General features: G+C 63.7%; 104 protein-coding genes, 2 tRNA genes and 4 rRNA genes (2 of these 110 only partly in view). 54 read left to right on the plus strand and 56 right to left on the minus strand.

Features of this window, described 5'->3' with window-relative positions; genetic code table 11:
- Both EJA05_RS00285 and EJA05_RS00290 read left to right on the plus strand, forming a co-directional pair.
- A protein-coding gene (locus EJA05_RS00285) for a carbonic anhydrase (RefSeq protein ID WP_125462062.1) crosses the window boundary here: on the plus strand, window positions 1–382 show its 3' portion. It extends 338 nt beyond the left edge of the window; 382 of the gene's 720 nt are visible here — the last part of the coding sequence; the start codon falls outside the window, past its left edge; the stop codon is at window positions 380–382.
- A 188-nt stretch (window positions 383–570) separates the two neighbouring features.
- Complete coding sequence (locus tag EJA05_RS00290) at window positions 571–2,106, plus strand: SulP family inorganic anion transporter (protein WP_190306026.1); 1,536 nt, start codon at window positions 571–573, stop codon at window positions 2,104–2,106.
- Between the two features lie 73 nt (window positions 2,107–2,179).
- Here EJA05_RS00290 and EJA05_RS00295 read toward each other — a convergent pair whose 3' ends face one another.
- Window positions 2,180–2,821 (minus strand): hypothetical protein, encoded by a 642-nt coding sequence (locus EJA05_RS00295; RefSeq protein ID WP_110995054.1) that lies wholly within the window; start codon window positions 2,819–2,821, stop codon window positions 2,180–2,182.
- 380 nt (window positions 2,822–3,201) lie between these two features.
- On the opposite strand from EJA05_RS00295, the gene coxB reads away from it, so the two are divergent.
- Genes coxB through EJA05_RS00315 form a run of 4 tightly spaced genes read left to right on the plus strand, consistent with a single transcriptional unit; the run spans window position 3,202 to window position 7,434 of the window.
- Entirely contained in the window at window positions 3,202–4,329 is a 1,128-nt protein-coding gene (gene coxB, locus EJA05_RS00300; protein WP_125857012.1) for a cytochrome c oxidase subunit II, read from the plus strand.
- 43 nt (window positions 4,330–4,372) lie between these two features.
- The gene (gene ctaD, locus EJA05_RS00305) at window positions 4,373–5,962 is read left to right on the plus strand and encodes a cytochrome c oxidase subunit I (RefSeq protein ID WP_110995001.1); all 1,590 of its coding nucleotides are present in this window, start codon (window positions 4,373–4,375) and stop codon (window positions 5,960–5,962) included.
- 10 nt (window positions 5,963–5,972) lie between these two features.
- Complete coding sequence (locus tag EJA05_RS00310; protein ID WP_110995002.1) at window positions 5,973–6,530, plus strand: cytochrome c oxidase assembly protein; 558 nt, start codon at window positions 5,973–5,975, stop codon at window positions 6,528–6,530.
- Window positions 6,531–6,546: 16 nt separating this feature from the next.
- Window positions 6,547–7,434: a cytochrome c oxidase subunit 3 gene (locus EJA05_RS00315; protein ID WP_125462065.1), complete on the plus strand. Its 888-nt coding sequence runs from the start codon at window positions 6,547–6,549 to the stop codon at window positions 7,432–7,434.
- A gap of 106 nt (window positions 7,435–7,540) precedes the next feature.
- Here the strand turns inward: EJA05_RS00315 and EJA05_RS00320 are convergent, their stop codons facing one another.
- Window positions 7,541–7,744 carry a twin transmembrane helix small protein gene (locus tag EJA05_RS00320; protein WP_125462066.1) on the minus strand — a complete coding sequence of 68 codons (204 nt, stop codon included), beginning with the start codon at window positions 7,742–7,744 and terminating at the stop codon, window positions 7,541–7,543.
- Window positions 7,745–7,807: 63 nt separating this feature from the next.
- Between EJA05_RS00320 and EJA05_RS00325 the strand changes: the two genes are divergently transcribed.
- The 5 genes from EJA05_RS00325 to EJA05_RS00345 are packed head-to-tail and all read left to right on the plus strand — an operon-like array spanning window position 7,808 to window position 11,691.
- Complete coding sequence (locus EJA05_RS00325; RefSeq protein WP_125857013.1) at window positions 7,808–8,551, plus strand: SURF1 family protein; 744 nt, start codon at window positions 7,808–7,810, stop codon at window positions 8,549–8,551.
- Entirely contained in the window at window positions 8,517–9,095 is a 579-nt protein-coding gene (locus EJA05_RS00330) for a hypothetical protein (RefSeq protein ID WP_125857014.1), read from the plus strand. Before EJA05_RS00325 ends, EJA05_RS00330 begins: the two co-directional genes overlap by 35 nt.
- 9 nt (window positions 9,096–9,104) lie before the next feature.
- On the plus strand, window positions 9,105–10,178 hold the full coding sequence (locus tag EJA05_RS00335; RefSeq protein WP_125857015.1) for a COX15/CtaA family protein: 1,074 nt from the start codon (window positions 9,105–9,107) through the stop codon (window positions 10,176–10,178).
- On the plus strand, window positions 10,163–11,062 hold the full coding sequence (cyoE, locus tag EJA05_RS00340; RefSeq protein ID WP_125462070.1) for a heme o synthase: 900 nt from the start codon (window positions 10,163–10,165) through the stop codon (window positions 11,060–11,062). Before EJA05_RS00335 ends, cyoE begins: the two co-directional genes overlap by 16 nt.
- The gene (locus EJA05_RS00345) at window positions 11,059–11,691 is read left to right on the plus strand and encodes an SCO family protein (protein ID WP_125462071.1); all 633 of its coding nucleotides are present in this window, start codon (window positions 11,059–11,061) and stop codon (window positions 11,689–11,691) included. The genes cyoE and EJA05_RS00345 overlap by 4 nt, the downstream gene beginning before the upstream one ends.
- An 87-nt stretch (window positions 11,692–11,778) precedes the next feature.
- Here the strand turns inward: EJA05_RS00345 and EJA05_RS00350 are convergent, their stop codons facing one another.
- The 3 genes from EJA05_RS00350 to EJA05_RS00360 all read right to left on the minus strand — a co-directional run bounded on the left by EJA05_RS00350 (window position 11,779) and on the right by EJA05_RS00360 (window position 14,292).
- Entirely contained in the window at window positions 11,779–12,549 is a 771-nt protein-coding gene (locus EJA05_RS00350; protein ID WP_125462072.1) for a MetQ/NlpA family ABC transporter substrate-binding protein, read from the minus strand.
- Window positions 12,550–12,613: 64 nt separating this feature from the next.
- Window positions 12,614–13,285, minus strand: a complete 672-nt coding sequence (locus tag EJA05_RS00355) for a methionine ABC transporter permease (protein ID WP_110995010.1) — start codon at window positions 13,283–13,285, stop codon at window positions 12,614–12,616.
- Window positions 13,285–14,292 carry a methionine ABC transporter ATP-binding protein gene (locus EJA05_RS00360; protein ID WP_125857016.1) on the minus strand — a complete coding sequence of 336 codons (1,008 nt, stop codon included), beginning with the start codon at window positions 14,290–14,292 and terminating at the stop codon, window positions 13,285–13,287. The genes EJA05_RS00355 and EJA05_RS00360 overlap by 1 nt, the downstream gene beginning before the upstream one ends.
- A 224-nt stretch (window positions 14,293–14,516) precedes the next feature.
- Here EJA05_RS00360 and katE point away from each other — a divergent pair, with 224 nt between their 5' ends.
- The gene (gene katE, locus EJA05_RS00365; RefSeq protein ID WP_125857017.1) at window positions 14,517–16,661 is read left to right on the plus strand and encodes a catalase HPII; all 2,145 of its coding nucleotides are present in this window, start codon (window positions 14,517–14,519) and stop codon (window positions 16,659–16,661) included.
- 100 nt (window positions 16,662–16,761) lie between these two features.
- Here katE and EJA05_RS00370 read toward each other — a convergent pair whose 3' ends face one another.
- From EJA05_RS00370 to zur, 4 genes are all read right to left on the minus strand, one after another.
- Entirely contained in the window at window positions 16,762–17,469 is a 708-nt protein-coding gene (locus tag EJA05_RS00370; RefSeq protein ID WP_125857018.1) for a PA5502 family lipoprotein, read from the minus strand.
- 128 nt (window positions 17,470–17,597) lie between these two features.
- Window positions 17,598–18,380 carry a zinc ABC transporter permease subunit ZnuB gene (znuB, locus tag EJA05_RS00375; protein ID WP_125462076.1) on the minus strand — a complete coding sequence of 261 codons (783 nt, stop codon included), beginning with the start codon at window positions 18,378–18,380 and terminating at the stop codon, window positions 17,598–17,600.
- Window positions 18,373–19,146 carry a zinc ABC transporter ATP-binding protein ZnuC gene (znuC, locus tag EJA05_RS00380; RefSeq protein ID WP_125462077.1) on the minus strand — a complete coding sequence of 258 codons (774 nt, stop codon included), beginning with the start codon at window positions 19,144–19,146 and terminating at the stop codon, window positions 18,373–18,375. The genes znuB and znuC overlap by 8 nt, the downstream gene beginning before the upstream one ends.
- On the minus strand, window positions 19,143–19,628 hold the full coding sequence (gene zur / locus EJA05_RS00385) for a zinc uptake transcriptional repressor Zur (RefSeq protein ID WP_110995015.1): 486 nt from the start codon (window positions 19,626–19,628) through the stop codon (window positions 19,143–19,145). The genes znuC and zur overlap by 4 nt, the downstream gene beginning before the upstream one ends.
- Before the next feature lie 18 nt (window positions 19,629–19,646).
- On the opposite strand from zur, the gene EJA05_RS00390 reads away from it, so the two are divergent.
- Complete coding sequence (locus EJA05_RS00390) at window positions 19,647–20,603, plus strand: zinc ABC transporter substrate-binding protein (protein ID WP_125462078.1); 957 nt, start codon at window positions 19,647–19,649, stop codon at window positions 20,601–20,603.
- 99 nt (window positions 20,604–20,702) lie between these two features.
- On the opposite strand, the gene EJA05_RS00395 is transcribed toward EJA05_RS00390, so the two are convergent.
- Together EJA05_RS00395 and EJA05_RS00400 are read right to left on the minus strand one after the other, a co-directional pair.
- Window positions 20,703–21,653: a homoserine kinase gene (locus EJA05_RS00395; RefSeq protein WP_125857019.1), complete on the minus strand. Its 951-nt coding sequence runs from the start codon at window positions 21,651–21,653 to the stop codon at window positions 20,703–20,705.
- A gap of 72 nt (window positions 21,654–21,725) precedes the next feature.
- Window positions 21,726–22,013 (minus strand): DUF2782 domain-containing protein, encoded by a 288-nt coding sequence (locus EJA05_RS00400; RefSeq protein ID WP_110995018.1) that lies wholly within the window; start codon window positions 22,011–22,013, stop codon window positions 21,726–21,728.
- 75 nt (window positions 22,014–22,088) lie between these two features.
- On the opposite strand from EJA05_RS00400, the gene polA reads away from it, so the two are divergent.
- Window positions 22,089–24,854 (plus strand): DNA polymerase I, encoded by a 2,766-nt coding sequence (gene polA, locus EJA05_RS00405; RefSeq protein ID WP_125857020.1) that lies wholly within the window; start codon window positions 22,089–22,091, stop codon window positions 24,852–24,854.
- A gap of 341 nt (window positions 24,855–25,195) precedes the next feature.
- Here the strand turns inward: polA and yihA are convergent, their stop codons facing one another.
- Window positions 25,196–25,828 (minus strand): ribosome biogenesis GTP-binding protein YihA/YsxC, encoded by a 633-nt coding sequence (gene yihA / locus EJA05_RS00410; RefSeq protein WP_125462081.1) that lies wholly within the window; start codon window positions 25,826–25,828, stop codon window positions 25,196–25,198.
- Between the two features lie 208 nt (window positions 25,829–26,036).
- Between yihA and EJA05_RS00415 the strand changes: the two genes are divergently transcribed.
- From EJA05_RS00415 to EJA05_RS00450, 8 genes are all read left to right on the plus strand, one after another.
- Window positions 26,037–26,339, plus strand: a complete 303-nt coding sequence (locus EJA05_RS00415; protein ID WP_110995057.1) for a c-type cytochrome — start codon at window positions 26,037–26,039, stop codon at window positions 26,337–26,339.
- A 31-nt stretch (window positions 26,340–26,370) separates the two neighbouring features.
- A complete protein-coding gene (locus EJA05_RS00420; protein WP_110995021.1) occupies window positions 26,371–26,988 on the plus strand; it encodes a c-type cytochrome in 618 nt (205 codons plus the stop codon).
- 212 nt (window positions 26,989–27,200) lie between these two features.
- Window positions 27,201–27,836, plus strand: a complete 636-nt coding sequence (gene dsbA / locus EJA05_RS00425) for a thiol:disulfide interchange protein DsbA (protein WP_110995022.1) — start codon at window positions 27,201–27,203, stop codon at window positions 27,834–27,836.
- Window positions 27,837–27,848: 12 nt separating this feature from the next.
- Window positions 27,849–28,703 (plus strand): endonuclease/exonuclease/phosphatase family protein, encoded by an 855-nt coding sequence (locus EJA05_RS00430; RefSeq protein WP_110995023.1) that lies wholly within the window; start codon window positions 27,849–27,851, stop codon window positions 28,701–28,703.
- Window positions 28,704–28,799: 96 nt separating this feature from the next.
- Window positions 28,800–30,776: a GGDEF domain-containing protein gene (locus EJA05_RS00435; RefSeq protein WP_125857021.1), complete on the plus strand. Its 1,977-nt coding sequence runs from the start codon at window positions 28,800–28,802 to the stop codon at window positions 30,774–30,776.
- Window positions 30,777–30,874: 98 nt separating this feature from the next.
- Window positions 30,875–31,270 carry a hypothetical protein gene (locus tag EJA05_RS00440; RefSeq protein WP_125857022.1) on the plus strand — a complete coding sequence of 132 codons (396 nt, stop codon included), beginning with the start codon at window positions 30,875–30,877 and terminating at the stop codon, window positions 31,268–31,270.
- A 77-nt stretch (window positions 31,271–31,347) separates the two neighbouring features.
- The gene (locus EJA05_RS00445; protein ID WP_125857023.1) at window positions 31,348–32,124 is read left to right on the plus strand and encodes an N-acetylmuramoyl-L-alanine amidase; all 777 of its coding nucleotides are present in this window, start codon (window positions 31,348–31,350) and stop codon (window positions 32,122–32,124) included.
- A 96-nt stretch (window positions 32,125–32,220) separates the two neighbouring features.
- Entirely contained in the window at window positions 32,221–33,840 is a 1,620-nt protein-coding gene (locus EJA05_RS00450; protein WP_125857024.1) for an EAL domain-containing protein, read from the plus strand.
- A 131-nt stretch (window positions 33,841–33,971) separates the two neighbouring features.
- On the opposite strand, the gene EJA05_RS00455 is transcribed toward EJA05_RS00450, so the two are convergent.
- Both EJA05_RS00455 and algB read right to left on the minus strand, forming a co-directional pair.
- Window positions 33,972–35,738 (minus strand): KinB sensor domain-containing domain, encoded by a 1,767-nt coding sequence (locus EJA05_RS00455; protein WP_407692090.1) that lies wholly within the window; start codon window positions 35,736–35,738, stop codon window positions 33,972–33,974.
- 8 nt (window positions 35,739–35,746) lie between these two features.
- A complete protein-coding gene (gene algB / locus EJA05_RS00460; RefSeq protein ID WP_125462088.1) occupies window positions 35,747–37,093 on the minus strand; it encodes a sigma-54-dependent response regulator transcription factor AlgB in 1,347 nt (448 codons plus the stop codon).
- 401 nt (window positions 37,094–37,494) lie between these two features.
- Here algB and EJA05_RS00465 point away from each other — a divergent pair, with 401 nt between their 5' ends.
- The 5 genes from EJA05_RS00465 to EJA05_RS00490 all read left to right on the plus strand — a co-directional run bounded on the left by EJA05_RS00465 (window position 37,495) and on the right by EJA05_RS00490 (window position 41,965).
- Window positions 37,495–37,779 carry a hypothetical protein gene (locus tag EJA05_RS00465; protein ID WP_125462089.1) on the plus strand — a complete coding sequence of 95 codons (285 nt, stop codon included), beginning with the start codon at window positions 37,495–37,497 and terminating at the stop codon, window positions 37,777–37,779.
- A 36-nt stretch (window positions 37,780–37,815) separates the two neighbouring features.
- Complete coding sequence (locus tag EJA05_RS00470; protein ID WP_003252966.1) at window positions 37,816–37,977, plus strand: DUF1328 domain-containing protein; 162 nt, start codon at window positions 37,816–37,818, stop codon at window positions 37,975–37,977.
- A gap of 3 nt (window positions 37,978–37,980) precedes the next feature.
- Window positions 37,981–38,451 (plus strand): inhibitor of vertebrate lysozyme family protein, encoded by a 471-nt coding sequence (locus EJA05_RS00475; RefSeq protein WP_125857026.1) that lies wholly within the window; start codon window positions 37,981–37,983, stop codon window positions 38,449–38,451.
- 741 nt (window positions 38,452–39,192) lie between these two features.
- Window positions 39,193–40,527 (plus strand): glutamate/aspartate:proton symporter GltP, encoded by a 1,335-nt coding sequence (gene gltP, locus EJA05_RS00480; RefSeq protein WP_110995031.1) that lies wholly within the window; start codon window positions 39,193–39,195, stop codon window positions 40,525–40,527.
- A 208-nt stretch (window positions 40,528–40,735) separates the two neighbouring features.
- Window positions 40,736–41,965, plus strand: coding sequence for a nucleoside recognition domain-containing protein (locus EJA05_RS00490; RefSeq protein WP_125857027.1), 1,230 nt, complete (start codon window positions 40,736–40,738; stop codon window positions 41,963–41,965).
- Here EJA05_RS00490 and EJA05_RS00495 read toward each other — a convergent pair.
- The 9 genes from EJA05_RS00495 to EJA05_RS00535 form a co-directional block, all read right to left on the minus strand.
- Window positions 41,947–42,570 (minus strand): ABC-type transport auxiliary lipoprotein family protein, encoded by a 624-nt coding sequence (locus EJA05_RS00495; RefSeq protein WP_125857028.1) that lies wholly within the window; start codon window positions 42,568–42,570, stop codon window positions 41,947–41,949. The two genes, EJA05_RS00490 and EJA05_RS00495, sit on opposite strands and share 19 nt — an antisense overlap.
- Entirely contained in the window at window positions 42,567–43,505 is a 939-nt protein-coding gene (locus EJA05_RS00500; RefSeq protein WP_125857029.1) for an MlaD family protein, read from the minus strand. Before EJA05_RS00500 ends, EJA05_RS00495 begins: the two co-directional genes overlap by 4 nt.
- A gap of 3 nt (window positions 43,506–43,508) precedes the next feature.
- Window positions 43,509–44,300 (minus strand): ABC transporter ATP-binding protein, encoded by a 792-nt coding sequence (locus tag EJA05_RS00505; RefSeq protein ID WP_125857030.1) that lies wholly within the window; start codon window positions 44,298–44,300, stop codon window positions 43,509–43,511.
- A complete protein-coding gene (locus EJA05_RS00510) occupies window positions 44,297–45,430 on the minus strand; it encodes an ABC transporter permease (RefSeq protein WP_125857031.1) in 1,134 nt (377 codons plus the stop codon). The genes EJA05_RS00505 and EJA05_RS00510 overlap by 4 nt, the downstream gene beginning before the upstream one ends.
- 141 nt (window positions 45,431–45,571) lie before the next feature.
- Window positions 45,572–46,594 (minus strand): DUF5924 family protein, encoded by a 1,023-nt coding sequence (locus EJA05_RS00515; RefSeq protein ID WP_125857032.1) that lies wholly within the window; start codon window positions 46,592–46,594, stop codon window positions 45,572–45,574.
- 132 nt (window positions 46,595–46,726) lie between these two features.
- Complete coding sequence (locus EJA05_RS00520; protein ID WP_125857033.1) at window positions 46,727–48,130, minus strand: M16 family metallopeptidase; 1,404 nt, start codon at window positions 48,128–48,130, stop codon at window positions 46,727–46,729.
- 30 nt (window positions 48,131–48,160) lie between these two features.
- Window positions 48,161–49,819: a Na/Pi cotransporter family protein gene (locus EJA05_RS00525; RefSeq protein ID WP_125857034.1), complete on the minus strand. Its 1,659-nt coding sequence runs from the start codon at window positions 49,817–49,819 to the stop codon at window positions 48,161–48,163.
- Between the two features lie 304 nt (window positions 49,820–50,123).
- Entirely contained in the window at window positions 50,124–50,894 is a 771-nt protein-coding gene (locus EJA05_RS00530; RefSeq protein WP_125857035.1) for a TerC family protein, read from the minus strand.
- A gap of 70 nt (window positions 50,895–50,964) precedes the next feature.
- Window positions 50,965–52,272 carry a CitMHS family transporter gene (locus tag EJA05_RS00535; protein WP_110995041.1) on the minus strand — a complete coding sequence of 436 codons (1,308 nt, stop codon included), beginning with the start codon at window positions 52,270–52,272 and terminating at the stop codon, window positions 50,965–50,967.
- Between the two features lie 268 nt (window positions 52,273–52,540).
- Between EJA05_RS00535 and EJA05_RS00540 the strand changes: the two genes are divergently transcribed.
- The gene (locus EJA05_RS00540; protein ID WP_125861219.1) at window positions 52,541–52,942 is read left to right on the plus strand and encodes a GFA family protein; all 402 of its coding nucleotides are present in this window, start codon (window positions 52,541–52,543) and stop codon (window positions 52,940–52,942) included.
- Window positions 52,943–53,052: 110 nt separating this feature from the next.
- Here EJA05_RS00540 and EJA05_RS00545 read toward each other — a convergent pair whose 3' ends face one another.
- From EJA05_RS00545 to EJA05_RS00590, 10 genes are all read right to left on the minus strand, one after another.
- The gene (locus tag EJA05_RS00545; protein ID WP_125857036.1) at window positions 53,053–55,011 is read right to left on the minus strand and encodes a DUF7844 domain-containing protein; all 1,959 of its coding nucleotides are present in this window, start codon (window positions 55,009–55,011) and stop codon (window positions 53,053–53,055) included.
- Entirely contained in the window at window positions 55,008–55,328 is a 321-nt protein-coding gene (locus EJA05_RS00550; RefSeq protein ID WP_125462101.1) for a DUF2388 domain-containing protein, read from the minus strand. The genes EJA05_RS00545 and EJA05_RS00550 overlap by 4 nt, the downstream gene beginning before the upstream one ends.
- A gap of 37 nt (window positions 55,329–55,365) precedes the next feature.
- The gene (locus EJA05_RS00555; RefSeq protein WP_110995044.1) at window positions 55,366–55,659 is read right to left on the minus strand and encodes a DUF2388 domain-containing protein; all 294 of its coding nucleotides are present in this window, start codon (window positions 55,657–55,659) and stop codon (window positions 55,366–55,368) included.
- Between the two features lie 85 nt (window positions 55,660–55,744).
- On the minus strand, window positions 55,745–56,062 hold the full coding sequence (locus EJA05_RS00560; protein WP_125462102.1) for a DUF2388 domain-containing protein: 318 nt from the start codon (window positions 56,060–56,062) through the stop codon (window positions 55,745–55,747).
- Between the two features lie 296 nt (window positions 56,063–56,358).
- Complete coding sequence (locus EJA05_RS00565) at window positions 56,359–56,574, minus strand: DUF1127 domain-containing protein (RefSeq protein ID WP_125462103.1); 216 nt, start codon at window positions 56,572–56,574, stop codon at window positions 56,359–56,361.
- A gap of 445 nt (window positions 56,575–57,019) precedes the next feature.
- Window positions 57,020–58,513, minus strand: coding sequence for an acetyl-CoA hydrolase/transferase family protein (locus EJA05_RS00570; protein WP_125857037.1), 1,494 nt, complete (start codon window positions 58,511–58,513; stop codon window positions 57,020–57,022).
- A gap of 186 nt (window positions 58,514–58,699) precedes the next feature.
- Window positions 58,700–60,136, minus strand: coding sequence for an NAD(P)(+) transhydrogenase (Re/Si-specific) subunit beta (locus tag EJA05_RS00575; RefSeq protein ID WP_125462104.1), 1,437 nt, complete (start codon window positions 60,134–60,136; stop codon window positions 58,700–58,702).
- Window positions 60,137–60,138: 2 nt separating this feature from the next.
- On the minus strand, window positions 60,139–60,453 hold the full coding sequence (locus tag EJA05_RS00580; RefSeq protein WP_110995049.1) for an NAD(P) transhydrogenase subunit alpha: 315 nt from the start codon (window positions 60,451–60,453) through the stop codon (window positions 60,139–60,141).
- 11 nt (window positions 60,454–60,464) lie between these two features.
- A complete protein-coding gene (locus EJA05_RS00585; RefSeq protein WP_125462105.1) occupies window positions 60,465–61,586 on the minus strand; it encodes a Re/Si-specific NAD(P)(+) transhydrogenase subunit alpha in 1,122 nt (373 codons plus the stop codon).
- A gap of 410 nt (window positions 61,587–61,996) precedes the next feature.
- Window positions 61,997–62,911: a LysR family transcriptional regulator gene (locus EJA05_RS00590; protein WP_125857038.1), complete on the minus strand. Its 915-nt coding sequence runs from the start codon at window positions 62,909–62,911 to the stop codon at window positions 61,997–61,999.
- A 167-nt stretch (window positions 62,912–63,078) separates the two neighbouring features.
- Here EJA05_RS00590 and EJA05_RS00595 point away from each other — a divergent pair, with 167 nt between their 5' ends.
- The 8 genes from EJA05_RS00595 to rrf (EJA05_RS00630) all read left to right on the plus strand — a co-directional run bounded on the left by EJA05_RS00595 (window position 63,079) and on the right by rrf (EJA05_RS00630) (window position 71,472).
- Window positions 63,079–64,260: an acyl-CoA dehydrogenase gene (locus EJA05_RS00595; protein ID WP_110995052.1), complete on the plus strand. Its 1,182-nt coding sequence runs from the start codon at window positions 63,079–63,081 to the stop codon at window positions 64,258–64,260.
- A 15-nt stretch (window positions 64,261–64,275) separates the two neighbouring features.
- Entirely contained in the window at window positions 64,276–65,496 is a 1,221-nt protein-coding gene (locus tag EJA05_RS00600) for a CaiB/BaiF CoA transferase family protein (RefSeq protein WP_125857039.1), read from the plus strand.
- A 564-nt stretch (window positions 65,497–66,060) separates the two neighbouring features.
- Window positions 66,061–67,597: ribosomal RNA gene (locus EJA05_RS00605) — 16S ribosomal RNA — on the plus strand.
- 85 nt (window positions 67,598–67,682) lie between these two features.
- A tRNA-Ile gene (locus tag EJA05_RS00610) sits at window positions 67,683–67,759 on the plus strand.
- 24 nt (window positions 67,760–67,783) lie between these two features.
- Window positions 67,784–67,859: transfer RNA gene (locus tag EJA05_RS00615), tRNA-Ala, on the plus strand.
- A 245-nt stretch (window positions 67,860–68,104) separates the two neighbouring features.
- Window positions 68,105–70,998: ribosomal RNA gene (locus EJA05_RS00620) — 23S ribosomal RNA — on the plus strand.
- Window positions 70,999–71,131: 133 nt separating this feature from the next.
- Window positions 71,132–71,247, plus strand: a 5S ribosomal RNA gene (rrf, locus tag EJA05_RS00625).
- A gap of 109 nt (window positions 71,248–71,356) precedes the next feature.
- Window positions 71,357–71,472: ribosomal RNA gene (gene rrf / locus EJA05_RS00630) — 5S ribosomal RNA — on the plus strand.
- Together the 16S, 23S and 5S rRNA genes with 2 tRNA genes alongside form the textbook arrangement of a ribosomal RNA operon.
- Window positions 71,473–71,553: 81 nt before the next feature.
- Here the strand turns inward: rrf (EJA05_RS00630) and EJA05_RS00635 are convergent.
- The 9 genes from EJA05_RS00635 to EJA05_RS00675 form a co-directional block, all read right to left on the minus strand.
- Complete coding sequence (locus EJA05_RS00635; RefSeq protein ID WP_125462108.1) at window positions 71,554–72,978, minus strand: mechanosensitive ion channel family protein; 1,425 nt, start codon at window positions 72,976–72,978, stop codon at window positions 71,554–71,556.
- An 80-nt stretch (window positions 72,979–73,058) separates the two neighbouring features.
- Window positions 73,059–74,846: a monovalent cation:proton antiporter-2 (CPA2) family protein gene (locus EJA05_RS00640; RefSeq protein ID WP_125857040.1), complete on the minus strand. Its 1,788-nt coding sequence runs from the start codon at window positions 74,844–74,846 to the stop codon at window positions 73,059–73,061.
- 228 nt (window positions 74,847–75,074) lie between these two features.
- Entirely contained in the window at window positions 75,075–76,091 is a 1,017-nt protein-coding gene (locus EJA05_RS00645; RefSeq protein ID WP_125462110.1) for an alpha/beta hydrolase, read from the minus strand.
- Between the two features lie 31 nt (window positions 76,092–76,122).
- On the minus strand, window positions 76,123–76,374 hold the full coding sequence (locus tag EJA05_RS00650) for a DUF2790 domain-containing protein (protein WP_125857041.1): 252 nt from the start codon (window positions 76,372–76,374) through the stop codon (window positions 76,123–76,125).
- 128 nt (window positions 76,375–76,502) lie between these two features.
- Complete coding sequence (locus tag EJA05_RS00655; protein ID WP_125857042.1) at window positions 76,503–77,990, minus strand: YifB family Mg chelatase-like AAA ATPase; 1,488 nt, start codon at window positions 77,988–77,990, stop codon at window positions 76,503–76,505.
- Window positions 77,991–78,102: 112 nt separating this feature from the next.
- Window positions 78,103–78,459 carry a DUF2493 domain-containing protein gene (locus tag EJA05_RS00660; RefSeq protein WP_125462113.1) on the minus strand — a complete coding sequence of 119 codons (357 nt, stop codon included), beginning with the start codon at window positions 78,457–78,459 and terminating at the stop codon, window positions 78,103–78,105.
- A 9-nt stretch (window positions 78,460–78,468) separates the two neighbouring features.
- Window positions 78,469–81,174, minus strand: a complete 2,706-nt coding sequence (mgtA, locus tag EJA05_RS00665) for a magnesium-translocating P-type ATPase (RefSeq protein WP_125857043.1) — start codon at window positions 81,172–81,174, stop codon at window positions 78,469–78,471.
- Between the two features lie 298 nt (window positions 81,175–81,472).
- Window positions 81,473–81,700, minus strand: a complete 228-nt coding sequence (locus EJA05_RS00670; RefSeq protein WP_125857044.1) for a hypothetical protein — start codon at window positions 81,698–81,700, stop codon at window positions 81,473–81,475.
- Between the two features lie 356 nt (window positions 81,701–82,056).
- Window positions 82,057–82,326 carry an accessory factor UbiK family protein gene (locus EJA05_RS00675; protein WP_125462116.1) on the minus strand — a complete coding sequence of 90 codons (270 nt, stop codon included), beginning with the start codon at window positions 82,324–82,326 and terminating at the stop codon, window positions 82,057–82,059.
- Window positions 82,327–82,732: 406 nt separating this feature from the next.
- Here EJA05_RS00675 and glnK point away from each other — a divergent pair, with 406 nt between their 5' ends.
- From glnK to sutA, 3 genes are all read left to right on the plus strand, one after another.
- Window positions 82,733–83,071, plus strand: coding sequence for a P-II family nitrogen regulator (gene glnK / locus EJA05_RS00680; protein WP_002555808.1), 339 nt, complete (start codon window positions 82,733–82,735; stop codon window positions 83,069–83,071).
- 48 nt (window positions 83,072–83,119) lie between these two features.
- Window positions 83,120–84,454, plus strand: a complete 1,335-nt coding sequence (locus EJA05_RS00685; protein WP_125462117.1) for an ammonium transporter — start codon at window positions 83,120–83,122, stop codon at window positions 84,452–84,454.
- Between the two features lie 429 nt (window positions 84,455–84,883).
- A complete protein-coding gene (gene sutA / locus EJA05_RS00690; protein ID WP_056794110.1) occupies window positions 84,884–85,213 on the plus strand; it encodes a transcriptional regulator SutA in 330 nt (109 codons plus the stop codon).
- Between the two features lie 180 nt (window positions 85,214–85,393).
- On the opposite strand, the gene EJA05_RS00695 is transcribed toward sutA, so the two are convergent.
- The 6 genes from EJA05_RS00695 to lptM are packed head-to-tail and all read right to left on the minus strand — an operon-like array spanning window position 85,394 to window position 89,992.
- Window positions 85,394–86,089 (minus strand): HAD family hydrolase, encoded by a 696-nt coding sequence (locus EJA05_RS00695; RefSeq protein WP_125857045.1) that lies wholly within the window; start codon window positions 86,087–86,089, stop codon window positions 85,394–85,396.
- On the minus strand, window positions 86,086–86,985 hold the full coding sequence (gene xerC / locus EJA05_RS00700) for a tyrosine recombinase XerC (RefSeq protein ID WP_125462119.1): 900 nt from the start codon (window positions 86,983–86,985) through the stop codon (window positions 86,086–86,088). Before xerC ends, EJA05_RS00695 begins: the two co-directional genes overlap by 4 nt.
- Entirely contained in the window at window positions 86,985–87,683 is a 699-nt protein-coding gene (locus tag EJA05_RS00705; protein WP_125857046.1) for a DUF484 family protein, read from the minus strand. The genes xerC and EJA05_RS00705 overlap by 1 nt, the downstream gene beginning before the upstream one ends.
- A gap of 13 nt (window positions 87,684–87,696) precedes the next feature.
- Window positions 87,697–88,527: a diaminopimelate epimerase gene (dapF, locus tag EJA05_RS00710; protein ID WP_125857047.1), complete on the minus strand. Its 831-nt coding sequence runs from the start codon at window positions 88,525–88,527 to the stop codon at window positions 87,697–87,699.
- A 4-nt stretch (window positions 88,528–88,531) separates the two neighbouring features.
- Window positions 88,532–89,779, minus strand: a complete 1,248-nt coding sequence (gene lysA, locus EJA05_RS00715) for a diaminopimelate decarboxylase (RefSeq protein ID WP_125857048.1) — start codon at window positions 89,777–89,779, stop codon at window positions 88,532–88,534.
- Between the two features lie 9 nt (window positions 89,780–89,788).
- Window positions 89,789–89,992 carry an LPS translocon maturation chaperone LptM gene (gene lptM / locus EJA05_RS00720; RefSeq protein WP_125462123.1) on the minus strand — a complete coding sequence of 68 codons (204 nt, stop codon included), beginning with the start codon at window positions 89,990–89,992 and terminating at the stop codon, window positions 89,789–89,791.
- 273 nt (window positions 89,993–90,265) lie between these two features.
- Here lptM and cyaY point away from each other — a divergent pair, with 273 nt between their 5' ends.
- The 3 genes from cyaY to rnk all read left to right on the plus strand — a co-directional run bounded on the left by cyaY (window position 90,266) and on the right by rnk (window position 91,384).
- Window positions 90,266–90,598, plus strand: coding sequence for an iron donor protein CyaY (gene cyaY / locus EJA05_RS00725; protein ID WP_125462124.1), 333 nt, complete (start codon window positions 90,266–90,268; stop codon window positions 90,596–90,598).
- Between the two features lies 1 nt (window position 90,599).
- Window positions 90,600–90,818, plus strand: a complete 219-nt coding sequence (locus EJA05_RS00730) for a DUF1289 domain-containing protein (protein WP_125462125.1) — start codon at window positions 90,600–90,602, stop codon at window positions 90,816–90,818.
- A gap of 155 nt (window positions 90,819–90,973) precedes the next feature.
- The gene (rnk, locus tag EJA05_RS00735) at window positions 90,974–91,384 is read left to right on the plus strand and encodes a nucleoside diphosphate kinase regulator (protein ID WP_125462126.1); all 411 of its coding nucleotides are present in this window, start codon (window positions 90,974–90,976) and stop codon (window positions 91,382–91,384) included.
- A gap of 15 nt (window positions 91,385–91,399) precedes the next feature.
- Here the strand turns inward: rnk and EJA05_RS00740 are convergent, their stop codons facing one another.
- The 3 genes from EJA05_RS00740 to EJA05_RS00750 form a co-directional block, all read right to left on the minus strand.
- Window positions 91,400–94,261, minus strand: a complete 2,862-nt coding sequence (locus EJA05_RS00740) for a class I adenylate cyclase (RefSeq protein WP_125857049.1) — start codon at window positions 94,259–94,261, stop codon at window positions 91,400–91,402.
- Window positions 94,262–94,421: 160 nt separating this feature from the next.
- Complete coding sequence (locus EJA05_RS00745; RefSeq protein ID WP_125462128.1) at window positions 94,422–94,667, minus strand: TIGR02647 family protein; 246 nt, start codon at window positions 94,665–94,667, stop codon at window positions 94,422–94,424.
- Window positions 94,668–94,718: 51 nt separating this feature from the next.
- Window positions 94,719–95,021: a hypothetical protein gene (locus EJA05_RS00750; RefSeq protein ID WP_125857050.1), complete on the minus strand. Its 303-nt coding sequence runs from the start codon at window positions 95,019–95,021 to the stop codon at window positions 94,719–94,721.
- A 145-nt stretch (window positions 95,022–95,166) separates the two neighbouring features.
- Between EJA05_RS00750 and EJA05_RS00755 the strand changes: the two genes are divergently transcribed.
- On the plus strand, window positions 95,167–95,829 hold the full coding sequence (locus EJA05_RS00755; RefSeq protein WP_125857051.1) for a glutathione S-transferase: 663 nt from the start codon (window positions 95,167–95,169) through the stop codon (window positions 95,827–95,829).
- Window positions 95,830–95,941: 112 nt separating this feature from the next.
- Here EJA05_RS00755 and argH read toward each other — a convergent pair whose 3' ends face one another.
- Window positions 95,942–97,336, minus strand: a complete 1,395-nt coding sequence (argH, locus tag EJA05_RS00760; RefSeq protein WP_110995743.1) for an argininosuccinate lyase — start codon at window positions 97,334–97,336, stop codon at window positions 95,942–95,944.
- Window positions 97,337–97,634: 298 nt separating this feature from the next.
- Here argH and EJA05_RS00765 point away from each other — a divergent pair, with 298 nt between their 5' ends.
- From EJA05_RS00765 to rsd, 7 genes are all read left to right on the plus strand, one after another.
- Window positions 97,635–98,381 carry a LytR/AlgR family response regulator transcription factor gene (locus EJA05_RS00765; RefSeq protein WP_125462130.1) on the plus strand — a complete coding sequence of 249 codons (747 nt, stop codon included), beginning with the start codon at window positions 97,635–97,637 and terminating at the stop codon, window positions 98,379–98,381.
- Between the two features lie 167 nt (window positions 98,382–98,548).
- Window positions 98,549–99,490: a hydroxymethylbilane synthase gene (hemC, locus tag EJA05_RS00770; RefSeq protein WP_125857052.1), complete on the plus strand. Its 942-nt coding sequence runs from the start codon at window positions 98,549–98,551 to the stop codon at window positions 99,488–99,490.
- The gene (locus EJA05_RS00775) at window positions 99,487–100,254 is read left to right on the plus strand and encodes a uroporphyrinogen-III synthase (protein ID WP_125857053.1); all 768 of its coding nucleotides are present in this window, start codon (window positions 99,487–99,489) and stop codon (window positions 100,252–100,254) included. The genes hemC and EJA05_RS00775 overlap by 4 nt, the downstream gene beginning before the upstream one ends.
- A 44-nt stretch (window positions 100,255–100,298) precedes the next feature.
- The gene (locus EJA05_RS00780; protein ID WP_125857054.1) at window positions 100,299–101,396 is read left to right on the plus strand and encodes a uroporphyrinogen-III C-methyltransferase; all 1,098 of its coding nucleotides are present in this window, start codon (window positions 100,299–100,301) and stop codon (window positions 101,394–101,396) included.
- On the plus strand, window positions 101,393–102,631 hold the full coding sequence (locus EJA05_RS00785; protein WP_125462134.1) for a heme biosynthesis HemY N-terminal domain-containing protein: 1,239 nt from the start codon (window positions 101,393–101,395) through the stop codon (window positions 102,629–102,631). The genes EJA05_RS00780 and EJA05_RS00785 overlap by 4 nt, the downstream gene beginning before the upstream one ends.
- A gap of 220 nt (window positions 102,632–102,851) precedes the next feature.
- The gene (locus EJA05_RS00790) at window positions 102,852–103,358 is read left to right on the plus strand and encodes a disulfide bond formation protein B (protein WP_125857055.1); all 507 of its coding nucleotides are present in this window, start codon (window positions 102,852–102,854) and stop codon (window positions 103,356–103,358) included.
- A gap of 231 nt (window positions 103,359–103,589) precedes the next feature.
- Window positions 103,590–104,060, plus strand: coding sequence for a sigma D regulator (rsd, locus tag EJA05_RS00795; protein WP_110995736.1), 471 nt, complete (start codon window positions 103,590–103,592; stop codon window positions 104,058–104,060).
- 1 nt (window position 104,061) lies between these two features.
- Here the strand turns inward: rsd and EJA05_RS00800 are convergent, their stop codons facing one another.
- Window positions 104,062–104,721 (minus strand): FKBP-type peptidyl-prolyl cis-trans isomerase, encoded by a 660-nt coding sequence (locus EJA05_RS00800; RefSeq protein ID WP_125462136.1) that lies wholly within the window; start codon window positions 104,719–104,721, stop codon window positions 104,062–104,064.
- A gap of 224 nt (window positions 104,722–104,945) precedes the next feature.
- On the opposite strand from EJA05_RS00800, the gene EJA05_RS00805 reads away from it, so the two are divergent.
- Window positions 104,946–105,971, plus strand: coding sequence for an AlgP family protein (locus EJA05_RS00805; RefSeq protein ID WP_125857056.1), 1,026 nt, complete (start codon window positions 104,946–104,948; stop codon window positions 105,969–105,971).
- On the opposite strand, the gene EJA05_RS00810 is transcribed toward EJA05_RS00805, so the two are convergent.
- Window positions 105,947–106,426 (minus strand): TIGR02444 family protein, encoded by a 480-nt coding sequence (locus tag EJA05_RS00810; RefSeq protein ID WP_125857057.1) that lies wholly within the window; start codon window positions 106,424–106,426, stop codon window positions 105,947–105,949. The two genes, EJA05_RS00805 and EJA05_RS00810, sit on opposite strands and share 25 nt — an antisense overlap.
- Before the next feature lie 50 nt (window positions 106,427–106,476).
- On the opposite strand from EJA05_RS00810, the gene EJA05_RS00815 reads away from it, so the two are divergent.
- From EJA05_RS00815 to EJA05_RS00825, 3 genes are all read left to right on the plus strand, one after another.
- Window positions 106,477–108,387: an ATP-binding cassette domain-containing protein gene (locus tag EJA05_RS00815; protein ID WP_125857058.1), complete on the plus strand. Its 1,911-nt coding sequence runs from the start codon at window positions 106,477–106,479 to the stop codon at window positions 108,385–108,387.
- On the plus strand, window positions 108,387–108,974 hold the full coding sequence (locus tag EJA05_RS00820; RefSeq protein ID WP_125857059.1) for a mechanosensitive ion channel family protein: 588 nt from the start codon (window positions 108,387–108,389) through the stop codon (window positions 108,972–108,974). The genes EJA05_RS00815 and EJA05_RS00820 overlap by 1 nt, the downstream gene beginning before the upstream one ends.
- A 179-nt stretch (window positions 108,975–109,153) precedes the next feature.
- Entirely contained in the window at window positions 109,154–109,786 is a 633-nt protein-coding gene (locus EJA05_RS00825) for a LysE family transporter (RefSeq protein ID WP_125462141.1), read from the plus strand.
- 1 nt (window position 109,787) lies between these two features.
- Here the strand turns inward: EJA05_RS00825 and EJA05_RS00830 are convergent, their stop codons facing one another.
- Window positions 109,788–110,546: a slipin family protein gene (locus tag EJA05_RS00830; protein WP_125462142.1), complete on the minus strand. Its 759-nt coding sequence runs from the start codon at window positions 110,544–110,546 to the stop codon at window positions 109,788–109,790.
- A 2-nt stretch (window positions 110,547–110,548) separates the two neighbouring features.
- Window positions 110,549–111,723, minus strand: the 3' portion of a protein-coding gene (locus EJA05_RS00835; protein ID WP_125857060.1) for an NfeD family protein. Its footprint extends 166 nt past the window's final position; 1,175 of the gene's 1,341 nt are visible here — the last part of the coding sequence; its start codon lies off the right edge, out of view; the stop codon is at window positions 110,549–110,551.

Genomic DNA, 111,723 nt, shown 5'->3' on the forward strand with positions numbered 1-111,723 from the left:
CATCATCGTCTGCGGCCACTCCGACTGCGGCGCCATGCGTGCGGTGCTCAACCCGCACTCGCTGGACAAGATGCCGACTGTCGCGGCCTGGCTGCGCCATGCCGAGGTGGCGCGTACCGTGGTCGAAGACAACTGCTCCTGCGAAACCCCGCACGAAAGCATGCAACTGGTGACCAAGGAAAACGTCATCGCCCAGCTGCACCACCTGCGCACCCACCCATCGGTGGCCTCGCGCCTGGCTGCTGGCCAGTTGCACATCCATGGCTGGCTGTACGACATCGAGACCAGCCAGATCGAAGCCTACGATGCCGCCAGCGACAGTTTCCTGCCGCTGATCGCTGGCCAGCCGATCCCGAGCGCCACTCCGAGAGGCCGCTACTAAGCGACCCGACCACGCTGAACAAACCTTGATAGCCGGCTGCACCCCACGGGTGCGGCGCGGCCTTCGCCTGCCTTGAATTCCCCCGAACGCCCTGCCGGCAAACCCGCTGGCGGCCCGCGCCTGCGCGCGATTCGGGGTTCCCAGTGCTCGCGGCCAGAGGAATGGCCGTGAATCGATAAAGGAGCGTCATGGTGAACAAGACACAGATCAAAGCGGCATTGCCGCGTGAGTTGCTGGCCTCGGTGGTGGTGTTCCTGGTGGCCCTGCCGCTGTGCATGGGCATTGCCATCGCCTCTGGCTTGCCGCCGTCCAAGGGCCTGATCACCGGGATCATCGGCGGCATCGTGGTTGGCTTCATCGCCGGCTCACCGCTGCAGGTCAGCGGGCCCGCCGCCGGCCTGGCGGTGTTGGTGTTCGAGCTGGTGCGCCAACATGGCGTGGCCATGCTGGGGCCGATCCTGTTGCTGGCCGGCCTGCTGCAGCTGCTGGCCGGGCGTTTGCGCCTGGGCTGCTGGTTCCGCGTCACGGCGCCGGCGGTGGTGTACGGCATGCTCGCCGGTATCGGCGTGCTGATTGTGCTGTCCCAGGTCCATGTGATGTTCGACGCGGCGCCACAGCCGTCGGGTGTGGATAACCTGCTGGGCTTCCCGGCCACGCTGGCTGCGGCGCTGCCGCTGGAAAGCGCAGGCAATGGCTGGCAGGCCGGCGGGCTGGGCCTGGGCACCATCGCCGTCATGTGGGGCTGGGAACGCTTGCGCCCGCAACGCCTGCGCTTCATCCCCGGCGCATTGCTGGGGGTGGCGGCGATGACCGCCATCAGCCTGTGGCTGGCGCTGCCGGTCAACCGGGTGCAGGTACCGGCGGACCTGTCCGAGGCCATCGACTGGCTGCGCCCGGACGATCTGCTCAAGTTGGCCGACCCTACCCTGCTGGTGGCGGCCTTCGCCCTGGCCTTCATCGCCAGTGCCGAAACGCTGCTGTCGGCAGCGGCGGTGGACCGCATGCACAGTGGCCAGCGCTCGGACTTCGACCGTGAACTGTCGGCGCAAGGGGTCGGCAACATGCTCTGCGGTGTGCTCGGTGCGCTGCCGATGACCGGGGTGATAGTGCGCAGTTCGGCCAACGTGCAGGCCGGCGCGCAAACCCGCGCTTCGGCGATCCTGCATGGGCTGTGGTTGCTGGCATTCGTCGTCGCCTTGAGCAGCGTGCTGCAGCAGATCCCGGTGGCCAGCCTGGCGGGCGTGCTGGTGTACACCGGCGTGAAGCTGGTGGATTTCAAGGCGTTCCGAGGGTTGAGCCGTTATGGGCGGATGCCGATGTTCACGTATGCCGCGACGGCACTGGCGATCGTTTTCACCGACCTGCTCACCGGTGTGCTGCTGGGCTTTGCGCTCACCCTGCTGAAGCTGGCGCTGAAGGCGGCGCGGCTGAAGATCAACCTGGTGACACTGGCCAAGCCGGGGCACATGGAGCTGCGCCTGAGCGGGGCGGCGACCTTTCTCAAGGTGCCGGCGCTGACCCAGGTGCTCGACACCGTGCCGGAAGGGACCACGCTGCATGTGCCGTTGGGCAACCTGAGCTACATCGACCATTCCTGTCTGGAACTGCTGGAGGATTGGGGGCGCAGCAGTGCGGCCAAGGGGACGCGGCTGGTGCTGGAGCAGCGGCGGTTGAAGCGGCGGGTCGAGGGACGGTTGCGGACTACGGCGGGGGTTGGGGCTTAACAGCATCGCGGGGCAAGCCCGCTCCCACGACGGATAAAGCGTGGGAGCGGGCTTGCCCCGCGATGACTTCAACTCAGGCCGACTGGCCCAGCTCCACACCAAGCTGGCGCGACAGGCACGGCCAGCGTTTCCATGCCTCACCGGTCTCAGGGCTCGACAGCTTGTCGCGATAGCGCTCCACCGATTCCACGGCAAAGCTCTCATCGTCGAGCATTTCATCCACCGAGTGGTGCACCACCTCATCCAGCTGATTGGCAAACGTCTCGCCAATCAGTTGATGGGCGATCACGTTGGCCACCGTGGTATCCACCGGAATCAGCGGCTGCTGGAAATGGCGGATATACAGGTCGTTGACCTCCTCCACCAGGCGATGCGCCAGGTAGGCCTCGTCCAGCAGGCAGTCGAGGCCGACATGCCCGGCCATCACGCTGGGTGGCTGCAGGAAGTAGGCTTCGGCGATTTTCAGCACCGGTTTGATCTGCGACTCGATGCCGGCCTCGCGGGCCACGCTGTGCGCGGCCTCGAGCAGTTCCGGCACTTCGTTGATATAGGCGCCGACGAAGCGCGCCAGGGTACCCTGGGCATCCTGCTCGGGTAGTTGGATCGAAGGATGCAAGTGCGGCAATTGCTGCTCGAGACGGGTTTTCAGCTGGCCTGTGCGGCTCTCATGTTGATGGGCATTTTCAATCTGCTCGCGTACAGCAGCGATGTTCATGACAACTCCAGGGACAAGGCGTTACAAACGGAAGACACTAAGTTAGCTCGCTTAGGAGATTGGCTAAGACGTATTTGTTATATCACTGAGACACGTGTAGGAAATTGGCTATATCAATATGCCATCATTGTGCCCCAGCCCAGTATCCATGCGGCTTTCAGCGCAAACGTTTGGTTAGGTGAAAGTCATTTGATGCTGTTCATTGCGCGCCATTGGTCGCTGTCTATACTCCCGATGAAACGTGATTCGTTGATGAGGCCCGACTGCCTTTAGCAGGGGGCTCGGTCGTCGAAGTCAGCAGTCTTGGCCGCCGTACCCTTCTTTGTCGTAGCAGGTTGTCCACGCCTCCGGGACTACAAGAACGATAAGGGGAACCCGCAATGATGCGACATCCACATGTCTGGATGGGCCTCCTGCTGTGGTCGGTGTTTGGTCAGGCACAGGCTGCATGGACCGTGAACATGGCGCCCGGGGCGACGGAGGTCTCCCACGCCGTTTTCGACCTGCACATGACCATCTTCTGGATCTGCGTAATCATCGGCATCGTGGTGTTCGGCGCGATGTTCTGGTCGATGGTCATCCACCGCCGCTCTACCGGCCAGCAGCCTGCGCATTTCCACGAGCACACCTGGGTGGAAATCCTCTGGACGGTCGTCCCCTTCCTTATCCTGGTGGCCATGGCCATCCCGGCCACCAAGACCTTGATCGACATCTACGACGCCACCGACTCGGACATCGATATCCAGGTCACCGGCTACCAGTGGAAGTGGCACTACAAGTACCTGGGCCAGGACGTCGAGTTCTTCAGCAACCTGGCCACCCCCGCCGACCAGATCCACAACAAGGCGCCCAAGGACGAGCATTACCTGCTCGAAGTCGACCAGCCGCTGGTGCTGCCGGTGGGGGCCAAGGTGCGTTTCCTGGTGACTGCCGCCGATGTCATCCACTCCTGGTGGGTGCCGGCCTTCGCGGTCAAGCGCGACGCCATCCCCGGGTTCGTCAACGAGGCCTGGACGCGGATCGAGAAGCCCGGCATCTACCGCGGCCAGTGCACCGAACTGTGCGGCAAGGACCACGGCTTCATGCCGGTGGTGGTCGAGGTGAAATCCAAGGCCGACTACGACACCTGGCTCGGTGAGCGCAAGGCCGAGGCGGCCAAGCTCAAGGAGCTGACCAGCAAGGAATGGACCCTCGAAGAGCTGGTGGCGCGCGGCGACAAGGTCTACCACACCACCTGCGTGGCCTGTCACCAGGCCGAGGGTCAGGGCCTGCCGCCGATGTTCCCGGCGCTCAAAGGCTCGAAAATCGCCACCGGGCCGAAGGAAGGTCACCTGAGCATCGTCTTCCACGGCAAGCCTGGTACCGCCATGGCGGCGTTCGGCAAGCAACTCTCGGAAGTCGATATCGCCGCCGTGGTCACCTACGAGCGCAACGCCTGGGGCAACAACAAGGGCGACATGGTCACGCCGAAGGACGTGCTGGCGCTCAAGCAGGCCGAAGCGCAATGAGCCGGGTTACCCGCGGCAGTCAGTGGATTGCAGGAGACAGGACATGAGTGCAGTGATCGACGACCACGCCCACGGCCATGACCACGCCCACGGCCCGGCCAAGGGCCTGATGCGCTGGGTGCTGACCACCAACCACAAGGACATCGGCACGATGTACCTGTGGTTCGCCTTCACCATGTTCCTGCTCGGCGGCTCGTTCGCCATGGTGATCCGCGCCGAGCTGTTCCAGCCGGGCCTGCAGATCGTCGAGCCGGCCTTCTTCAACCAGATGACCACCATGCACGGGCTGATCATGGTGTTCGGCGCGGTGATGCCGGCCTTCGTGGGCCTGGCCAACTGGATGATCCCGCTGATGATCGGCGCGCCCGACATGGCCCTGCCGCGGATGAACAACTTCAGCTTCTGGCTGCTGCCGGCGGCCTTCCTGCTGCTGGTCTCGACCCTATTCAGCCCCGGCGGCGGGCCGAATTTCGGCTGGACCTTCTACGCCCCGCTTTCAACCACCTACGCCCCGGCCAGCGTGACCTTCTTCATCTTCGCCATCCACCTGATGGGCATCAGCTCGATCATGGGCGCGATCAACGTGATCGCCACCATCCTCAACCTGCGTGCCCCGGGCATGACCTTGATGAAGATGCCGCTGTTCGTCTGGACCTGGCTGATCACCGCCTTCCTGCTGATCGCGGTGATGCCGGTGCTGGCCGGCGTGGTGACCATGATGCTGATGGACATCCACTTCGGCACCAGCTTCTTCAGCGCCGCCGGTGGCGGCGACCCGGTGCTGTTCCAGCACGTGTTCTGGTTCTTCGGCCACCCCGAGGTGTACATCATGATCCTGCCGGCGTTCGGCGCGGTCAGCTCGATCATCCCGGCGTTCTCGCGCAAGCCGCTGTTCGGCTACACCTCGATGGTCTACGCCACCGGGGCGATCGCCTTTCTGTCGTTCATCGTCTGGGCCCACCATATGTTCGTGGTCGGCATCCCGGTGGTGGGCGAGCTGTTCTTCATGTACGCGACCATGCTGATCGCCGTGCCCACCGGGGTGAAGGTGTTCAACTGGGTCAGCACCATGTGGGAAGGCTCGCTGACCTTCGAGACGCCGATGCTGTTCGCCATCGCCTTCGTCATCCTGTTCACCATCGGCGGGTTCTCCGGGCTGATGCTGGCCATCGCGCCGGCGGACTTCCAGTACCACGACACCTACTTCGTGGTGGCGCACTTCCACTACGTGCTGGTGCCCGGGGCGATCTTCGGGATCTTTGCCTCGGCCTATTACTGGCTGCCGAAGTGGACTGGGCACATGTACGACGAGACCTTGGGCAAGTTGCACTTCTGGCTGTCGTTCATCGGCATGAACATGGCCTTCTTCCCCATGCATTTCGTCGGCCTGGCCGGCATGCCCCGGCGGATCCCCGACTACAACCTGCAGTTCGCCGACTTCAACATGGTCTCGTCGATCGGCGCGTTCATGTTCGGCGCCACGCAGATCTTCTTCCTGTTCATCGTCATCAAGTGCATCCGTGGCGGCGCGCCGGCGCCGGCCAAACCGTGGGACGGTGCCGAGGGGCTGGAGTGGTCGATACCGTCGCCGGCGCCCTACCACACCTTCCAGACTCCGCCGGAAGTGAAGTAGGAGCGCGCCCATGGACGGCCTGTCGCTGCGCCGCCTGGTTACCCGCCTGGTCATGCTGACCGTGGTGATGTTCGCCTTCGGCTTTGCCCTGGTGCCGATCTATGACGTGATGTGCAAGGCCTTCGGCATCAACGGCAAGACCGGCGGGCAGTACGAGGGCAGCCAGGTCAGCGACCCGACGCGCTCGGTGCGGGTGCAGTTCATGTCGACCAACGCTGGCGACATGAGCTGGGAGTTCCACTCCAGCGCCGACCAGATCGAGGTCAACCCAGGGGCGGTGAACCAGATGATCTTCATTGCCCGCAACCCGACCAAGCACCCGATGAGCGCCCAGGCCATCCCCAGCATCACCCCGGCCGAGGCGGCGGCGTATTTCCACAAGACCGAATGCTTCTGCTTCACCCAGCAGGTGTTGCAGCCTGGCGAACGCATCGAGATGCCGGTGCGCTTCATCGTCGACCGCGACCTGCCGGATTCGGTGAAACACCTGACCTTGGCCTACACCTTGTTCGACATCACCGCTCGCCACCCCCCGGTCGCCCAAGCCGCGACCGAGGGCGCCCGTTGAGGGAAGGAGATACGTCATGGCAAGCCACGAGCACTACTACGTACCGGCGCAGAGCAAGTGGCCGATCATCGCCACGATCGGCATGTTCATCACGGTGTTCGGCCTGGGCACCTGGTTCAACGACCTGAAGGCCGGCCACCCGGAATCCCACGGGCCGCTGATCTTCTTCGTCGGTGCGTTGTTCCTGGCGTACATGCTGTTCGGCTGGTTCGGCGCGGTGGTCAAGGAGAGCCATGCCGGGTTGTATAGCCCGCAGATGGACCGCTCGTTCCGCTGGGGCATGAGCTGGTTCATCTTTTCCGAGGTGATGTTCTTCATGGCCTTCTTCGGCGCGCTGTTCTACGTGCGCGTGCTGGCCGGGCCGTGGCTGGGCGGCGAAGGGGCCAAGGGCGTGGCGCACATGCTCTGGCCCAGTTTCGAATTCGCCTGGCCGCTGCTGCACACGCCAGACCCGAAGCTGTTCCCGCCGCCTAAAGAGGTGATCGACCCGTGGCACCTGCCGCTGATCAACACCATCCTGCTGGTGAGCTCCAGCGTGACCATCACCATTGCCCACCATGCCTTGCGCAAGGGGCACCGTGGACCGCTGAAGTTCTGGATGGCGCTGACCATTCTCCTGGGTATCAGCTTCATCACGTTGCAGGCCTACGAGTACCACGAGGCCTATACCAAGCTGGGGCTGACGTTGGGGTCGGGGATCTATGGCGCGACGTTCTTCATGCTGACCGGTTTCCACGGTGCGCACGTGACCTTGGGCACGATCATCCTGATCGTGATGTTCGTGCGTATTTTGCGCGGGCACTTCAATCCGGAGAAACACTTCGGCTTCGAGGCGGCCAGCTGGTACTGGCACTTCGTCGATGTGGTCTGGGTGGGCTTGTTCATCTTTGTGTATGTGCTCTAGGGCAAGCTACACACGACCCTGTGGGAGCGGGTTTACCCGCGAATGCGATGGTGGATTTGACACCGTATTCGCGGGTAAACCCGCTCCCACAGGGATCCAGGTGATTTCAAAACGGCGCGTGTGACACCAACTGCCCGCTGATCAAGCCCCAGGCCACCAGCCCGATGGTCAGGGCCGCCAGGGTGACACGCACGGTGAGGGCTTTGAGCAGCCGGGTCGACTGGTCGTCGTCCTTGACCAGGAACACCAGGCCACTGAACAGGCTGGCGACGGTGGCCAGCAGCATCAGGACTATCGCGGCCTTGAGCATGACGAGACTCCGGGGGGATGCGGTGATGAGTGCAAGTATAGCGTTCGACCTTGCGGGGCCACGGTGAGGCCGTTTCGCCCCGGCTGGATCCCGACCCTGGTGGTGCTCGCGCTGCTGCCGGGGCTGATCGCGCTTGGCTTCTGGCAACTGGGCCGGGCCGACGACAAGCGCGCCCTGATGGACAGCTACGCCGAACGCCAGGTGGAGGCGCCACTGGCCGCCGCCCAGCTTGCCCAGTTGCCCGACCCTGCCTTCTACCGTGTGCACCTCTATGGCCGTTTCGACGCTCGCCACAGCCTGTTGCTGGACAACCAGATGCGCGACGGCCAGGCCGGCGTCGAACTGCTGCAGCCCTTCCACGACCAGGCCAGCGGCCAGTGGCTGCTGGTCAATCGCGGCTGGTTGCCCTGGCCCGATCGGCGGGTGCCGGTGCAGTTCGTCACACCCGATCAACCCCTGGCGTTGGATGCCTCGGTCTATGTGGCGCCCGGCAAGACCTTCCAGTTGCACCCCGACCCCGCCGGCGGCCAGTGGCCGCATTTGCTGACTGCCGTCGACCCGGCCGGCCTCTGGCAACTGCTCGGGCGTGAAGGTTTCGCCCACGAGCTGCGCCTGGAGCCTGGGCCGGCCAGCTACCGACTGGGCTGGCCGGTGGTCGCCATGGGCCCGGAAAAGCACCTGGGCTATGCCGTGCAGTGGTTTGCCCTGGCCACCACGCTGGTGCTGCTTTACCTGTATTTCGGCTGGCACAACCACAACAAGGAGAACCGCCATGGCCGCCGCCACGAGTCCACTGAACGTGCCTGAAGGGCGCAAGGCCCGCGGGCGCTTGCAGCTGCTGTTGATCCTGTTCGTCGTGCTGGGGCCGATGATCCTAGCCACCAGCATGTACAAACTGCAGTTCTGGGTGCCGGACGGGCGCAACTTCCATGGGGTAATGATCGGCAATGGCCAGAGCCGCGCCGACATTGGCATCGATGCCCAGGACCAGCGCTGGCAGCTGTTGGTCAGCGCCCCGCAAGCCTGCGCCGAGGACTGCCGCCAGCTGGTGTACCTGGCCCGGCAGATCCAGGTGGGCCTGGGCCGTGACGCCAGCCGCGCCAGCCATGCCCTGGCCGCCGCGCAGGCGCTCGATGCGGACTACCAGGCCGTGCTCGGTCGTGAATACCCGCAGCTGCAACGCTACCCGCTGGATAGCCAGCGCTACCAGCAGCAGGTCGGCGAGCCCGGCCCGCAGCTGTGGATCGTCGACCCTCACGGCAACCTGGTGCTGCGCTACGACGCCAAGGTCAACGGCAAGAAGGTGCTGGACGACCTGCGCCACCTGCTCAAGCTGTCCAACATTGGCTAGGAGCCTGCCATGGCCAGACCTGGATTTCGCCTTGCCGTGTTCGCCACCCTGCTGGCGTTGTTGGTGGTGCTGCTCGGCGCCTACACCCGCCTGACCCACGCCGGCCTCGGTTGCCCCGACTGGCCGGGTTGTTACGGCTTCATCAGCGTGCCCAAGAGCGAGGCGCAGTTGGCCCACGCCGAACTGCACTTCCCCGAGCACCCGGTGGAAGAGGCCAAGGGCTGGGCCGAGATGACCCACCGTTACTTCGCCGGCAGCCTGGCGCTGGTGATCGCCCTGCTCGCCTTCCAGGCCGTGCGCAGGCATGCCCGCGATGGCCAGCCTTATCGTCTGCCGCTGCTGTTGCTGGCGGTGGTACTGGCCCAGGCGGCCTTCGGCATGTGGACGGTGACGCTCAAGCTGTGGCCGCAGGTGGTCACCGCGCACCTGCTCGGCGGGTTCACCACCCTGAGCCTGCTTTTCCTGCTATCGCTGCGTCTATCCCGGGCCTTTGCGCCACTCCCCAAATTGCCTTTGAGCCTGCGCCGGATAGCTGCCCTGGCCTTGCTGGTGGTGATCGGCCAGATCGCCCTGGGGGGTTGGGTGAGTGCCAACTATGCGGCGGTGGCCTGTATCGACCTGCCCACCTGCCACGGCCAGTGGTGGCCGGCGGCGGACTTCAGCAACGGCTTCCATCTTACCCAGCATGTCGGCCCCAACTACCTGGGCGGGCAGTTGGACAGCGATGCGCGCACGGCGATCCATATCAGCCATCGCCTGGGCGCGTTGCTGGTGACGGCGGTGCTGCTGCTGCTCAGCTGGAAGCTCCAGCGCCATGGCCTGAGCGGCCTGGCGCGCCTGGTATTGCTGGCCCTGGGGCTGCAATTGAGCCTGGGCATCAGCAACGTGCTGCTGCACCTGCCGCTGGCCGTGGCGGTGGCGCATAACGCCGGCGGCGCCCTGCTGCTGTTGAGCATGGTGTTGGTGAACTACCGCATCCGCGTGGCCGACAAGGTGCGCGTAGGCCAAGGTTGGCGCCTGACCCCGGTCACCGGCGTGAGCCTCACCCATCACTTGAGGAACGATTCGTGGCGACGCTTCTGAGCGCTGAGCGACAGCGCGCCGGTTGGCGCGACTATCTGGAGCTGACCAAGCCCAAGGTGGTGGTGCTGATGCTGATCACCTCGCTGGTGGGAATGTTCCTCGCCACCCGTGCCGGCGTGGCCTGGAGCGTGCTGCTGTTCGGCAACCTGGGCATCGCCCTGTGCGCGGGCGGCGCGGCGGTGGTCAACCATGTGCTGGACCGGCGCATCGACGCGCTGATGGCCCGCACCCACAAGCGCCCGTTGGCCCAGGGCCGGGTGGCGCCGCTGCCAGCGCTGTGCTTCGCCGCGCTGCTGGCGATGTCGGGGATGGGTTTGCTGCTGGCCTTCACCAATGCACTGACCGCTTGGCTGACCCTGGCCTCGCTGCTGGGCTATGCGGTGCTCTACACCGGCTTTCTCAAGCGTGCCACGCCGCAGAACATCGTGATCGGCGGCCTGGCCGGCGCGGCCCCGCCGCTGCTGGGGTGGGTGGCGGTCAGCGGGCATGTGAGTGCCGAGCCGCTGTTGCTGGTGCTGATCATCTTCGCCTGGACCCCACCGCATTTCTGGGCCCTGGCCATTCACCGTAGGGGCGAGTACGAAAAAGCGGATATTCCGATGCTGCCGGTGACCCACGGCGAGCGTTACACGGCCTTGCATATCCTGCTGTACACCTTGATTTTACTGGCGGTGAGCCTGCTGCCCTACGCCATCCACATGAGCGGGCCGCTGTACCTGGCCTGTGCCCTGGGGCTGGGCCTGCGCTTCCTGCACTGGGCTTGGGTGTTGTACCGTGGCACCCGGCCGCACGCGGCGATCAACACGTTCAAGTACTCTATCGGCTACCTGTTCGCCCTGTTCATCGCCCTGCTCGTTGACCACTACTTGTTGCTGAACCTATGACCCGAACCCAGAAAACCGTATTCATCCTTGTTGCCCTGGTCGCGCTGATCATGGGCCTGACCGTCAACAAGGTGCTCAGTGACCGGGGGCAGTTGAACCCCACTGAACTGATCGACGCCGGCATCATCCTGCTGCCGCAGAGCCGCACCGTGCCTGATGTGTCGATGACCGACCAGAATGGCCAGCCCGTTGCGATGGACCAGCTCAAGGGCAAGTGGTCGCTGCTGTTCTTCGGCTACACCTACTGCCCGGACATCTGCCCGACCACCCTCGCCCAGTTGCGCCAGGTGAAGAGCGAGCTGCCGAAAGAGGCGTGGGAGCGCTTGCAGGTGGTGCTGGTGAGCGTCGACCCGAACCGCGACACGCCGAACCAGCTCAAGCAGTACCTGGGCTATTTCGACAAGGATTTCGTCGGGGTGACGGGGACTATCGAGGATACCCAGAAGCTGGCCAACGGCCTGAGCATTCCGTTCATTCCGGCCGACACCAGCAAGCCGGGCTACACCGTGGATCACAGCGGCAACCTGGCGGTCGTGGGGCCGGATGGGCGTCAGCGCGGGTTCATTCGTGCGCCGTTCAATAACCAGAAGCTGGTGGCGCAGTTGCCGGGGTTGGTCAAGCGGGATTGATCGGGGCTTGAAAACATCGCGGGGCAAGCCCGCTCCCACGACTATCACGTGGGAGCGGGCTTGCCCCGCGATTGTTTCAGGCTTTGATCAGAACGCCGGAACCACAGCGCCCTTGTACTTCTCGGTGATGAACTGCTTCACCTCAGGCGAGTGCAGCGCCGCAGCCAGTTTCTTCATGGCGTCGGAGTCTTTGTTGTCCGGGCGGGCAACCAGGATGTTCACGTACGGCGAGTCGCTGCCTTCGATGGCCAGCGCGTCCTTCTCGGGGTTGAGCTTGGCTTCCAGCGCGTAGTTGGTGTTGATCAGCGCCGCATCGACCTGGGTCAGCACGCGCGGAATGGTGGCCGCTTCCAGCTCACGGAATTTCAGGCCCTTGTCGTTGCCGGTGATGTCTTTCACGGTCGACAGGATGTTCTTGTTGTCCTTGAGCTTGATCACACCGGCCTTGTCCAGCAGCAGCAGGGCGCGGCCGCCGTTGGTGGCGTCGTTGGGGATGACCACGGTGGCGCCGGAGGCCAGCTCGTCGAGCTTCTTGACCTTGGCCGAGTACACGCCCAGCGGCTCGATATGCACACCGGCGACGCTGACCAGGTTGGTCTTCTTGGCCTTGTTGAATTCATCCAGGTACGGCTGGTGCTGGAAGAAGTTGGCGTCCAGGCGCTTTTCGGCCACCTGCACGTTCGGCTGGATGTAGTCGGTGAATTCCTTGACCTTCAGCTCCACGCCCTCTTTCGCCAGTTGCGGTTTGACGAAGTTGAGGATCTCGGCGTGCGGCACCGGGGTAGCGGCGACGGTCAGGGTTTCGGCGTGGGCCGAGAAGGCCGCGACGGCGGCGACAACAGCAAGCAGCTTCTTCATTGATCACTCCTTGTGAGGGCCGCGACGGCCCCCGAACGGGTCGGCCGGGCCGACCCCATTGGGGTTACTTACGGGAAAAATGCACAACCAGTTTGTCGCCGATCATCTGCAGGACTTGAACCAGGATGACCAGCAGCACCACGGTGACGATCATCACGTCGGTCTGGAAACGCTGGTAGCCGAAGCGGATCGACAGGTCGCCCAGGCCGCCGGCGCCAACCACACCGGCCATGGCCGTGTAGGACACCAGGGTGATGGCGGTGACGGTGGTGGCGGCGATGATGCCCGGCATGGCTTCAGGCAGCACCGCCTTGAAGATGATCTGGCGAGTGGTGGCGCCCATCGACTGGGTTGCCTCGATGATGCCGCGGTCCACTTCGCGCAGCGCGGTTTCCACCAGGCGTGCGAAGAATGGCGTGGTCCCCACCACCAGCGGCGGGATGGCCCCGGCGACGCCCAGCGAGGTGCCGGTGATCAGCACCGTGGCGGGGATCATCACGATCAGCAGGATGATGAACGGCAGCGAGCGCACGATGTTGACGATGGTCGCCATCACCGCATAGATCTGCTTGTGCTCGAACATCTGCCGTGGCCCGAACAGGAACAGCAGCACGCCCAGGGGCAGGCCCAGCAGCACGGTGAACACCAGCGAGGTGAACAGCATGATCAGGGTGTCGCCGGTGGCCAGCCAGATTTCGGCCCAGTCGACGTTGGCAAAGAAATTCAGGGCGTCCATCAACGCAGTACCTCCATATGTACGTCAGCTGCAGTGAAGCGGGCGAATGCCGCGTCCATGTCCCCGCCGATCAGGGCGAGGGTCAGCTGGCCATAGGGGATGTCCTTGATGCGGTCGATGCGCCCGGCAAGGATGCTGTAGTCGACCCCGGTTTCGCGGGCCACGGTGCCCAGCAGCGGCGCATAGGTGGCATCGCCCTGGAAGGTCAGGCGCACGATGCGCCCCGGCACATGGGCGAAGTCGTCGCGCTGGTCGTTCTCGTCGACCTGCTCGTCTTCCTGGACGAAACGCTTGGTGGTGGCGTGCTGCGGGTGCAGGAACACCTCGGCCACCGGGCCGTGCTCGACGATCTGCCCGGCATCCATCACCGCCACGCGGTCGCAGACCCGGCGGATCACGTCCATCTCGTGGGTGATCAGCACGATGGTCAGCTTGAGTTCGCGGTTGATCTCGGCCAGCAGTTGCAGCACCGAGGCGGTGGTTTGCGGGTCGAGGGCACTGGTGGCCTCGTCGCATAGCAGGACCTTGGGGTTGGTGGACAGGGCGCGGGCAATGCCGACGCGCTGCTTTTGCCCGCCCGACAGCTGTGCCGGGTACTTCTTGGCGTGCTCCGAAAGGCCGACGCGGGCCAGCAGCTCGCTCACGCGCTTGTCGATCGCGGCGCGGGGCAGCTCGCCCGCCAGCACCAGCGGCAGGGCGACGTTGTCGGCGACGGTCTTGGAGGCCAGCAGGTTGAAGTGCTGGAAGATCATCCCGACCTGCTGGCGGAAGCGGCGCAGCTGGTTGGCATCGAAGGCGGTGACGTCTTCACCGTCGACGATGATCTTGCCGCCGCTCGGGGCCTCGAGGCGGTTGATCAGGCGCAGCATGGTGCTTTTGCCGGCGCCGGAGTGGCCGATCAGGCCGAACACCTGGCCATCTTCGATGGTCAGGCTGGTCGGGTTCAGGGCCGGGATATCCCTACCGGCGACGCGGTAGGTCTTATGGACGTTTTGAAACTCGATCACTGAGCGAACCTTGTGGGGCGCATGGAATTTGGGTCAGCGGTTAGCTGGGGTCGCGCATTTTAGCCTTTTCCCATAGGCGTTCTTAGCATTTATTTGTGATCTGTCCAATCCGTTGGGCATAACGCGACAACCGGCAATCCTGATTGAACGCTCGCCAAGGCCTCCCAGTCACTAGTTGAACAAGCCCGTACGGGCAGCCTGAAGACTGATGAGGAGAGCCGAACATGGCCAGCAAGAAAGCGCCGCAGCCGAAGGAAAGCCAGGTAGCGGGCACCGATACTCCCGACCGGGCCAATACCAATGCCAAGTTGCAGAGCCTGGAGGCGTTTCGCAGCGATGCCACGGGGCAGGCGCTGCGCACCAACCAGGGCGTCAAGGTCGCCGACAACCAGAACAGCCTCAAGGCTGGGGCGCGCGGGCCGTCGCTGCTCGAAGACTTCATCATGCGCGAGAAGATCACCCACTTCGACCATGAGCGCATCCCCGAACGTATCGTCCACGCTCGCGGCGCCGGCGCCCATGGCTACTTTCAAAGCTATGGCTGCCATGCCGAGCTGACCAAGGCCGGCTTCCTGCAGGACCCGGAGAAGATCACCCCGGTGTTCGTGCGGTTTTCCACCGTGCAGGGGCCGCGCGGTTCGGGCGATACCGTGCGTGATGTGCGCGGGTTCGCGGTGAAGTTCTATACCGACGAAGGCAACTTCGACCTGGTCGGCAACAACATGCCGGTGTTCTTCATTCAGGACGCGATCAAGTTCCCCGACTTCGTGCATGCAGTGAAGCCCGAGCCGCACAACGAGATACCCACCGGCGGCTCGGCCCATGACACGTTCTGGGACTTCGTCTCGCTGGTGCCGGAGACGGCGCACATGGTCATCTGGGCCATGTCCGACCGCGCCATCCCGCGTAGCCTGCGGATGATGGAGGGCTTTGGCGTGCACACCTTCCGCCTGGTCAATGCCGAGGGCGTGGCCAGCTTCGTCAAGTTCCACTGGAAGCCTCGCCAGGGCGTGCATTCGCTGCTGTGGGACGAAGCACAGAAGCTGGCCGGCAAGGACGCCGATTACCACCGCCGCGACCTGTGGGAGGCCATCGAGACCGGTAATTGCCCCGAATGGGAGCTGGGCGTGCAGGTCGTTGCCGAGGCCGATGAACACAAATTCGAGTTCGACCTGCTCGACCCGACCAAGCTGATCCCCGAGGAACTGGTGCCGGTGACCCCGCTGGGCAAGATGGTGCTCGATCGCAACCCGGACAACTTCTTTGCCGAGGTGGAGCAGGTTGCCTTTTGCCCCGGGCATATCGTGCCGGGCATCGATTTCAGCAATGACCCCTTGCTGCAGGGCCGGCTGTTCTCCTACACCGACACGCAGATCAGCCGCCTCGGTGGACCGAACTTCCACGAAATTCCGATCAACCGGCCCATCGCGCCCAACCACAGCAGCCAGCGCGATGCCATGCACCGCATGACCCTCGACAAGGGCCGCGCTGCCTACGAGCCGAACAGCATCGATGGTGGCTGGCCGAAAGAGACGCCGCCGGCTGCGCAACAAGGGGGCTTCGAGAGTTATGAGGAACGCATCGACGCGAACAAGATCCGCCAGCGCAGCCCGTCGTTCGCTGACCACTTCTCCCAGGCACGGCTGTTCTTCCAGAGCATGAGCGCGAGCGAGCAGCAGCACATCATCAAGGCCTACAGCTTCGAGCTGGGCAAGGTGGAGCGCGAAGCGATCCGGGTGCGGGAGGTGAACGAAATACTCGCCAACATCGATCTGAAGCTGGCAGCGGCGGTGGCAGTCAACCTCGGGCTGCCGGCGCCCAAGGCGGGGACGGTCAAGGTAAAAGTCGGCAAGCCAGCGCAGTCAAAGGCTTTGAGCCAGATGAACCACCCGGGGAACATCGGTATCAAGGGGCGCAAGGTCGCCGTGCTGGTGGCCAATGGCGTGGACGGCGCCAGCGTCGACAAGGTCGTCAAGGCCCTGGAGGCGCAGAGTGCCCGGCCCATATTGCTGGGGCCGACTTCGGCGCCGGTGAAGACCATTGATGGCCAGCTGTTGCCGGTGGATGCCGCCATGGAGGGCATGCCGTCGGTCATGTTCGACGGGGTGTGGGTGCCGGCCGGCAAGGCTTCGCTGGAAGCGCTGCAAGGCAGCGGCGTGGCCAGGCATTTTCTGCTGGAGGCTTACAAGCACCTCAAGCCCATGGGGTTGGCCGTGGACGGCAAGCTGCTGTTGAACACATTGGGGTTGAAGGAGGATGCGGGATTGCTGTTGGGAGATCAGCAGAAGGTGTTCGAGCAGTTCTTCAAGGCTGTTGAAGGGCACCGGCTGTGGGTGCGGGAGGCGGCTGCCGAATCTGTGCCGGCCTAGGGGCGGGCTGCTTTGCAGCCCATCGCCGGCAAGCCGGCTCCCACAGGTTGCAGGTGATCCCTGTGGGAGCCGGCTTGCCGGCGATGAGGCCCTGACAGGCTTACTGCTGATGGGGGATCAATACCACCTGCGCCGGCAGCGAACGCTGGATCTCGTGCTTCTGGTTCAGCACGAAGCCACTGTCGAACTTGTGCACGCGCTTGTGCAGCAGCGTCTTGAGCCAGGGCGCATCCTGGGTGCGGGGCACCTGGAACACCACGTCGCACTGGTAGTTCACCACGTCGGCGGCGATGTCATCGAGCTGGCGGCGCAGGGCGCGGCTGTCGGTGGTCTTCAGGGCGACCACGGTGCTCGGGGCGGTTGGGTCGAGCAGCCGGGCCTTGGGTTGTGCCGCAGCGGCCTTGAGGGCAGCCTCGGCTTTTTCCAGCTCGGCCTTGCGTGCCTGGGCCATGGTGTCGCCACCGGTCACGGCCGGTGCTTGCGGCATCAGTGCACGGGCGCGGGCCAGCGCGGTGGCGGCGGCATTCACATCGCCTTTCTGCAGGACGATCTGGCTTCGGCGCAGATACGCTTCGGCCAGCTGCCGCTGGTGGGGCTCCAGGCGCGCATCGTCGGGTGCCTGGGCCTGCAGGGCGGCCAGTTGATCTTCGGCGGTGGCCAGCTCATTGCTGGCAATGTTCTGCTCCAGCTGCTGCCAGGCATCCGGTTGGGCAGGCGCGGCCGGCTGCTCGGCGGGCGTGCTGGCGCAGGCCGTCAGGAACAGGGAAAACGCGGCAACAAGCAGATAACGTGAGGCGAACGGCTTCATTCCTGCGACTCTCTATTTGCGCAAAAAGCGAGCAAGTCTACACCCAGGTGCGCACGCTCGAAAATAGGTCTGATTGACCTTGAACCTGCGTAAAGGTTGCAGGCTGCGTTGGTTCACAGCCTGATTTTTCAGCGCTTTGGCAACGCCAGGCTCAGCAAGAATAGCACCGCCGCGCAGACCACGATCGACGGCCCGGCGGGGGTGTCCTTGAACCACGACATGGCCAGCCCCCCGCACACGGCCGTGACCCCCAGCAGGCTGGCGCCCAGGGCCATCTGCTCCGGTGAGCGGGCGTGACGCTGTGCCGCGGCCGCCGGGATGATCAGCAATGAGGTGATCAGCAACACGCCGACAATCTTCATCGCTACCGCGATCACTACGGCGATCAGCAGCATCAACGCCAGGCGCAGGCCCGCCACGGGCAGCCCTTCGACCATCGCCAGCTCCTCGTGCACGGTGACGGCCAGCAAGGGGCGCCAGAACATCGCCAGCAGCACCAGCACCAGCGCACTGCCGCCGAGGATCCAGGCCAGGTCGGTGGTGCTGATCGCCAGCAGGTCACCGAACAGGTAGGCCATCAGGTCGATCCGCACGTCGTGCATGAAGCTCAGCGCCACCAGCCCCAGCGACAGGGTGCTGGGGGCGAGGATGCCGAGCAGGGTGTCGGACGCCAGCGGCTGGCGCTGTTGCAGGGTCACCAGCAGGATTGCCAGTAACAGGCAGCCGACCGTCACCGCCAGCGCCGGGCTGACATCCAGGGCCAGGCCCAGCGCCACGCCGAGCAGCGCGGCATGGGACAGGGTGTCGCCGAAATAGGCCATGCGCCGCCACACCACGAACGAGCCGAGGGGGCCGGCCACCAGCGCCAGCGCCAGGCCGGCAAGCAAGGCATACAGAAGAAAATCAGCCATGCTTGCAGTGCTCTCCGTGAACATGGGTGCCAGGGGCGATCACTGCGCCGTGCAGGTCGTGGCTGTGATCGTGATGGTGGTGGTAGACGGCCAGGCTCTTGGCGTTCTGGCCGAACAGCTCGACGAAGGCCGGGTCGCCACTGACCTGCTCCGGGTGGCCCGAGCAGCAGACGTGGCGGTTGAGGCAGACCACCTGGTCGGTGGTGCTCATCACCAGGTGCAGATCGTGGCTGACCATCAGCACGCCGCAGCCATGGCGATCGCGCAGACGGGTGATGAGGTTGTACAGCTCGGTCTGGCCGACCACGTCGACACCCTGCACCGGCTCGTCCAGCACCAGCAGCTCGGGCTCGCGCAGCAGTGCGCGGGCCAGCAGCACACGCTGCATCTCGCCACCGGAGATGGTCTGGATCGGGCTGTCGATCACCTGCTCGGCACCGACTTCCTGCAGCGCCGACAAGGCTGCCGCGCGGTCTACCCCGGGCACCAGGCGCAGGAAACGCAGCACCGACAGCGGCAGCGTCGGGTCTACCTGGATTTTCTGCGGCATGTAGCCGATGCGCAGTTTGGGCTTGCGCCAGACTTTGCCGCGGTGCGGTTTGAGCAGCCCCAGTACGGCGCGCACCAAGGTGGTCTTGCCGGCACCGTTGGGGCCGATCAGGGTGACGATCTGCTTCGGTGCCACCGCCAGGTCGATGCTGTCGAGCACCGCTTCACCGCCGAAGCTGACGCCGACCTGCTCAAGGCGGATCAGGGCATCGCTCATGCCGCGCCCCGGCAGTTGGCGCACAGGCCGACGATTTCCACGGTCTGGGTTTCGACGCTGAAGCCCACGCCCTTGGCGCTGGCGATGATTGCGTCGCTGATGCTGTCCTGCTCCAGCTCGATGGCCACGTGGCACTCGCGGCAGATCAGGAACTGGCCTTGGTGCGCGTGCTCGGGGTGGCTGCAGCCGATGAAGGCGTTGAGCGAGGCGATGCGGTGCACCAGGCCGTTGTCGAGCAGGAAGTCGAGGGCGCGGTACACGGTCGGCGGCGCCGCACGGCGGCCATCCTGCTCGCTGAGCACGGCGAGGATGTCGTAGGCACCCAGCGGCTTGTGGCTCTGCCACACCAGCTCCAGCACGCGGCGGCGCAAGGCGGTCAGGCGCAGGCCCTGACGGGTGCACAACGTGTCGGCCTCGGCCAGTGCGCTGTGTACGCAGTGGGAGTGATCGTGGGGGCGGTGGGCCAGCGGCGTGATGGACATGGGCAGCGACGGTTCAGGATGGAGACGTTATTATGTTACCTGTTTCTGACGAGCCGAGTAGCCACCGTGTCCCGATTCCTTGCCCTGTTTGTCGCTTTCATCGCCTGTTCGGCCCAGGCCGACGTGCGCGTGCTGACCAGCATCAAGCCCCTGCAACAGATTGCCGCTGCGGTGCAGGACGGTGTCGGCAGCCCGGATGTGCTGCTGCCGCCGGGCGCCTCCCCGCATCACTACGCGCTGCGCCCGTCTGACGTGCGCAAGGTTGGCGATGCCGACCTTTTGTACTGGATTGGCCCGGACATGGAGAGCTTCCTGCCCCGCGTGCTGGGTAGCCGTGGCAAGCCGACCGTGGCCGTGCAGTCGCTGGCTGGCATGCAACTGCGTCATTTCGGTGAGGACAGCCATTCTCACGACGAAGACGACCACGACGATCACGACCATGACCACCGCCCGGGCAGCCTCGATGCTCACCTGTGGCTGTCGTCGGTCAACGCGCGGGTGATCGCGACGAAGATGGCCGCTGACCTGGCGGCGGCCGACCCAGCCAATGCGGCACGTTACCAGGGCAACCTGAAAGCTTTCGTCGAGCGCCTGGATGCCCTGGACCTGCGCATCAAGCAGCGTGTTGCGGGGATCGCCGGCAAGCCGTATTTCGTATTCCATGAAGCGTTCGACTACTTCGAGGCCAACTATGGCCTCAAGCACACCGGCGTGTTCAGTGTCGCTGCCGAAGTGCAGCCGGGCGCGCAGCACGTCGCCGCGATGCGCAAGCGCCTGCAGGAAGTGGGTAAGACGTGTGTGTTCAGCGAGCCGCCGCTGCGCCCGCGCCTGGCCGAGACGCTGACGGCGGGGCTGCCGGTACGCTTGGCTGAGCTGGATGCCTTGGGCGGCACCGATCCGGTGGACGCCAAGGGCTATGAGCGCTTGCTGGAGAAGCTGGGTGGCGATCTGGCGGGGTGCCTGGAGCAGCTTTGAGGTCTGCTCGGGCCCCATCGCCGGCAAGCCGGCTCCCACAAGAGCAGCACGAGCGCTGTAACTGTGGGAGCCGGCTTGCCGGCGATGGGTGCGCCTCGGTTACAAGGCGAACGGCAGCTTCAATGCCACCTGCTGGCGCTGCGCCAAGCGTACTTCGAACTCGCTTGGGTCATGGATCATCACGTCCATCCCGGCAAACGCCTGCGCGGCAATCAGGCGCGATAGCCAGAAGCGCACGCACGCCAGGCGCAACATCTGCGGCCACAGTTCGGCTTCGGCCGCGGTGAATGGCCGCAACGCCGCGTAGGCGCCCAGCAGCGCCTGGGCGCGGGGCAGGTCGAGGCCGCTGTGCTCGTCCAGGCACCAGTCGTTCACGGTGATGGCGATGTCATACAGCATTGGCCCGGAGCAGGCGTTGTAAAAGTCGATCACACCGGTCAGGTGAGTGCCTTCGAACATCACGTTGTCGCGGAACAGGTCGGCGTGCAGGTTGGCCTTGGGCAAGGCGAGGATCTGCGCCTTGTGCGCGGTGATCTCGTCCAGCGCCGGTTGCAGCAATTGCGCCTGCTCGGGGGTCAGGCCCGGCAGCAACTCGGCACCGGACGCCAGCATCCAGTCCAGGCCACGGTCGGTACGGCGCTCGATGATGTGCTCGCGGGTTGCCAGGTGGATATGCGCGAGCAATTCACCCACCTGGGCGCAGTGCTGGTTGTTCGGTGCTTTCACGTGCTTGCCCGACAGCCGCGGCTGCAGCAGTGCCGGCTTGCCGCACAGCTCGCGCAGGCCATTGCCGTCGCGATCGCGCAGGGCATAGGGCACGGGCATGTCGGCTGTGTGCAGCACATCGAGCAGCTCGATGAAAAACGGCATGTCTTCCACCGGCCCACGCTCGACCAGTGTCAGCACGTATTCCCCTTGTTCCAGGCTGACGAAGAAATTGCTGTTCTCGGTGCCGGCGGCAATGCCCTGGAAGTCGAGCAGACGGCCCAGCTCGTAGGGCGCCAGAAAGGTTTCCAGCTCAGGCCGGGACACAGGGGTGAAGACTGACATGTTGAAAAATTGCCCATGCGGGCACTTCCCCCGGGAAGTGCCTGGTTGATAAGAACGATACGCGTTACTGGCTTACCACTCGAAGATCTTCCAGGCCGGGATCAGCATGTCCGGCTGGTCGGAACGAATGAAGTTGGCATCGGTGCCATCCGCGCGTACCAGGAAATAAGGCTTGCCGTTTTTCGGCGTGATCTTGATCGCATACAGGAAGCCGTTTTGCCGGTATTCCTGGATGGTTTTGTCGCCTTCCGTGCGAATGGTCACATCGGGATCTGCCGATGGGGCGTCGTCCGCCGCCAGGGTGACGACTGGCATGGTTGCCAACAGGCCGAGCACTAACAGGCGATTCAATGTACGCATGATAACCTAGTCCCTTTGTCGTCAATGATTCTGGCTATTCTAGCGCCGGACCCGTCGAAAAGGTTGATTCTCCTCATGAGCCAAGCGCCCCTCGTCCTGGTGGACGGTTCCTCCTACCTCTACCGTGCCTTCCACGCGCTGCCGCCGTTGACCACTTCCAAAGGCCTGCCCACCGGCGCGGTCAAGGGCGTGCTGAACATGCTCAAGAGCCTGCGCAAGCAATACCCCGACAGCCTGTTCGCGGTGGTGTTCGATGCCAAGGGCGGGACCTTCCGCGATGCCATGTTCGCCGAGTACAAGGCCAACCGCCCAAGCATGCCCGACGACCTGCGGGTGCAGGTCGAGCCGCTGCATGCCAGCGTGCGTGCCCTGGGCTACCCGCTGCTGTGTGTCGAGGGTGTGGAGGCCGATGACGTGATCGGCACCCTGGCCCGCAGCAGCGCGGCCGCCGGCCGGCCGGTGATCATCTCGACCGGCGACAAGGACATGGCCCAACTGGTGGACGGCCACGTTACGCTGGTCAACACCATGACCGGTAGCGTGCTGGACGTGGCTGGCGTGCACGAGAAGTTTGGCGTCGGTCCCGAACACATCATCGACTTCCTCGCCCTGATGGGCGACAAGGTCGACAACATCCCCGGCGTGCCGGGCGTTGGCGAGAAGACCGCGGTGGGCCTGTTGACCGGTATCGGTGGCGGGCTGAGCGATGTGTACCAGAACCTGGACAAAGTCGCGGGCCTGGCCATTCGCGGGGCCAAGACCCTGGCCGCCAAGCTTGAGGAGCATCGCGACGCGGCCTTCCTTTCCTACGAGCTGGCCACCATCAAGTGCGATGTGGAGCTGGATGTCGAGGTTGACGCCCTGGTTTGCGGCGAGCCGGACCGTGAAGCCTTGCTGGCGTTGTACACCGAGATGGAGTTCAAGAGCTGGGTCGCCGAGGTGCAGCGTGATGCTGCCCAGGCAGCTCCCAAGGGCGCCGCCACTGGCCCTGCCAATGTGCTCGAGGCACCTGCGGCCAAGGTCGAGCCGCAGTACGAAACCATCCTTGACCAGGCGCGTTTCGACGCCTGGCTGGAGAAGCTGCGTCAGGCACCGCTGTTCGCCTTCGACACCGAAACCACCGGCCTCGATGCGCAGAAGGCGCAACTGGTCGGCCTGTCGTTCGCCATCGAACCCAATGTGGCTGCCTACGTGCCCCTGGCCCACGACTATGAAGGCGCGCCTGCCCAGTTGGACCGCGAGGCAGTGCTGCAGGCGCTCAAGCCGCTGCTGGAAGACCCGGCCAAAGGCAAGATCGGCCAGAACGCCAAGTACGACATCAACATCCTGGCCAACGGCAGCCCTGCCATCCAGATGCGCGGCGTGGCCTACGACACCATGCTCGAGTCCTACGTGCTCAATTCCACCGCCAGCCGTCACGACATGGACAGCCTGGCGCAGAGGTACCTCGAGCACACCACCATCAGCTTCGAAGACATCGCCGGCAAGGGCGCCAAGCAGCTGACCTTCAACCAGATCCCGCTGGAGAAGGCCGGTCCCTACGCCGCCGAGGACGCCGACATCACCCTGCGCCTGCACCATGCCTTGCAGGCGCGGCTGGCCGAAACGCCGAGCGTGCTGCCAGTGCTGATGGACATCGAAATGCCGCTGGTGCCGGTGCTGGCGAAGATCGAGCGCCAGGGCGCGTTGGTCGATGCCGCGCTGCTTGGGGTGCAGAGCGGTGAGCTGGGGGCGAAGATGGTCGAGCTGGAGCGCGAGGCGTTCGAGCTGGCCGGCGAGGAATTCAACCTTGGCTCACCCAAGCAACTGGGGGTGATCCTCTACGACAAGCTGGGCATGCCGGTGCTGAGCAAGACCGCCAAGGGCCAGCCCTCCACCGCCGAAGCCGTGCTGGACGACCTCGCCGAGCAAGGCTACCCGCTGCCCAAGGTGCTGATGCAGTACCGCAGCCTGAGCAAGCTCAAGAGCACCTACACCGACAAGCTGCCGGGGCAGATCAACCCGCGTACCGGGCGTGTGCATACCTCTTACCAGCAGGCGGTCGCCGCCACCGGGCGTCTGTCGTCCAGCGACCCGAACCTGCAGAACATTCCCGTGCGCACCGCCGAAGGCCGACGCATCCGCCAGGCCTTTGTCGCAAGCCCCGGCTACAAGCTGCTGGCGGCGGACTATTCGCAGATCGAGCTGCGCATCATGGCCCACCTGGCCAAGGATGAGGGGCTGTTGCACGCGTTCCGCAACGACCTGGACGTGCACCGCGCCACCGCCGCCGAAGTCTTCGGCGTGGCGCTGGAGCAAGTCACCACCGACCAGCGCCGCAGCGCCAAGGCGATCAACTTCGGCCTGATCTACGGCATGAGCGCATTCGGCCTGGCCAAGCAGATCGGTGTCGACCGCAAACAGTCCCAGGACTACATCGACCGCTACTTCGCCCGTTACCCGGGCGTGCTGGCCTATATGGAACGCACCCGCGCCCAGGCGGCCGAGCAGGGCTTCGTCGAAACCTTGTTCGGGCGCCGCCTGTACTTGCCGGACATCAACGCCAAGAACCCGGCCCTGCGCAAAGGCGCCGAACGCACCGCGATCAACGCGCCGATGCAGGGCACTGCGGCGGACATCATCAAGCGCGCCATGGTGGCGGTGGACAACTGGCTGACCGACAGCGGGCTGGATGCGCGGGTGATCCTGCAGGTGCACGACGAACTGGTGCTGGAAGTGCGCGAAGACCTGGTGGAGCAGGTCAAAGATGAAATTCGCGGCTACATGAGTGGCGCCGCCGAGCTGGACGTGCCGCTGCTGGTGGAAGTGGGCGTCGGCTCGAATTGGGACGAAGCTCACTAAACGCGGGGTAAAAGCTGTGTAGGATCTGCGGCGTGATGTCGCGGGTCCTGGCCTTAGATCGGCTGGTTCATGAAACTATTTCAAATAGTTTTGAGGGCCTCGGAACTAATCCGGTGAACCGCCACTCAGAGTAACTGAATGGCTGGTGAAGCCTTTCGATGCTCCTATGTTGTGTTAAGTGTTGGCAGATATCTGGACCCCGCCCTAGCGGTCCGGACTTAGACCCCGAACTTCCCCCTCCCCATACGAAGTCCGGGGTTTTTTTTGCCCGCAATTCAGCGTTTGCGGGGGCATCGTGGGGCCGGCGCACCGCCGCTCCCACGCACCCAGCTCGAAAGCACTCACGCCACCGGCTTGTCTTCCAGCTCCATCCAGTCCGCCAGCACGCGGTAAGCCTCTTCCAGGCCCAGGCGCTTGGGCGCCGAGAACAGCTGGATGGTGGTGCTGTCGCCCCAGCCCTTGCGAATTTCCGACTGCACCTTGAGCAGGGTGTTCTTGCCGGCACCGTGGGTCAGCTTGTCGGCCTTGGTCAACAGGATGTGCATGGGCATGCCGCTGGCCTTGGCCCAGTCGAGCATCATCTTGTCGAAGTCGGTCATCGGATGGCGCACGTCCATCATCAGGATCACCCCGCGCAGGCATTCGCGGCTGCCCAGGTAGGCTTCCAGGTGCTTTTGCCAGTGTTGCTTGAGCGGGATCGGCACTTTTGCATAACCGTAGCCCGGCAGGTCGACCAAACGCCGTTCATCGTCCAGACTGAAGAAATTCAACAGCTGGGTGCGGCCTGGGGTCTTGGAAGTCCGCGCCAGGCTGGCATGGGTCAGGGTGTTGAGGGCGCTGGATTTGCCGGCGTTGGAACGGCCGGCGAAGGCCACCTCGTAACCCTGGTCTTCAGGGCATTGTTCGACCTTGGCGGCGCTGAGGGCGAAGGTGGCTTTCTGGCAGAGGCCGAGGATGGGGTTCTTGACTTGCATGGGATATCCGATGTGGGTGTTGCCCGGCACTGGAACGGTTGGCCCAGGCGCGGCAAGCGGTGTCGTTTCCGTTTGGATGACGGAAGTATATAATGCCCCAGTTTTTGTGTGCTCATTCTCCCAGCGAAGGAGAACGGGCATGGGGTGCCGAACAATAGCTCGCGCAACAGAACGCAGCGCGGCCCCCAACCCTGTCAGGTCGTTCCGCATGGCGAAATGGCTGCTTGCTGTCGGTATGTTCCTGCCGTATTTCAGCGCACAGGCTACACAGGATCCCGAGGCGTTGTACAACCGCACGTGTGCGGCCTGTCACGCCGGACAGTTGCCACAGGCCCCAAAACGGGGTGACCGGGCGGCCTGGGAGCCAAGGCTGGCGCAAGGCATGGCGCAACTGGTGGCGCATGTTACACAGGGTTTCAAGGCTATGCCGCCGCGTGGATTGTGCATGGACTGCAGTGCCGAGGACTACCGATTGGTCATCCTTTGGATGAGCGGCAGTCCCGATACATAACATTTCACCCTTAGCCGTGTTGGATTAGCTGATGAACAAACTAGTCGTGAGTCTGCTGTTGACCATGGGTGTCGCGGGTGCGGCCACTGCTGCCGAACCCATCAAAGGCGATGCTGCCGCTGGCCAGGCCAAGACGGCCGTCTGTGGCGCCTGCCACAACCCCGACGGCAACAGCCTGGCGCCGAACTTCCCGAAACTCGCCGGCCAAGGCGAACGTTATCTCGAAAAACAGCTGCACGATATCAAGGCCGGCAAGCGTACCGTGCTGGAAATGACGGGCATGCTCGCCAACTTCAGCGACCAGGACCTGGCCGATATCGCCGCGTACTTCTCCAGCCAGAAAGGCAGTGTCGGCGCAGCCGACCCGAAACTGGTGGAACGAGGCCGCGCGTTGTTCAACGGCGGCGACCTGGAAAAAGGCATGCCCGCCTGTACCGGCTGCCACTCGCCCAACGGCGCAGGGATCGCCCTGGCCGGTTTCCCGCACCTCGGTGGCCAGCACTCGCAGTACGTGACCAAGCAGCTCACTGATTTCCGTGAGGGCAACCGCACCAACGACGGCGACGCCATGACCATGCGCACTATCGCCGGTAAGCTGAGCAACAAGGATATCGAGGCGCTCTCCAGCTACATCCAGGGGTTGCACTGAGGTCAGTCGCCAGGTCCTGGCGTCTGCCTGCCGGCAACAGGGCTTCGCAACCCGCGCGTTAACAATGGGTTAATGATGTGCGACAAAGATGAAAGGGCAGCCCGTGCTGCCCTTTTTTTCGTTCAGGGTCGTACACTACAGAACTCACGCCCTTCCCGGCCTGTCCCAGACAGGTCGCGTCGAGGCGACCAAAGACTGCTCAGGAGTAAAGCATGCGTAAACTGATTCTCAGCGCTGCGCTGGTCGCCGCCAGCGTGTTCGGTATGACCGCCGTACAGGCCGCGGAGCCTGCCACCGCCGGCAAGGAATATATCGAGCTGAGCAACCCCGTCCCCGTGTCCGTGCCGGGCAAGATCGAAGTGGTCGAACTGTTCTGGTACGGCTGCCCGCACTGCTACCACTTTGAACCTGTGATCAACCCGTGGGCCGAGAAGCTGCCCAAGGACGTCAACTTCAAGCGCGTCCCCGCCATGTTCGGCGGCCCGTGGGATGCCCACGGCCAGATGTTCCTGACCCTCGAAGCCATGGGCGTCGAGCACAAGGTGCATGCCGCGGTCTTCGATGCCATCCAGAACCAGCGCAAGCGCCTGACCGACCCGCAAGACATGGCCGACTTCCTGGCTACCCAGGGCGTCGACAAGGACAAGTTCCTTGCCACCTTCAACTCCTTCGCCATCAAGGGCCAGGTCAACCAGGCCAAAGAACTGGCCAAGAAGTACGAAATCACCGGCGTGCCAAGCATGGTGGTCAACGGCAAGTACCGCTTCGACCTGGGCACCGCAGGTGGTCCGGAAGGCGTACTGAACGTTGCCGACCAGTTGATCGACAAGGAGCGCGCCGCTAAGTAAGCGGCGAACCCCATGGCTCGCTTGCGCCCCACCCGTGGCGTCGGCCTGCACCAGCCGCAGGTCAACGAACATCACCTGCAGGCCTCTGGCCTGCCAGAGGATGGTCGCCTGCGGCTGCTCAGTTTCAACATCCAGGTCGGCATCAGCACCGAGCGCTACCGTCATTACCTGACCCGCAGCTGGCAGCACCTGCTGCCGCATACCGGGCGAGCGGGCAACCTGCAGAAGATCGGTGACCTGCTGGGCGATTTCGACCTGGTGGCCCTGCAAGAGGCCGATGGCGGCAGCCTGCGCTCAGGCTACGTCAATCAGGTGGAGCACCTTGCCCAGCTGGGCGCCTTCCCCTACTGGTACCAGCAGCTCAACCGCAACCTCGGGCGTTTCGCCCAGCACAGCAACGGCGTACTCAGCCGCCTGAAGCCCCAGCACCTGGAAGACCACCCGCTGCCCGGCCCGGCCGGTCGCGGCGCGATCCTGGTGCGCTTTGGCGAAGGTGACGACGCGCTGATCGTGGTGATGATGCATCTGGCGCTGGGTGCCAAGACCCGCGCCCGCCAGCTGGCCTACATCCGTGAGCTGATCGGCGGCTACCGTCATCAGATCCTCATGGGTGACATGAACACCCACGCCACCGACCTGCTCGAGCACTCGCCGCTGCGCGATCTGGGCCTGATTGCCCCCCAGGTCGAGGCCACCTTCCCGAGCTGGCGGCCACAGCGCTGCCTCGATCACATCCTGCTCAGCCCGAGCCTCACCCTGGAACGGGTCGAGGTGCTGGCACAACCGATTTCCGATCACCTGCCCGTCGCCGTCGAGATCCGATTGCCTGATGCCCTGACTGTGGATACGCTGCCGGTCCTGAGCTAGGCCTGCGTATGTGATCGGCGCGTTCAAGTGTTGGGGACTTGTGCCGAAATCCAGTCATCACAGGGCTAGATGCCATCACCCTTTGCGGATTCAGGCATGAGCGAAGAAGCCGAGCGCTGGAAAGAAAAATACCTTAAAAGCATCGAACAGCAGGAAAAGCTCGAGCGGCGTTGGGACGCCCGGCTCGACCTGTTGCGTCGTGGCCTGGTGCGCAGCACCCTGGCAGCTGAAGGTAGCGACAAGATCGTCGACCAGTGCATGAAGGAAATGCGCGAAGTCATCCGCAGCGACAATATGGACGCCGGGCTCGCCGGGTTGATCCCACGCCTGGAAAAGGCCGTGCTCGATTCCGAGCAGCGTCGGGAAACCCGCATGAACCAGGTCAGCGACGCGTTGACAGCACTGGTCAATCAGTTGCAGGCCTTGCCGCTGCCGGGTGAAGTGTCGCGGCCCCTGAAGAAACTGGCGAAAAAGCTCGACGGTGGCGTCAGCCAGTCCCGTGAACTGCCGCCCCTGCTGGGTGAGCTCAGTGGTCTGCAAGGGCGAGCCTTGAGTGCCGTGCAAAAGCCGGACGACGAGGCCCGTCCGGGTTTGCTGCAGCGCCTGTTCGGTGGGCGCGATGAAGCGCAGGGTGAGCTGCAGCCTGCGCCACAACCTGCTCAGCCTGAGGAAAGCGCGAGCCTGGTTGCCGAGCCGGATACGCAACCGCAGGATGCCGACGAGCTCCACCCGCTTGCGGCCAGCGTACCCGCCCCACCGCAGCAGCCGATAATAGAGCCGTCGGGCCCGGTACTGGTCGAAGCCGTTGAAGCCGTTTTCGCGGCGCCACGGCCGCAGGCCGAGCCTGAGCCTCAAGCCGAGCCTGAGCCTGAACCCGAGACGCAGATCATCGAGCAGCAGGCGGCCGAGCCTGCGCCATTACCTGCCGAGGTTGTGCCCGAAGTCGCCCAGCCATCACCTGTAAAGACACTCGAAGAGCTGGTCGGCGAAGACGGCCCATATGCCCTGCCCGACGCCGTCGAGCCGCCTTACAGCCAGGTGGCCGCCCATATCGAGCAGACCTTGATCGGCCTGCTCGACGACCTCAGCCTGCCCGAGCGCCACAAGGCTCAGGCCCTGGAGATGCGCGAGCGGGTGGCGCGCGGCCTCAACTGGTATGAACTGATCCCGGTGCTGGATGACCTGGCAGTACTGATGCTGGCCATTACCGACAGCGGCCAGCACGAGTTCGAAGCCTACCTGCAGCAGCTCAACGAACGCCTGGAAAGCTTCCAGAGCCATCTGCACGAAGCCAGTACCGGCCATGCCGACAACAGCTCCGCCGCACGCGAGCTGGACAGCCAGCTGCGCGAGCAGGTCGACGGCCTGCAGAGCAGCGTGCAGGGTGCTGCCGATGTCGACAGCCTCAAGCACATCCTGGAAGGCCGCCTGGAAGGGTTGCTGCTGACCATGGACGACCACCAGCACGAGCGTGACCGCCGCGAGCAGGAGCTGGCCGGCCGCCTGCATGGCTTGGCCGAGCGTGTGGCGAGCATGGAGCAGGAGGCCCTGGGTTACCGCGAGCACCTTGAAGAGCAGCGGCAGAAAGCGATGATCGACCCGCTGACCGGCCTGCCCAATCGCGCGGCCTGGTCCGAGCGGGTTGAACAGGAAGTGCTCGACTGGCATGAAAACGGCGGCCACCTGGCGATGGCCATCCTCGACCTCGATCACTTCAAGCGCATCAATGATGGCTATGGCCACCTGGCGGGCGACAAAGTGCTGAAGATCGTCGCCGACCAGCTGCGCAAACGCCTGCGTGGTCGCGACTTCATCGCCCGCTTCGGCGGTGAGGAATTCGTTTTGCTGCTGCCGCAAACCTCACCGCCCGCCGCAGTGCAGGTTGCCGAAGCACTGCGTGGGGCTATCGAAGCCTGCCCGTTCCACTTCAAGGGCGAGCGGGTGGTGATCACCACGTCCATCGGCCTCAGCGCCTTCCGCCCCGGCGAGCGTGGCGACCAGGTGCTCAAGCGCGCGGACGAAGCCTTGTATCGGGCCAAGGACAAAGGGCGCAATCGCGTCGAGCAGGCATAAATAGATACCGCTTGCGTCACTACGGGGTCATCGACACTGCGGGCGAGCGCTGGTTTTCAGCGCATTGCCAACAGTTCGATCAAACCCGGAGTGAATAAATGAAGATGACCCAGTGGATCATGCCAGTGCTGCTGAGCCTGATGTTCCAGGCAAACGCCATGGCCAAGGATGTGGTGCTGACCGCGCATGTGGCTGCCGATGGCAGTGTCCTGCGCCAATGGCCGGAGTGGATCAGCAAGGTCGAGCGCCAATCGCAACCCGACTATTTCACGCAATATAAGCTTAAGTTCAATCCGCGTATCGTCCATCAGGACCCGGGCTACTGTTCGGTGCAGCCAATCGATGCCAGCAGCCATGACAGCCTGATGCATGGGCAGGCCAAGGTCATCGGCAAGCCGCTGGCGGAACAGGTGACGGTCATGACCCAACTCGTGGACAAGAAAGGTCCGAGCGGGGACAACTCGCTGGAGTTCCTGGTTATGTGCACTCGCTGAAAGGATCACTAACGCCAGGGCGGCAGCACGTTATACTGTAGCGCTGTTGTCGCCTACTCAATGACGTGCCCCCTGCAATGAAAAAGCTCTTCACCGCCCTGCTTCTGCTGGCCCTGGCCGGTTGTTCCAGCGGCCTGCGCATCGACCGCAGCCACCCCTCGGTCAACCAGGACAGCCGCATCCAGTTCGTCGTCGTGCATTACACCAACGCTTCGCTGGAGCGCTCGCTGGCGTTGTTGACCCACGGCGAGGTCAGCAGCCACTACCTGATCGGCGATGGCCCGGCCACGGTCTACCAACTGGTCGACGAAAACCGTCGCGCCTGGCATGCCGGCGACAGCCAGTGGCAGGGCCGCACCTGGCTCAACTCCAGCTCCATCGGCATCGAGATCGTCAACCCGGGTTACACCGACACGCCGGCTGGCCGGGTCTGGCACCCTTACAGCGAAGCCCAGGTGCAGGCGCTGATCGCCCTGCTCAAGGACATCGTCAAGCGTAACAACATCGACCCACGCCATATCATCGGTCACAGCGACATCGCCCCCCTGCGCAAGCTAGACCCCGGGCCGCTGTTCCCCTGGAAGCGCCTGGCCGATGCCGGGCTAAGCATCTGGCCGGACGCCGCGTCGGTGGCACGCCAACAGGCCTACTTCGACGCCAACCCGCCGACCGTCGCCTGGTACCAGCAGCAACTGGCGCGTTTCGGCTACGCCATCGACCAGACCGGCGAGCTTGATGTGGCCACGCGCCACGTCATCGCGGCGTTCCAGATGCGCTTCCGCCCGCAGCGTTTCGACGGCCTGCCGGATGCGCAGACTGCCGCCATGCTCCAGGTGCTCAACCGCAAACGTTGAACCTTGTAGGGGCTGCTTCGCGGCGCCGTCTTCCGAACGGCAAAGCTGGCTAGTCATTCAGTTGCTATACCTTTGGTATTCAACTGGATGCCGCGCATGCCTGCCCCTAACGCCTCAGTGCGTCAATTTTTTCACCACCCCTGGCTGCTCGCGGTGCTCGCGGCCTTGGGCAGCGCTGCGCTGCTGTTGGCCGCCAGTGTCGGTGTGACCCTGCAGCAGATGAAGGACAGTGAAAGCGCCCAGATGAATGCCCGTGGCGAGCGCTTTCTCGAACGGCTGGAGCAGGTGTTCGGCCAGTTGCGTGAAGGGGTCGACCAATTGCAGTCGCAACCCCTGCGCGGCTGTGGCCCGCCCATGCAGGCCCTGCTGCAGCAGGTGGCGCTGAAGTCGCGGTTCATCTACGAGGCGGCCTATGCCGATGGCCAGTCGGCCTGCTCCAACCGCGGCGGCGAGCGGGTCATCGAGCCCTTGCGAGCGCCGGACATAGAAGGGCCGACCTACAGCTATTGGCTCAACACCACCACCGAACCCAATGAAAACCTGGCTGCCCTGATGCTGGGCCGTGGCAATTTCCTGGTGTCGACCTCGCGCGGGCATCTGAGCGATGTGGTCGACCTGCCGCCGGGCGGCAGCCTGCTGGTGGTGCTTGACCGCGGCAACCGCGCGATCCCGGTGCTCGGCCCGCCGCAGGCCTGGCCGCCCACGGCGGACTGGCCGCCGCCGTCGCACAAGTCGCTGCTGGAGCTGCATGATCGGCTGGTCTATCGCATGGCCACCAAGTCGCCCGACTACCAGTTGGTGCTGATCGCCCCGCGGGCCAGCCTGCCGCTGAAACTCAACGGGCTGCTCTGGCTGCTGTTCCCGGGCAGCCTGGTGCTGGCCTGCTGCATCGGCTGGCTGGTGCTGCAACTGATCCAGCAGCGCCGCTCGATGAGCTCCGAGCTGCAGCAGGCCCTGCGCCGGGGCGAGCTGCAGGTGCTGTACCAGCCGATCATCGAACTGGACAGCCGCCGCTGCGTGGGGGCCGAGGCGTTGATACGCTGGCGCCGCCCGGACGGCAGCCTGACCAGCCCGGAGCTGTTCATCCCGCTGGCGGAAAATACCGGGCAGATCCGCCAGATCACCGATTTTGTCCTGCAGCGGGTGCTTGAACAGCTCGGCCAACTGCTGCGCGCCAACCGCCACCTGTACATCTCGGTGAACCTGGCGGCCTGTGATGTCATGGAACCGCGCATCGGCCGGGTTGCCGCGCGGCTGCTGGCGCAGCATCGGGTGGCCGCCAGCCAGATCGCCTTCGAGGTGACCGAGCGCGGGTTGATCGACGTCGTGGTGGCCCGGGACAACCTTCAGGCTTTGCGCACGGAAGGCCATCAGGTGCTGATCGATGATTTCGGTACCGGCTATTGCAGCCTGGCCTATTTGCAGACCCTGCCGGTGGACTGCCTGAAAATCGACAAGGCGTTCATCGACGCCCTTGGCCACGACGCCGCCAGCAGTGGCGTGGCCCCGCACATCATTCGCATGGCCCACGACCTGCACCTGCGGGTGATCGCCGAGGGTATCGAGTGCGAGGACCAGGCGCAGTTCCTCAGCAGCGAAGGGGTCAACTACGGCCAGGGCTGGCTGTTCGCCCACCCGCTCAACGCCCGCCAGTTCGCCGAGTTGATCACCCGCGGGCGGCGGGTGGCGGGGCGGCGGATCGATGATGAGCCTTGAGCGTTTTGCTGCCCTTGGGGCCCTCATCGCCGGCAAGCCGGCTCCCACAGGGGCTGCGGTGATCCTTGGGAGCCGGCTTGCCGGCGATGAAGGCGGTGAGCCAAGCCCGAGCGTCCAGGCTGGCGGTGCACTCAAACCGGCAACGCCATGTAGAACTGTGTCCCCTGCCCTGGCCGTGAGAACACCCCCATGCGCCCGCCATGCAACTGCACGATCTCCTTGCACAGCGCCAAGCCCAGGCCGGCCCCGCCTTTCTTGCGCCCGACCTGCACGAACGGCTCGAAGATCCGCCCCTGCTGGCCATAGGCGATGCCTTCGCCGTTGTCCTCGACGCTGACGATCACCCGCTCCGCGTGCCGCCGTGCATGCAGGCGGATATGCCCGCCGCTGGCGGTATGGCGGATGGCGTTGTGCAGCAGGTTGTCCAGCACCCGGTCGAGCTGGGCGATATCGGCCTGGATCCGCGGCAGCGGCGGTTCCAGTTCGCGAATCAGCTCGATCTGTTTTGCCGCAGCCTGCTCGGCAAAGCGGGCCTGGGCCCGTTCGAACAGGTCGTCGAGTGCGCAGGGCGCCAGTTCCAGCTTTTGCAGGCCGCTCTGGTAGCGGGAAAAGTTGAGCAGGTCGTTGATCAGTTGGGTGAGGCGCTGCATCTCCTCGCCGATGGTTTCAAGCAGGTCATGCTCACGGGCTTCGGCCGGGAAGCTGACCCGCTCGCGCAGCAGACCGAAGGCCATGTGCATGCCGGTGACCGGGGTGCGCAGTTCGTGGGAGGCGCGCAACACGAATTCGCTGCGTACCCGCTCGAAGGCGCGCTGTTCGGTGACATCGTGCAGCACCATCACCGCGCCGAGGATCGGCCCTTGTGGGTGGCTGACCGGGGTCAGGCTGTAGGTCAGCAGGCGGCTTTCTTCGTCCACCTCCAGGCTCAGGTCGTCGGGCGGGCGATCCAGGCTGCCGCCGCGCAGCACCTGGCGCAGTTGCTGCTCCAGTTCCGGGCGTTGCAGCGCTTCGGCCAGGCTCGCGCCCAGGCGGTCGCGGTCCCAGCCCAACTGGCGCTGGGCCACCGGGTTGAAGTGCTCCAGGCGGCCCTGGCGGTCGATGATCAGCAGGCCGTCGTCGATGCTGTCGAGCACCGCTTGCAGGCGCTGCTGGCCCGCGAGCAGTTCATCGACGTTGGTCGCCTGATGCTTGCGCAGGGCATCGGCCATCAGCCCGAAGCGCCGGGTCAGCTGGTTCAGCTCGGTGGCCTGGGTGACGGGCAGGGTCACGTCGAAGTTGCCCTGTCCCAGCTGGTCGGCCGCTTCGGCCAGCGCCTCGATGGGCTGGCCGAAGCGCCGAGCAATGTTATGCGCGGTGATGAAACCCAGCACCAGCACGGCCAGGCCCATCAGGCCAAGCAGGCCGCTGATCAGCAAGGCACGGTCGCGGGAGGTTTCCTCACTGCGGGTGATGTGCTGCAACGCCTGCTCGTGTGAGTCGAGCAGGTCGTTGCGCAACTGGCTGAAGGCCGCCCCCAGGGGTTGCTCGGCCCCCAGGCTGCGCCAGGGGGCCGGGCTCTCCCGGTAGGCCTGGAGGAAGGCCTGGTAATGGCTGGCGGCTTTGCTGAAACCGGTCCGTTCGCCGCCCTGCTCCAGCCCTTGGGTGAGCAGGGCCTGGAACTCGCTCTGCAAGCTGGCCAGGCTTTGCGCGGTGGTGTCCTCGTCGAGCATCAGGGTCAGTTGCTCGCCCAGGTTCTGCCGCAGCTTCAGCCCCAGTTCCAGGGTGTGGGAGGTGTCCTGCACCAGGCGCTGCTGCATGGTTGCCATCTGCAGCACACTGACCAGCCCCAGCAGCAGCCCCAGCAGGGCCACCGTGACCAGCGCCGAAATGCTCAGGAACAGCCGCGTGCGCAGCTTCATTGGCGTTTTCACAGGTTGAACTGCTTGCGCTTGCGGTACAGCGTGGAGGCATCGATGCCCAGGGTCTTGGCGGCCTGGTCGAGGGTGTCGCTGGCCGCCAGCACTGCCGCGATATGGGCGCGCTCCAGTTCGTCCAGGCTCAGTGCGGCGCCGACCCTGGGCGCGTTGCCGGTGGGCTGCTCGCCCATGCCCAGGTGGCTGATTTCCACGCGCTCCTGCGGGCAGATGATGCTGGCGCGCTCGACCACGTTGCGCAACTCACGGATGTTGCCTGGCCAGCGATAGTTGAGCAGTGCGGTGCGGGCTTCGTCGCTGAAACCACGGGCTGGGCGTGAATATTCTTTGACGAAGCGGGCGAGGAAGCGCTCGGCCAGGGTCAGGATGTCGTCGCTGCGCTCACGCAGCGGTGGCAGGTGCAAGGTGATCACGTTCAGGCGATAGAGCAGGTCTTCACGGAAACGGTTCTCGCGGACCATCTCGTCCAGGTTGAGGTTAGTCGCCGCCAGGATGCGCACATCGGCACGGCGGGTGACCGGGTCGCCGACCCGTTCGTATTCCTTGTCCTGGATGAAACGCAACAGTTTCGGCTGCAACGTGAGGGGAAAATCGCCGATCTCGTCGAGGAACAAGGTGCCGCCGTCAGCCTGGCTGACTCGCCCAAGGGTGCTTTCGCTGGCGCCGGTGAAGGCGCCCCGGGTGTGGCCGAACAGCTCGCTCTCCATCAGCTCGGCATTCAGCGATGGGCAGTTGATGGTCACGCAGGCCTTGCGCGCGCGCTTGCTCCAGCCATGGATGGCGCGGGCCAGCTCGCCCTTGCCGGTGCCCGACTCGCCGAGGATGAGGATGTTGGCGTCGGTGGTCGCCACCTGCCGGGCGGTTTCCAGTACGGCCATCATGGCCGGGCTGTGGGAGTCGAGGCCGTCCTTGGGTTTGCGCAGCTCGCCCTCCAGGGCTTCCAGGCGCGCCGACAGCTGGCGCACTTCCAGTTGCTTGGCGGTAGCCAGGCGCAGTTGGTCAGGGCTGCAGGGTTTGACCAGGTAGTCGGCGGCGCCGGCCTGGATCGCGTCCACTGCGGTATCGATCGCCGAATGGGCAGTGACGATCACCACGCGCATCCAGGGGGCCTGGACGCGCATCTGCGCCAGCACATCGAGGCCGTTGTCCTCGCCCAGGCGCAAATCGAGGAAGCACAGGTCGAACACCTGGCGCTGCAGCAGGGCCTCGGCCTGGGCGGCACTGTTGGCGGTGGCCACGCTATAGCCCTCGTCCTCGAGGCAGTAGCGGAAGGTACGCAGGATGGCGGACTCATCGTCCACCAGCAGAATGCGGCCTTGGTTGTCCTGGGCTGATTCCATTTTCCTGCGCTCCTTTGGGATAGATCTCAATTAGTGTCGGAAAAATCGGGCAAGTTGCATGGTCGATTCTGATTGATCCGACACCCTGCATGCTAGCTGGTTGCCTCCATAGTGGCTAAGTGACTGATAAATTTGAAATTAGATGTAAGGAAGTGGCCATCATGGAGGTTGTGCGGAGCCCTGGTGGATGACACCCACCCCAAAAAGCGGGCCAGGTGCGAGGGTCAATCGTGCAAATCGCCCGACGCGTTTGCCGGTCATCGTGCAGGATACGCCCTACTCGATTTCCTAGTTTTTTATAACTCTTTGATTTTATTGGTTTTCTTGGCTGAAAAAGACTGGCACGCGAGCTGCAAATACCTGTTCAGGTTTCAAGAACAAGTACAGCAGGAGGAGCCGGCATGAATCACCCATCCACCAACCGCACGCAGTACGCCGTACTGCCCCTGCGCCAGTTGCTGTTCCTCGGCGCGGCCTTGCTGATCACCCTGGCAGCCGGCCAGTTCTACTACAGCTGGCAGACCGCCCGCCTGGCCGACCAGGTGGCGGCGCAGACCCTGGTGCTGACGCAGCTCAAGGCGAGCCGTGTGAGCACCCAGGTGGCGGCGGTGGCGCCGTTGCCGGTGGGTGACACCACCCCTGCACGGGTCGAGAACGTCCAACCCGAGCAACGCTGGGTGTTCTAGACCACCAACGATTTTGCACACGAAAGGAGAAACATCATGCTGAGCTGGGCTATCACCTTCCTGATCATCGCCATTGTCGCCGCGGTCCTGGGCTTCGGTGGTATCGCTGGCGCGGCGACCGGCATCGCGAAGATCCTGTTCATCGTCTTCCTGGTGCTGTTCGTGGCTTCTTTCTTCTTCGGACGAGGCAGGGGTTGAACCATGAGGCGGATGCTTTGCCACGCCTTGGCTGGCGCCCTGCTTGCGGGCGCCGGCAGCCTGGCGCTGGCGGCCAATGACGGCCAGGTCCGGGCCAACCAGTTGTTAGGCTCGGACCCCGAATACCAGGAAACCTGGCAGCACACGATCAAGGGCGAGGAACGTTTGCCCGAATGGGTGATCAACCTCACCGGCAGCGCCCCGCTGCAGATGTCGGCGGTCACCGAGGACGGCCAGCAGTATCTGGTCGGCCCCTTGTGCGAGGCCGACAGCACCTGCACCTACAAGCGCCTGATCGTGGCGTTCAGCTGGGACAAGGACAATGCCTACGGGATGCTCGTGGAAGTACCCGAAGGCCTGCCCTCGGACAAGTCGCCCACCCGCCATGCGGACTATCGCTGGCTGGGCAAACCTGACGACGGCATGAAAGCCTTGCTGCAGGAGCAGCTCAAGCGCGACCCGAACTGGTACTGAGCCATTTGAGGCCTGCGGGTACGCACTGTCACGAAATAGAAGCTGAACCTTTCTATCTTTCTGGCTTCTATGATGCGCCGCCCCGAGGAGGGGCAGCGCATGACCAGGGGGCCGGGCTGTTCTGATTGATGCAGGATCGGAGTGGCCTAGGGGTACAGGGAGTACCTCCGCAAGGGCCGGGTCAGGCGAAGGTGGCATCGGAAGTTTCAGGTCGGTCATGGTCTACAGAGATCAGAGACCGATCTGGCTTCCGAGGTGCCTTTATGTAGGACTCATTCCTTATATGTACGTCTTTTCACCAAAGACACATTTTGTCTTGACCGTACATCGAAATTTTTTAGCCTGACTGACAGCTCAGGTTCAGTGGCATTTCAGCCATTCGGATTGTCGAACACGCCATTCAAACCCCCGTACTCGCGCCGTCAAATCTGCCGAATTATGGCGCTTTGGTCTTGTTCGGAAATCCGAACGTTGAAAATCAAGGGCTTGGCGATGCTCGATTTCATGTTTCGGTCTCATGCCGATTCGGCATGGGGTACTCGTTTCCGGCATTAGACTGCCCCCCTTCCCGTCGCAATAGTTGCCGCCTTTTTCCCTGGCCCAAGCACTCGAAAGATGTGCTCGCGGTGTCCTTTCATGGGGCCACCGCACGCCAAGGTCGTGTTGCCATCACGCTCTAAACGGCTCTGGTACGCGGCTTTGCGGTTGGCGTCCTTGACCACTACAACAAAGGGTAATGACATGAAGAAGGCAAAACTGAGCCTCGCCTGGCAGATCGTCATCGGTCTGTTGCTGGGCGTTGCAGTCGGCGCGCTACTGAATCATTTCAGTGCAGAAAAGGCATGGTGGATCAGCAACGTCCTTCAGCCAGCCGGCGACATCTTCATTCGCCTGATCAAGATGATCGTTGTCCCGATCGTGATTTCGTCGCTGATCGTGGGTATCGCCGGAGTTGGCGACGCGAAGAAACTGGGCAGCATTGGCCTCAAGACCATTCTCTACTTCGAGGTGGTGACCACCATCGCCATCGTCGTCGGCCTGGTGCTGGCCAACGTGTTCCACCCGGGCGCCGGCATCGACATGAGCACCCTGGGTACCGTCGACATCTCCAAGTACCAGGCCACTGCGGCCGAGGTGCAGCATGAGCACGCGTTCATCGAAACCCTGCTCAACCTGATCCCGTCGAACATCTTCGCAGCGCTGATGCGTGGCGAAATGCTGCCGATCATCTTCTTCTCGGTCATGTTCGGCATGGGCTTGTCGAGCCTCAACGCCGAGCTGCGCGAGCCGCTGGTGCGCACCTTCCAGGGCGTGTCGGAGACCATGTTCAAGGTCACTCACATGATCATGAACTACGCCCCGATCGGCGTGTTCGCCCTGATCGCCGCCACTGTCGCCAACTTCGGCTTCGCCTCCTTGCTGCCGCTGGCCAAGCTGGTGCTGCTGGTGTACTTCGCCATCGCCTTCTTCGCCTTCATGGTGCTTGGCCTGGTGGCGCGCGTGTTCGGCTTCTCGATCATCAAGATCATGCGCATCATGAAAGACGAGCTGATCCTCGCCTACTCCACTTCCAGCTCCGAGACCGTGCTGCCGCGCGTGATCGAGAAGATGGAAAAGTACGGCGCGCCGAAGTCGATCTGTTCGTTCGTGGTGCCGACCGGCTACTCGTTCAACCTCGACGGCTCGACCCTGTACCAGAGCATCGCGGCGATCTTCATCGCCCAGCTGTACGGCATCGACCTGTCCTGGAGCCAGCAGCTGCTGCTGGTGCTGACCCTGATGGTCACTTCCAAAGGTATCGCCGGCGTACCGGGCGTGTCCTTCGTGGTGCTGCTGGCCACCCTGGGCAGCGTCGGTATCCCGCTGGAAGGCCTGGCCTTCATCGCCGGTGTCGACCGCATCATGGACATGGCCCGTACCGCGCTGAACGTGGTGGGTAACGCCCTGGCCGCCGTGGTCATCGCCAAATGGCAGGGTATGTACGACGCCGAAAAAGGCGAGGCGTACTACAAGTCGCTGGTGCTGGACAAAGGCAAGACCGAGGCAGTGGTGGCCGGCAAGACCGTCAACCAGTAAGCCTTCGCGCTGAACCCAAAAGCCCCGACTTGTCGGGGCTTTTTTGCATTTTGGGGATTTACGCTATCCCCTGTGGGAGCGGGTTTACCCGCGAACACCGGCAAAGCCGGTGCCATACACCGCAGTGCCTGCTTCGCGGGTAAACCCGCTCCCACAGGGGCCGTGCCGATTACGCTATCATTCGGGCATTTTTCACGGGGGATCACAGATGCTCAACGGCCTCTGGCTCGGCTTTTTCCTGGTGGCGGCCATTTCCGCCCTGGCCCAATGGCTGGTCGGCGGCAACGCCGGCATCTTCGCCGCGATGGTCGAGAGCATCTTCGCCATGGCCAAGCTGTCGGTCGAGGTCATGGTCCTGCTGTTCGGCACCCTGACGCTGTGGCTGGGCTTTCTCAAGATCGCCGAGCAGGCCGGCATCGTCGAATGGCTGGCCAAGGTGCTCGGCCCGCTGTTCGCCCGGCTGATGCCGGAAGTGCCGCCCGGCCACCCTGCCCTGGGCCTGATCACCATGAACTTCGCCGCCAACGGCCTGGGCCTGGACAACGCCGCCACCCCCATCGGCCTCAAGGCCATGCGCGCATTGCAGGAGCTCAACCCCAGCAGCACCACGGCAAGCAATGCGCAGATCCTGTTCCTGGTGCTCAACGCCTCGTCGCTGACCCTGCTGCCGGTGACCATCTTCATGTACCGCGCCCAGCAGGGTGCGACCGACCCGACCTTGGTGTTCCTGCCGATCCTGCTGGCCACCAGCTGCTCGACCCTGGTTGGCCTGCTGTCGGTAGCGGTGATGCAGCGCCTGCGCCTGTGGGACCCGGTGGTGCTGGCCTACCTGATTCCCGGTGCGCTGCTGCTGGGCGGTTTCATGGCGTTTCTCGGCACCCTCTCGGCGGCCGCGCTGGCCAGCCTGTCGTCGATCCTCGGCAACCTGACGCTGTTTGGCGTGATCATCCTGTTTTTGCTGATCGGCGCCTTGAAGCGGGTGAAGGTGTACGAGGTGTTCGTCGAAGGCGCCAAGGAAGGTTTCGACGTGGCCAAGAGCCTGCTGCCGTACCTGGTGGCGATGCTGGTGGCAGTCGGCGTGCTGCGTGCTTCCGGCGCCCTGGAGCTGGCTTTGGACGGTATCCGCCATGCGGTGAACTGGATGGGCCTGGACAGCCGCTTCGTCGAGGGCCTGCCCACCGCGCTGGTCAAGCCGTTCTCGGGCAGCGCGGCGCGGGCCATGCTGATCGAGACCATGCAGACCCACGGCGTCGACAGCTTCCCGGCGCTGGTGGCGGCGACCATCCAGGGCAGCACCGAAACCACCTTCTACGTGCTGGCGGTGTACTTCGGCGCGGTGGGCATCCAGCGGGTGCGCCATGCCGTGGGTTGCGCCCTGCTGGCCGAGCTGTCCGGCGTGGTCGCGGCGATCTTCGTCTGCTACTGGTTCTTCGCCTGAGCCTGGGCGGCCTGGCTTACGGTCCAGTCGATCACCTGGCGCGCCAGCTGGTCGCTGGCCGCGCCGAAGCCGGCGACCGCTGAGGGCACCTGCGGGTTGGCGAGTGGCTGGCGTACCTCGAAGCGCTTGCTGGCGAGGATGCGCTGGCTGCGCCCCTGCACCAGCCGCGCGTCGTAGCGGATCACCACCTCCACCTGGTCCTTGGCCCGGTATTCACTCTGGAACGCCTGCAGCTCGCCGCCCAGCTCGTAGTCGGCCTGCAGGTTGGCGTCGTCGGCGCTCAGGCGCTGCACCCGGCCGTCGCGCTGGAAACCATCGAGCAGGCGGTTGCGCACCAGCATCGGCACCGGGTCGCTCCAGCGCACGCCCTTGTAGCTGCTGATCACGTCACCCTGGGGGATCACCGCGATGCGCGGCCCGGCCAGGGCTTCGCTGGCCAGGGGTTTGTTCAGGCGCAGCGACCAGCTCGCCGGTGTGGCGTTGCCGGCCGCCTGCTGCACGGGCAGGCGGTAGATATCCACAGGTTCGGTCTGCGGCAGGATCGAGCAGGCCGAAGCCAAGCTCAGCGTGGCGGCCAGGGCGAGCAGACGTGGCGACAGGCTCATGGCTGGAACTCCTTGTTGTTGTCGCGACCGAGCAGATAGCCGCTGGGGTCGGCCTCCAGGCGCCGGGAGATGCCCTTGAGCGCATTGAGGGTGTCGCGCAGCTCGCGGATGGCCGGGGCGATCTGGTTCAGGCCCTGGGCGCCATCGTCGAGGGACTGGCGGTTGTCCTGCAGCAGGCTGTTGATGGTCGCGCTGCTTTGCGCCAGCGACTGCATGGCCTGCTCGGCGCTGCCGATGGCCTGCTTGCCCTGGGTGCCGAGCAGGCCGTTGGCGTTGCGCATCAGCGCCTGGGTTTCGGCCAGGGTGGCGCTGGCCTGCTTGCCGACCTCGCCCAGCTGGGCGATGGCCGCACCGATGCCGTCTTTCTGGTTGGCGAAGGCGCCGGTAGTCTGGTCGAGGTTGGCCAGGGTGTTGCTCAGGTGCTCGATGTTGGTTTCCGAGAACATCTGGTTGGCGTTATGCAGCAGCAGGTTGATGTTGGTCACCAGGTCGCTGCTGTCGTTGAGCAGTTGCGAAATCGGCGATGGCGAGGCGACGATCACTGGCAGTTTGCCGTCCTGGCCCTTGAGCGCTGGGCTCTCTGGCGTACCGCCGGTGAGTTGGATGAACGAGTTGCCGGTGACCCCGGCCAGGGTCAGCTTGGCCTTGGTGTCTTCCTTCACCGGCGTGTCGGCGGACAGGCGAATGCGCGCCAGTACCCGGCGCGGGTCTTTCGGGTCCAGGCGCAGGGTGCTGACGTCCCCGACCTTGATGCCGTTGTACTGCACCGGGCTGCCGCGGGACAGGCCGGAGACGGCCTCGTTGAACACGACTTGATAGTCCTTGAAGGCGTCGTCGACGCTGGACTTGGTCAGCCACAGGCCAAACAGCATGGCGCCAGCCACCACCAGCACGGTGACCAGACCGATCAGGACATGATGCGCTCGGGTTTCCATCGTTCAAGGCTCCTGGCGGGCGCGCAGGGCGGCGTCTTCGGCCGCCCGGCCGCGCGGGCCGTGAAAGTATTCGTGAATCCAGGTGTCGTCGGTCTGTTCGACTTCACTGAGGGGGCCGGCCACCAGCACCTTCTTCTGCGACAGCACCGCCACCCGGTCGGTAATGGTGTAGAGGGTGTCCAGGTCGTGGGTGATCAGGAACACCGACAGCCCCAGGGCGTCGCGCAGGGTGAGGATCAGTTGGTCGAAGGCGGCGGCGCCGATCGGGTCGAGGCCGGCAGTGGGCTCGTCGAGGAACAGGATGTCCGGGTCCAGCGCCAGGGCGCGGGCCAGGGCCGCGCGCTTGATCATGCCGCCGGACAGCGAGGCCGGGTACTTGTCGGCAGCGCTGATCGGCAGCCCGGCCAGGGCCAGCTTGACCCCGGCCAGGTGCTCGGCGTCGGCGCGCGACAGCCCGGCGTGCTCGATCAGCGGCAGCGCGACATTCTCGGTGACGGTCAGCGACGAGAACAGCGCGCCCTTCTGGAACAGCACGCCAAAGCGCCGCTCCACCTGCGAGCGTTGGCCTTCGTCGAGGGTGGCCAGGTTCTGGCCGAACACCTTGACGATGCCCTCGTTGGGCCGGCGCAAACCGATGATGCTGCGCAACAGCACCGACTTGCCGCTGCCCGAGCCCCCCACCACGGCGAGGATTTCGCCGCGGTACAGGTCCAGGTCGAGGTTTTCGTGCACGCTCTGGCTGCCGAAGCGGTTGCAGAGGCCCCGGGCTTCGATCACCGCTTCCCGGCCGTTCACCAGCCCATCTCCATGAAGAACAGCGCGGCCACCGCATCCAGCACGATGACCACGAAGATCGACTGCACCACCGCCGAGGTCGTGTGGGCGCCCACCGATTCGGCGCTGCCGCTGACCTTGAAGCCTTCCAGGCAGCCGATGGTGGCGATCAGGAAGGCGAAGAACGGCGCCTTGGCCAGGCCCACCAAAAAGTGCTGCACGCCGATGTCGCTTTGCAGCAGCGAGAGGAACATGGCCGGCGAGATGCCCAGCGACAGTGCGCAGACCACCGCGCCACCGACGATGCCGCAGATCATCGCGACGAAGGTCAGCAACGGCAGCGCGATCAGCAGCGCCAGCACCCGCGGCACCACCAGCAGCTCGATGGGGTTCAGGCCCAGGGTGCGGATGGCGTCGATCTCTTCGTTGGCTTTCATCGAGCCGATCTGCGCGGTGAACGCGCTGGCGGTCCGCCCGGCCATGAGGATGGCGGTCAGCAGCACGGCGAATTCGCGCAGGAAAGAGAACGCCACCAGGTCGACGGTGAAGATCGTCGCGCCGAAGTTGGCCAGCACCGTGGCGCCGAGGAAGGCCACCACGGCGCCGACCAGGAAGGTCAGCAGGGCAACGATGGGGGCGGCGTCCAGGCCGGTCTGTTCGAGGTGGGCGACCACCGGGGTGACGCGCCAGCGGTGGGGCTGCAGCAGGCGGCGCAGCAGGGTTTCGAGGATCAGGCCGATAAAGCCCAGCACTTGTTTGGTGTCTTGCCACAGGGTGTCGACGGCGCAGCCGATGCGCGCCAGCAGCAGGAGCAGCACCGGGCGCTCGGGTTGTTTGACCGGGATGCAGTAGTCCTGCACCGAGCAGTAGACGTTCTTGAGCAGGGCGCGGCTGGCGTCGGGGAGTTGGTCGGTACAGTGCGCCAGGCGTTCGGAGCCGAGCAGTTCGGCCAGCAGTGAGGCGCCGGCGGTGTCCAGGCGGCCCAGCTGGCTGAGGTCGACCTGGGTGTCGGCGCCGTACTGGCTGCGCAGCTGCTCGCAGTCGCGCTTGAGGCTGGCGTAGTGGGCCAGGGTCCAGTCGCCGACGATACGCAGGCGAGTGGGCTGCTGGTTGTTGTCCAGAGTTGCGCTCGGGGCGGTCATAGGCTCCATGCATCTGACTGGCGGATGGCGAGTCAGATCATAGCGCAGTGGGGCCGCGTTGCGGCCTTATCGCTGGCAAGCCAGCTCCCACAAGGTTCCAGTGAGTGATCATTGTGGGAGCTGGCTTGCCAGCGATAGGGCCAGAGCCGATCAACTTTTCGCTGCGTCATCCAGTACTTTGAACCGCAGCACCCCGATCACCTGGCCATCCTCGGTCAGCACCCGCACCTGCCACTTGCCCACCGGGTTGGGCGGGAAGTTCTGCTTGTGGGTCCAGGCCCGGTAGCCTTCCTTGCGCCCGCCGTGAATGTCCAGGGCGATGCGGTCCACCTCTTTGCCGTCCAGCTGCCACACGTGGTAAATGCGCTCGTTGAGGCCGCGCGGGGCATTGATCGCGGTGTAGGCGTACAGGCCGCCATTGCGGATGCGGCTGGCGGGCACTTCCTCCAGCGACGCGCCCGGCTGGCGGTTGAGCACTTCGGTGCTGATCGCCACGTCGGTCATCCACAGGGTCGCTGGCGGCACCCAGGAACGCATCAGCCAGCCGCCGCCGCCCACTGCCAGGGTCACCAGCACCAGTGCCACGCCCCGGCGCCAGTTGCTGATCGGGAAGCTGCTGGCCAGGCTTGGGAACGACAGCACCATGGCGGCGACCAGCGCCAGCTTGAAACTCTGCGCGGTGGTCAGGTGCAGGATGATCGGCAGCGCCGTGAGCAGCGCGGCGAACAGCGTCAGGGTGTGCAGTGCCAGGAACAGCCAGCGCCTGGGGGCCAGCCACTTGTGGTACAGCGGGTCGACGATGGAAATCAGCCCCGCGGCGCCGAGCAGGCCGGTGAAGACCAGCTGGCCGCTGTTCCAGGTGGTGGTGATGAAGAAGAACGGCAGGACGAAGAACAGGCTCTCCTGGTGGATCATCTGCGTTGCGAAGCGCAGCAGCGGCTGGGGGATCTCGCGCTTGAAGGTGCGCGCGAACAGCTCGGTGAGGGTGTTCTCCAGCATCAGCCAGACCCAGCTGATCAGCATGACGATGGCGATCCAGCTGGCCAGGCCGGCCTGGCGGTCGACCAGGATGAAACTGCCGATACCCGACAGGAAACCGTAGAGCGCGATGATGCCGGGGTAGCGCTTGAGCAGTTCGATCACGCGCAGGACGAAGTTGGGTATTGGGGGCATGGGGCTACAACAGAATGATTGGGAGGCTGCTCGGGCCTCTTCGCGGGTAAACCCGCTCCCACAAGGTTCACCGATAACCCTGTGGGAGCGGGTTTACCCGCGAAGAGGCCGGCACAGGATACCGCCGAACCCCTACTTTCGTGTAGCGCCGCTGGGGCGATTCGCCATTACGCGCCGCCAGCGAACCAGCCCGGCCGCAAGGATCAGCCCGAGCAACAGCGCCACCAACCCATATAGTTCGTCATACCCCAGCAACGGTTTCTCGATGCGCAGGTACCCCGGCTCCTTGAGCATTTCGCGCAGGGCCTCGTTGGCCTGCTTGAGGCTGACCTGGCGCATTGCCCGCACCGGGTCGCTGAAGCGGCCGTTCTCGTACGCGTTCAGCGCACCCCAGTAATAGTCGGCCAACGCCGTGTTGCCCTGGGTGCTCCAGCTCTCGCGGGCAATCGCCGCGTCCTTGATGCGGGCGAAGGTGTCCGGGTCCAGGCCGTGCTTGCGCAGGTGCTCGAATAGTTGCTCGAGCACCTTCACCGCCGCATCGAGGTCCTGGCGCTCAAGGTCGGCATTGAGGCTCAAGAGGCCGGTGTCGCCGAAGCTCTCGCGTTGCGCCGAGGGGCCGTAGGACAGGCCGTGGCGCAAGCGCAGCTGGTCATACAGTGCCCAGTCCAGGTAGCGCGAGAGCAGTTCGAGGGTCTGGTCGTTGTCCGTGTCCAGCGTGGGTTCGATGAACAACCAGTGCAGCTTGACGTTGTCGCCCAGCCAGCCACGGGTCAGGTCGCGGCGTTGCTCGGCCTGCTGGCTGATGGTCTCGAGGCTGCGGCGCTCCTCGGGTTCGGTCGCCGGTAAGGCGCCGAAGGTACGTTCCAGATAGGCCGGCAGCAGGCGGTCGAGGCCGCCGACGACGATCAGGCTCATGTTGTTGGCGGCGTACCAGTGCTCGCGCAGGTGCTGCACCTGCTCCAGGGTCATGTCGTCGAGGTCGGAGCGCTCCTTGCACTTGAGGCCCAGTTCGGTCGCCAGTTGATCGCTGGCCGGGTGGCCGACTTCCTGGCGGTCGAGCCAGCGCTGCAGGTGCCCGTAATGGCCGCCGTCCTCGCGCTCTATGATGCGCTTGGCCGTGGCCAGCGCCTTGGCGTCGATACGGGTGTCGCGCAGCAGCGCCAGCAGCAGGTCGAGCACCTTGCGCTGGTTGCGTGCCGGGGCCTCGATGACGAAGGTGGTGTCGGCGCTGCTGGTGAAGGCGTTCCATTCCCCGCCCAGCTCTTGCAGGCGTTCTTCCAGGCCGCCCTCGCCGGTGTCGTCGATGCCGCTGAAGAGCAGGTGTTCGAGCAGGTGCGGCAGCTCGCGCTGGTTGCAGTCGAAATCGTCCAGGCCCACGCCCACCACCAGGCGGATCGACACATGGTCGCGCTCGTAGCCGGACTTGAGGATCACCTGCAGGCCGTTGGGCAACAGGTAGCCCTCAACCCGCGAGCGATCGAGGGCGAAGGTAGGCAGGCTGGCGATCAGCAGGCAAATGAACATCAGACAACGCATGGGCGAGCTACGGTCTCCGGGGGCAAAGGCTCAAGGCTGGCGGGCTTCGTCCGGCACGCTGTCGAGCATCAGCCCGCCGGTGTCGGTGCCGCCCAGTACCACATAGGCACTGCTGCAGAACAAAGAGTTCAACCGCTTCATGTCGGCAATGAGTTCCAAGTGTAGCGAACTGGTTTCGATACTCTGCACCACTTTACGTTGCAGGCGGCTGACATGGGCATGCGCCAGGCGCCGCTCCTGGGCGCGGAAGCGGCGTTTTTCGCGCAGCAGCTGGTGCGCGCTTTGCGGGTCGGCGCTGAGGAACACCGACAGGCCCAGGCGCAGGTTGGCCAGCAGTTGCTCCTGCAGGCCGGTCAGCTCCTCCAGGCCGGTTTGCGAGAACTCGCGGCGCTGGGAGGTTTTTTGCTGCTGGACCTTGCGCAGCATGCGCTCGATCAGGTCGGTGGCCAGCTTGAGGTTGATTGCCAGCTCGATGATCTCGGCCCAGCGCCGGTTGTCCTGCTCGCTCAGGTCTTCGCGGGGCATCTGTGCCAGGTACAGCTTGATGGCGTTGTACAGCGCCTCGGCGTCTTCGGCGAGGGTGCGTACCTGCTGCGGCATGGCGGTCTGGGTGCCGCGCAGGGCGCCAAGCATGGCGTCGAGCAGGCTGTCGACCAGGTCGCCCAGGCGCAGGGTTTCGCGCACCGCATTGGCCAGCGCCAGGCTCGGGGTCGTGAGTGCCGTGGGGTCGAGATGGCGTGCCTGGGTATGGCCGTTGCCGTTGCCCTGTTCGGGCAGCAGGAAGTTGCACAGACGGCCCATGGGCTTGACCGTGGGCAGCATCAGCAGGCAGCGCAGGGTGTTGTAGAGCAGGTGGAAGCCGATCACCAGCTCCTGCGGGCTGAAGCTCAGGCTGTCCATCCAGTCCACCAGCGGGTGCAGCACCGGGATGATCAGCACCAGGCCGAACAGCTTGTACAGCAGGCTGCCCAATGCCACCCGGCGCCCTGCCGAGTTCTGCAGGCTGGTGGTGAGGAAGGCCAGCAGGCCGCTGCCGATGTTGGCGCCGATCACCAGGCCGATGGCCACTGGCAGGCTGATCACCTCGGCGCCGGCCAGGGTGGCGGTGAGCAGCACGGCGGCCAGGCTGGAGTAGGAAATCATGGCGAACAGCGCGCCGATCAGCGCGTCGAGCAGGATGTCGCCGGTCAGCGAGGCGAACAGCACTTTCACGCCCTGGGCGTGGGTGATCGGGGTGGCGGCGTGCACGATCAGTTGCAGCGCCAGGATGATCAGCCCCAGGCCGATGCCGACGCGGCCCAGTTGGCCGGCGCGGGTCTGCTTGCGCGACAGGAAGAAGATCACCCCGAGGAAGATCAGCAGCGGCGACAGCCAGGACAGGTCGAAGGTCAGCACCCGCGCCATCAACGCGGTGCCGACGTCGGCGCCGAGCATGATTGCCAGGGCCGGGGTCATGGCCATCAGGCCCTGGCCGACGAACGAGGTGACCAGCATGGCGGTGGCGTTGCTGCTTTGCACCATGGCGGTGACCACGATGCCGGCGATGAACGCCAGCGGGCGCTTGTTCATGTTCTGGCTGAGCACCCGGCGCAGGTTCGAACCATAGACGCGCAGGATGCCGGTACGGACGATGTGCGTGCCCCACACCAGCAGGGCCACGGCGGAGAGCAGGTTGAGCAGGGTCAGCATGGTCGGGCCCCCTTGTTCTTCTATGCCCCTGGGCGGGGCCAATGGTGCGGCGGTGAGCCTGGCCCGGGGGTGGGCTGGTTTTTCCAGTGCTCACTGAAGCTTTAGTTGTTTTGCGCGGTGGGTGCCAGCTTGGCATGACGGAAAACTATTTGAAACATGGCACGATCCTGTGGGAGCGGGTTTACCCGCGAACACCGGCAAAGCCGGTGCCATGCATAGCGGTGCCTGTTTCGCGGGTAAACCCGCTCCCACAGGAACGCAAAAAGGGCCCCGAAGGGCCCTTTCTGTACTGCACTCGCCGGGATTACTGACCCGGAATGTCCTTGCGCAGTTTCACAGCGTCAGGCTCTTCACCCTTCTTGCGCGCCGCCGCAGTGCGCATGCGGATGTTGATCGCTTCCACCGCCAGCGAGAAGGCCATGGCGAAGTAGACATAGCCCTTCGGCACATGCACGTCGAAAGATTCGGCGATCAGCACGGTACCGACGACGATCAGGAACGAAAGCGCAAGCATCTTCAGCGATGGGTGCTTGTCGATGAAGTCGCTGATGGTACCGGCGCAGAGCATCATCACCAGTACTGCGACGATGATCGCGGCGATCATCACCGGCACGTGGGAAACCATGCCCACGGCAGTGATCACCGAGTCCAGCGAGAACACGATGTCGATGATGGCGATCTGGATGATGGTGTAGAAGAACTTGCCGCCCGCGCCTTTGGGCTGGTCCGGGCTTTCGTCCTCGCCTTCCAGGCCGTGGTAGATCTCTTGCGAGCTTTTCCACAGCAGGAACAGGCCACCGAAGAACAGGATCAGGTCGCGCCCGGAGATGCCTTGGCCGAGCACATGGAACAGGTCGTCGGTCAGGCGCATGACCCAGGTGATCGACAGCAGCAGCAGGATCCGCGTGACCATGGCCAGGGCCAGGCCGAAGATCCGCGTGCGCGGCTGCATGTGCTTGGGCATGCGGCTGACCAGGATCGAGATCATGATGATGTTGTCGATCCCAAGCACGATCTCAAGGGCCGTGAGGGTGAAAAAGGCAACCCAGATTTCCGGGCTGGTCAGCCATTCCATGTGTATTCCTTCGAGCGGTAATGGCAAAGCGCCCGGGGTGGGCGCTTTGCGGTTGGATAAAGCGTGTGTATTACAGACTGCTGAACAGCGGGAATGTCCCCAGGGCCAGCGCGCCGAACATTATGCACAGGCACACCAGCACTGCCCACTTGAGGGTGAAGCGCTGGTGATCGCCGAACTCGATGCCGGCCAGGGCCACCAGCAGATAGGTGGAGGGTACCAGCGGGCTGAGCAGGTGTACCGGCTGGCCGACGATCGATGCGCGGGCCATTTCCACCGGGGTGACGCCGTAGTGGCTGGCGAACTCCGACAGCACCGGCAGCACGCCGTAGTAGAAGGCGTCGTTGGACATGAAGAAGGTGAACGGCATGCTGACCAGGGCGGTGATCACCGCCATGTACGGGCCGAACGCTTCCGGGATCACCGCCAGCAGGCTCTTGGACATGGCGTCGACCATGCCGGTGCCCGACAGGATGCCGGTGAAGATGCCGGCGGCGAAGATCAACCCGCTCACGGCCAGCACGCTGGAGGCGTGGGCGCCGATGCGGTCCTTCTGCTGCTGCAGGCACGGGTAGTTGACGATCATGGCGATACTGAAGGCGATCATGAACAGCACCGGCAGCGGCAGCACGCCTGCGATCAGCGCGACCATCAGGGCGGCGGTCAGGGCGCCGTTGAACCAGATCAGCTTGGGCCGGCGCGCTTCGGGGAACTGCGACACGCTGATTTCGCTGTGGTCGATGTCGTCGGTCGGCAGGTGCAGCTCACCCAGGCGGGCACGTTCACGCAGGCCATACCAGTAGGCGATGGCGAGGATCGCCAGCACACCGAAGGCCATGGCCGGGATCATCGGCACGAAGATGTCCGAAGGGTCCACGTGCAGGGCGCTGGCGGCGCGGGCAGTCGGGCCGCCCCAGGGGGTCATGTTCATCACCCCGCCGGCCAGGATGATCAGGCCGGCCATGATCCGCGGGCTCATCCCCAGGCGGCTGTACAGCGGCAGCATGGCGGCGCAGCAGATCATGTAGGTGGTGGCGCCGTCACCGTCGAGGGAGACGACCAGGGCCAGCACGGCGGTGCCGACCGAGACTTTCAGCGGGTCGCCCTTGACCAGCTTGAGGATCTTGCGCACGGCCGGGTCGAACAGGCCGGAATCGATCATCAGGGCGAAGTACAGGATGGCGAACATCAGCATCACGCCGGTGGGCGCAAGCTTGCTGATGCCTTGCAGCATCATCGGGCCGATGTCGCTGTAGAAGCCGCCGAACAGGGCGAACAGGATCGGTACCAGGATCAGCGCGATCAAGGCCGACAGGCGCTTGGTCATGATCAGGTACATGAAGGTGATGACCATGGCAAAGCCGAGGAAGGTCAGCATGGCGGTACTCCAGGCGTGGCGCGGCGAAAGGAAGGACGATTCGGGCGGATCAGCGCGTCAGGCGCTGCGCGGGGAGTAGGCGAAGAGGGACTGCGGGAAGGCGGGCACAGGAAAACATCAGAATCACCATTGTTGTTGTTGATTGGGCCGGGCACGGAAGTTTCCGGGTGCCCTGGCTGACCGGTCTGCTGCCGGTAGTGGCGCTATCCTATGTGCGCAAGCTTTCAGCCAGCTTTCGACCAGTGCAAGGCGACGGGAGGTCATGACGATGGCGCGTGTCGAGCAAGGGGGGTGCCATTGCGGCGCCCTGCGTTACCGGTTGCGGGGCGATCTGGGCGATGTTGCCCACTGTCATTGCTCGATCTGTCGGCGGGTTAGTGGCGGCACGCTGGTGACCTGGGTGACGCTGGCCGCTGAGGATTTCGAGTGGTTGGCGGGCTCGCCGCAGCGGTATGTGGCGCCGGCGGGGTGCAGCCGCTATTTCTGTGGTGGCTGTGGGGCCCATGTGGCGCTGGTGACTGAGCGCAGCCCGCAGACGATCGATGTGACGGTGGCGACGCTGGATCATCCTGAGCGGGTGCCGGCCCAGCGGCATATCTGGGTGGGGAGCCGGCTGCCATGGTTGCAGGTGGGTCAGGGGTTGCCGGAGGAGGACGAGGAAAGCCTATAGGGCATTGTGCTGCCTCTTCTGGCCCTATCGCCGGCAAGCCGGCTCCCACAGGGTTGTGCGATCACCTGTGGGAGCCGGCTTGCCGGCGATAGGAGCTGACCTGCCATGCGCTAGGGCAACTGCAACCCGCCAGCCGCCTTGTGCAGCGCACGCAGGTGTTCGCCTACCTGCTTGACGTTGGCTTCCACCGCCTTGATCTCCCTGGCCCGCTGCGGCCCCAGCAGCGCCCTCACCTGCTGGTCCAAGGCGTTGCTCAGGCGCAGCAGTTGCGCCTGGCGTGCCTTGCTCTCCTGCTCCAGGTGCTGGCGCTCCTCGGGCTGTGGCAGGCCGTAGCCGCCCGCCCCCAGCAGTTCCGCCGGGCGGCTGAGGTAGCCACTGTTGGCGAGAATCGCCTGCAGGGCCTGGTCGGCCTTGTCGAAGCTGCCATCCTTTATCGCCCGGCCATTGAGGTAACGCTGCTTGACCTCATCCTGGGCCAGCAGCAGTTGCCGGCGCAGGCTGGCCTGTTCGAGCAGCAGCAGCGCCGCACTGGTGCGCAGGTCGGCGCGCTCGAACCACGGGCGGCGCTGCTCGGCATCCAGGGCCAGCCAGTCTTCCACGGCGCTCTGCTTGATCGGCAACTGCTTCTTCAACACCTCGAACATGGCTTGGTAGCGGTCGCGGTAGGAGTCGAAGCGGTAACCCAGGCGCAGTGCCTCACGTGGGTCGTCGAGCACACTGGTGTCGGCCAGGCCACGCCCTTTGAGCACTTCCAGCAGGCCGTTGGGCATGATGTTGTCGAGGTCGTTCAGGCGCGGGTTGGCGGTGCCGCTGCGCAGCAGCTTCAAATTCTCGACCGCGCAGTTGTTGGACAGGAAGAAGTAGTTGCCGTCGTAGCTCCAGTGCATTTCGGCAGCCTGGCGCACCAGGTTCTCGATCTCGCTGCGGCTGAGTTTGAGCGGCACCGAGGCCAGGCTGCGCAGTTCGGTCTTGGTGTACTCGTCGATCACCTGGCCCAGCGGCAGGACGAACAGCCGCGACGGGTAGGCCCCGACCAGCCCGCCCCAGCTCGACAGCTGCACGTCATTGACGAAGGCCCGGTAGGACAGCACCAGGCTCTGGTCGAGATCCAGGCGGCACGCTGGGCCGCGCGGCCGGCCGGGGGCGCAGATCACCAGGCGCAGCATGCTGTGGCCCCAGCGGCTGACCAGGTTCTGATTGGCTTCGGCCAGCAGGTAGTCGACTTCGTAGACTCGCTCGGGGTCGATTTCGCCCAGCGGCTGGCGGGCGAAGTCATTGCCAGCGTTGAGGAACGGCAGGGCCTTGGCGCAGGTGTTCTGCGGCGGTGCCCAGCCGAAATGCTCGCTCAGGTACTGGTTGAGCGCCGGGCGACGGCAGGCGTAGCTGGGGTCGAGGAGGAAGTACTCCATGTTGACCGCGATGTATTCCTTGGGGCTGCTCAGCTCGTAACTGTCGGGGCTGCGCGCCACCTGGCCGTTGTGCTGTTCGCGCTCGCCGCGGCGGCCAACGTACTGCGGCCAGCCGGCCAGGTCGAGCAGGCGTGGATCGTCGCTCAGGGTGAAGCGGCGCTCGGCCTGGCCTCGGCAGTCCTGCGGCAGGCCTACCTTGCCCAGTGCGCCCTGCTGGCGCTTGCAGCGGCTGATGAGCTGGCGCTCGGCGCTGGGCCACAGGCGGGCGCGGTCATATATATGGGTGAGCTCATGCAGCACCGTGGCCAGCAGCTCTTCACGGACGGTGCCGTGGGGGCGGTTGGTCTTTTCGCGTGCGGCACTGCCATCCACCAGGCCTGGCAGCAGGCGGCGGTTGAGGTCGAGGGTGGAGACCGGCGTGGCCTGGCCGTAGGCATCCTCGGGCATACGGTCGGTCCAGCTCACCGTTACCTGGCGGTCCAGCTGTTGCTTGAAGCGTGGTGGCAGCTTGGCCATGGCTTCATCGAGCAGCTGCTGGGTGGCCTGCTGCTGTGGCTGGTCGAGGCCGTCTGCCTGCAGCACCAGCTGCAGGTCGGCCAGGGCGGGCGTGCCGAGCAGCGTCAGGACGCAGCCGAGCAGCCAGGCACGCGCGCGCATCACAGGGCGAGGATGGCTTCGGCCAGCACCTGGTCGCTGGCGTCGCGGGCTTCCGGCACACGGGTGCGCAGGGTGTCGAAGGCCGCTTCGAGCTGGGCGCCACGGATGTTGCCGTTGCTGGCGACGAAGCTGGCGGCGTCGTCGTGGGCTTCGCGGATGACTTTCGAATCGCGAATCGAGGTGGTGGTGTCGGAGGTGAAATCGATCGTGCGCGCCGAGGCACGGACGATGATATTGCTGGTAGCCACCAGCGTGTGAGCCTGGGCCATGTCGGCCAGCAGCAACATGCCGAGGGAAGCGGCGATCAGCGATTTACGCATGGAGCATCTCCAGAAGGTACAAAGGCGTAACAGGTAATTATTGGACGAGGATGGCTTCGGCCAGTTCAAGGTCGCCGACAGAGTGACAACTGTGCACCTGGCGCAGCGAAACCAGCGCCGCCTGAAGGCGCGCACCGCGAATCAAGCCATCACTGGCAACGAAGGCAGCAGCGTCGTCACGGGCGGCGGCGACGATCTTGCGATCGAACGGCGCGGTGGTCACCTGGCTGGTGACATAGCCGGTGGCAACGAGGCTCTGGGTGGTGACATCCATGGCATGGGCGCTTCCCATACCGGCGAGGGCTAACAGCACTGGCGGCAGATAACGCATGGGCTCTCTAGGCGGTGGTTTCGGGCAACGAAGGCTACCCCGGATGCACTGGCTGGGGCCAGTGAATCCGGGTTAAAGGCTTGTGCTAGAGCGCGAGGATGGCGCGGGCCAGTTGCGCGTCGCTGGCTTGCAGCGTGGGCTGCTGCTGGCGAATGTGCACCAAGGCGCTTTCCAGCTTGGCGCCGCGGATCGCGCCTTCGCTGCCAACGAAGCTGGCGGCGTCGTCACGGGCTGCCTGCACGATCTTGTCATCGCGGAAGGACGAGGTTACGTCGGAGGTGGCATCGGTGGTTGCGGCAACGGCACCGACTACCGCGTCAGTGGTCACCACGAAGCTGGTGGCATTGGCCGCACCGGCGAGGGACAGCAGCACGGCGGCGCCTAACAGATGATAACGGGACATGATGGGTGGACTCCTGCGCAGGGTCTGGATGGTTCTGGTTATCGGACGCTCGCTTGGCTCGTCACGGTACGGTGTTGCCAGGCGTGTAGGACAAGCGTAACACGCCTCGGTTCAAGCGCCTGGGGCGGCAAAAGACCACAATTGGTAACTGTACCTGCCAATGTATCATTTTGTGAAACTGTACCTGTTGCGTTGCGATGGCTCTATCTCGCGGCGGACAAACAAAAAACCCGTCGCGGTTTCCGGCGACGGGTTCTTGTGTATTCGCGGTGCCGGCGTTGGCCGGCGGCCGAGGCTTAGCGCCAGAACGGCTTGCTCAGCTCTTCGTAGCGCTGCGACTCGCTGATACCGGCGTCGGCCAGCAGGCGGGAGTCCAGACGAGCCAGCTGACGGCGGCTGGCCATGCGGCGTTGCCACAGCAGCAGGGTCGACAGGGCGCGCAGAGGCAGAGAAGCGTGGGAAGCTTGGGCGTTGCTTTCGAAAACCAGACCGGAACTGAGGGTGCGTTCCATGATGTTTCATCCTTCCGCTTGTGGCGGCATTAGGGAGTGATTTAACTGGTGCCCATCTTCCTCCTCTGCTGTCCATAACAGTAGATACAGTTCTGTAGTAAAGCGATGGCTCAGTTAACTGTGTAACCCTACTGTTGCACCCGAAATTGGCGTAACTGTACTGGTCTGCACTGATTTAGTGCGAATTCTAGATTTTGTAGGAAATGAGGCGGGGGCAGAGCAGATAATCACCGGTACAGTAGTACAGTTTTATCTATTTGGTTGCCAGTTGACTGTGGGAGCGGGTTTAGCCGCGAAAGCGTCTGTACGGCCACTGCAGCATTCGCGGGTAAACCCGCTCCCACAGTTGGCTCATTTGGGGTGAAACGATCGCGGGGCAAGCCCGCTCCCACAAGTACCTAGTGTGGGAGCGGGCTTGCCCCGCGATGGGTACAGCGCTAGCGGATCAACCGGCCAGCATGCGCCCGCTTTCTTCCAGGTTCTCGTGCCAGCTCAGGGCTTCGCGCAGGATGTGCGGGGTGTGGCCGCCGCGCTGGCAGGCGCGTTCGAAGTAGTCGTTCAGCGCAGCGCGATAGTCCGGGTGCACACAGTTGTCGATGATCGCGCGGGCACGCTCGCGTGGCGCCAGGCCGCGCAGGTCGGCCAGGCCCTGTTCGGTGACCAGGATGTCGACATCATGCTCGGTATGGTCGACGTGGCTGACCATGGGCACGACGCTGGAAATCGCGCCGCCCTTGGCGATCGACTTGGTGACGAAGATCGCCAGGTGGGCGTTGCGGGCGAAGTCGCCGGAGCCGCCAATGCCGTTCATCATCCGGGTGCCGCAGACGTGGGTGGAGTTGACGTTGCCGTAGATGTCGAACTCCAGCGCCGTGTTGATGCCGATGATGCCTAGGCGACGCACCACTTCAGGGTGGTTGGAGATCTCCTGCGGGCGCAGCACCAGCTTGTCCTTGTAGCGCTCGAGGTTGCCGAACACGTCGGCATTGCGGCGGCTCGACAGGGTGATCGAGCTGCCCGAGGCGAAGCTCAGCTTGCCGGCGTCGATCAGGTCGAAGGTCGAGTCCTGCAGCACTTCGGAGTACATGGTCAGGTCTTCGAACGGCGATTCGATCAGGCCGCACATCACGGCGTTGGCGATGCTACCAATGCCGGCTTGCAGCGGGCCGAGCCTGTTGGTCATGCGGCCGGCGTCCACTTCACCCTTGAGGAAGGCGATCAGGTGGTCGGCGATGCCCTGTGTCTCGTGGTCAGGCGGCAGCACGGTGGACGGCGAGTCCGGTTGGTCGCTGATGACGATGCCGACGATCTTGGCCGGGTCGATCGGGATTGCGGTGCTGCCGATGCGGTCGTCGACTTTCACCAGCGGGATCGGCGTGCGGGTCGGGCGGTAGGTCGGGATATAGATGTCGTGCAGGCCTTCGAGGTTGGCGTTGTGCGACAGGTTGATCTCGACGATGACCTGCTTGGCGAAGATCGCGAAGCTGGCCGAGTTGCCGACGGAGGTGGTCGGCACGATATGGCCTTCTTCGGTGATCGCCACCGCTTCGATGACCGCGATGTCCGGCAGGGTCAGCTGCTTGTTGCGCAGTTGCTCGACGGTTTCCGACAGGTGCTGGTCGATGAACATCACCTGGCCGTCGTTGATGGCCTTGCGCAGGGTGCTGTCGACCTGGAACGGCATGCGCCGGGCCAGTACGCCGGCTTCGGTCAGTTGCTTGTCGAGGTCGTTGCCCAGGCTGGCGCCGGTCATCAGGCTGATTTTCAGCGGCGACAGCTTGGCGCGCTCGGCCAGTGCGTGGGGCACGGCCTTGGCTTCGCCGGCGCGGGTGAAGCCGCTCATGCCGACGGTCATGCCGTCCTCGATCAGGCCAGCGGCGTCAGCCGCACTCATTACCTTGCTGTGCAGGGAGGACAAGCGGATGCGATCACGGTACATGGATTGTTATCTCAGGCTACTGAAGCTACTGGAAGCGCAGTCTAGAGATTTAGCCCGGTGCCGTCCCGCGACCATGGTCGTAGGCGAAGCCTTGGAATAGAGCCGTTGATCTGGATCATGCAAATGAAAAAGCCCCCGGGCATAACACCCGGGGGCTTTAGACGCTTCTATATATAGAGGCGGTTATCAGTCCACGGCCTTGACCATGTCCTCGATGACTTTCTTCGCGTCACCAAACACCATCATGGTTTTGTCCAGGTAGAACAGTTCGTTGTCCAGGCCGGCATAGCCGCTGGCCATGGAGCGCTTGTTGACGATGATGGTCTTGGCCTTGAACGCTTCGAGGATCGGCATGCCGGCGATCGGCGACTTGGGATCGTTCTTCGCCGCCGGGTTGACCACGTCGTTGGCGCCCAGCACCAGCACAACGTCGGCCTGACCGAATTCGGCGTTGATGTCTTCCATCTCGAACACCTGGTCGTACGGCACCTCCGCTTCGGCCAGCAGTACGTTCATGTGGCCTGGCATACGGCCGGCAACCGGGTGGATCGCGTACTTCACGGTCACGCCGTTATGCACCAGCTTCTCGGTCAGCTCTTTCAACGCGTGCTGGGCGCGGGCCACCGCCAGGCCGTAGCCGGGAACGATGATCACGCTGTCGGCGTTGCTCAGCAGGAAGGTGGCGTCGTCGGCCGAACCGGACTTCACCGGGCGCTGCTCCTTGGAGCCTTGCGCCGCGCCGACGTCGGTATCGCCGCCGAAGCCGCCAAGGATGACGTTGAAGAACGAACGGTTCATCGCCTTGCACATGATGTACGAGAGGATCGCACCGCTCGAACCCACCAGGGAGCCGGCGATGATCAGCATCGAGTTGTTCAGCGAGAAGCCGATACCTGCGGCCGCCCAGCCCGAGTAGCTGTTGAGCATCGACACCACCACCGGCATGTCGGCGCCGCCGATCGGGATGATGATCAGTACGCCCATGATGAAGGCCAGGGCCAGCATCAGGGTGAAGGCGCTGTAGTGGCCGGTGAAGGTGAACAGCAGGCCCAGGGCGATGGTGGCAAGGCCGAGGATCAGGTTCAGCTTGTGCTGGCCGGCGAACTGTACCGGTGCGCCTTGGAACAGGCGGAACTTGTACTTGCCCGACAGCTTGCCGAACGCGATGACCGAGCCGGAGAAGGTGATGGCACCAATGGCCGCGCCGAGGAACAGCTCCAGGCGGTTACCGGTGGGGATCGGGTCGCTGATGCTGGCGACGATGCCCAGCGATTGCGGCTCGAGTACCGCGGCAATGGCGATGAACACCGCGGCCAGGCCGATCATGCTGTGCATGAAGGCGACCAGCTCGGGCATCTTGGTCATCTCGACGCGCTTGGCCATGATCGAACCGGCGCTGCCGCCGACCAGCAGGCCGACGATGACGTAACCGATGCCGGCAGTGGCAAGCTCGGCGCCCAGCTTGTAGATCAGCCCGACCGTGGTGAGGATGGCGATACCCATGCCGATCATGCCGAACAGGTTGCCCCGGCGTGAGGTAGTGGGGTGCGAGAGGCCCTTGAGCGCCTGGATGAAGCAGATCGAGGCGACCAGGTACAGAAGCGTTACCAGATTCATGCTCATGCTTACTTCTGCGCCTCGTTCTTGGTTTTCTTCTTGAACATTTCCAGCATGCGGCGGGTGACCAGGAAGCCACCGAACACATTGACCGCGGCCAGCGCCACGGCGAGGGTGCCCATCACTTTGCCGGCCGGGGTGACGGTCAGCGCGGCCGCGAGCATGGCGCCGACGATGACGATCGCCGAAATGGCGTTGGTGACGGCCATCAGTGGGGTGTGCAGTGCCGGGGTGACGTTCCATACCACGTGGTAGCCCACGTAGATGGCCAGCACGAAGATGATCAGGTTGTAGATGCCGTGGGAAATCAGCAGGTCTTCCATTGTCGAGCTCCTCAGCCGTTCTTGCGTACGACCTGGCCGTCGCGGCACATCAGGCACGCGGCGACGATGTCGTCTTCGAGGTTGATCACCAGCGCGCCGTCCTTGTCGAACAGCAGCTTCATGAAGTCCAGCAGGTTGCGGGCGTAAAGCGCCGAGGCGTCTGCGCCGACCTGGGCCGGCAGGTTGGTCGGGCCGACGATGGTCACGCCGTTTGCCTGTACCACCTGGTCAGCGACGGTCAGCGGGCAGTTGCCGCCCTGGGCCGCAGCGAGGTCGATCACCACCGAGCCGGGTTTCATCTGCGCGACGGTCTCGGCGCTGAGCAGCGTCGGCGCCTTGCGCCCGGGGATCAGCGCAGTGGTGATGACGATATCGGCCTGTTTGGCTCGTTCGTGCACGGCCTGGGCCTGGCGTTGCATCCAGCTGGCTGGCATGGGGCGGGCGTAACCGCCGACGCCTTCGGCGCACTCGCGCTCTTCATCGGTCTCGTACGGCACGTCGAGGAACTTGGCGCCAAGCGACTCGATCTGCTCTTTCACGGCGGGGCGCACGTCGGAGGCTTCGATCACCGCACCCAGGCGCTTGGCCGTGGCGATGGCCTGCAGGCCGGCGACGCCAGCGCCGAGGATCAGCACACGGGCGGCCTTTACGGTGCCGGCGGCGGTCATCAGCATGGGCATGAAGCGTGGGTAGTGATGCGCGGCCAGCAGCACGGCCTTGTAGCCGGCAATGTTGGCTTGCGACGACAGCACGTCGAGGCTCTGGGCCCGCGAGGTACGAGGCGCGGCTTCCAGGGCGAAGGCGGTGATGCCACGTTCGGCCATCTTGCCGATCAGCTCGTTGTTGAACGGGTTGAGCATGCCGGCCAGCACGCTGCCGCTGTTGATCAGCGCCAGTTCCTGGTCATTGGGTGCAACCACCTTGAGCACCAGCTGCGCGCCGAAGGCATCGGTCGCTTCACCCAGTGTGGCGCCAACGGCCTCATAGGCACTGTCCGGAATGCTGGCGTTGAGCCCTGCCCCCCGTTGCACGGTGACCTGATGGCCCTGGCTAACAAGTTTCTTGATGGTTTCCGGGGTCGCGGCGACCCTTGTCTCACCCGTCTGCGTCTCGAGAGGAACACCAATGTGCACGACTTTGTCTCCTGCGGTGACCTTTTGTGTTTGTTTGAACCAGCTCACTTCGGGTGGCGCGCTGGGTGGTCGTAGAGCACGACCCCGCCTGAATCCGGGGCGGGGAGGCATTTTGCAGATGAACCATTGGGGCTACAACTGGTTCTGAAGCGAAACGAACTCAAAACTACAAGTCACCCTGTGACCGTATGTCGCAATGATTCGAAACAAACCCGTCAAGCACGCGCTATTCGGAGCTTAGGGGAAAATCTGAAAAAAATTCTGCTGTTTTTGGCCTTGGCGCTGTGAATGTCGCAAAATAACCGTCAAACCCGCATGGCAACTAGGGTTGATAGGGATTTTCAGGTCAGCCGGAACAGATTACGTATTTGCGACAAATACATATATCTGTAGGTGTTTAAAATAATTGACTACGGGGTCAGCTTATCGGCTTTCGCAGTGTACTGCCGTGCCTGCGCTATTAGCCAGTCGCGAAAAGCCCGTAGCGAAGCCGACTCCACCTTGCGCTCTGGAATCATCAGATAGTAGGCCTTGTCACTGGACAGGGCATGCCTGTTAGCGACTACCAACCTACCCTCCTCGAGCTCGCGCTGGATCAGGAACGGTGGGATCAGCGCAATGCCCATTTCGTGCATGGCCGCCTGGGCGAGCATCGAGAACAGTTCATAGCGCGGACCGGCCATGTCGCATTCAACGCTCATGCCCAGCCCATCGAACCATTGCCGCCAGGCATACGGACGGGTGGTCTGCTGCAGCAGTGGCAGCTCGGTGATGCGCTGGGCGTCGAGGCCGCCCTGCCCGTCCAGCAGTTTCGGGCTGCACACCGGTACCGGGTTTTCTCCCATCAGGCGATGGGCCTGGGTGCCGGACCAGTCAGCGTCGCCGAAGTAGATGGCCGCATCGAAGGGCGTGTCGGCGAACAGGAACGGCCGGGTGCGGTTGGTCAGGTTAACCGTGACCTCCGGGTGGCGTTGCTGGAAGTCCTTCAGGCGTGGCAGCAACCACTGGGTGCCGAAGGTCGGCACCACGGCCAGCTCGATCACGTTGGCACCCTGCTGGCGCATGACTGACAGGGTATCGCGCTCTACGGCGTCCAGTTGGCTGGCCACCTGGCGGCTATAGGACAAGCCTGCCTCGGTGAGCTTCACGCCCCGGCGCGAGCGGCGGAACAATTCGACGTTGAGAAACGCCTCCAGCCCACCGATCTGCCGACAGACGGCACCCTGGGTCAGGGCCAGTTCGTGGGCGGCCTTGGTGAAGCTCTCGTGACGCGCGGCCGCCTCGAAGCAGACCAGGGCGGTGGTGCTGGGGATCTTGCGACGCATGTACATCAACCTCACTTGTGTGCTCGTCAGTACGGCGTTTTACCGATCACGGAGTGAGAAAATATCACTAAAGCGTGCACAATCCTCGTTTGTCCCGACAGCCGATCAAGCCTAGGATCAATGCAACGCAAGAATCCGCTCCCATCTTTGTTTCGAGGAACACGCACATGGCCGGTAAAGCAAGCTTCAACTGGATCGATCCGCTGCTGCTGGATCAGCAGCTCACTGAAGAAGAGCGCATGGTGCGTGACAGCGCCTTCCAGTTCGCCCAGGACAAGTTGGCGCCGCGTGTGCTGGAAGCCTTCCGTCACGAACAGACTGACCCGGCGATCTTCCGCGAGATGGGTGAAGTTGGCCTGCTGGGCGCGACGATCCCTGAGCAGTACGGTGGCAGCGGCCTCAACTACGTGTGCTACGGCCTGATTGCCCGTGAAGTGGAGCGCATCGACTCTGGTTACCGCTCGATGATGAGCGTGCAGTCGTCGCTGGTCATGGTGCCGATCAACGAATTCGGTACCGAAGCGCAGAAGCAGAAGTACTTGCCCAAGCTGGCCAGCGGTGAGTGGATTGGTTGCTTCGGCCTGACCGAACCCAATCATGGCTCCGACCCGGGGTCGATGATCACTCGGGCGCGCAAGGTCGACGGCGGCTATCGCCTGACCGGCAGCAAGATGTGGATTACCAACAGCCCGATCGCCGATGTGTTCGTGGTCTGGGCCAAGGATGATGCCGGCGACATTCGCGGCTTTGTTCTGGAGAAAGGCTGGCAAGGCCTCAGTGCCCCGGCTATCCACGGCAAGGTTGGCCTGCGCGCTTCGATCACCGGCGAGATCGTCATGGACAACGTGTTCGTCCCGGAAGAGAACATCTTCCCGGATGTGCGCGGCCTGAAGGGTCCGTTCACCTGCTTGAACTCGGCCCGTTACGGCATTTCGTGGGGTGCGCTGGGCGCCGCCGAAGCCTGCTGGCACACCGCGCGCCAGTACACCCTGGACCGCCAGCAGTTCGGTCGCCCGCTCGCTGCCAACCAGCTGATCCAGAAAAAACTGGCCGACATGCAGACCGAAATCACCCTGGCCCTGCAAGGTTGCCTGCGTCTGGGGCAGATGAAGGACCAAGGCACCGCTGCGGTGGAAATCACTTCGATCATGAAGCGCAACTCCTGCGGCAAGGCCCTGGATATCGCCCGCATGGCGCGTGACATGCTGGGCGGCAACGGTATCTCCGACGAGTTCGGCGTGGCCCGCCACCTGGTCAACCTTGAGGTGGTCAACACCTATGAAGGTACCCACGACGTGCATGCGCTGATCCTCGGGCGTGCGCAAACCGGTATCCAGGCGTTCTACTAATAGAGGAGCCAGGCCATGGGTGCGCTTTCACATCTGCGGGTGCTGGACCTTTCTCGGGTGCTCGCCGGCCCATGGTCCGGCCAGATCCTCGCCGACCTTGGTGCCGATGTGATCAAGGTCGAGCGCCCGGGCTCGGGTGACGATACCCGTGCCTGGGGGCCGCCCTTCCTCAAGGACTCGCGTGGCGAGAACACCAGTGAGGCGGCCTACTATCTGTCGGCCAACCGCAACAAGCGCTCGGTGACCATCGACTTCACTCAGCCTGAAGGCCAGCGCCTGGTGCGCGAGCTGGCGGCCAAGTCGGACATCGTCATCGAGAACTTCAAGGTCGGCGGGCTGGCGGCCTATGGTCTGGATTACCAGAGCCTGAAGGCGATCAACCCGAAGCTTATCTATTGCTCGATCACAGGCTTCGGCCAGACCGGGCCGTATGCCAAGCGTGCCGGCTACGACTTCATGATCCAGGGCTTGGGCGGGCTGATGAGCCTGACCGGGCGGCCGGAAGGTGAGGAAGGTGCCGGGCCGATGAAGGTTGGAGTGGCCTTGACCGACATCCTTACTGGCCTGTATTCGACGGTGGCGATCCTGGCTGCCCTCGCCCACCGGGACCAGGCTGGGGTTGGTCAGCATATCGATATGGCCTTGCTGGATGTGCAGGTGGCTTGCCTGGCCAACCAGGCGATGAACTACCTCACCACAGGAAACCCTCCACGGCGGTTGGGTAATGCGCATCCCAATATCGTGCCTTACCAGGACTTCCCGACGGCGGACGGCAATTTCATTCTTACCGTGGGTAATGATGGGCAGTTCCGCAAGTTTGCCGAAGTGGCTGGGCAGCCGCAGTGGGCGGATGATCCGAGGTTCGCTACCAATAAGCAGCGTGTGGCACATCGGGCCGAGTTGATTCCGCTGATTCGCCAGGCCACGGTGTTCAAGACTACGGCTGAATGGGTGAGTGAGCTGGAGAAGGCTGGTGTGCCTTGTGGTCCCATCAATGACTTGGCGCAGATGTTCCAGGATCCGCAGGTATTGGCTCGCGGGCTGGCGGTGAACATCCCGCATCCGTTGGCGGGGAACGTGCCGCAGGTGGCCAGCCCGATCAGATTGTCGGAGACACCGGTGGAGTACCGGCAGGCACCTCCTCTGCTGGGGGAGCATACCGAGGCAGTGCTGCGTGATGTGCTGGGGCTGGATGCGATGGCGGTGCACGAGCTGCGTGCTGCTGGCGTACTCTGACGCTGTAGCTATGTAGAGAGCGGGGAGGCCGACAGGCCTCCCCGCTTTGTTTTTGAGGTAAATAAAGCTTTCTTGAAATTAAAGGTTGACGGGGTTTCAGATCCCCTTATAATGCGCCCCACTTCCAGCGACAACGGAACGCAAAACTCCTTGAAATTCAACGAGTTAAGCGAATCGAAAGCTCCGGAGGCGTTTCGGTCTCAGGATCGGCAGCGGTGAAAAAGGCAGTTGACAGCAGGTTGTAACGCTGTATGATTCGCCTCCCGCTACGAGAGATCGCAGCGAGTTAAGCGGTTGAAGCTAAACGAGTTTCTCGGAAAGAACTTCAAAATAAACGCTTGACAGCCAATGAGGAAAGCGTAGAATGCGCGCCTCGGTTGAGACGAAAAGCTCTTAGCCAAACGCTCTTTAATAAATTGAATCAAGCAATTCGTGTGGGTGCTTGTGAGTACGGACTGATAGTCAAAAAGATTATCAGCATCACAAGTGGCCATGCGAGAAATCACATAGTCATTTGAGATTGCTGAGCCAAGTTTAGGGTTTCTTAAAAACCCAAGCAGTATTGAACTGAAGAGTTTGATCATGGCTCAGATTGAACGCTGGCGGCAGGCCTAACACATGCAAGTCGAGCGGATGAGAAGAGCTTGCTCTTCGATTCAGCGGCGGACGGGTGAGTAATGCCTAGGAATCTGCCTGGTAGTGGGGGACAACGTTTCGAAAGGAACGCTAATACCGCATACGTCCTACGGGAGAAAGCAGGGGACCTTCGGGCCTTGCGCTATCAGATGAGCCTAGGTCGGATTAGCTAGTTGGTGAGGTAATGGCTCACCAAGGCGACGATCCGTAACTGGTCTGAGAGGATGATCAGTCACACTGGAACTGAGACACGGTCCAGACTCCTACGGGAGGCAGCAGTGGGGAATATTGGACAATGGGCGAAAGCCTGATCCAGCCATGCCGCGTGTGTGAAGAAGGTCTTCGGATTGTAAAGCACTTTAAGTTGGGAGGAAGGGCAGTAAGTTAATACCTTGCTGTTTTGACGTTACCGACAGAATAAGCACCGGCTAACTCTGTGCCAGCAGCCGCGGTAATACAGAGGGTGCAAGCGTTAATCGGAATTACTGGGCGTAAAGCGCGCGTAGGTGGTTCGTTAAGTTGGATGTGAAAGCCCCGGGCTCAACCTGGGAACTGCATCCAAAACTGGCGAGCTAGAGTATGGTAGAGGGTGGTGGAATTTCCTGTGTAGCGGTGAAATGCGTAGATATAGGAAGGAACACCAGTGGCGAAGGCGACCACCTGGACTGATACTGACACTGAGGTGCGAAAGCGTGGGGAGCAAACAGGATTAGATACCCTGGTAGTCCACGCCGTAAACGATGTCAACTAGCCGTTGGAATCCTTGAGATTTTAGTGGCGCAGCTAACGCATTAAGTTGACCGCCTGGGGAGTACGGCCGCAAGGTTAAAACTCAAATGAATTGACGGGGGCCCGCACAAGCGGTGGAGCATGTGGTTTAATTCGAAGCAACGCGAAGAACCTTACCAGGCCTTGACATGCAGAGAACTTTCCAGAGATGGATTGGTGCCTTCGGGAACTCTGAGACAGGTGCTGCATGGCTGTCGTCAGCTCGTGTCGTGAGATGTTGGGTTAAGTCCCGTAACGAGCGCAACCCTTGTCCTTAGTTACCAGCACGTTATGGTGGGCACTCTAAGGAGACTGCCGGTGACAAACCGGAGGAAGGTGGGGATGACGTCAAGTCATCATGGCCCTTACGGCCTGGGCTACACACGTGCTACAATGGTCGGTACAGAGGGTTGCCAAGCCGCGAGGTGGAGCTAATCTCACAAAACCGATCGTAGTCCGGATCGCAGTCTGCAACTCGACTGCGTGAAGTCGGAATCGCTAGTAATCGCAAATCAGAATGTTGCGGTGAATACGTTCCCGGGCCTTGTACACACCGCCCGTCACACCATGGGAGTGGGTTGCACCAGAAGTAGCTAGTCTAACCTTCGGGAGGACGGTTACCACGGTGTGATTCATGACTGGGGTGAAGTCGTAACAAGGTAGCCGTAGGGGAACCTGCGGCTGGATCACCTCCTTAATCGACGACATCAGCCTGCTGATGAGCTCCCACACGAATTGCTTGATTCATTGTGTAAAGACGATGCTGTAACGCGACCCTGTATAGGTCTGTAGCTCAGTTGGTTAGAGCGCACCCCTGATAAGGGTGAGGTCGGCAGTTCAAATCTGCCCAGACCTACCAATTACTTGGTGCGGCTGGTCAAATGGGGCCATAGCTCAGCTGGGAGAGCGCCTGCCTTGCACGCAGGAGGTCAGCGGTTCGATCCCGCTTGGCTCCACCACTCTTTCAGGTTTCGCAGCACTGCTCAGAACTTAGAAATGAACATTCGGCAATGAATGTTGATTTCTGACTTTTGTCAGATCGTTCTTTAAAAATTCGGATATGTGATAGATAGACTGACATGCACTTTCACTGGTGTGTGATCAGGCTAAGGTAAAATTTGTGAGTTCTGCTCTTAATTGAGCGAAATGCGAATTTTCGGCGAATGTCGTCTTCACAGTATAACCAGATTGCTTGGGGTTATATGGTCAAGTGAAGAAGCGCATACGGTGGATGCCTTGGCAGTCAGAGGCGATGAAAGACGTGGTAGCCTGCGATAAGCTTTGGGGAGTCGGCAAACAGACTGTGATCCAGAGATCTCTGAATGGGGGAACCCAGCCAGCATAAGCTGGTTATCTTGTACTGAATACATAGGTGCAAGAGGCGAACCAGGGGAACTGAAACATCTAAGTACCCTGAGGAAAAGAAATCAACCGAGATTCCCTTAGTAGTGGCGAGCGAACGGGGACCAGCCCTTAAGTTGGTTTGAGATTAGTGGAACGCTCTGGAAAGTGCGGCCATAGTGGGTGATAGCCCCGTACACGAAAATCTCTTATCAATGAAATCGAGTAGGACGGAGCACGAGAAACTTTGTCTGAATATGGGGGGACCATCCTCCAAGGCTAAATACTACTGACTGACCGATAGTGAACCAGTACCGTGAGGGAAAGGCGAAAAGAACCCCGGAGAGGGGAGTGAAATAGAACCTGAAACCGTATGCGTACAAGCAGTGGGAGCCTACTTTGTTAGGTGACTGCGTACCTTTTGTATAATGGGTCAGCGACTTATATTCAGTGGCGAGCTTAACCGAATAGGGGAGGCGTAGCGAAAGCGAGTCTTAATAGGGCGCTTTAGTCGCTGGGTATAGACCCGAAACCGGGCGATCTATCCATGGGCAGGTTGAAGGTTAGGTAACACTGACTGGAGGACCGAACCGACTACCGTTGAAAAGTTAGCGGATGACCTGTGGATCGGAGTGAAAGGCTAATCAAGCTCGGAGATAGCTGGTTCTCCTCGAAAGCTATTTAGGTAGCGCCTCATGTATCACTGTAGGGGGTAGAGCACTGTTTCGGCTAGGGGGTCATCCCGACTTACCAAACCGATGCAAACTCCGAATACCTACAAGTGCCGAGCATGGGAGACACACGGCGGGTGCTAACGTCCGTCGTGAAAAGGGAAACAACCCAGACCGTCAGCTAAGGTCCCAAAGTCATGGTTAAGTGGGAAACGATGTGGGAAGGCTTAGACAGCTAGGAGGTTGGCTTAGAAGCAGCCACCCTTTAAAGAAAGCGTAATAGCTCACTAGTCGAGTCGGCCTGCGCGGAAGATGTAACGGGGCTCAAACCATGCACCGAAGCTACGGGTATCATCTTTTGATGATGCGGTAGAGGAGCGTTCTGTAAGCCTGTGAAGGTGAGTTGAGAAGCTTGCTGGAGGTATCAGAAGTGCGAATGCTGACATGAGTAACGACAATGGGAGTGAAAAACTCCCACGCCGAAAGACCAAGGTTTCCTGCGCAACGTTAATCGACGCAGGGTTAGTCGGTCCCTAAGGCGAGGCTGAAAAGCGTAGTCGATGGAAAACAGGTTAATATTCCTGTACTTCCAGTTATTGCGATGGAGGGACGGAGAAGGCTAGGCCAGCTTGGCGTTGGTTGTCCAAGTTTAAGGTGGTAGGCTGAGATCTTAGGCAAATCCGGGATCTCAAGGCCGAGAGCTGATGACGAGTGCTCTTTAGAGCGCGAAGTGGTTGATGCCATGCTTCCAAGAAAAGCTCCTAAGCTTCAGATAACTGGGAACCGTACCCCAAACCGACACAGGTGGTTAGGTAGAGAATACCAAGGCGCTTGAGAGAACTCGGGTGAAGGAACTAGGCAAAATGGCACCGTAACTTCGGGAGAAGGTGCGCCGGCGAGGGTGAAGGACTTGCTCCGTAAGCCCATGCCGGTCGAAGATACCAGGCCGCTGCGACTGTTTATTAAAAACACAGCACTCTGCAAACACGAAAGTGGACGTATAGGGTGTGACGCCTGCCCGGTGCCGGAAGGTTAATTGATGGGGTTAGCGCAAGCGAAGCTCTTGATCGAAGCCCCGGTAAACGGCGGCCGTAACTATAACGGTCCTAAGGTAGCGAAATTCCTTGTCGGGTAAGTTCCGACCTGCACGAATGGCGTAACGATGGCGGCGCTGTCTCCACCCGAGACTCAGTGAAATTGAAATCGCTGTGAAGATGCAGTGTATCCGCGGCTAGACGGAAAGACCCCGTGAACCTTTACTATAGCTTTGCACTGGACTTTGAGCTTGCTTGTGTAGGATAGGTGGGAGGCTTTGAAGTGGGGACGCCAGTTCTCATGGAGCCATCCTTGAAATACCACCCTGGCAACCTTGAGGTTCTAACTCAGGTCCGTTATCCGGATCGAGGACAGTGTATGGTGGGTAGTTTGACTGGGGCGGTCTCCTCCCAAAGAGTAACGGAGGAGTACGAAGGTGCGCTCAGACCGGTCGGAAATCGGTCGTAGAGTATAAAGGCAAAAGCGCGCTTGACTGCGAGACAAACACGTCGAGCAGGTACGAAAGTAGGTCTTAGTGATCCGGTGGTTCTGTATGGAAGGGCCATCGCTCAACGGATAAAAGGTACTCCGGGGATAACAGGCTGATACCGCCCAAGAGTTCATATCGACGGCGGTGTTTGGCACCTCGATGTCGGCTCATCACATCCTGGGGCTGAAGCCGGTCCCAAGGGTATGGCTGTTCGCCATTTAAAGTGGTACGCGAGCTGGGTTTAGAACGTCGTGAGACAGTTCGGTCCCTATCTGCCGTGGACGTTTGAGATTTGAGAGGGGCTGCTCCTAGTACGAGAGGACCGGAGTGGACGAACCTCTGGTGTTCCGGTTGTCACGCCAGTGGCATTGCCGGGTAGCTATGTTCGGAAGAGATAACCGCTGAAAGCATCTAAGCGGGAAACTTGCCTCAAGATGAGATCTCACTGGGATCTTGAATCCCCTGAAGGGCCGTCGAAGACTACGACGTTGATAGGTTGGGTGTGTAAGCGCTGTGAGGCGTTGAGCTAACCAATACTAATTGCCCGTGAGGCTTGACCATATAACACCCAAGCAATTTGCGCGTAAGCCGAATTGTGGTGGTGAAGACGAAAAACCCGAAAGTTCGCAACATCACAAATCGCATATCCGAATTAGCCAAGAGTGTTCACAAGACATTCTGGGCAACCGAATTTCTTGACGACCATAGAGCATTGGAACCACCTGATCCCATCCCGAACTCAGTAGTGAAACGATGCATCGCCGATGGTAGTGTGGGGTTTCCCCATGTGAGAGTAGGTCATCGTCAAGATTCATTTCGCAAAACCCCTATCTGCGCATGCAGGTAGGGGTTTTGTCTTTAAGTAGGAACTACAGAGATTCGCAGGCACGTCCGAGAGACGGGCCAGCACACAGAATTTCTTGACGACCATAGAGCATTGGAACCACCTGATCCCATCCCGAACTCAGCAGTGAAACGATGCATCGCCGATGGTAGTGTGGGGTTTCCCCATGTGAGAGTAGGTCATCGTCAAGATTCAAATCCAAAGCCCCTGATCGCAATGCGATCAGGGGCTTTGTCTTTTCAGGGCCGTAGCCTGCAACGCATGGCGTTACGCTAGCGCAACCAGCTCAGGAACCCACCTTTCTTCACTTCCGTAGGCTTCTGCATGAGCAGTGACTCTCTACTCTGCCGGCGGAACCGCTGCAACTTGGTCAACGCCGACTGCACCTCACTACGTTGCTCAAGGCAACTGCGTACCTGTTCCTTCTCGATGCGGTAAAGCAGGCATCCGGTCAGGGTACGGAATTCGGCGAAAGAGTCATCGTCGTCAACCAGCCCCTCGATCCCGAGCACCTCGCCCGGGCCCATGCGGCCGGCTTCTACCAGCTTGTCCCCATTACGCACCGAGGCCTGAATCACACCGCTGCCAATCACCAGCAGGTGGTCCGAGTTGTCGCCGATGCCCAGGATCACCTGGTTGGCCAGGTACTCCACCGCCGTCATGCGCTGGCTCAGCGTGTCACGCTCCTCACCGCTGAGCGAGCGGAATACCCGCACCTCATCGATGAGCTCGCGCTGACGGCTGCGTGGCGCAAGCGTCAGGTCGACGTTCCACATCACCCCGCTGGCCTCCAGGTGGCGATGGGCAAGGTCGAACAATTGGTTGCGTACCTCGGTCTTGAGCGCCATGTCGGCAACGAAAGCACTGGCCTCGTATTCCACCGACTCCAGGGAAGAAGTTTTAACCGTTACCTTAGGGGCAGGAGAGGCGAGCAAGGCACTGGTGCCTTGCAGGGCCTTCTCCAACGCATCGAACACGCGCTTTGGCCGGACCTTGGCCGGCACCACCACGCTGATCACAATCCCATGCCGATCAGCTGGGCGGCTGTGGTTAAGCAGCCGCGCCTTGGCCGCCACCGAATTGGGTATTACCGCCAGGCTACCGGTGCCGGTGATCATTCGCGTGGCGCGCCAGTCGATATCCACCACCTTGCCTTCGGTACCGTCGATGGAGATAGAGTCGCCTATCTGATAGGGCCGTGTGGTATTGAGCACGATGCCGGAGAACACATCGCTCAACGTGCTTTGCAAGGCCAGGCCAATGACGATGGCCATCACCCCGGACGTGGCCAGCAACCCCTTGACCGGCAGCTGCAGCACATAGGCCGCTGCGGCCACCACTGCGGCCAGGAAGATCAGCGCCCCAATCACATCCTGCAACAGGCGCCCGCCATGGCTGCCACGTGCCCCCAGCAGCAGGCCGAACACCACCGTCACCGTGCGCGCACCGAACAGCCACCAGCCAATGGCGAGCACCGTTGCCATCAGGTTGCGCGACACTTCGTCAATCCAGGGTGGTGGCTGCAGCGGGCTCATGCCGGCAGCGACCAGCACGGCGCTGAACAGCAGGAAGATCACCAGCCGTGAGGCAATACGCCAGATGCGATGCTGCTGGGGGATCAGCTGCCAGAGCAACAAGTCGCCAATGATCAGGCACGTGCCGAGCAGCAAGGGGTAGGACTGGATGAGCGCCAGCATGGTGTTCTCGCTGCAGGGGGCTGAACGTCAGTAATAGAGCAGGTTGAGCGGGCAGGCAATGGGTGCCCACCCCATGCAGTTCAATCCACATCCGACTCGAACAGGCGCGCCAGTTCCACCCGCGCTTCCTTGGCCGTCTGCATGACCTTGGCCCGATCGTCACGCACCCGGCCCTGGGCTTCCAATACCTGCTCGTCATGCTCGGTAAAGCGTGCGATACGGTCGGCGGCCTGCTCATCCGATAGCCCCAGCCCGGCCAGCGCACGACGGCTCATTTCCAGGCTGGAATAGAACGTCTCGCGGATCGGCTCCGCGCCGACATCCATCAGCTTGTGCACATGCTGACGGTTGCGTGCCCGAGCGATGACCTTGAGGTGCGGGTACAGGCGCTTGACCCGCTCGGCGGTGCGAATGGTCACCTCGGGGTCGTCACTGGTAATGATGAAATACTCGGCCTCGCCGACCTTGGCCGCATGCAGCACTTCGGGGCGCAGCGGGTCGCCGTAGAACACCGGCGCCTGTTCGAACATGCGCGTCATCTCGATGGCGTCCACCGAGGTCTCCAGGGCGATGAAGGGGATCTTCTGTGCACGCAGGATGCGCGAAACGATCTGGCCCATGCGGCCCATGCCGACAATCACTACCCGAGGGCTACCGGCATCTATGCTCTTGTACTGCTCGGGCACCTCGCGCACTGCTTGCGGGCGCTTCAGGGCGCGGGCGCAGCCGAGCATCAGCAGTGGGGTGATGGCCATCGACAGGGTGATGGTCATCAGCAGCAGGTCGTAGGTTTGCGTATCGAACAGACCCTGATCCTTGCCCAGCTTGAATACCACGAAGGCGAACTCGCCGCCGGCCGCCAGCACCATGCCCAGGCGCAGCGCGCTTGCGCTGTTGAGGCCACCGGCCAGGCGGCCGACGCCGATCAGCAGTACCAGCTTCACCGCGATCAGCAACAGGGTCAGGCCCAGCAGCACCAGCGGCATGTCCACCAGCAGGCGCAGGTTGGCACCCATGCCGACACTGATGAAGAACAAGCCCAGCAGCAGGCCCTTGAACGGTTCAATCTGCGACTCCAGTTCATGACGGTACTCGGAGTCCGCCAGCAGCAGGCCGGCCAGGAAGGCGCCGAGCGCCATGGAGATTCCTGCCTCTTCCATCAGCCAGGCGGTGCCGATCACCACCAGCAACGCGGTGGCGGTGGACACCTCCGGCAAGCCGGTGCGGGCCACGGTTCGGAACAACGGACGCAACAGGTAGCGGCCGCCGACGATGACGATTGCGATGCTGGCAAACACTTTCAGGCCATGTTCGAGGCTGTCGCCATGGCTGGTGTCCGGGCCACTGGCGGCCAGCAACGGCACCAGGGCAATCAGCGGGATTGCAGCGATGTCCTGGAACAGCAGGATGGCAAAGGCCAGGCGGCCATGGGGCGCATTGAGCTGCTTGCTCTCGGCCAGGCTCTGCAAGCCAAGGGCGGTGGAAGACAGTGCCAGCCCCAGGCCGAGCACGATGGCGGCCGGCAACGTCTGGCTGAAGCCGAACAAGGCGATGGCGCCGATCACCGCGCCGGTCAACAGCACCTGGGCGGTGCCCACGCCGAACACCGATTTGCGCATCAGCCACAGGCGTCTGGGGGACAGCTCCAGGCCAATGATGAACAGCAGCAAGACCACGCCCAGTTCGGAGATGTGCGCGACGCTTTCGGTGTCGCGGATCAGGCCCAGCGCTTGCGGGCCGATGGCCACACCGGCCAGCAGGTAGCCGATCACGGCGCCCAGTTGCAGGCGCTTGGCCAGGGGCACGGCGACCACGGCGGCAAGGAGGAAGATGACTGCGGTTTGTAGAAGGCTGCCTTCGTGCGGCATTGCTCGTACTCCTTGAACTGCGTGAGGCAGCGCTTTAGGGAACGGATGACAGGTTGCCGAAGCTTATGCCATCGGTGGAAGAGGCGAGCATTTTCGGGTGCTGCGGGAAACAGGACAATTCCAGCCTAACGGGAAGCATCGTTCTGAAAGTGGAACCTTTGATTGGCCAATCGCGGGGCAAGCCCGCTCCCACGCTTGCGGCTGTGGTAGCGGGCTTGCACCAACCCCTTACTGCAGATGCGCTTTAAGGGCCTGTGCCGCCTGGTCCATGGCACTGCGGACAGTGGGTACGGTGCTCAGCACATTGAGCAGGCCATAGTCATGGATCATGCCGTTGTAGCGCACCGCAGTCACCGGTACCCCGGCGGCGTCGAGCTTGCGGGCGTAGGCTTCGCCTTCGTCACGCAGCACGTCCATTTCGGCGGTCTGAACCAGGGCCGGTGGCAGGCCCTTGAGTTGCTCCAGGCTGGCACGCAGCGGCGAGGCATGGATGTCGTCGCGCTGACGCGGGTCTGTGGTGTAGCTGTTCCAGAACCACTGCATCATGTTGCGGGTCAGGAAGTGGCCCTCGGCGAACTGGTTATAGGAGGCGTTGTTGAAGTTGGCATCGGTCACCGGCCACAGCAGCGCCTGGAAGCGCAGCTTCGGCGTGCCGGCCTCCTTGGCCTTTATCGCCACCACCGCGGCCATGTTGCCGCCGACGCTGTTGCCGGCGACCGCCAGGCGGCTGCCGTCGACGCCGATCTCCTGGCCATGCTCGGCGACCCAGCGGGTGGCGGCATAGGCCTGGTTGATCGCGGTGGGGAATTGCGCTTCTGGCGAAGGCGTGTAGTCGACGTATACCGCCGCTGCGCCGGAGCCGACCACAAGATCGCGGATCAGCCGTTCGTGGGTGGGGTAGTCGCCCAGCACCCAACCACCGCCGTGGAAGAACATGAACACTGGCAGTTCGCCCGTGGCGCCCTCAGGGCGTACCACGCGGATCTGCAATGGCTGGCCGTCGGCCTGAATGGTCCGGCGCTCAACGCGGATACCCGACACATCGACTTTCACCCCGGCCTGGGCTCCGCTCAATACGGCGCGTGCGTCTTTCGGCGCCAGGGTTTCCAGCGGCTTGCCGCCGCCTGCGGCAAGCGCATCGAGGAAGCCTTGGGTGTTGCGTTCGACGCCAGGGCTGCCAGCGGCGAAGGCGCTGTTCACGGCCAGGGCCAGCAGGCCGGCGGTCAGAGTACGGGACAGTTTCATGTGCGGGTTCCTCTGCGTACGAGCCGGCGGCTCAGTTCTGGTTGGCAAGGGTGGTGGGCTGGCTGTAGCTCACGGCTTGCAATTGGCCGTTGCTGTCGCGGTAGGTCAGGATGGCGGTGCTGGCGTGGCCCTCAATCGCGCTGGGAGCCTCGACGGAGACCACCTGAGCGATGTCCAGCTTCATCCCGTAGCGGTAAGCGCTGGCTTCAGTGGCGAAGGCCCCGGCGCTGGTGCCGATGGCCAGGGTGGTAACGCCGAGGGCGAGGATTGTGCGAAGGGTCATGATCGTTCTCCAGGATGTGTTGAATGGGTTTGGCGACTGCTTGCTGCGTGAGATGAATATTGAGCGCAAATAGTTAGCGCGCAAAATATATTTCAGCTATGGAGAAGATTGACCCTGTGCATGATCCGTCAGCTGCCTGGTCGGTACTGCATCGCTTCGGCCAGATGGGCCCGACCAATGGCCTCGGCTTGTTCCAGGTCCGCCAGCGTACGCGCCACCTTGAGCAGGCGATGGGCCGCCCGCAGCGACAGCGTGAGGCGTTCGCAGGCGGTTTCCAGCCAGGCCTGGTCGGCCGATGTCAGCAGGCAATGCCGGCGCAGGCCGTTGAGATCGAGGAAGGCATTGGCGCAGCCCTGGCGACGCTGCTGCAGCGCGCGGGCCTCGGCCACGACAGCGGCGACACTGGCGCTGGTTTCGCCACTGGGTTGGTTATCGAGCACGGTATTCTCCCGGGCCACCGTCAGGTGCAGGTCGATGCGGTCGAGCAGGGGGCCGGAGAGTTTGTTGCGATAGCGCTGGATCTGCTCGGGGCTGCAGCGGCAGCGGCCGGTGGGGTCGCCAAAATAGCCGCAGGGGCAGGGGTTCATCGCCGCCACCAACTGGAAGCGTGCCGGGAAGCGCACCCGGTCCCTGGCCCGGGCGATCACGATCTCGCCCGATTCCAATGGCTCGCGCAACACTTCCAGCACGCGCCGCTCGAACTCTGGCAGTTCATCAAGAAACAGCACGCCATGGTGCGCCAGGGTGATTTCGCCCGGCTGCGGGCGGCTACCGCCACCGACCAGTGCCGGGCCCGAGGCGGAGTGATGGGGGTGGCGAAACGGCCGCTGCGGCCAGCTGTCCAGCGGTGCGTGGCCGCTGACCGAGCGGATTGCCGCCACCTCCAGCGCCTCGCGCTCGTCCAGCGGCGGCAGCAGGCCGGGCAGGCGGCTGGCGAGCAGGGTCTTGCCGGTGCCGGGCGGCCCGGTGAACAGCAGGTTGTGTCCACCGGCAGCCGCCACCAGCAGGGCACGTTTGGCCGCGGTCTGGCCCTGTACTTCGCTGAGGTCAGGGTAGGGCCGCTGTTCCAGCAGCAAGCCGTTGGCCGCAAAGGGTGGCAGCGGCAGTTGCCCGCTCAGGTGCGCCACCAGCTCCTGCAGATGCCCCACCGCGTACACCACCAGCCCGCTGGCCAGGCTGGCTTCCTCGGCGTTCTCGCGTGGTACCACCAGCGCCCGCCCGGCGTCGCGTGCCGCCAGCGCGGCGGGCAGCACACCTTGCACTGGCCGCAGCGCCCCGGACAGGGCCAGTTCACCCAGGCATTCGATGTCTTCGAGCGCAGCCACCGGCACCTGGCCATTGGCGGCGAGGATCCCCAGGGCGATGGCCAGATCGTAGCGCCCACCGTCCTTGGGCAGGTCGGCTGGTGCGAGGTTCTGGGTGATGCGCCGGGCCGGGTAATCCAGCCCGGCGTTGACGATGGCGCTGCGTACCCGGTCCTTGCTTTCCTTGACCGTGGCCTCCGGCAAACCAACCAGGGTAAGCGACGGCAGGCCGTTGGCCAGGTGGGTTTCGACACTGACGGCGGGTGCCAGCACGCCCACCTGGGCGCGGCTGTGGACGAGGGCGAGGGACATGGGCGCTCCGTGTTCGCGTGATTCAGGCCGCATCCTGCGGCCCGGCAAAGCATAGTGGTGTCCCTGGCGGGCACGCTGGAAAGAGTGCGTCGAGGTTTTTCCGCAGCCTCATCTAGCGGCGAGGCTGCTTGCCGCACACCACTGCAACCCCCTCACCCCGCGCCCGAGCCAGCAGTTCCTCGGTATCGTCTGCGCCCGGCAAAGCCAGCACCAGGTCTGGCCGGCTGTCACGCAGCATGAAAGCGTTGCGCAGGCGCTCAGCCAGTTTGCCGTGCAACTGCCAGTTGGGCGGGTAGCGCACGATGTCCGCACCGTGCTCCCGCGCCCAGGCTTCGATATCGCCACCCAGGTACTGGCTGCCGCCGTGTATGAGCACCTGGATCGGTTGCTGTCGCTGCAGTTCGTCCAGCGCCCGACGGCAGCGCTGGTGGTCGGCGTAGTTGCGCCCCGCACAGATCAGTACACGCATACGCCCCCCTCAGAACCACTGGCCGAAGCGGCGGATGTACAGGGTCTTCATGCCTTGCGCCACCAGGCAGTAGCCCAGCAGGGTGGCGGCCAGCCAAGGGAAGTACTCCCACGGCAGCGGCACCAGCCCGACCATCGCCCCCAGTGGCGAGAACGGGATGTAGATACCCAGGCACATCACCAGGCCCGTGGCGAGGATCACCGGCAGCGCCGCAGTGCTCTGCAGGAACGGCACCTTGCGGGTGCGCAGCATGTGCACCACCAATGTCTGCGACAGCAGCCCTTCGATGAACCAGCCGGACTGGAACAGCGCCTGCATCTCCACGCTGTTGGCAGCGAACACGTACCACATCAGGGCGAAGGTGGTGATGTCGAAGATCGACGAGGTGGGCCCGATCCACAGCATGAAGCGGCCGATGTTGCGGGCATCCCATTTGCGCGGCTCGCGCAGAAACTCCTTGTCCATGCGGTCCCAGGGCAGCGACAGCTGAGAGAAGTCGTACATCAGGTTCTGCAGCAGCAAGTGGATCGCCAGCATCGGCATGAACGGGATGAAGGCGCTGGCCACCAGTACCGAAAACACGTTGCCAAAGTTGGAACTGGCAGTCATGCACAGGTACTTCATGATGTTGCCGAAGGTTTCGCGGCCTTTGAGCACACCTTCTTCGAGCACCATCAGGCTCTTTTCCAGCAGGATGATGTCGGCCGATTCCTTGGCGATGTCGGTGCCGCTGTCCACCGAAATGCCCACGTCGGCGTCACGCAGGGCTGGGGCGTCGTTGATACCGTCGCCGAGAAAACCGACGGTGTGGCCGTTGGCCTGCAAGGCTTTGAGCACCCGCGACTTCTGCAACGGGGTGAGCTTGGCGAACACCGTACGTTCTTCGACCAGCGCCTTGAGCTGGGCGTCGTCCAGCCGCTCGATGTCCTGCCCAAGCAATGGCTGGCCGGGCTCCAGGCCCACTTCGCGGCAAACTTTGCAGGTGACCACAGGGTTGTCGCCAGTCAGCACTTTCACCTTCACGCCCATCTCACGCAGCGCGGCAATGGCCGGGCCAGCCGTTTCCTTGGGCGGGTCAAGGAAGGTCAGGAAGCCGCGGATCACCAGGCTGCGCTCGTCAGCGGTGCTGTACTGAGCCTTGCGTTCGGTGGCGGGGATTTCGCGGGTGCCGATCAGCAGCACGCGAAAGCCGTCCTGGTTGAATGCGCTGGCGGTGGCCAACAGTTGCTGGCGCTGTGCCTCGTCAAGAGGGATGCGCTGGCCGTTCTCTTCTACATGGGTGGCGATGGCGAGCATTTCCTCGACCGCGCCTTTGCTGACCAGCAGGTGATCGCCGAGCGCATCCTTGACGATCACCGACAGACGCCGGCGAATGAAGTCGAAGGGCAATTCGTCGACCTTGGCGTAGGCGTAGGGCGGCTGGAAGCCGCTGTTCTCGCCAGCGAAGCGCAGTACGGCCTGGTCCATGAGGTTTTTCACGCCGCTCTGGTGGTGGCTGTTGAGCCAGGCCAGCTCGAGCAGTTGCGGGTCGGTGCGGCCGCTCGGGTCGACATGGTGTTCGAGGATGATTCGGTCCTGGGTCAGGGTGCCGGTCTTGTCGGTGCACAGCACATCCATCGAGCCAAAGTTCTGGATGGCGTTCAGGCGCTTGACCACCACTTTGCGCCTGGCCATGGCCACGGCGCCCTTGGCCAGGTTGGCACTGACGATCATTGGCAGCATTTCCGGGGTGAGGCCCACGGCCACGGCCAGGGCGAACAGGAAGGCATCGCTCCAGTCACCCTTCACCACGCCATTGAGCACGAACACCACCGGCACCATCACCAGCATGAAGCGGATCAGCAGGCTGCTGACGCTGTTCACGCCGCGGTCGAAGGCGGTCTGGCTGCGCGAGCCGGCAATCGCTCTGGCCAGCGAGCCGAAGTAGGTGCGCTTGCCGGTGGCCACCACCACGGCGCGGGCGCGACCGCTGACTACGTTGGTGCCCATGAAGCCGATGTTCGGCAGGTCGAGCAGGCTGCCTTCGTCAGTGGCGCTGTCTGCGGCGGACTTCGGTGCGATGTGGCCGAGTGTGTCGTACTTTTCCACCGGCAGCGCTTCGCCGGTGAGCACGGCCTGGCTGATGAACAGGTCGCGCGACTCGATCAGGCGGATATCGGCAGGGATCATGTCGCCAGCGGCCAATTGCACGATATCGCCGGCCACCAGCTCGTTCATGGGCACTTCGCGCAGCTGCGCGGGGGTGTCGTGGCGCTCGCGACGCAGCACCGTGGCGGTGGTGCGGACCATCGCCTTGAGTGCTTCGGCCGCCTTGCTCGAACGGTATTCCTGCCAGAAGCGCAGCAGGCCGCTGACGCTGACCATGGTCAGGATGATGATCACCTTGGTCAGGTCGAGGTCGTCGAAGTCACCGGCGCGCAGCGGCAGCCAGTAGTCAGTGACGAAGCTGATGGCGGCGAGGGTGAGCAGTACATAGATGAAGGGGTTGTGCAGCGCCTTGAGCAGTTGCACCAGGGCCGGTTGCGGTTTGTCGTGGGCGACCTCGTTGGCGCCATCGCGCTGCAGGCGCTTGGCGGCTTCGTGCTCGGTCAGGCCGAGCTCGCTGGCGTCGAGGTTGGCGAGGGTGACGGCCAGGCCATTGCGCGCCTCACGGGCGGCGCGCATGGACAGGCGAGCGTCCGGAGTCGTGGTGGTGTTGCGGTCTTTGACGGTCATCGGGCTGTGCTCCTGCCGCAGGAGGCGGCACGAAACACAGTCGACTCACGGTTGGGCGGGTGAGTGCGCGTGTTTCGGGCCGCGATCATTCGATCGGTAAATAACGTTGTCTTTCCGGCGGTTGAACGTTCGCTGGCGCGTGCCGGAGTTAATGTCGGCAGCGAACTTTCTACTGGCTGAATCCATGGTGTCGTTATTCCCCTGGTAACTTTCAGGCAATAAGAATCCCGCGAACTTTAATGATGGAAAGTTCGTGTCTTATTGGTGGCAATTCAATAGGTAAGTGGCGACGCGCCCGTCAGCCGAAACACAACAAGGCGCGCCATCGACTCGGCGGTTCCTGGCCGTCGTCGGCATGCCAGTGCAGGCGCAGGCAGCCTTTGCCAGGTTGCGATAGCCAGGCGGCACGCAGGCGAGAACCACGCGCGACGGGGGCGGGGAAGGGCGGCGGGGCCGCATGGGTGCAGGTGTGCAGCGCCCCGAGTCGGGCGTGCAGGTGTGTACGGATAAAGGTGATGAGGTTCATGAGCTTGCCTCCGACCGGGCTGGCACCCGGGGCGGCAAGCTACGGCGGAGCATCAGGCTCTGGCGCGGCTTGCCCAGCCAGGGAGGCGGGCCCGGAGTTCCGGTTCAAGTGCCTGACAGCCAGGGGCGGCCAGGCAGCGACTAGATACTGTGTCCATTGAATTCTTCGTGAGTTGAAATAAAGGCCCGGTTTTCAGGGCGGGTGAACTTTATGCAAAGCATAGCGGGCAAGTCAACCCGCAAGGTGAAACTGAATTAAGTTTCATCTGGTTTAATCAGCGCAATTATATGTTGGAAACTCCAACGGCAGGGTGCGCTGCCTGCAGGAGCGGCAGGGCCGCTCCAGAGACGGGATGATTATTGCTCTGATGCTGGCGCTGGCGCGATCCGCGCTTCCAGCTCGGCGAACTGTTTCTCCAGCGCTTCAAGGCGGGCGCGGGTGCGGGCCAATACCACCATCTGGCTGTCGAACTCCTCGCGGCTGACCAGGTCGAGCTTGCTGAAGGCACCCTGCATCAGCACTTTGAACTGGCTCTCCAGTTCGGCACGGGGCTGAGCGGTGTCACCGCTGAACAGGCGTGAGGCCTGGTCGCTCAGGGCATCGAGAAGGGCTTTGGGCGCGAGCATGTCAGGCTATCCGTTGATGGGTGAAAGGGCAGCAGTGTATCACGCCCCTTTTCGCGGGTTGCCCTGCACACTTTTTGCGCAGGGCGGCCAAAGGTCGCGCACCGAAGTTGTGCAGCTTTTCCCTGCTGGCGACTGGCCAATCCCGACTGTTTCACGCAACTACCTGTTTTCTGGCGTTTTCCCGGAGCTGGCAAGGTTTCTGCAAAGACCTCGGTGAGCCATGCACTGATGCGGTCCGCTGTGACCAGGCAGTGCGTAGCCCAGTGGTAAGGCCCTTGGTCACCGCCACAAGGTGTCGCGGCGGGGAGGATGGAGCCGACGACGCGTTACAAAGCCAGGCGCTGCGCTTAGACTTGAGACGGGTTTGTTTTCCTGGGGCAAGTCCACCAAATCGGGAGAGAGTTTCATGAAGCTAGTCACTGCCATCATCAAGCCGTTCAAGCTGGACGACGTGCGCGAGTCGCTGTCGGAAATCGGCGTGCAGGGCATCACCGTGACCGAAGTCAAAGGCTTCGGCCGGCAGAAGGGTCACACCGAGCTGTATCGCGGCGCCGAATACGTGGTCGATTTCCTGCCCAAGGTAAAGATCGATGTCGCCATCGACGACAAAGACCTTGATCGGGTGATCGAGGCCATCACCAAGGCGGCCAACACCGGCAAGATCGGTGACGGCAAGATTTTCGTGGTCAATCTGGAGCAAGCGATCCGCATCCGTACCGGCGAAACCGATACCGACGCGATCTAAACGCTACAAAAAAGCCTCACCAAACCCAACGCCCCAGGAGAAAACAACATGACTCTGCGTAAGATCGCAGGGCTAGGAGCCCTATTGTCCCTCGTAATGCCAGGGTTGGCCCTGGCCGAGGAAACTGCCGCCCCGGTGCTCAACTCCGGCGACACCGCCTGGATGCTCACCTCGACGGCGCTGGTCCTGTTCATGACCATCCCGGGCCTGGCCCTGTTCTACGGCGGCATGGTGCGTTCCAAGAACGTGCTGTCGGTGATGATGCAGTGCTTTGCCATCACCGGGCTGATCAGCATCCTGTGGGTTATCTACGGTTACAGCCTGGCATTCGATACCGCGGGTATGGAAAAGGGCGTGCTCAACCTGAATTCCTTCATCGGTGGCTTCTCCAAGGCCTTCCTCAACGGCGTCACGCCGTCGGGCCTGACCTCTGCCACCGCGTTGTTCCCTGAAGCTGTGTTCATCACCTTCCAGATGACCTTCGCCATCATCACCCCGGCGCTCATCGTCGGTGCCTTTGCCGAACGCATGAAGTTCTCGGCCATGCTGATTTTCATGGGCGTGTGGTTCACCCTGGTCTATGCGCCGATCGCGCACATGGTCTGGAGCGGTGACGGTGCGCTGATGTGGGATTGGGGCGTACTGGACTTCGCCGGCGGCACCGTGGTGCACATCAACGCCGGTATCGCCGGCCTGGTCTGCTGCCTGGTGCTGGGCAAGCGCAAAGGCTACCCGACCACGCCGATGGCGCCGCACAACCTGGGCTACACCCTGATGGGCGCGGCCATGCTGTGGATCGGCTGGTTCGGCTTCAACGCAGGCTCTGCGGCGGCCGCTAACGGCACCGCCGGCATGGCGATGCTGGTCACCCAGATCGCTACCGCCGCCGCCGCCCTGGGCTGGATGTTCGCCGAGTGGGTCTTCCACGGCAAACCGAGCGCACTGGGCATCGCCTCGGGTGTGGTAGCCGGCCTGGTCGCCATTACCCCGGCCGCCGGTACCGTCGGCCCGATGGGCGCGCTGGTGATCGGCCTGGTCTCGGGCGTGGTCTGCTACTTCTGCGCCACCAGCCTCAAGCGCAAGATGGGTTATGACGACTCGCTCGACGCCTTCGGCGTGCACGGTATCGGCGGCATCGTCGGTGCGCTGCTTACCGGTGTGTTCGCAGCGCCGGCCCTGGGCGGCTTCGGCGCGGTCACCGACATCGCCGCGCAGTTCTGGATCCAGGCCAAAGGTGTGCTGTTCACCGTGGTCTATACCGCCATCGTCACCTACGTGATCCTCAAGGTGCTGGACCTGGTGATGGGCCTGCGGGTCAGCGAAGAAGAAGAGTCGGTCGGCCTCGACCTGGCTCAACACAACGAGCGCGGCTACAACCTGTAACCGCCACGCTGGAAATCTTGCCCGGTTCGCCGGGCATTTTTTTGCCTGTAGTTTGCCGTTTTACGCCCGGCAAACGGTTTCGCTGTCCTGTTCGCGACCCAGGCAGAAAACTTACAAGTCATTGGGCGTTTCTGGTGCTTTGCTTTTTCTGCGAGCGCGCTAGAATGCGCGCCGAAGGGTGTGGGACGAGTAACCCGCACACTTCGCCACCCTTTGCTAGGCTTGCAGTAGCCTGTGGCCAGCCAGGGTAAGAACAGTGTTGTCAGGCCTTGCCAGGAGCAGGGCCTGCTGGGTGCCGGGCCTCCCATCAGGAGCTGGACACCCGAGGCAGTGGCCAACCCACGGCCAGTTGAATTTTCACCGGTGACTGCCGTCTACGGTCGCACCGGTCTATAACTAACCTGCTTTTCGCAAGTCATGAGGTAGAACATGAGCGACGACGATCTGGAAAATGATGACCTCGAAGTAGGTGACGAAGACGAGGCTGATGAAGGCCTCGAGGCGGCAGCCGACGATGGTGCGGAAGATGCTGGCGATGACGACAGCAGCCCCGCGCCGACCGCCAAGGGCAAGTCCAAGGCGGCTGTTTCGGTAGACGAAATGCCGAGTATGGAAGCCAAGCAGAAGGAGCGTGATGCCCTGGCCAAGGCGATGGAAGAGTTTCTTTCGCGCGGTGGCAAGGTGCAGGAAGTCGAGGCCAATGTGGTCGCCGACCCGCCCAAGAAGCCGGACAACAAGTACGGCAGCCGCCCTATCTGAGTGGCTGATAGCAAAGAAGCCCGCCGTCGCTGCGGGCTTTTTTGTGGCTGTGAGATCTGTGTTGCCTGTACCGGCCCAATCGCCGGCAAGCCGGCTCCCACAGGAATCGCGCAAGTACCAGGCCCATGCAGTACTTGTGGGAGCCGGCTTGCCGGCGATTGGGCCGCAAAGCGGCCCCTGTCAGCGCCAGCGCGCCAGCACCTCGGGCAACTGCGACAACCGCTGAATCTGCGCATCCGGCGCTTGCTCGCCCGTCCAGGCCTTGTGCTGCGGGTTGAACCACACCGCGCGCAACCCGGCCCGCTGTGCCCCGGCGATGTCGTCGCCCGGGTGGTCGCCGATGTGCACCGCCGCCCCAGCGTCCACGCCACCCAGTTTCAGGGCCTCCATGAACGGTGCCGGATCCGGCTTGCCTACGCCCAGGTCCTCGGCGCACAGGGCAAAGCGGAAGTAGTCCGCCAACCCGAGCCGGCGCACGTCGGCGTTGCCATTGGTGACCACCCCGAGCGTGTACTGGTGGCGCAGGATCTCCAGCACCGGCTGCACCTCGGGGAACACCTCGACCTGGTGCCGCGCATGGAGGAACACCTCGAAGCCTTCGTTGGCCAGTTCCTGGGCGTGCTTCTCGCTGTAGCCGACCTCTTCCAGGGCGTGGAACAGCACACGCCTGCGCAGGGCGCTGATGCGGTGCTTGAGGCCGGGTTCGGCCTGCACCAGGCGTTCACGGATGGCGAACAGGTGCTCGACCGGCACCGCGCCCAGAACCGGCGCATTGGCGGCGAGCCAGTCGCGCAGGACGGTTTCGGCACTGGCGATGACCGGCGCGGTGTCCCACAGCGTGTCGTCCAGGTCGAAGGTGATCAGCTTGATGCTCATGAGTCTGTGCCTTTGCTGCGTTTGGCCCGAGGGTGGGCGCTGTCGTACACCGCGGCCAGGTGCTGGAAGTCCAGATGGGTGTAGATCTGCGTGGTGCTGATGTCGGCGTGGCCGAGCATTTCCTGCACCGCGCGCAGGTCCTGGGACGATTCCAGCAGGTGGCTGGCGAAGGAATGGCGAAGCATGTGCGGATGCAGGTGCTGGCCGAGCTCACGCTCGCCGGCGGTCTTGACCCGCAGCTGAATGGCCCGTGGGCTGAGGCGCTTGCCCTGGCGGGTGATGAACACCGCGCCGTCCTGGGGGCCACCGATGCCGCGCAGGCGCAGCCACGCCTGCAGCGCCTCGCGCGCCTTGCGCCCGACCGGCAGTACGCGGCTCTTGCTGCCCTTGCCCTGCACCTGTACCAGCCCGGCGGCCAGGTCGAGGTACTCGAGGTCGAGGCCGGCCAGTTCCGACAGGCGCAGGCCGGAGGAGTAGAACAGTTCGAGGATGGCCTGGTCACGCCGGGCGATGAAGTCATCATCAACGCCGCCATCGAGCAGCTGCAGCGCGCGGTCGGTGTCGAGCACTTTGGGCAGGCGCCGCTCGCCCTTGGGGGGCGCCAGGCCATCGGCCGGGTCGTGCTGGCACAGGCCTTCGCGGTTGAGGTAGCGGTACAGCCCGCGCACCGCCGAAAGCAGGCGCGCCAGGCTGCGTGAGGACTGCCCGTGATGGTGCTGGCGCGCCACCAGTTGGCGCAGCTGCTGGACTTGCAGCGCAGGCCAGCCGCCAATGCCTTGGCTGTTGCAGTAGGCAATGACCTTTTCCAGGTCGCGGCGGTAGGCCAGCAGGGTGTGTTCGGAGACCTGGCGCTCGTTGCGCAGGTGCGCGCAATAAGCCTCCAGCTGGCGCTCCATCAGCGCACCGAGCGTAGGGTCTGGGTGAAGCGTGGCACCACGCGGCCCAGCACTTCGGCGATGTAGCTGAGGAACAGGGTGCCGACGCTGCTCTTGTAGTGCTGCGGGTCGCGGCTGCCGATCGCCAGCACGCCATGCAGGCCCTGGTACTCCAGGGTGGCCACGGCGCTGGAGCCGACCTCCTTGTGCTGGTCATTGCCGAACAGGAAGGCCAGCTCGTGCTCGCGCAGGCTGCCGCTGATGGTCTTGCCGCCACCGATCAGCCCGCCGATGGCCTGCTGGGCCTCGCTGCCGGACACCCAGCGGCCGACCGGCGCGGCATTTTCGCCGAACAGGATCAAGCTGACGAAGGGCACCTTGAACTCCTGGCGCAGGCTGTCTTCGACCGCCATCACCACTTCTTCCAGGCTGCCGGCATCCAGCAGGTCGAGGATCAGCCGGCGAGTCTTGTCGAACAGCCGGTCGTTGTCACGGGCCACGTCCATCAGTTGCGACAGGCGATGGCGCATCTCGATGTTGCGGTCACGCAGCAGCTTGAGCTGGCGCTCCACCAGCGACACGCTGTCGCCGCGCTGGTGGGGGATGCGCTGCTCGATCAGCAGCTCGTCATGCTCGGCGAAGAACGTGGGGTGGGCGCGCAGATAGGCGACCACCGCGTCGGCGTCGAGCTCGGGTACAACGTGCGGCTGTTCAGTCATGGCGGCTACTCGCTTAAAGACGAACCTGTCCTTCGAATACACGTACGGCCGGGCCGGTCATCAATACCGGCTGGCCGGGGCCAGCCCACTCGATGCTCAGGCGCCCGCCGGGCAGGTCGATGGTCACCGGCGAGTCCATCCAGCCCTGGGCGATGGCCGCGACGGCGGCGGCGCAGGCTCCGGTGCCGCAAGCCTGGGTCTCGCCGGCGCCACGCTCCCACACCCGCAGGTTGGCGCGGTGGCGGTCAACGACCTGGATGAAGCCGGCATTGACCCGCTGCGGGAAGCGCGGATGGTGCTCGATCTTCGGCCCCAGCTCATGCACCGGCGCGCTGCGCACGTCATCGACGCGCAGCACCGAATGCGGGTTGCCCATCGACACGGCAGCGATCTGGTGCACCTGGCCGTCGACTTCCAGCGGGTAGCTCGAAGCCTGCTCATCGGCGATGAACGGGATGTCGGCCGGGACGAAACGCGGCGGGCCCATGTCGACACAGATCTGGCCGTCGTTGCGCACGTCCAGTTCGATGATGCCGCTCTTGGTTTCGACGCGGATACGCTTTTTCGCGGTCAGGCGCTTGTCCAGCACGAAGCGGGCGAAGCAGCGCGCGCCGTTGCCGCATTGCTCGACCTCGGAGCCGTCGGCGTTGAAGATCCGGTAGCGGAAATCCACGTCGGGATTGTTCGGCGCTTCGACGATCAGTAGTTGGTCGAAGCCGATGCCGGTGTTGCGGTCACCCCATTGCTTGGCGTGCTTGGGCTGGATATGCGCGTGCTGGCTGACCAGGTCGAGGACCATGAAGTCGTTGCCAAGCCCGTGCATTTTAGTAAAACGCAGCAGCATGGGTTCACTCCGGCAGCAGGCTTTCGCCGGCGAACAGTTCAGCGATGGTTTCGCGGCGACGCACCTCGAAGGCCTGGTCACCATCGACCAGTACTTCGGCGCAGCGGCCACGGGTGTTGTAGTTCGAGCTCATGACGAAACCATAGGCGCCGGCGGACTGCACGGCCAGCAGATCGCCTTCGGCCAGGTTCAGCACACGGTCCTTGCCCAGGAAGTCACCGGTCTCGCAGATCGGCCCGACCAGGTCGTAGGCGCGGCCTTCACCTTCACGGGGTTTGACTGCGCTGACACCCATCCAGGCCTGGTACAAGGCCGGGCGGATCAGGTCGTTCATTGCCGCATCGATGATGGCGAAATCCTTGTGCTCGGTGTGCTTGAGGTATTCCACGCGGGTCAGCAGCACGCCGGCGTTGGCCACGATGTAGCGGCCTGGTTCGAACACCAGGGCCAGGTCACGGTCGCCGATACGCTCGCGGATGGCCTTGATGTACTCGGCCACCAAGGGAGGCTGTTCATCGCGGTAACGCACGCCGACACCGCCGCCCAGGTCCAGGTGGCGCAGGTGGATGCCGCATTCGGCGAGGCGATCGACCAGCACCAACAGGCGGTCCAGCGCATCGAGGAACGGCTCGACGGTGGTCAGCTGCGAACCGATGTGGCAGTCGACGCCGACCACTTCCAGGTTTGGCAGCTGCGCGGCGCGCACGTAGATGGCTTCGGCATCGGCGATGGCGATACCGAACTTGTTCTCTTTGAGGCCGGTGGAGATGTACGGGTGGGTGCCGGCATCGACATCTGGGTTCACCCGCAGCGACACCGGGGCCACCTTGCCCAGCTCGGCGGCTACCACTTGCAGGCGCTCGAGTTCGTCGGTGGATTCGACGTTGAAGCAGTGCACGCCGACTTCCAGGGCACGACGCATGTCTTCGCGGGTCTTGCCGACACCGGAGAACACCACGCGATCGGCACGCCCGCCGGCTGCCAGTACGCGCTCCAGCTCACCGCCGGAGACGATGTCGAAACCCGAACCCATCCGGGCCAGCAGGTTCAGCACGGCGAGGTTGGAGTTGGCTTTGACCGCGAAGCAGACCAGGTGCTCGACACCCTGCAGGGCATCGGTATAGCTACGGTACTGGGCCTCGATGTGGGCGCGCGAATACACGTAGGTGGGGGTGCCGAAACGCTCGGCGATGGCTGACAGGCCCACCCCTTCCGCGAACAGCTCGCCGCCACGGTAGTTGAATGCATCCATGGGATTTCCTTACTGCGCGGGAGACTGCTCGGGCTGCTCCAGCTCGTCTTGCTGTTCGGCCGGCTGGGCGTGCTTGTGCTGCTGGTGCGACTTGCTCGGGCCTTTGCCGTCCTTGCCGTCTTCCGGCAGGTACAGGGGGCCCTTCTGACCGCAGGCCGAAACGAGGCAGGCAACCGCGACCAGCGCCGCGAGGGAGGAAATCAGGCGCTTCATTGGTGAAATCCTTTGAAATAAGCAGTATTGCGCCCGAGTATACCGAGCGACCACCCGATTGCCTATGCAAGGGCCGGCCCGCCGGGCGGCGTTATTCTTGGGCTGTCAGTGCCAGCCCCGTCACGGGTAAACCCGCTCCACAGGAGCGTTGTGGGAGCGGGTTTGCCCGTGACGGGGCCCGCCCAGGCATCCGCTAGTCTTTGCATTCAACTGCTGGCGCCCGTATCTTCCCCGCCTTGCTTGCAACGCAGCCATTATTCGAGGTCCATGCACATGAGTTTGAGCGAAGCGCGTTTCCACGACCTGGTCGACGCGACCCAACAGGCCCTGGAAGACCTGTTCGACGAGAGCGGCCTGGATCTGGACATGGAAAACTCCGCCGGTGTCCTGACCATCAAATTCGACAACGGCAGCCAGCTGATCTTCAGCCGCCAGGAGCCACTGCGCCAATTGTGGCTGGCGGACAAGTCCGGCGGTTTCCACTTCGACTACGACGAAGAGAGCGGCAAGTGGGTGTGCGAGAAAAGCGAGGAGCTGCTCGGCGAGATGCTCGAGCGCATCGTCTGGGAGCGTGCCGGCGAGAAGCTGGACTTCGACGAAATCTGACATGAGCGACCAGCCTCGGCCCCCCAAGCCGCTGTACAGCAATGTCAGCCCAGCCGTGCCGTCACCCTGCATCAGCGTGTGCCGCCTCGATGAACACAAGGTCTGCACCGGCTGTCATCGCCATGTCGAGCATATCCGCGAGTGGCGTGCGGCCGACGACGACCGGCGCCGGCAGATCTGCCGCGAGGCCCTGGCCCTGAAAGCGCGGGCCCAGGCATAACCCCATTGATGCTGCGGGCTTGAGTATTTGCCCTGCTGTGGTAGTGTCGGGTCTTGCGTCGGTGACGCCACAGCATTCACAAACCCCGCCCTTGGGCGGGGTTTTGCTTTATCTGCCTCAAGCAAATTGCCTGTTCAAAGGAGTCTGACTGGATCATGAGCACCAAACCTTCCCTCACCCTCACCCGATTGGACGTACAGCGTCTCGAGCGCCTGATCGACAGCCTCGATGAAAGCACCCCGGGTGTGCTCGCCCTGCAGGACGAGCTGGACCGCGCCGAGCAGGTGGTCGGTCACGAAGAGGTGCCGGCTGGCGTGGTGACCATGAATTCGCGCGTGCACTGCCGTGAGATCGCCAGCGGCAAGGACTATCACCTGACCCTGGTTTATCCGAAGGATGCCGGCCCCGAGGGCAATGTCTCCATCCTGGCGCCGATCGGTTGTGCGTTGCTGGGGCTGTCGGTGGGTGACCAGATCGACTGGCCGGCCCCCGGTGGCAAGACCCTCAAGCTCGAACTGCTGGCCGTGGAGTACCAGCCGGAAGCAGCGGGTGACTTCGACCTCTGACGCGGCCCTTGGGCCTCAGGGCTCCAGCGCCGCCTGCAGTTGCTCCAGGCCATCGTTCAAGGCCTGCTCAAGCTCGCGCTTGTAGCGCAGGCACAGGCTCGTCGAGCCTGGGTCGTCGCCCAGCAGATCGGACAGGTCCAGGTCGGTGATATAGCAGCGGTAGCTGCCGGCGCTGTGGCGCTGGCGCAGGATCTGCCGGGCGGCCACGGCATACAGCTGGTCGCCGTGTTCCAGCTCGGAAAATTCCTGCTGATCGCAATAGAGCGTGACGTGCACGGCGCCGCCCGCACCGCCCTGCACAATCGCCTGGACCTCGTAGTAAGGCTGGCTGCGGCCGTCCAGCGGCGCCTGGCGTGGCTCCAGGCTGCGAGCCTTGCCCAAGCCTGAAGGCAGCAACTGGCAATAGGCGATCTCCAGCGACGCTTGCTGCAGGCTCTCCAGTGGCAGTTGGGCATCGCGGCGCATCACCATCGACCGCAGAAAACGATGCAGTGGCAGCAACAGGTGTTGCTCGTCCTGCAGCACCACGCGCTGCTGCCACAAGACGTTGTGCTCATCCAGTACATACAGGTCGGCCCAACCATCGAGCAGGCGGTAGAACACCTGGATACAGCCTGGCCGGCCTTGCTCGAGGACCAGCGGCAGGTCGTGGTCCTGCAGGGCGTTGGCATCCAGATGCAGTGGGCTGTAGGCGCTGCGGACCTCGCCCAGTGCCGCCAGCACGGCATCCTGGTCGTCGAGGGTGGCCAGGGTGACCTGCCCCGGCAGCAGCTCCAGTACATGGGTGTGCTGGGCCACCTGAAGCAGGTAACGGTGGTTGAGGCCTTGATCGAGCAGCCGTTGCGCGGTCGCGAAGATCTCCTCTACCCGCTGGCTGATGGCCTGGGCGCGGTTGTGGCAGTAGCAGCGCACCCGCACCCGCGGGCGGTGGTTACGCCGGCCGAGGCTGTTGAGGTGGTCGCGCAGGCAACGCATCAGGGCATGCTCGCCGTCATAGCGCTGCACCAGCACCTCGTTCCAGCTGTTGAGGGTGATCTGGTCGAGGGTCAGCACCAGGTTTTCGCGCACCCCGGCGTAACTGAGCGAGTCGGTGCGCTCGGTGGTCATCAGGATGTTCAGGTCGCGGTGATGGCGCAGCGGGTCGACAGCGACGTTGACCAGCAAAAGGATTTCGTCGGCCACGCTCGGTTGCAGCAGGCGGGCTTCACTGACCGTCTCCAGCGGCAGCACGATGCTCTGCTGCAGGCTGCCGATCAGGTTGAACAGCTCGAAATCATTGAGATCGCTGACACCCGGGTGCAAGGCGATCCGCGTGCTGCCGTCGATCACCCCGTTGCGGTGGGCCCAGGTGAGCAGTTCGAGCAGTTCGCGGCAGCGCTTGATCGGGCTGAAGTGCTCCCATTCGTGCACTCCCAGGTTGCCGTTGTACAGCCCCCAGTGATGCGTGCCGGGCTCCTTGCGGTTGGCCGACTGCACCAGGGTCAGGGTGTCTTCGGCCAGGTCCGGGGCGATGCCCGGATTGATCACCTCGATCTTCCCGGCGCGGCGCTCGAAGGCGGCGTACAGGCGCCGGCCGAGCACGTTGAGTTCGCGCGGGTCGGCGCGGCTGTCGGCCTGTTGGTTGCGGGCAAACTCGCTGAGGAAGCGGTAGCTGTGGTTCAGTTCGGCCACCAGCTCACGGCGCTCGACGGCCACCTGGCGCACCTTCCATTGGCTGCGGCTGTCGAGCAGGGCCAGTTGGCGCTCGTCCCAGCCCCACTCCTCGGCCAGCTTCGCCAGCAAGCGGCGTTGCCAGCCACCGCTGCGCGAGGCGAGGTTGCTGAGCTTCTTGTTCACTTTCAGGTAAAGGCTGCGCCGCACCCGTTCCAGGCGGGCGGTTTCGCCGCGTTGCAGCAGGTAACTTTCGATGCGCCGATAGACCATCACGTAGGGGTCGAGCGCGTCCAGCTCCAGGTGGTTGGCGAACACCGCCTGCTTGAAGTCCAGGCTCAGGCAGCGCACCTGTGGGTGTTCGCTGGCGTAGACCTCGGTGAGCAGCAGCTTGAGCAGTGACTTGTAGGGCGAGTCGATGCCCTTGAACAGCTGCCACAGCCCGGCGCCAACGTATTCCTCCTGGGGAATGTGCGCCAGGTGGCCCAGGTCGATGTCGTCACGGGCCCGAATGAAGCGCTTGGACAGCAAGGTCTGGGTGTAGTCGCGGTAATTGTGCTCCTGGTAGACCGGCACCAGCCACCACAGCGGGGTGCGCCCGGCCAGCCAGATGGCGGTGCGGTAGAACTCGTCGAGCAACAGGTAGTGCTGGGTGGTGCCGCAGTCGTCCGAGCTGAGCTGGCTGTCGCGCGCGCCCTGGACGAAGCCCTGCGCATCGATGAGGAAGCAGTGCACCTCGGCCCCCTGGCTGGCCGCCCAGGCTTCGAGCAGCTGGCATTTGCGGCGCAGTTCGCCCAGGGCCTGTTCGCTCAGGTCCGGGGCGTGGCACACCCACACGTCCATATCGCTTTGCTCGGCCTGGGCCAGGGTGCCCAGGCTGCCCATCAGGAACAGCCCGTGGATCGGTTGCGGTGGGTTGCCGTGGCGGGCCTTGTAGGTGAACGAGCGGGTCAGGCGCTGGGCTTCGGCCAGCAATTCGGCGTCTGGCTCGAAACCCGAGACACCTGCGGGTGTAGTACTCGAGACATAGCCTGGCAACAGAGGGTGGTTGACGTGGAAGAACAGCGGCAACAGCGTGATCACCTGTTGCTGGCGCGTCGACAGACCCTCCATGGCGCGCCCCAGACGCCCCTGGCTGACCTTCAGAAAGCGCGCGCGCAGCCGCGACAGCTCCTTGCGGTCGATGCCTTGGGCGATATCGGGGCGAATTTCGTGAGGGTGGTTCATTGCGCACTCAGGCGGGCTGCGGAGCAGTGGCGAGTTTAGCCTGAGTGGTGCGGTCGGATAAGGGGTTGCTGGCTTTTTGGCGTCAGATTTACAGCGCCAGTTTGCGGCGCATCGTGGGGCAAGCCCGCTCCCACCAGACGTGGCAGCGGGCTCGGCGAAATCAGGCCGGCTGTGGTGTCTTGAGGATGTTCAGGAGCAACCGGACGCTTTCGGCGGCATCGTTGCCCAGGCTGGTGAGGTAGCCACCATCAGGCTGGTCGGTGAGCTCTTTGTCGTACAGGCGCTGGGCTGCGGCGATAAGGGCGGGGGAAGCGGTGCTGCCTACCTTGATGCCTTCCTGGTGATTGTCCAGGTTGAACAGGGCGAGCACTTCCAGTTCGGCGATCAGTTCGGGGGTGAAGGACATAGGGCGACTCCTGACTTCCAGACAAGGATGAAGTCAGGAGTGTAGTCAGGGTTACTCGATATCGCCTTGATCCGCCTCAGGTGGCAGCTCCGGCAGGGCGCGCAGGGCGGTTTCGTACCACTGGGTGTCGAACGGGCGGTCCTCGTCGAGCATGGCGTCGATCTCGATGGCCAGCACGTGGGCCATGAGGTTGAGGATGTCTTCACGTTCGTAGCCGACCAGGGTCAGCTTGTTGAACGTGGCCTTGGCCGCGGGCGGTTCGCCGCTTTCGATCTGGTTTTCGATGGCCTGGGTCAGTGTGGCCTCGGCGAAGTCTTCTTCATCATTGCTGTCGATGTCTTGGGGTTCGCTCATGGCGGTGCTCCTGTGGTGAGGCGCACAGTGTGCCATGCCCGCTTCGGCAATGCCCGGCCATCGACCGCGCCCATGACGCTGGCCATGGTTGGGGAAGGGCGCTATAACAGCCCGGCCATCCCCACACGGCCTGGAGGCTGTCTCAATGCTCAAGCTTCATGGATTCGCGGTCAGCAACTACTACAACATGGTCAAGCTGGCGCTGCTGGAGAAAGGCTTGCCGTTCGAAGAGGTGCTGTTCTTCGGCGGCCAGGCGCCCCAGGCCCTGGCGGTGAGCCCGCGCGGCAAGGTACCGGTGCTGCAGACCGAGCATGGTTTTCTCAGCGAGACCGGCGTGATCCTCGACTACATCGAGCAGACCCAGCCCGGCAAGGCGCTGCTGCCCGCCGATGCCTTCGGCCAGGCCAAGGTCCGCGAGCTGCTCAGGGAAATCGAGCTGTATATCGAGCTGCCAGCCCGTACCTGCTATGCCGAGGCGTTCTTCGGCGCGGCGGTGGAGCCGCTGATCAAGGAGCGGGCGCGGGCCGACCTGCTGGCAGGCTTTGCCACCCTCAAGCGCAATGGCAAGTTCGCGCCGTATGTGGCGGGTGAGCAACTGACCATCGCCGACCTGATGTTCTGCTTCTCGGTGGACCTGGCCTGCCTGGTGGGCAAGAAGGTGCTGAACATCGACTTCCTGGAAGACTTCCCGCAAGCGAGGGCGCTGCTCGACAAGCTGCGCGAGAACCCGCATATGGCGCGGATCGTGGCGGACAAGGACGCGGCGATGCCGGCGTTTATGGAAATGGTCAAGAGCGGCAAGCGCTAAGGCCTGAAACGATCGCGGGGCAAGCCCGCTCCCACGCAGCCTTGCACGGGCTGCGTGGGAGCGGCGGTGCGCCGATGCGACTTGCCCCGCGATTGGTCCTACGGCTGATCGCTTAACGCGAAGCCAGCAGCTCTTTGCCGCGCACCACGGCCGCACGCACCTGCGCCGGCGCGGTACCGCCGATGTGGTTACGGGCATTGACCGAGCCTTCCAGCGTCAGTACGGCAAACACATCCTGCTCGATCTGGTCGCTGAACTGGCGCAGCTCGTCCAGGCTCATCTCGGCCAGGTCCTTGCCGGTGTCCACGCCATACTTGACCGCATGGCCAACGATCTCGTGGCAATCACGGAACGGCAGGCCACGGCGCACCAGGTAGTCGGCCAGGTCAGTGGCGGTGGAGAAACCGCGAAGGGCCGCTTCACGCATGATCGCGTGCTTGGGCTTGATCGCCGGGATCATGTCGGCAAAGGCACGCAGCGAGTCGCGCAGGGTGTCGGCGGCGTCGAACAGCGGCTCTTTGTCTTCCTGGTTGTCCTTGTTGTAGGCCAAAGGCTGGCCTTTCATCAGAGTCAGCAGGCCGGTCAGGGCGCCGAACACACGGCCGCTCTTGCCACGCACCAGCTCGGGTACGTCCGGGTTCTTCTTCTGCGGCATGATCGAGCTGCCGGTGCAGAAGCGATCGGGCAGGTCGATGAACTGGAACTGGGCGCTGGTCCACAGCACCAGCTCTTCGGAGAAGCGCGACAAGTGCATCATCGCGATGCTGGCGGCAGCGCAGAATTCGATGGCGAAGTCACGGTCCGAAACGCCATCCAGCGAGTTGCCGGCCACGGCTTCGAAGCCCAGCAGCTTGCAGGTCAGCTCACGGTCGATCGGGTAGGTGGTGCCGGCCAGTGCGGCGCTGCCCAGGGGCATGCGGTTGGCGCGCTTGCGGCAATCGACCAGGCGCTCGTAGTCACGGCTGAGCATTTCGAACCAGGCCAGCAGATGGTGGCCGAAGGTCACCGGCTGGGCGGTCTGCAGGTGGGTGAAGCCGGGCATGATGGTCTCGGCTTCGCGCTCGGCCTGCTCCAGCAGGCCCTGCTGCAGGCGGGTGATCTCGGCCAGGATCAGGTCGATCTCGTCGCGCAGCCACAGGCGGATGTCGGTGGCCACCTGGTCGTTGCGGCTGCGGCCGGTGTGCAGCTTCTTGCCGGTGATGCCGATGCGGTCGGTCAGGCGTGCTTCGATGTTCATGTGCACGTCTTCCAGGTCGACGCGCCAGTCGAAACTGCCAGCCTCGATCTCGCCCTGGATGGTCTTCAGGCCATCGATGATGGTGTCGCGCTCGGCATCGCTGAGCACGCCGACCTGCGCCAGCATGGTGGCGTGGGCGATCGAACCCATGATGTCGTGGCGGTACAGGCGCTTGTCGAAATCGACCGAGGCGGTGAAACGGGCGACGAAGGCGTCGACGGGCTCACTGAAGCGGCCGCCCCAGGACTGATTGGTCTTGTCGGTGCTCATGGATTCACTCGTTGAAGGCGTGAACGAAAAAAGTGCCGCGATCATAGCAGGGTTGCGCCCGCCACCGCAGGGGCGCTGGTCGAGAGAATCGTCTGATATAGAGGGCGCATGGCAGATTCAACGATTGAACGGCAGTGTTCCACGGACCGTCTACAGTTGGACAAAGGACTGGCGGTGAATCTGCCAGGCCAGTGAATCTTTGGCCTTCGCACCGGTCTGTAGCGTGACCGCTTACCAGTCACCCCACACCTGTCTACGCTATACCCGTGCGAGACTCACTCAGGAATCCAGCGCAATTATGAATGTCCTGATCGTTGATGACGAACCCCAAGCCCGTGAACGCCTGAGCCGGTTGCTCGGCGAGCTGGAGGGCTACACCGTGATGGAGCCCAGCGCCACCAACGGCGAGGAGGCCCTGGCATTGATCGAGAGCCTCAAGCCCGACGTGGTGTTGCTCGATATCGGCATGCCGGGCCTCGATGGCCTGCAGGTCGCCGCGCGGCTGTGCGAGCGCGAGGCGCCGCCTGCCGTGGTGTTCTGCACCGGCGATGATGAATACGGCAGCCAGGCTTTCAAGGAAAGCACCCTCAGCCATGTCGACAAGCCGATCCAGCCCCAGGCCCTGCGCGACGCGCTGCGCCGCGCCGAAAAACCCAATCGCGCCCAGCTGGCGGCGTTGACTCGGCCTGCCGGTGAAACCGGCGGCCCACGCAGCCACATCAGTGCCCGCACGCGCAAAGGCATCGAGCTGATCCCCCTGCCGCAGGTCATCTATTTCATCGCTGATCACAAGTACGTCACCCTGCGCCACGAGGCCGGTGAAGTCCTGCTCGATGAACCACTCAAGGCGCTGGAGGACGAGTTTGGCGAGCGCTTCGTACGTATCCACCGCAACGCCCTGGTCGCCCGCGAGCGCATCGAGCGCCTGCAACGTACGCCGCTGGGGCATTTCCAGCTCTATCTCAAAGGCCTGGACGGTGACGCGCTGACCGTCAGCCGGCGCCATGTGGCCGGTGTGCGCAAGATGATGCAGTCGTTGCACTGAGAGCTTCCCGTACTTTCGCGGGTAAACCCGCTCCCACAGGCCTGCGATCAACCCTGTGGGAGCGGGTTTACCCGCGAAAGAACCAGCACGGATTGATGATCTGAATCTGCGGGCACAGCAGGAGGAGCTGTTATCATCAGCGGTATTTCTCTGGCTCGGGGCGTTTCATGTCCACTCGCGAAATCCGTATTGCCACCCGTAAAAGTGCCTTGGCCCTGTGGCAGGCCGAGTATGTAAAAGCCCGCCTGGAACAGGCCCATCCTGGCCTCTTGGTCACCCTGGTGCCGATGGTCAGCCGCGGCGACAAGCTGCTCGACGCGCCGCTGGCGAAGATCGGCGGCAAGGGCCTGTTCGTCAAGGAACTGGAAACCGCCCTGCTCGACAACGAAGCCGACATCGCCGTGCATTCGATGAAGGACGTGCCCATGGACTTCCCCGCAGGCCTGGGCCTGTATTGCATCTGCGAGCGTGAAGACCCGCGCGATGCCTTCGTTTCCAATACCTTCCAAAGCCTCGACGCACTGCCGGCCGGCAGCATCGTCGGCACCTCCAGCCTGCGTCGCCAGGCCCAGTTGCTGGCGCGCCGCCCCGACCTTCAGATCCGTTTCCTGCGCGGCAACGTCAACACCCGCCTGGCCAAGCTCGACGCCAGCGAGTACGACGCCATCATCCTCGCCGCCGCCGGGCTGATCCGCCTGGGCTTCGAGGACCGCATCACCGACACCATCAGCGTCGACGACAGCCTGCCGGCCGGTGGCCAGGGCGCGGTGGGCATCGAATGCCGCAGCGCCGACAGCGAGATCCATGCGCTGCTGGCGCCGCTGCACCATGTCGATACCGCCGACCGGGTGGTTGCCGAGCGTGCCCTGAACAAACGCCTGAACGGTGGTTGCCAGGTGCCCATTGCCTGCTACGCGGTGCTCGAGGGCGAACAGTTGTGGCTGCGTGGCCTGGTCGGCCAGCCATCCGGCGGCACCCTGCTGGTGGCCGATGCCCGCGCTCCGCGCGCCAATGCCGAGGCGCTGGGCGTGCAGGTTGCCGAGGACCTGCTCGGCCAGGGCGCCGAGGCGATCCTCAAGGAAGTCTACGGCGAGGCCGGCCACCCGTGAGCCCCTGGCGCCTGCTGCTGACCCGCCCTGAAGAGGACTGTGCGGCACTGGCGCAGTCATTGGCCGAGGCGGGCATTGCCAGTGCCAGCCTGCCTTTGCTGGCGATTGAAGCGATCGCGCCGGACCCGGCGCAGCTGCATCGCCTGCGCGGCATCGCCCAGGCGCAGGCGATCATCGTGGTGAGCAAGCCGGCTGCGCGCCTGCTGCTCGACCAGCTCGACCAGGCCGGCATCGCGCCACCGCCCGAGGGCTGGTTCACGGTGGGCGAGGCGACGGCGCGGATCCTCCAGGGCCGCGGGTTGCGAGTAAGCTTCCCGGCGACCGGTGATGACAGCGAGGCCCTGCTCGCCCTGCCGGCCCTGCGCGAGGCCATCACGCGGCCTGTGCCCCGTGTCCTGATCGTGCGTGGCGTGGGAGGTCGCGAACTGCTGGCCGAGCGTCTTGCAGAGCAAGGTGCTAGTGTCGATTATCTGGAACTGTATCGCCGCTGCCTGCCGCACTATCCGGCGGGCACGCTGGCGCGTCGGGTCGATGGGGAACGCCTCAATGGCCTGGTGGTCAGCAGTGGGCAGGGTCTTGAACACTTGCAACAGATAGCGGGAACGGACTGGCCACGGCTTTCACGCCTGCCCTTGTTCGTGCCCAGCCCGCGGGTCGCTGAACAGGCCCGCGCGTTGGGCGCCCGACAGATTGTGGATTGCCGTGGCGCCAGTGCCGCGGCCTTGCTGGCAGCCGTGCAGCAAACTGCTGTACCTGCCCCTTAAGGCGCTAAGCTTGAGCGATGCGCCGCCATGCAAAGGATGGATACGTGAGCGAAACGGTCTTGCCCCACACTGAACAGAAATCGGTGCCCGAGGCGCCGGAAATCACTACCGCACCTGCTCGACGCTCTGGCAGCGGCGTGGCGGTGCTGGCCCTGCTGCTGGGCGCCGCCGGGGTCGCGATCGGCGGCTGGGGTGCCTGGCAGGTGCGCCAGCTGCAAGGCAGCGAACAGGGCCAGGGCGAGCATCTTCAGGCGCTCAACCAGCGCGCCGATGCGTTGCAGCAACGCGAGCAGCAGCTCACCGCACAACTGGCCAGCCTGCCCGCAGCCAGCGAGCTGGAGGACCGCCGGCGGCTGGTGGCGCAACTGCAGGGCGACCAGCAGCGGTTGAGCCAGCGCCTGGAAACCGCTCTCGGCGAAAGCCGCAAGGAATGGCGCCTGGCCGAGGCCGAACACTTGCTGCGCCTGGCCACGCTGCGCCTTTCGGCACTGCAGGACATCGCCAGCGCCAAGGCGCTGGTCGAGGGTGCCGACGAGATCCTTCGCGAGCAGAGCGATCCAGGGGCTTTCGCCGCCCGCGAGCAACTGGCGCGCAGCCTGGCCACGCTCAACAGCACCCAGCAGCCAGACCGCACCGGGCTGTTCCTCAAGCTCGCCGCCCAGCGTGAACAGGTGCAGCAGCTCAGTGCCCAGTCGCCGGAATTCGACAGCCAGGCCGATGCCATGGGCGCGCTCACCGCCGACGGTGACGGCCCCAGCCGCTGGTCGCAGTGGTGGGCGGAGCTCTCCAAGTACTTCCAGATCGAGTTCAACGCCGACGACAACGTGCGCCCGCTGCTCTCCGGTCAGTCGCTCAACCAACTGCGCCTGGCGCTCAGCCTGACCATCGAGCAGGCCCAGTGGGCTGCACTCAACGGCGAGGCCAAGGTCTACAACCAGGCGCTGGACGATGCGCGCAGCGTGCTGCTGGCCAACTTCAACCCGGACAACCCGCAAAGCAAAGCCATGCTCGACAGCCTCAACCAGCTGGCCGAGCAACCGGTGTCGGTGGTGACCCCAGACCTCAGCGAAAGCCTGGCCGCCGTGCAGGCCTACATCCAGCGTCGCCACCTGCCGGCCGAAGCTGAAGGGGCCAAGCCATGAAGCGCGTCTACCTGCTGGCGGTGCTGGCGATCGTCGTCGCCGCGGCGCTGGGCATTGCCATCGCCAAGCACAGCGGCTACGTGCTGATCGCCTACGGCGGCTTCCGCTATCAGTCGGGGCTGTGGGCGGCACTGGGGGCGCTGGTCGGCATCGTTGTGTTGCTGCTGGTGCTGCGCTACCTGGTGGGGCTGGTGCTGACCTCCAGTGGCGTGGTCAACCCCTGGTCGCGGCGTAACCGTGGCCGTCGTACCCGGATCGCCATCGAGCAAGGCCAGCTGGACCTGGCCGAAGGTCGCTGGAGCAGCGCCCAGCGCCACCTGCAGCGCGCCGCCGAATCCGAACGGCAACCCCTGCTTTACTACCTTGGCGCCGCCCGCGCCGCCAACGAGCAGGGCCGGGTCGAAGACCGCGACAACCTGCTCGAGCGAGCACTGGAGCGTCAGCCCCAGGCCGAACTGGCCATTGCCCTCACCCATGCCCAGTTGCAGATGGACCGTGGTGAAAGCGAAGGTGCGCTTGAAGCGCTGCAGGCCATGCAGGAGCGTCATCCGAACAACGCCCAGGTGCTGCGCCTGCTGCAGCGCCTGCACCTGGAGCGCGATGATTGGCCGGCGCTGATCCGTCTGCTGCCCGACCTGCGCAAGCACAAGGTGCTGCCGGCCAACGAGCTGGCCGAGCTTGAGCGGCGCGCCTGGGGCCAGAACCTTGGCCTGGCGGTGACCCGTGGTACCGACCCACAGACCGCGCGCCAGGCGCTGGAGCGTGCCTGGCAGCAGCTCACTGCGGCGCAGCGCCAGGAGCCAGGGCTGGTGCTGGCCTACGCCGAGCAGCTGCGCCAGCTGGGTGCCCAGGGTGAGGCCGAGCAGGTGTTGCTCGGCGCGCTCAAGCGCAATTACGAAAGCCACCTGGCGCGCCTTTATGGCTTGGTGCGCGGCGATGACCCGGCGCGTCAGCTGCAGGCTGCCGAGGGCTGGTTGAAAGACCATTCGCAGGACCCTAGCCTGCTGCTGACCCTCGGCCGCCTGAGCTTGCAAAACCGCTTGTGGGGCAAGGCCCGCGATTACCTGGAAAGCAGCCTGCGGCTGCAGCGCAACCCGGAAACCTGCGCCGAACTGGCGCGGCTGCTGGCCGGGCTGGGCGAGACCGAGCGCAGCAACCAGCTGTTCCAGGAGGGTTTGGGGCTGCTCGATGAGCGCCTGCTGGCCCTGCCGCTGCCCGAAGGCGTTCAGGCCTGACCACTTGCCAAGCCCGTACGCTGGTGCGGGCTTGGCGGGTGGTTCACATCTTCATGTGACCAAGCGATTTTTCCCCGTCAGCCGCCGGATTATTCCTACCTTCCACAGCATTGATTCGTTGCCAATCAGCGACTTGTCTCTGCTGTAGCGCCTTGATACAAAGCGCCCCTTTCCTCTACCGTTTCAAGTCACTTTTTCCTCTTGCGGACATCCATAGCCCATGTCGCTGGCCTGCTTGCGCAGCTTGTTCCTTCCCGCTTTCCTGGCCTCGTTTGCCGTGCTCGTGGCGTCGTTTCGCCTGGAGTCCGTCGTTGGCCTGGTACCCTGCGCCCTGTGCTTCAGCCAGCGCCTGATGCTCGGGCTGTACGCGCTGATCAGCCTGGTGGCAGTCATCCATTTGCCGGGGGTACGTGGCCTGCGCGGTTATGCGTGGCTGACGCTGCTGTGCGCGCTTGGCGGCGCGCTGCTGGCCGGGCGGCAAGTCTGGTTGCAAGGCGAGCCGCTGCCGGTGGTGGATTGCCAACTGCCGATCACGCATCTGATGCAGCGGCCAATTGGCGAAATCGCCAGGTTGCTGTTGCTCGGTAGCCCGGATTGCGTATCCATCAGTTGGAGCTTCCTCGACCTGACCTTGCCGGAGTGGAGCCTGCTGGCATTCCTGTTGTTGGCCGCACTGCCGCTGTCTTGGCTGCTGGCGTTTCGGCTGCGCCAGGGCGCGGCGGGTTGATCCAACGCAATGCACAAGGTGTTGCTCGACCAACGGTGTGTAGGAAGGGTATTAAACGCTTGTATGAACTTTGTGTGCTGCGTACCTTGAAGGCCAAGTCGCACGGGAATAATCTCCCAGCACGGATACCGAAATCACAACTGCCCGATGCCGTCCTGCTGATGTCACCTTTGTGCCACGCACTTGTGTCGCGAGGTGCAGCGGCATCTACCCAGAAGGGAAGAGATCGCCATGCTCGATAGTTGCCAGAACGCCCAGGAACGCTGGGGCGGTGTTCACAAGCTGATCGATCGTTGGCTGGAGGAACGCCAGGAATTGGTGCAAGCCTTCCGCGCATTGCGCGATGCCAAGCCGGCCTTTGCCGACAAGGACCAGAACCGTGATTTCTGCGGGGTGCTGGTCGACTACGTGTCAGCCTGGCACTTCGAAGTCAGCGAGCAACTGGTCAGTGAAGCCAAGGCCTTTGGCGACACCCGCGGCCTGGAGCTTGCCACGCAGATCAACCCCCGCATCGATGAAAGTACCCAGATTGCCCTGGCTTTCAATGACCATTGCGACAAGGGCGAATGCACCGACCCCGAGCGCTTCGCCGAGAAGCTCGGCAAGCTGGGCAGCCTGTTGCACGAGCGTTTCGAGCTGGAAGACTGCCTGATCGAAGTGCTGCACAACGCGCACAAGGCCGAGGACGCGGTGCAGGCCTGATTCAGTCGGCCACGGCCAGCAGTTCGATCTCGAACACCAGGGGGGTGTAGGGCGCGATCAGGTCGCCCGCACCTTCGGCGCCATAGGCTTGCGCCGAAGGGATCACCAGCCGCCATTTCGACCCCGCCTTCATTTTTGGCAGTGCCACCTGCCAGCCCTCGATGACCGAGCCGAGCTTGAACCACTGCGGTTTCTCGCTCTGGTCGAACACTGTGCCATCCGGCAGCTTGCCCACATACCGCACCTGCACGCTGCCGCTGGCTTTGGGTTGCGCGCCGGCGCCGCTGGCCAGCTCGCTGTAGAGGATGCCCTCGGGCAATTCGTGTACACCCGCACGCGCACGTTCCGCGGCCATGAAGCGCTTTTCTGCTGCCAGCAGCGTGTCCACCCGGGCCTGCTCTGCAGCCGCGCTGGCCTGTTCATCGTGCTGTTGCAGAAGCGCCTGCATGCGTGACTTGGCCACCCGTGGTGGTTCGCCCTGATAAGCCTGGCGCAAGCCTTCGACCAGCGCATCGAGTTGCAGGCCCGGCACTTCCTGGCGCAGCCGTTCGCCCAGGCTGGCGCCGATGCTGTAGGCCAGGTCGTTGTCGGTATTACTTTCGGGGGCGGCCAGCGCAAGCGGGGCCGCCAGGCACAAGCCGAGCATCAGATAACGTGGCATGGTCGAGTCCTGCTGCAGTGAGGGCGAAGTATGCCAGCCTTGTTGGCGGAATATGTGCAAATGTCCGCAATACAATAATGACCAACTACACTTGTTTTTTGCTGCAAGACAACAACTTTGCCCAGGCATGCAACGCGGCGCTACTGATACTGTCAACATGCCCTAGCGGCAGTAGCAGCAGAAGCATAGTATGAGCCGCACTCTCGTCAGCCAGGAGGTAAATCATGTCGGCTAAAAAGAAGCCAGTCAGTACGCCATTGCACCTGCTTCAGCAACTTTCGGGCAGCCTGCTCGAACATCTGGAAGATGCCTGCTCTCAAGCGCTGGCGGATGCCGAGAAACTGTTGGCCAAGTTGGAAAAACAACGTGGCAAGGCTCAGGAAAAACTGCACGGTGCCCGTCTGAAGTTGCAGGACGCTGCCAAGGCCGGCAAAGCCAAGGCACAAGGCAAGGCACAGAAAGCCGCTGGTGAACTTGAAGGGCTGCTCGAATCGCTCAAGGATCGCCAGGCCCAGACCCGTACTTATATTCAGCAACTCAAGCGTGATGCCCAGGAAAGCCTGAAACTGGCCCAGGGTGTCGGCAAGGTGCGCGAAGCGGCGGCCAAGGCACTCGACCTGCGCGCGGCGGCACCAAAAGCTGCTGCCAAGCCAGCCGCCAAGCCAGCCGCCAAGCCTGCAGCAGCAAAAGCCCCGGCCAAAGCCGTCGCTGCCAAGCCAGCCGCCAAACCTGCTGCTGCCAAAGCCCCGGCTAAAGCTGCTGCTGCCAAGCCAGCCGCCAAGCCTGCAGCAGCAAAAGCCCCGGCCAAAGCCGCCGCCAAGCCAGCCGCCAAACCTGCTGCTGCCAAGGCCCCGGTCAAAGCTGCCGCCGCCAAGCCAGCCGCCAAACCTGCTGCTGCCAAAGCCCCGGTTAAAGCTGCCGCCGCCAAGCCAGCCGCCAAACCTGCTGCTGCCAAGGCCCCGGCCAAAGTTGCCGCCGCCAAGCCGGCCGCGAAACCTGCTGCCGCCAAAGCCCCGGCCAAGCCAGCCGTAGCCAAGGCACCAGCCAAACCGGCCGCCAAGCCCGCTGCCGCCAAAGCGCCAGCCAAGCCTGCCGCCGCCAAAGCCCCGGCCAAACCCGCTGCCGCCAAACCTGTCGCCAGCAAGCCAGCGGTGCCTGCCGGCAACGCAGCACCTGCCGCAGCGGCCAGCCCGGCTACACCAGCAGCACCCGCCAGCACCCCGGCTCAGTCGCCGTCCACGGCCTCCTGAAGCTCCCGGGCCGCGACGCGCAGCTGTTGCAGCGCGTCGTGGTCATGGGCCTGGGCCGGTGCAAGCCGGCTCAACCATCCTTCGCTGTCGCCAGCTACAGCAGGCCACGCCTGCGCCACTAGCGCCAAACGCTCCAGCAGTGTGCGTTCAGCCTGTAACTCCAGCGCCTTCACGTGTTCGCGCAGCACGGCCAGTTGCGGGTCGGCCAGTGCGTGTTCGCGCCATTGTCGGCGCAGTGCCCGCAGCGGCATGACCACCTCCCGCTGCCAGGGGCCGGCCACGGCCTGCAGCGCCTGGATGCGTGTTTCGTCAACGGCCACAGACTGCGCCTGCAGCCAGGTACCGCAGAGCAGCAGGCAAACATCGCCGCCCAGCTCCTGCAGGGTCAGGCAGGCGGCTTCGACGCCCGGCCGCGCATATAGCGCCAGGGCATGATTCCACAGGTCGGTGTGCATGGTTTCACTCGCGCTAGTGGTCAACGAAGCTGGTAGACTCCGCGACCATCATGATCAGACTATCCAACCTCACTTTACAGCGTGGTCCGCAGCGCCTGCTAGAAGGCGCCGAGATGACCCTGCACACCGGTCACAAGGCCGGCCTGATCGGCGCCAACGGCGCCGGTAAATCCAGCCTGTTCGCCTTGCTGCGCGGTGAGCTGTCGCCCGATGGCGGCGACTGCCTGCTGCCGGGCGACTGGCGCATCGCCCACATGCGCCAGGAAGTCGATACCCTCGAGCGCATCGCCGTGGACTATGTGCTCGATGGCGACGTGCGCCTGCGCAAGGTCCAGGCCGAGCTGGCGGCTGCCGAGCAGGCGCACGACGGTACCGCGCTGGCACGCCTGCACAGTGAGCTGGACAGCGCCGACGGCTACACGGCCGACGCCCGTGCGCGCAAGCTGCTGGCCGGCCTTGGTTTCACCAACGAGCAGATGGACCGCCGCGTCGGTGACTTCTCCGGTGGCTGGCGGATGCGCCTGAACCTGGCCCAGGCACTGATGTGCCCGTCCGACCTGCTGCTGCTCGACGAACCGACCAACCACCTCGACCTCGATGCCATCCTGTGGCTGGAAGACTGGCTCAAAGGCTACCCGGGCACGCTGCTGCTGATCTCCCACGACCGCGACTTCCTCGACGCCGTGGTCGACCATGTGCTGCACGTCGAGCAGCGCAAGCTCAATCTCTACAAGGGCGGCTACAGCGCCTTCGAGCGCACCCGCGCCGAACGCCTGGCGCAACAGCAGCAGGCCTACGAGAAGCAGCAGGCGCAGCGCGCGCACATGGAAAAATACATTGCCCGCTTCAAGGCCCAGGCCACCAAGGCCCGCCAGGCGCAGAGCCGGATCAAGGCCCTGGAGCGCATGGAAGAGCTGACGGCGGCGCATGTCGATTCGCCGTTCGACTTCGTCTTCCGCGAGTCGGAGAAAATTTCCAGCCCGTTGCTCGACCTGTCCGAAGCCCGCCTGGGCTATGGCGACAAGGCCATCCTCGAGAAGGTCAAGTTGCAGCTGGTGCCAGGCGCGCGCATCGGCCTGCTTGGCCCCAACGGCGCGGGCAAGTCGACGCTGATCAAGAACCTCGCCGGTGAGCTGCAGCCGTTGGCCGGTCGCCTGGTGCGCGGCGAGAACCTCGCCGTCGGCTACTTCGCCCAGCACCAGCTCGACTCGCTGGACGACAAGGCCAGCCCGCTGCTGCACCTGCAGCGCATCGCGCCAACTGAGCGTGAGCAGACGCTGCGCGACTTCCTCGGTGGTTTCGACTTCCACGGCAACCGTGTCGACGAGCCGGTGGTCAACTTCTCTGGTGGCGAGAAGGCCCGCCTGGCCCTGGCGCTGATTGCCTGGGAACGGCCCAACCTACTGCTGCTCGATGAACCCACCAACCACCTCGACCTCGAAATGCGCCTGGCCCTGACCATGGCCCTGCAGGAGTTCGAAGGTGCCGTGGTGGTGGTCTCCCACGACCGTCACCTGCTCAAGAGCACCACCGACGACTTCCTGCTGGTGGCCGACGGCAAGGTCGACACCTTCGACGGCGACCTCGACGACTACAGCCGTTGGCTGGTCGAGTACCGCCAGCGCAACGCGCCCGTCAGTACTGCGCCGGTCAATCCGGACAAGACTGACAAGAAGGCTCAACGCCAGGCCGCTGCCGCCCTGCGTCAGCAGTTGGCGCCGCACAAGAAAGCCGCCGACAAACTCGAAACCGAGCTCAACCAGGTGCATGCACAGCTGGCGGAAATCGAGGCCGCGCTGAGCGACAGCGGGCTGTACGAGGCCGCGCGCAAGGATGAGCTGCGCGACCTGCTGGCCCGCCAGACCAAGCTCAAGCAACGCGAAGGCGAGCTGGAAGAGGCCTGGATGGAGGCGCTGGAAACCCTGGAAAGCATGCAGTCCGAGCTCGAGGCGCTGTCCTGATGGAGGAGCTGCGTTCCTTGCTGCCAGGGCAATGGATGGACACGTTCTGGTTGGGGTTGCAGATCCTGCTGATCCTGATCGTTGCGTTCGTCCTGCAACGCATGGTCGCCCGTGGGCTGAAGAGCCTGGGCGAACGCTACCCCTTGCCGCACGAGCTGATGGTGCCGGTGCGCGGTGCCCTGCGCTGGTTGATCATGGGCAGCGGCTTGCTGTTCGTGCTGGAGCGCATGGGCGTGTCCGCCACGGTGCTGTGGACGGCCTTGTCGGGCTTTGTTGCAGTGGCGGCGGTGGCCTTCTTCGCCATCTGGAGCGTGCTTTCCAACCTGCTGTGCGCGGTGCTGATCTTCACCGTCGGGCCATTTCGCATCGGCGATGTGGTCGAGCTGGTCGACACCACCGACAAGCCAGGGGTGAAGGGCCGGGTGATCGCCATCAACCTGCTCTACACCACGCTGATGGAAACCCCCGAGGCGGGCGGGGCGCTGGTGCAGGTGCCGAACAGCCAGTTCTTCCAGAAGGCCGTGCGGCGCTGGCGTGGTGCCGAGGCTTCGGTGGCACTGCAAGAGGCACCTGTCGAGAGCGACTGACAGGGCGCTGCTTGTTGCAATCGCGGGGCAAGCCCGCTCCCACGCGTTATCCAGCGTGGGAGCGGCGGTGCGCCGATGCGACTTGCCCCGCGATCGTTTCAAGCAGAAAAACCACTGGTTATTTTTTCGCCAAAACCGTAGCTTAACGTTTTGTAACAATCGTTCGAGCGAGGTGTGTGATGTCGATGGAAACCTGGTTGGCCTTCTTTGCCGCGTGCTGGGTCATCAGTCTGTCGCCGGGCGCCGGGGCCATTGCCTCGATGTCCAGCGGCCTGCAGTACGGTTTCTGGCGTGGCTATTGGAACGCCTTGGGCCTGCAACTGGGCCTGATCCTGCAGATCGCCATCATCGCCGCCGGTGTCGGCGCTGTCCTCGCCGCCTCGGCCACCGCCTTCCAGCTGATCAAGTGGTTCGGTGTCGCCTACCTGGTTTTCCTCGCATACAAACAATGGCGTGCACTGCCGTTGGACATGAGCGACGAGTCCGGCGTGCGGCCAATCGGCAAGCCGCTGAGCCTGGTGTTCCGCGGCTTTCTGGTCAATGTCAGCAACCCCAAGGCGCTGGTGTTCATGCTCGCGGTGCTGCCGCAGTTCATCGACCCCCATGCACCGCTGCTGGCGCAGTACCTGGCGATCACCGTGACCATGATCAGCGTCGACCTGCTGGTGATGGCCGGCTACACCGGGCTGGCTTCGCGGGTGCTGCGCCTGCTGCGTACGCCCAAGCAGCAAAAGCGCATGAACCGTACCTTCGCCGGCTTGTTCATCGGCGCGGCGACCTTCCTCGCCACGCTGCGCCGCGCGCCGGTCTAAGTCACTTTTGCGGTGGTCGGTCGACCAGCCCCTTGAGCAGGTCGATCGGCAACGGGAAGACGATGGTCGAGCTCTTGTCCCCGGCGATGGAGCCCAGCGTCTGCATGTAGCGCAGCTGCATCGCCCCGGGTTCCTTGCCCAGCATCTGCGCCGCCTGCATCAGCTTCTCCGAGGCCTGCAGCTCACCCTCGGCGTGGATCACCTTGGCCCGCCGCTCGCGTTCGGCTTCTGCCTGGCGGGCGATGGCGCGGATCATCGACTCGTTCAGGTCGACATGTTTGATCTCGACGTTGGCCACCTTGATGCCCCAGGCATCGGTCTGGGCGTCGAGCACTTGGCGGATGTCGCCATTGAGCTGTTCGCGCTCGGCCAGCAGTTCGTCCAGCTCGTGTTTGCCAAGCACCGCGCGCAGGGTGGTCTGGGCCAACTGGCTGGTGGCCGCGAGAAAGTCCTCGACCTGGATGATCGCCTTCTGTGGGTCGAGCACACGGAAGTACAGCACCGCGTTGACCTTGACCGATACGTTGTCGCGGGTGATCACGTCCTGCGGTGGCACGTCGAGCACCACGGTGCGCAGGTCGACCCGCACCATCTGCTGTATCCCCGGGATCAGGATGATCAGCCCCGGGCCTTTGACCTGCCAGAAGCGCCCAAGCTGGAACACCACGCCGCGCTCGTATTCGCGCAGGATGCGCAGCGCCGACAGCAGCAGTAGCGCCACCAGTACGAGCAGTGTGCCGAAACCGAATTGCATGAACATCGTCACTCTCCTGACGCTGTTGGCGCGGTGGCGCTGACTTCCAGCATCACGCCATTGCGTGCGGTCACCCGCACATGCTGGCCGGGTTGCAGTGGCGTGGCGCACTGCGCCTGCCATTGTTCGCCCTGGGCCTGTACCGAGCCGTGGAAGGGGTTGTCCGCCTGCACGAAGGTCACCGTGACCAGGCTGCCCACCAGCCCGGCGTCACCACTGACCAGGGCTCTGCGGCGTGCCTTGATCGCCATGCCCAGCACGCCACCGAGCAACAATGCCGAGAGCACGGCCAGGCTGGCGATCAGCGCCAGCGGGATGCCGAAGCCGGGGGCGTCGGTGTCCATCAGGATGACGGCGCCAGCAATGAACGCGACGATGCCGCCGAAACCGACCACGCCGAAGCTGGGCAGGAACGCCTCGGCGACCATGAACGCCAGCCCGAGCAGGATCAGCGCCACGCCGGCATGGCTCACCGGCAGCAGCTGCAGCGCATACAGCGCCAGCAGCAGGCAGATACCGCCGACCACCCCGCCGACCCCTGTGCCAGGGTTGATGAACTCGAACAACAGGCCGTACACCCCGATCATGATCAGGATCAGCGCCACGCTGGGGTTGGTGATCACTGCCAGCAGGCGCGTGCGCCAGTCCGGCAGGTGCTCGACCACAGTGGCGCCGACAGTGTTCAGTTGTACGGTCTGGCCGGCGGCAACCAGGCTCTGGCCATCGAGCTGGCGCAGCAGTTCCGGCAGGTCGCTGGCCACCTGATCGATCACTTTCAGGCGCAGGGCCTCGCTGGCCGACAGGCTGACCGCCTCGCGCACGGCCTTTTCCGCCCAGTCGGCATTGCGCCCGCGCAGCTGGGCCAGGCCACGGATGTAGGCGGCGGCGTCGTTGACCTGTTTACGGGCGAGGGTGTCTTGGTTGTTGTCGGCGGCCTTCTCGGGGCTACCCGGCATGCCGATCTGCACCGGCGTGGCGGCGCCCAGGTTGGTGCCGGGGGCCATGGCCGCGATGTGGCTGGCGTACAGGATGTAGGTGCCGGCGCTGGCCGCCCGGGCACCGCTGGGGGCAACGTAGGTGGCCACCGGCACGGGGCTGGCAAGGATGGCCTTGTTGATCTGGCGCATGGCGCTGTCGAGCCCGCCGGGGGTGTCGAGGCGGATCACCAGCAATTGCGCGCCCT

The sequence above is a fragment of the Pseudomonas oryziphila genome (assembly GCF_003940825.1).
Taxonomy (GTDB): domain Bacteria; phylum Pseudomonadota; class Gammaproteobacteria; order Pseudomonadales; family Pseudomonadaceae; genus Aquipseudomonas; species Aquipseudomonas sichuanensis.

Bases quoted from the DNA above. Each gene is read 5' to 3' on its own strand.
- EJA05_RS00330 (WP_125857014.1), top strand. From the start codon at position 8,517: ATGGCCGCCGCCACGAGTCCACTGAACGTGCCTGAAGGGCGCAAGGCC.
- EJA05_RS00765 (WP_125462130.1), top strand. From the start codon at position 97,635: ATGAATGTCCTGATCGTTGATGACGAACCCCAAGCCCGTGAACGCCTG.
- EJA05_RS00530 (WP_125857035.1), bottom strand. From the start codon at position 50,894: ATGGAATGGCTGACCAGCCCGGAAATCTGGGTTGCCTTTTTCACCCTC.
- EJA05_RS00575 (WP_125462104.1), bottom strand. From the start codon at position 60,136: ATGAGCATGAATCTGGTAACGCTTCTGTACCTGGTCGCCTCGATCTGC.
- EJA05_RS00295 (WP_110995054.1), bottom strand. From the start codon at position 2,821: ATGAACATCGCTGCTGTACGCGAGCAGATTGAAAATGCCCATCAACAT.
- znuB (WP_125462076.1), bottom strand. From the start codon at position 18,380: ATGGCTGATTTTCTTCTGTATGCCTTGCTTGCCGGCCTGGCGCTGGCG.
- EJA05_RS00640 (WP_125857040.1), bottom strand. From the start codon at position 74,846: ATGCCGCACGAAGGCAGCCTTCTACAAACCGCAGTCATCTTCCTCCTT.
- EJA05_RS00445 (WP_125857023.1), top strand. From the start codon at position 31,348: ATGAAAAAGCTCTTCACCGCCCTGCTTCTGCTGGCCCTGGCCGGTTGT.
- mgtA (WP_125857043.1), bottom strand. From the start codon at position 81,174: ATGACCGTCAAAGACCGCAACACCACCACGACTCCGGACGCTCGCCTG.
- EJA05_RS00400 (WP_110995018.1), bottom strand. From the start codon at position 22,013: ATGCGTACATTGAATCGCCTGTTAGTGCTCGGCCTGTTGGCAACCATG.
- EJA05_RS00785 (WP_125462134.1), top strand. From the start codon at position 101,393: ATGAAGCGCGTCTACCTGCTGGCGGTGCTGGCGATCGTCGTCGCCGCG.
- EJA05_RS00600 (WP_125857039.1), top strand. From the start codon at position 64,276: ATGGGTGCGCTTTCACATCTGCGGGTGCTGGACCTTTCTCGGGTGCTC.
- EJA05_RS00470 (WP_003252966.1), top strand. From the start codon at position 37,816: ATGCTGAGCTGGGCTATCACCTTCCTGATCATCGCCATTGTCGCCGCG.
- EJA05_RS00685 (WP_125462117.1), top strand. From the start codon at position 83,120: ATGACTCTGCGTAAGATCGCAGGGCTAGGAGCCCTATTGTCCCTCGTA.
- algB (WP_125462088.1), bottom strand. From the start codon at position 37,093: ATGGAATCAGCCCAGGACAACCAAGGCCGCATTCTGCTGGTGGACGAT.
- sutA (WP_056794110.1), top strand. From the start codon at position 84,884: ATGAGCGACGACGATCTGGAAAATGATGACCTCGAAGTAGGTGACGAA.
- EJA05_RS00510 (WP_125857031.1), bottom strand. From the start codon at position 45,430: ATGGAGCCTATGACCGCCCCGAGCGCAACTCTGGACAACAACCAGCAG.
- EJA05_RS00825 (WP_125462141.1), top strand. From the start codon at position 109,154: ATGTCGATGGAAACCTGGTTGGCCTTCTTTGCCGCGTGCTGGGTCATC.
- EJA05_RS00750 (WP_125857050.1), bottom strand. From the start codon at position 95,021: ATGAGCGAACCCCAAGACATCGACAGCAATGATGAAGAAGACTTCGCC.
- EJA05_RS00310 (WP_110995002.1), top strand. From the start codon at position 5,973: ATGGACGGCCTGTCGCTGCGCCGCCTGGTTACCCGCCTGGTCATGCTG.
- rsd (WP_110995736.1), top strand. From the start codon at position 103,590: ATGCTCGATAGTTGCCAGAACGCCCAGGAACGCTGGGGCGGTGTTCAC.
- EJA05_RS00790 (WP_125857055.1), top strand. From the start codon at position 102,852: ATGTCGCTGGCCTGCTTGCGCAGCTTGTTCCTTCCCGCTTTCCTGGCC.
- rnk (WP_125462126.1), top strand. From the start codon at position 90,974: ATGAGCACCAAACCTTCCCTCACCCTCACCCGATTGGACGTACAGCGT.
- EJA05_RS00465 (WP_125462089.1), top strand. From the start codon at position 37,495: ATGAATCACCCATCCACCAACCGCACGCAGTACGCCGTACTGCCCCTG.
- EJA05_RS00810 (WP_125857057.1), bottom strand. From the start codon at position 106,426: ATGCACACCGACCTGTGGAATCATGCCCTGGCGCTATATGCGCGGCCG.
- dapF (WP_125857047.1), bottom strand. From the start codon at position 88,527: ATGCTGCTGCGTTTTACTAAAATGCACGGGCTTGGCAACGACTTCATG.
- EJA05_RS00435 (WP_125857021.1), top strand. From the start codon at position 28,800: ATGAGCGAAGAAGCCGAGCGCTGGAAAGAAAAATACCTTAAAAGCATC.
- ctaD (WP_110995001.1), top strand. From the start codon at position 4,373: ATGAGTGCAGTGATCGACGACCACGCCCACGGCCATGACCACGCCCAC.
- EJA05_RS00635 (WP_125462108.1), bottom strand. From the start codon at position 72,978: ATGCTGGCGCTCATCCAGTCCTACCCCTTGCTGCTCGGCACGTGCCTG.
- EJA05_RS00350 (WP_125462072.1), bottom strand. From the start codon at position 12,549: ATGAAGAAGCTGCTTGCTGTTGTCGCCGCCGTCGCGGCCTTCTCGGCC.
- EJA05_RS00540 (WP_125861219.1), top strand. From the start codon at position 52,541: ATGGCGCGTGTCGAGCAAGGGGGGTGCCATTGCGGCGCCCTGCGTTAC.
- EJA05_RS00745 (WP_125462128.1), bottom strand. From the start codon at position 94,667: ATGTCCTTCACCCCCGAACTGATCGCCGAACTGGAAGTGCTCGCCCTG.
- EJA05_RS00315 (WP_125462065.1), top strand. From the start codon at position 6,547: ATGGCAAGCCACGAGCACTACTACGTACCGGCGCAGAGCAAGTGGCCG.
- yihA (WP_125462081.1), bottom strand. From the start codon at position 25,828: ATGCAAGTCAAGAACCCCATCCTCGGCCTCTGCCAGAAAGCCACCTTC.
- EJA05_RS00650 (WP_125857041.1), bottom strand. From the start codon at position 76,374: ATGACCCTTCGCACAATCCTCGCCCTCGGCGTTACCACCCTGGCCATC.
- EJA05_RS00695 (WP_125857045.1), bottom strand. From the start codon at position 86,089: ATGAGCATCAAGCTGATCACCTTCGACCTGGACGACACGCTGTGGGAC.
- EJA05_RS00580 (WP_110995049.1), bottom strand. From the start codon at position 60,453: ATGGAAGACCTGCTGATTTCCCACGGCATCTACAACCTGATCATCTTC.
- EJA05_RS00495 (WP_125857028.1), bottom strand. From the start codon at position 42,570: ATGAGCCTGTCGCCACGTCTGCTCGCCCTGGCCGCCACGCTGAGCTTG.
- EJA05_RS00800 (WP_125462136.1), bottom strand. From the start codon at position 104,721: ATGCCACGTTATCTGATGCTCGGCTTGTGCCTGGCGGCCCCGCTTGCG.
- EJA05_RS00440 (WP_125857022.1), top strand. From the start codon at position 30,875: ATGAAGATGACCCAGTGGATCATGCCAGTGCTGCTGAGCCTGATGTTC.
- hemC (WP_125857052.1), top strand. From the start codon at position 98,549: ATGTCCACTCGCGAAATCCGTATTGCCACCCGTAAAAGTGCCTTGGCC.
- glnK (WP_002555808.1), top strand. From the start codon at position 82,733: ATGAAGCTAGTCACTGCCATCATCAAGCCGTTCAAGCTGGACGACGTG.
- EJA05_RS00660 (WP_125462113.1), bottom strand. From the start codon at position 78,459: ATGCGTGTACTGATCTGTGCGGGGCGCAACTACGCCGACCACCAGCGC.
- EJA05_RS00705 (WP_125857046.1), bottom strand. From the start codon at position 87,683: ATGACTGAACAGCCGCACGTTGTACCCGAGCTCGACGCCGACGCGGTG.
- xerC (WP_125462119.1), bottom strand. From the start codon at position 86,985: ATGGAGCGCCAGCTGGAGGCTTATTGCGCGCACCTGCGCAACGAGCGC.
- EJA05_RS00520 (WP_125857033.1), bottom strand. From the start codon at position 48,130: ATGCGTTGTCTGATGTTCATTTGCCTGCTGATCGCCAGCCTGCCTACC.
- EJA05_RS00820 (WP_125857059.1), top strand. From the start codon at position 108,387: ATGGAGGAGCTGCGTTCCTTGCTGCCAGGGCAATGGATGGACACGTTC.
- polA (WP_125857020.1), top strand. From the start codon at position 22,089: ATGAGCCAAGCGCCCCTCGTCCTGGTGGACGGTTCCTCCTACCTCTAC.
- lysA (WP_125857048.1), bottom strand. From the start codon at position 89,779: ATGGATGCATTCAACTACCGTGGCGGCGAGCTGTTCGCGGAAGGGGTG.
- EJA05_RS00430 (WP_110995023.1), top strand. From the start codon at position 27,849: ATGGCTCGCTTGCGCCCCACCCGTGGCGTCGGCCTGCACCAGCCGCAG.
- EJA05_RS00755 (WP_125857051.1), top strand. From the start codon at position 95,167: ATGCTCAAGCTTCATGGATTCGCGGTCAGCAACTACTACAACATGGTC.
- EJA05_RS00535 (WP_110995041.1), bottom strand. From the start codon at position 52,272: ATGCTGACCTTCCTCGGCTTTGCCATGGTCATCACCTTCATGTACCTG.
- EJA05_RS00345 (WP_125462071.1), top strand. From the start codon at position 11,059: ATGACCCGAACCCAGAAAACCGTATTCATCCTTGTTGCCCTGGTCGCG.
- EJA05_RS00595 (WP_110995052.1), top strand. From the start codon at position 63,079: ATGGCCGGTAAAGCAAGCTTCAACTGGATCGATCCGCTGCTGCTGGAT.
- EJA05_RS00570 (WP_125857037.1), bottom strand. From the start codon at position 58,513: ATGTACCGTGATCGCATCCGCTTGTCCTCCCTGCACAGCAAGGTAATG.
- EJA05_RS00515 (WP_125857032.1), bottom strand. From the start codon at position 46,594: ATGCCCCCAATACCCAACTTCGTCCTGCGCGTGATCGAACTGCTCAAG.
- EJA05_RS00560 (WP_125462102.1), bottom strand. From the start codon at position 56,062: ATGTCCCGTTATCATCTGTTAGGCGCCGCCGTGCTGCTGTCCCTCGCC.
- EJA05_RS00335 (WP_125857015.1), top strand. From the start codon at position 9,105: ATGGCCAGACCTGGATTTCGCCTTGCCGTGTTCGCCACCCTGCTGGCG.
- EJA05_RS00370 (WP_125857018.1), bottom strand. From the start codon at position 17,469: ATGAAGCCGTTCGCCTCACGTTATCTGCTTGTTGCCGCGTTTTCCCTG.
- EJA05_RS00555 (WP_110995044.1), bottom strand. From the start codon at position 55,659: ATGCGTTATCTGCCGCCAGTGCTGTTAGCCCTCGCCGGTATGGGAAGC.
- EJA05_RS00675 (WP_125462116.1), bottom strand. From the start codon at position 82,326: ATGCTCGCGCCCAAAGCCCTTCTCGATGCCCTGAGCGACCAGGCCTCA.
- EJA05_RS00805 (WP_125857056.1), top strand. From the start codon at position 104,946: ATGTCGGCTAAAAAGAAGCCAGTCAGTACGCCATTGCACCTGCTTCAG.
- EJA05_RS00450 (WP_125857024.1), top strand. From the start codon at position 32,221: ATGCCTGCCCCTAACGCCTCAGTGCGTCAATTTTTTCACCACCCCTGG.
- lptM (WP_125462123.1), bottom strand. From the start codon at position 89,992: ATGAAGCGCCTGATTTCCTCCCTCGCGGCGCTGGTCGCGGTTGCCTGC.
- dsbA (WP_110995022.1), top strand. From the start codon at position 27,201: ATGCGTAAACTGATTCTCAGCGCTGCGCTGGTCGCCGCCAGCGTGTTC.
- EJA05_RS00475 (WP_125857026.1), top strand. From the start codon at position 37,981: ATGAGGCGGATGCTTTGCCACGCCTTGGCTGGCGCCCTGCTTGCGGGC.
- cyaY (WP_125462124.1), top strand. From the start codon at position 90,266: ATGAGTTTGAGCGAAGCGCGTTTCCACGACCTGGTCGACGCGACCCAA.
- EJA05_RS00815 (WP_125857058.1), top strand. From the start codon at position 106,477: ATGATCAGACTATCCAACCTCACTTTACAGCGTGGTCCGCAGCGCCTG.
- EJA05_RS00565 (WP_125462103.1), bottom strand. From the start codon at position 56,574: ATGGAACGCACCCTCAGTTCCGGTCTGGTTTTCGAAAGCAACGCCCAA.
- EJA05_RS00645 (WP_125462110.1), bottom strand. From the start codon at position 76,091: ATGAAACTGTCCCGTACTCTGACCGCCGGCCTGCTGGCCCTGGCCGTG.
- EJA05_RS00830 (WP_125462142.1), bottom strand. From the start codon at position 110,546: ATGTTCATGCAATTCGGTTTCGGCACACTGCTCGTACTGGTGGCGCTA.
- EJA05_RS00550 (WP_125462101.1), bottom strand. From the start codon at position 55,328: ATGCGTAAATCGCTGATCGCCGCTTCCCTCGGCATGTTGCTGCTGGCC.
- EJA05_RS00655 (WP_125857042.1), bottom strand. From the start codon at position 77,990: ATGTCCCTCGCCCTCGTCCACAGCCGCGCCCAGGTGGGCGTGCTGGCA.
- EJA05_RS00320 (WP_125462066.1), bottom strand. From the start codon at position 7,744: ATGCTCAAGGCCGCGATAGTCCTGATGCTGCTGGCCACCGTCGCCAGC.
- coxB (WP_125857012.1), top strand. From the start codon at position 3,202: ATGATGCGACATCCACATGTCTGGATGGGCCTCCTGCTGTGGTCGGTG.
- gltP (WP_110995031.1), top strand. From the start codon at position 39,193: ATGAAGAAGGCAAAACTGAGCCTCGCCTGGCAGATCGTCATCGGTCTG.
- EJA05_RS00390 (WP_125462078.1), top strand. From the start codon at position 19,647: ATGGAGACGTTATTATGTTACCTGTTTCTGACGAGCCGAGTAGCCACC.
- znuC (WP_125462077.1), bottom strand. From the start codon at position 19,146: ATGAGCGATGCCCTGATCCGCCTTGAGCAGGTCGGCGTCAGCTTCGGC.
- EJA05_RS00455 (WP_407692090.1), bottom strand. From the start codon at position 35,738: ATGAAGCTGCGCACGCGGCTGTTCCTGAGCATTTCGGCGCTGGTCACG.
- EJA05_RS00420 (WP_110995021.1), top strand. From the start codon at position 26,371: ATGAACAAACTAGTCGTGAGTCTGCTGTTGACCATGGGTGTCGCGGGT.
- EJA05_RS00525 (WP_125857034.1), bottom strand. From the start codon at position 49,819: ATGCTGACCCTGCTCAACCTGCTCTCCGCCGTGGCCCTGCTGGTGTGG.
- katE (WP_125857017.1), top strand. From the start codon at position 14,517: ATGGCCAGCAAGAAAGCGCCGCAGCCGAAGGAAAGCCAGGTAGCGGGC.
- EJA05_RS00740 (WP_125857049.1), bottom strand. From the start codon at position 94,261: ATGAACCACCCTCACGAAATTCGCCCCGATATCGCCCAAGGCATCGAC.
- EJA05_RS00415 (WP_110995057.1), top strand. From the start codon at position 26,037: ATGGCGAAATGGCTGCTTGCTGTCGGTATGTTCCTGCCGTATTTCAGC.
- EJA05_RS00355 (WP_110995010.1), bottom strand. From the start codon at position 13,285: ATGGACGCCCTGAATTTCTTTGCCAACGTCGACTGGGCCGAAATCTGG.
- EJA05_RS00290 (WP_190306026.1), top strand. From the start codon at position 571: ATGGTGAACAAGACACAGATCAAAGCGGCATTGCCGCGTGAGTTGCTG.
- EJA05_RS00500 (WP_125857029.1), bottom strand. From the start codon at position 43,505: ATGGAAACCCGAGCGCATCATGTCCTGATCGGTCTGGTCACCGTGCTG.
- zur (WP_110995015.1), bottom strand. From the start codon at position 19,628: ATGTCCATCACGCCGCTGGCCCACCGCCCCCACGATCACTCCCACTGC.
- EJA05_RS00395 (WP_125857019.1), bottom strand. From the start codon at position 21,653: ATGTCAGTCTTCACCCCTGTGTCCCGGCCTGAGCTGGAAACCTTTCTG.
- EJA05_RS00730 (WP_125462125.1), top strand. From the start codon at position 90,600: ATGAGCGACCAGCCTCGGCCCCCCAAGCCGCTGTACAGCAATGTCAGC.
- argH (WP_110995743.1), bottom strand. From the start codon at position 97,336: ATGAGCACCGACAAGACCAATCAGTCCTGGGGCGGCCGCTTCAGTGAG.
- EJA05_RS00670 (WP_125857044.1), bottom strand. From the start codon at position 81,700: ATGAACCTCATCACCTTTATCCGTACACACCTGCACGCCCGACTCGGG.
- EJA05_RS00590 (WP_125857038.1), bottom strand. From the start codon at position 62,911: ATGCGTCGCAAGATCCCCAGCACCACCGCCCTGGTCTGCTTCGAGGCG.
- EJA05_RS00490 (WP_125857027.1), top strand. From the start codon at position 40,736: ATGCTCAACGGCCTCTGGCTCGGCTTTTTCCTGGTGGCGGCCATTTCC.